The organism is Sphingomonas sp. TDK1, assembly GCF_001650735.1.
GTDB lineage: Bacteria > Pseudomonadota > Alphaproteobacteria > Sphingomonadales > Sphingomonadaceae > Sphingomonas.
The window spans coordinates 1-115,343 of sequence record NZ_LXVY01000001.1; the positions used below are offsets into that span (position 1 = coordinate 1).

Annotated in this window: 87 protein-coding genes and 2 pseudogenes (1 of these 89 running past the window's edge); 49 read left to right on the forward strand and 40 right to left on the reverse strand. The window is 66.6% G+C overall.

Features of this window, described 5'->3' with window-relative positions:
- The 5 genes and pseudogenes from A7X12_RS24875 to A7X12_RS25795 all read left to right on the forward strand — a co-directional run.
- Positions 1 to 474, forward strand: a pseudogene (locus tag A7X12_RS24875) (transposase); the annotation flags it as partial.
- A 177-nt stretch (positions 475 to 651) separates the two neighbouring features.
- Entirely contained in the window at positions 652 to 1,122 is a 471-nt protein-coding gene (locus A7X12_RS00010; protein WP_064309598.1) for a hypothetical protein, read from the forward strand.
- A gap of 185 nt (positions 1,123 to 1,307) precedes the next feature.
- A complete protein-coding gene (locus tag A7X12_RS00015) occupies positions 1,308 to 2,132 on the forward strand; it encodes an IS5 family transposase (protein ID WP_157105449.1) in 825 nt (274 codons plus the stop codon).
- Between the two features lie 11 nt (positions 2,133 to 2,143).
- The gene (locus tag A7X12_RS00020; protein WP_084444902.1) at positions 2,144 to 2,473 is read left to right on the forward strand and encodes a hypothetical protein; all 330 of its coding nucleotides are present in this window, start codon (positions 2,144 to 2,146) and stop codon (positions 2,471 to 2,473) included.
- 301 nt (positions 2,474 to 2,774) lie between these two features.
- Positions 2,775 to 3,230 (forward strand): hypothetical protein, encoded by a 456-nt coding sequence (locus tag A7X12_RS25795; protein ID WP_198161776.1) that lies wholly within the window; start codon positions 2,775 to 2,777, stop codon positions 3,228 to 3,230.
- Here A7X12_RS25795 and A7X12_RS00025 read toward each other — a convergent pair.
- From A7X12_RS00025 to A7X12_RS00040, 4 genes are all read right to left on the reverse strand, one after another.
- On the reverse strand, positions 3,167 to 5,923 hold the full coding sequence (locus A7X12_RS00025; protein WP_064309600.1) for a TonB-dependent receptor: 2,757 nt from the start codon (positions 5,921 to 5,923) through the stop codon (positions 3,167 to 3,169). The genes A7X12_RS25795 and A7X12_RS00025 overlap by 64 nt on opposite strands.
- Before the next feature lie 86 nt (positions 5,924 to 6,009).
- Entirely contained in the window at positions 6,010 to 8,643 is a 2,634-nt protein-coding gene (locus tag A7X12_RS00030) for a hypothetical protein (RefSeq protein ID WP_064309601.1), read from the reverse strand.
- A 23-nt stretch (positions 8,644 to 8,666) separates the two neighbouring features.
- Entirely contained in the window at positions 8,667 to 10,076 is a 1,410-nt protein-coding gene (locus tag A7X12_RS00035; protein WP_232318171.1) for an MFS transporter, read from the reverse strand.
- Positions 10,073 to 12,157, reverse strand: coding sequence for a glycoside hydrolase family 31 protein (locus A7X12_RS00040; RefSeq protein WP_157105451.1), 2,085 nt, complete (start codon positions 12,155 to 12,157; stop codon positions 10,073 to 10,075). The genes A7X12_RS00035 and A7X12_RS00040 overlap by 4 nt, the downstream gene beginning before the upstream one ends.
- Positions 12,158 to 12,295: 138 nt before the next feature.
- Between A7X12_RS00040 and A7X12_RS00045 the strand changes: the two genes are divergently transcribed.
- Complete coding sequence (locus tag A7X12_RS00045; protein WP_064309603.1) at positions 12,296 to 13,363, forward strand: substrate-binding domain-containing protein; 1,068 nt, start codon at positions 12,296 to 12,298, stop codon at positions 13,361 to 13,363.
- A gap of 586 nt (positions 13,364 to 13,949) precedes the next feature.
- Here the strand turns inward: A7X12_RS00045 and A7X12_RS24885 are convergent.
- Both A7X12_RS24885 and A7X12_RS00055 read right to left on the reverse strand, forming a co-directional pair.
- Positions 13,950 to 14,099: pseudogene (locus A7X12_RS24885) on the reverse strand (integrase core domain-containing protein); the annotation flags it as partial.
- Between the two features lie 74 nt (positions 14,100 to 14,173).
- Complete coding sequence (locus tag A7X12_RS00055) at positions 14,174 to 14,998, reverse strand: inositol oxygenase family protein (RefSeq protein WP_064309605.1); 825 nt, start codon at positions 14,996 to 14,998, stop codon at positions 14,174 to 14,176.
- Between the two features lie 373 nt (positions 14,999 to 15,371).
- On the opposite strand from A7X12_RS00055, the gene A7X12_RS00060 reads away from it, so the two are divergent.
- The gene (locus A7X12_RS00060; protein WP_064309606.1) at positions 15,372 to 16,655 is read left to right on the forward strand and encodes a GRP family sugar transporter; all 1,284 of its coding nucleotides are present in this window, start codon (positions 15,372 to 15,374) and stop codon (positions 16,653 to 16,655) included.
- 84 nt (positions 16,656 to 16,739) lie between these two features.
- Entirely contained in the window at positions 16,740 to 17,747 is a 1,008-nt protein-coding gene (locus tag A7X12_RS00065) for a LacI family DNA-binding transcriptional regulator (RefSeq protein WP_064309607.1), read from the forward strand.
- A gap of 344 nt (positions 17,748 to 18,091) precedes the next feature.
- Here A7X12_RS00065 and A7X12_RS00070 read toward each other — a convergent pair whose 3' ends face one another.
- The 4 genes from A7X12_RS00070 to A7X12_RS00085 all read right to left on the reverse strand — a co-directional run bounded on the left by A7X12_RS00070 (position 18,092) and on the right by A7X12_RS00085 (position 23,126).
- Positions 18,092 to 18,367, reverse strand: coding sequence for an HU family DNA-binding protein (locus A7X12_RS00070; RefSeq protein ID WP_064309608.1), 276 nt, complete (start codon positions 18,365 to 18,367; stop codon positions 18,092 to 18,094).
- A 204-nt stretch (positions 18,368 to 18,571) separates the two neighbouring features.
- Positions 18,572 to 19,447, reverse strand: a complete 876-nt coding sequence (gene iolE, locus A7X12_RS00075; protein WP_064309609.1) for a myo-inosose-2 dehydratase — start codon at positions 19,445 to 19,447, stop codon at positions 18,572 to 18,574.
- Positions 19,444 to 21,300, reverse strand: coding sequence for a 3D-(3,5/4)-trihydroxycyclohexane-1,2-dione acylhydrolase (decyclizing) (gene iolD / locus A7X12_RS00080; protein WP_084444906.1), 1,857 nt, complete (start codon positions 21,298 to 21,300; stop codon positions 19,444 to 19,446). Before iolD ends, iolE begins: the two co-directional genes overlap by 4 nt.
- Positions 21,201 to 23,126: a bifunctional 5-dehydro-2-deoxygluconokinase/5-dehydro-2-deoxyphosphogluconate aldolase gene (locus tag A7X12_RS00085; RefSeq protein ID WP_198161780.1), complete on the reverse strand. Its 1,926-nt coding sequence runs from the start codon at positions 23,124 to 23,126 to the stop codon at positions 21,201 to 21,203. Before A7X12_RS00085 ends, iolD begins: the two co-directional genes overlap by 100 nt.
- A 77-nt stretch (positions 23,127 to 23,203) precedes the next feature.
- On the opposite strand from A7X12_RS00085, the gene iolG reads away from it, so the two are divergent.
- A complete protein-coding gene (iolG, locus tag A7X12_RS00090) occupies positions 23,204 to 24,187 on the forward strand; it encodes an inositol 2-dehydrogenase (protein ID WP_064309611.1) in 984 nt (327 codons plus the stop codon).
- A 17-nt stretch (positions 24,188 to 24,204) separates the two neighbouring features.
- Here iolG and A7X12_RS00095 read toward each other — a convergent pair whose 3' ends face one another.
- From A7X12_RS00095 to A7X12_RS00105, 3 genes are all read right to left on the reverse strand, one after another.
- Positions 24,205 to 26,553 carry a GH92 family glycosyl hydrolase gene (locus tag A7X12_RS00095; RefSeq protein ID WP_064309612.1) on the reverse strand — a complete coding sequence of 783 codons (2,349 nt, stop codon included), beginning with the start codon at positions 26,551 to 26,553 and terminating at the stop codon, positions 24,205 to 24,207.
- 10 nt (positions 26,554 to 26,563) lie between these two features.
- Positions 26,564 to 29,350, reverse strand: a complete 2,787-nt coding sequence (locus A7X12_RS00100) for a TonB-dependent receptor (protein ID WP_064309613.1) — start codon at positions 29,348 to 29,350, stop codon at positions 26,564 to 26,566.
- Positions 29,351 to 29,493: 143 nt separating this feature from the next.
- The gene (locus A7X12_RS00105; protein WP_064309614.1) at positions 29,494 to 30,384 is read right to left on the reverse strand and encodes a MurR/RpiR family transcriptional regulator; all 891 of its coding nucleotides are present in this window, start codon (positions 30,382 to 30,384) and stop codon (positions 29,494 to 29,496) included.
- A gap of 171 nt (positions 30,385 to 30,555) precedes the next feature.
- On the opposite strand from A7X12_RS00105, the gene A7X12_RS00110 reads away from it, so the two are divergent.
- The 4 genes from A7X12_RS00110 to galA are packed head-to-tail and all read left to right on the forward strand — an operon-like array spanning position 30,556 to position 37,105.
- Positions 30,556 to 31,938, forward strand: a complete 1,383-nt coding sequence (locus A7X12_RS00110; RefSeq protein WP_064309797.1) for an APC family permease — start codon at positions 30,556 to 30,558, stop codon at positions 31,936 to 31,938.
- On the forward strand, positions 31,938 to 32,864 hold the full coding sequence (locus tag A7X12_RS00115) for a carbohydrate kinase family protein (protein ID WP_064309615.1): 927 nt from the start codon (positions 31,938 to 31,940) through the stop codon (positions 32,862 to 32,864). Before A7X12_RS00110 ends, A7X12_RS00115 begins: the two co-directional genes overlap by 1 nt.
- The gene (locus A7X12_RS00120; RefSeq protein ID WP_064309616.1) at positions 32,848 to 34,227 is read left to right on the forward strand and encodes a family 4 glycosyl hydrolase; all 1,380 of its coding nucleotides are present in this window, start codon (positions 32,848 to 32,850) and stop codon (positions 34,225 to 34,227) included. Before A7X12_RS00115 ends, A7X12_RS00120 begins: the two co-directional genes overlap by 17 nt.
- Position 34,228: 1 nt before the next feature.
- Positions 34,229 to 37,105 carry a beta-galactosidase GalA gene (galA, locus tag A7X12_RS00125; protein WP_064309617.1) on the forward strand — a complete coding sequence of 959 codons (2,877 nt, stop codon included), beginning with the start codon at positions 34,229 to 34,231 and terminating at the stop codon, positions 37,103 to 37,105.
- A 434-nt stretch (positions 37,106 to 37,539) separates the two neighbouring features.
- Here galA and A7X12_RS00130 read toward each other — a convergent pair whose 3' ends face one another.
- From A7X12_RS00130 to A7X12_RS00140, 3 genes are all read right to left on the reverse strand, one after another.
- Positions 37,540 to 38,406, reverse strand: coding sequence for an alpha/beta hydrolase (locus tag A7X12_RS00130; RefSeq protein ID WP_064309618.1), 867 nt, complete (start codon positions 38,404 to 38,406; stop codon positions 37,540 to 37,542).
- A gap of 68 nt (positions 38,407 to 38,474) precedes the next feature.
- Positions 38,475 to 39,098: a pyridoxamine 5'-phosphate oxidase family protein gene (locus A7X12_RS00135; RefSeq protein ID WP_064309619.1), complete on the reverse strand. Its 624-nt coding sequence runs from the start codon at positions 39,096 to 39,098 to the stop codon at positions 38,475 to 38,477.
- Between the two features lie 38 nt (positions 39,099 to 39,136).
- Positions 39,137 to 39,820: an isochorismatase family protein gene (locus A7X12_RS00140; RefSeq protein WP_064309620.1), complete on the reverse strand. Its 684-nt coding sequence runs from the start codon at positions 39,818 to 39,820 to the stop codon at positions 39,137 to 39,139.
- A gap of 308 nt (positions 39,821 to 40,128) precedes the next feature.
- Between A7X12_RS00140 and A7X12_RS00145 the strand changes: the two genes are divergently transcribed.
- Positions 40,129 to 40,746, forward strand: coding sequence for a response regulator (locus A7X12_RS00145; RefSeq protein ID WP_064309621.1), 618 nt, complete (start codon positions 40,129 to 40,131; stop codon positions 40,744 to 40,746).
- On the opposite strand, the gene A7X12_RS24890 is transcribed toward A7X12_RS00145, so the two are convergent.
- Positions 40,654 to 41,148, reverse strand: a complete 495-nt coding sequence (locus tag A7X12_RS24890; RefSeq protein WP_084444908.1) for a winged helix-turn-helix domain-containing protein — start codon at positions 41,146 to 41,148, stop codon at positions 40,654 to 40,656. The genes A7X12_RS00145 and A7X12_RS24890 overlap by 93 nt on opposite strands.
- Before the next feature lie 204 nt (positions 41,149 to 41,352).
- On the opposite strand from A7X12_RS24890, the gene A7X12_RS00155 reads away from it, so the two are divergent.
- Entirely contained in the window at positions 41,353 to 44,442 is a 3,090-nt protein-coding gene (locus A7X12_RS00155; protein WP_064309623.1) for a sensor histidine kinase, read from the forward strand.
- On the opposite strand, the gene A7X12_RS00160 is transcribed toward A7X12_RS00155, so the two are convergent.
- Entirely contained in the window at positions 44,439 to 44,735 is a 297-nt protein-coding gene (locus A7X12_RS00160; protein ID WP_064309624.1) for a GNAT family N-acetyltransferase, read from the reverse strand. The genes A7X12_RS00155 and A7X12_RS00160 overlap by 4 nt on opposite strands.
- A gap of 39 nt (positions 44,736 to 44,774) precedes the next feature.
- Positions 44,775 to 45,653 (reverse strand): alpha/beta fold hydrolase, encoded by an 879-nt coding sequence (locus tag A7X12_RS00165; RefSeq protein ID WP_232318173.1) that lies wholly within the window; start codon positions 45,651 to 45,653, stop codon positions 44,775 to 44,777.
- A gap of 239 nt (positions 45,654 to 45,892) precedes the next feature.
- Between A7X12_RS00165 and A7X12_RS00170 the strand changes: the two genes are divergently transcribed.
- Entirely contained in the window at positions 45,893 to 46,873 is a 981-nt protein-coding gene (locus tag A7X12_RS00170) for an alpha/beta fold hydrolase (protein WP_064309625.1), read from the forward strand.
- A 218-nt stretch (positions 46,874 to 47,091) separates the two neighbouring features.
- Complete coding sequence (locus tag A7X12_RS00175; protein ID WP_232318175.1) at positions 47,092 to 48,030, forward strand: proline iminopeptidase-family hydrolase; 939 nt, start codon at positions 47,092 to 47,094, stop codon at positions 48,028 to 48,030.
- Positions 48,031 to 48,337: 307 nt separating this feature from the next.
- On the opposite strand, the gene A7X12_RS00180 is transcribed toward A7X12_RS00175, so the two are convergent.
- A complete protein-coding gene (locus A7X12_RS00180; protein WP_064309626.1) occupies positions 48,338 to 48,961 on the reverse strand; it encodes an arylesterase in 624 nt (207 codons plus the stop codon).
- A gap of 50 nt (positions 48,962 to 49,011) precedes the next feature.
- Here A7X12_RS00180 and A7X12_RS00185 point away from each other — a divergent pair, with 50 nt between their 5' ends.
- The 3 genes from A7X12_RS00185 to A7X12_RS00195 are packed head-to-tail and all read left to right on the forward strand — an operon-like array spanning position 49,012 to position 52,578.
- On the forward strand, positions 49,012 to 49,713 hold the full coding sequence (locus tag A7X12_RS00185) for an ABC transporter ATP-binding protein (protein ID WP_064309627.1): 702 nt from the start codon (positions 49,012 to 49,014) through the stop codon (positions 49,711 to 49,713).
- Positions 49,710 to 52,205, forward strand: coding sequence for an ABC transporter permease (locus tag A7X12_RS00190; RefSeq protein ID WP_064309628.1), 2,496 nt, complete (start codon positions 49,710 to 49,712; stop codon positions 52,203 to 52,205). Before A7X12_RS00185 ends, A7X12_RS00190 begins: the two co-directional genes overlap by 4 nt.
- A 34-nt stretch (positions 52,206 to 52,239) precedes the next feature.
- Positions 52,240 to 52,578, forward strand: coding sequence for a hypothetical protein (locus tag A7X12_RS00195; protein WP_019370067.1), 339 nt, complete (start codon positions 52,240 to 52,242; stop codon positions 52,576 to 52,578).
- Positions 52,579 to 52,600: 22 nt separating this feature from the next.
- On the opposite strand, the gene rsgA is transcribed toward A7X12_RS00195, so the two are convergent.
- Positions 52,601 to 53,641 (reverse strand): ribosome small subunit-dependent GTPase A, encoded by a 1,041-nt coding sequence (gene rsgA / locus A7X12_RS00200; RefSeq protein WP_232318177.1) that lies wholly within the window; start codon positions 53,639 to 53,641, stop codon positions 52,601 to 52,603.
- Positions 53,642 to 53,857 (reverse strand): hypothetical protein, encoded by a 216-nt coding sequence (locus A7X12_RS26085; RefSeq protein WP_232318184.1) that lies wholly within the window; start codon positions 53,855 to 53,857, stop codon positions 53,642 to 53,644.
- A 233-nt stretch (positions 53,858 to 54,090) separates the two neighbouring features.
- Here A7X12_RS26085 and A7X12_RS00210 point away from each other — a divergent pair, with 233 nt between their 5' ends.
- From A7X12_RS00210 to A7X12_RS00220, 3 genes are all read left to right on the forward strand, one after another.
- Complete coding sequence (locus A7X12_RS00210) at positions 54,091 to 54,585, forward strand: DUF427 domain-containing protein (RefSeq protein ID WP_064309630.1); 495 nt, start codon at positions 54,091 to 54,093, stop codon at positions 54,583 to 54,585.
- A gap of 393 nt (positions 54,586 to 54,978) precedes the next feature.
- Positions 54,979 to 55,224: a hypothetical protein gene (locus tag A7X12_RS00215; RefSeq protein ID WP_157105452.1), complete on the forward strand. Its 246-nt coding sequence runs from the start codon at positions 54,979 to 54,981 to the stop codon at positions 55,222 to 55,224.
- 358 nt (positions 55,225 to 55,582) lie between these two features.
- On the forward strand, positions 55,583 to 56,878 hold the full coding sequence (locus A7X12_RS00220) for a cation:proton antiporter (RefSeq protein ID WP_064309801.1): 1,296 nt from the start codon (positions 55,583 to 55,585) through the stop codon (positions 56,876 to 56,878).
- A 22-nt stretch (positions 56,879 to 56,900) separates the two neighbouring features.
- On the opposite strand, the gene A7X12_RS00225 is transcribed toward A7X12_RS00220, so the two are convergent.
- The 8 genes from A7X12_RS00225 to A7X12_RS00255 all read right to left on the reverse strand — a co-directional run bounded on the left by A7X12_RS00225 (position 56,901) and on the right by A7X12_RS00255 (position 60,926).
- The gene (locus A7X12_RS00225) at positions 56,901 to 57,176 is read right to left on the reverse strand and encodes a hypothetical protein (protein ID WP_064309632.1); all 276 of its coding nucleotides are present in this window, start codon (positions 57,174 to 57,176) and stop codon (positions 56,901 to 56,903) included.
- A 58-nt stretch (positions 57,177 to 57,234) separates the two neighbouring features.
- Positions 57,235 to 57,453 carry a hypothetical protein gene (locus A7X12_RS00230; protein ID WP_064309633.1) on the reverse strand — a complete coding sequence of 73 codons (219 nt, stop codon included), beginning with the start codon at positions 57,451 to 57,453 and terminating at the stop codon, positions 57,235 to 57,237.
- Complete coding sequence (locus tag A7X12_RS25345) at positions 57,454 to 57,591, reverse strand: hypothetical protein (protein WP_157105453.1); 138 nt, start codon at positions 57,589 to 57,591, stop codon at positions 57,454 to 57,456.
- Positions 57,592 to 57,697: 106 nt separating this feature from the next.
- The gene (locus tag A7X12_RS00240; protein WP_064309635.1) at positions 57,698 to 58,225 is read right to left on the reverse strand and encodes a hypothetical protein; all 528 of its coding nucleotides are present in this window, start codon (positions 58,223 to 58,225) and stop codon (positions 57,698 to 57,700) included.
- 1 nt (position 58,226) lies between these two features.
- Positions 58,227 to 59,114, reverse strand: coding sequence for a transglutaminase family protein (locus A7X12_RS00245; protein ID WP_064309636.1), 888 nt, complete (start codon positions 59,112 to 59,114; stop codon positions 58,227 to 58,229).
- A gap of 9 nt (positions 59,115 to 59,123) precedes the next feature.
- Complete coding sequence (locus A7X12_RS00250) at positions 59,124 to 59,405, reverse strand: antitoxin Xre/MbcA/ParS toxin-binding domain-containing protein (RefSeq protein WP_198161782.1); 282 nt, start codon at positions 59,403 to 59,405, stop codon at positions 59,124 to 59,126.
- Between the two features lie 65 nt (positions 59,406 to 59,470).
- Entirely contained in the window at positions 59,471 to 59,638 is a 168-nt protein-coding gene (locus A7X12_RS25800; protein ID WP_198161783.1) for a hypothetical protein, read from the reverse strand.
- Positions 59,639 to 59,783: 145 nt separating this feature from the next.
- Complete coding sequence (locus A7X12_RS00255) at positions 59,784 to 60,926, reverse strand: extracellular catalytic domain type 1 short-chain-length polyhydroxyalkanoate depolymerase (RefSeq protein WP_064309803.1); 1,143 nt, start codon at positions 60,924 to 60,926, stop codon at positions 59,784 to 59,786.
- 262 nt (positions 60,927 to 61,188) lie between these two features.
- On the opposite strand from A7X12_RS00255, the gene A7X12_RS00260 reads away from it, so the two are divergent.
- On the forward strand, positions 61,189 to 62,232 hold the full coding sequence (locus tag A7X12_RS00260) for a sensor histidine kinase (RefSeq protein ID WP_064309637.1): 1,044 nt from the start codon (positions 61,189 to 61,191) through the stop codon (positions 62,230 to 62,232).
- Positions 62,233 to 62,376: 144 nt separating this feature from the next.
- Here the strand turns inward: A7X12_RS00260 and A7X12_RS00265 are convergent, their stop codons facing one another.
- Complete coding sequence (locus A7X12_RS00265) at positions 62,377 to 62,823, reverse strand: response regulator (RefSeq protein ID WP_232318185.1); 447 nt, start codon at positions 62,821 to 62,823, stop codon at positions 62,377 to 62,379.
- Between the two features lie 33 nt (positions 62,824 to 62,856).
- Between A7X12_RS00265 and A7X12_RS00270 the strand changes: the two genes are divergently transcribed.
- Together A7X12_RS00270 and A7X12_RS00275 are read left to right on the forward strand one after the other, a co-directional pair.
- Positions 62,857 to 65,454: a GAF domain-containing protein gene (locus tag A7X12_RS00270; RefSeq protein ID WP_232318187.1), complete on the forward strand. Its 2,598-nt coding sequence runs from the start codon at positions 62,857 to 62,859 to the stop codon at positions 65,452 to 65,454.
- 172 nt (positions 65,455 to 65,626) lie between these two features.
- Positions 65,627 to 66,799 (forward strand): zinc-dependent alcohol dehydrogenase, encoded by a 1,173-nt coding sequence (locus tag A7X12_RS00275; protein WP_064309640.1) that lies wholly within the window; start codon positions 65,627 to 65,629, stop codon positions 66,797 to 66,799.
- Between the two features lie 72 nt (positions 66,800 to 66,871).
- Here the strand turns inward: A7X12_RS00275 and A7X12_RS00280 are convergent, their stop codons facing one another.
- Positions 66,872 to 67,594 (reverse strand): Crp/Fnr family transcriptional regulator, encoded by a 723-nt coding sequence (locus tag A7X12_RS00280; protein ID WP_064309641.1) that lies wholly within the window; start codon positions 67,592 to 67,594, stop codon positions 66,872 to 66,874.
- A 178-nt stretch (positions 67,595 to 67,772) separates the two neighbouring features.
- Between A7X12_RS00280 and A7X12_RS00285 the strand changes: the two genes are divergently transcribed.
- From A7X12_RS00285 to A7X12_RS00290, 3 genes are all read left to right on the forward strand, one after another.
- Complete coding sequence (locus tag A7X12_RS00285; RefSeq protein ID WP_064309642.1) at positions 67,773 to 68,060, forward strand: hypothetical protein; 288 nt, start codon at positions 67,773 to 67,775, stop codon at positions 68,058 to 68,060.
- Positions 68,061 to 68,251: 191 nt separating this feature from the next.
- A complete protein-coding gene (locus tag A7X12_RS25350) occupies positions 68,252 to 68,620 on the forward strand; it encodes a hypothetical protein (RefSeq protein ID WP_232318188.1) in 369 nt (122 codons plus the stop codon).
- A 408-nt stretch (positions 68,621 to 69,028) separates the two neighbouring features.
- Positions 69,029 to 70,168: a fatty acid desaturase gene (locus A7X12_RS00290; RefSeq protein ID WP_084444912.1), complete on the forward strand. Its 1,140-nt coding sequence runs from the start codon at positions 69,029 to 69,031 to the stop codon at positions 70,166 to 70,168.
- 158 nt (positions 70,169 to 70,326) lie between these two features.
- Here the strand turns inward: A7X12_RS00290 and A7X12_RS00295 are convergent, their stop codons facing one another.
- A complete protein-coding gene (locus A7X12_RS00295; protein ID WP_064309644.1) occupies positions 70,327 to 71,532 on the reverse strand; it encodes an alginate export family protein in 1,206 nt (401 codons plus the stop codon).
- A gap of 599 nt (positions 71,533 to 72,131) precedes the next feature.
- On the opposite strand from A7X12_RS00295, the gene A7X12_RS00300 reads away from it, so the two are divergent.
- Positions 72,132 to 72,914 (forward strand): 4'-phosphopantetheinyl transferase family protein, encoded by a 783-nt coding sequence (locus tag A7X12_RS00300; protein WP_157105455.1) that lies wholly within the window; start codon positions 72,132 to 72,134, stop codon positions 72,912 to 72,914.
- Between the two features lie 14 nt (positions 72,915 to 72,928).
- Here A7X12_RS00300 and A7X12_RS00305 read toward each other — a convergent pair whose 3' ends face one another.
- On the reverse strand, positions 72,929 to 73,888 hold the full coding sequence (locus A7X12_RS00305) for an SDR family NAD(P)-dependent oxidoreductase (protein WP_064309645.1): 960 nt from the start codon (positions 73,886 to 73,888) through the stop codon (positions 72,929 to 72,931).
- Positions 73,889 to 74,248: 360 nt separating this feature from the next.
- Here A7X12_RS00305 and A7X12_RS00310 point away from each other — a divergent pair, with 360 nt between their 5' ends.
- The 16 genes from A7X12_RS00310 to A7X12_RS00385 all read left to right on the forward strand — a co-directional run bounded on the left by A7X12_RS00310 (position 74,249) and on the right by A7X12_RS00385 (position 104,316).
- Positions 74,249 to 76,504: an AMP-binding protein gene (locus A7X12_RS00310; protein ID WP_064309646.1), complete on the forward strand. Its 2,256-nt coding sequence runs from the start codon at positions 74,249 to 74,251 to the stop codon at positions 76,502 to 76,504.
- The gene (locus A7X12_RS00315) at positions 76,498 to 76,950 is read left to right on the forward strand and encodes a DoxX family protein (protein ID WP_064309647.1); all 453 of its coding nucleotides are present in this window, start codon (positions 76,498 to 76,500) and stop codon (positions 76,948 to 76,950) included. The genes A7X12_RS00310 and A7X12_RS00315 overlap by 7 nt, the downstream gene beginning before the upstream one ends.
- A 23-nt stretch (positions 76,951 to 76,973) precedes the next feature.
- Positions 76,974 to 77,408 carry a DoxX family protein gene (locus A7X12_RS00320; RefSeq protein WP_198161785.1) on the forward strand — a complete coding sequence of 145 codons (435 nt, stop codon included), beginning with the start codon at positions 76,974 to 76,976 and terminating at the stop codon, positions 77,406 to 77,408.
- Positions 77,409 to 77,524: 116 nt separating this feature from the next.
- Positions 77,525 to 85,102, forward strand: a complete 7,578-nt coding sequence (locus A7X12_RS00325; protein WP_198161787.1) for a type I polyketide synthase — start codon at positions 77,525 to 77,527, stop codon at positions 85,100 to 85,102.
- On the forward strand, positions 85,099 to 89,106 hold the full coding sequence (locus A7X12_RS00330) for a type I polyketide synthase (protein WP_064309650.1): 4,008 nt from the start codon (positions 85,099 to 85,101) through the stop codon (positions 89,104 to 89,106). The genes A7X12_RS00325 and A7X12_RS00330 overlap by 4 nt, the downstream gene beginning before the upstream one ends.
- The gene (locus A7X12_RS00335) at positions 89,103 to 90,410 is read left to right on the forward strand and encodes a thioester reductase domain-containing protein (RefSeq protein WP_064309651.1); all 1,308 of its coding nucleotides are present in this window, start codon (positions 89,103 to 89,105) and stop codon (positions 90,408 to 90,410) included. The genes A7X12_RS00330 and A7X12_RS00335 overlap by 4 nt, the downstream gene beginning before the upstream one ends.
- Before the next feature lie 96 nt (positions 90,411 to 90,506).
- Positions 90,507 to 90,962, forward strand: coding sequence for a hypothetical protein (locus tag A7X12_RS00340; RefSeq protein WP_064309652.1), 456 nt, complete (start codon positions 90,507 to 90,509; stop codon positions 90,960 to 90,962).
- Between the two features lie 149 nt (positions 90,963 to 91,111).
- Positions 91,112 to 92,854: an ABC1 kinase family protein gene (locus A7X12_RS00345; RefSeq protein ID WP_198161789.1), complete on the forward strand. Its 1,743-nt coding sequence runs from the start codon at positions 91,112 to 91,114 to the stop codon at positions 92,852 to 92,854.
- Positions 92,851 to 94,404, forward strand: coding sequence for an ABC1 kinase family protein (locus tag A7X12_RS00350; RefSeq protein ID WP_064309654.1), 1,554 nt, complete (start codon positions 92,851 to 92,853; stop codon positions 94,402 to 94,404). The genes A7X12_RS00345 and A7X12_RS00350 overlap by 4 nt, the downstream gene beginning before the upstream one ends.
- Before the next feature lie 10 nt (positions 94,405 to 94,414).
- Positions 94,415 to 95,398, forward strand: a complete 984-nt coding sequence (locus A7X12_RS00355; RefSeq protein WP_064309655.1) for a hypothetical protein — start codon at positions 94,415 to 94,417, stop codon at positions 95,396 to 95,398.
- A gap of 122 nt (positions 95,399 to 95,520) precedes the next feature.
- Entirely contained in the window at positions 95,521 to 96,681 is a 1,161-nt protein-coding gene (locus A7X12_RS00360) for a hypothetical protein (RefSeq protein WP_064309656.1), read from the forward strand.
- A gap of 47 nt (positions 96,682 to 96,728) precedes the next feature.
- Positions 96,729 to 98,192: a Dyp-type peroxidase gene (locus A7X12_RS00365; protein WP_064309657.1), complete on the forward strand. Its 1,464-nt coding sequence runs from the start codon at positions 96,729 to 96,731 to the stop codon at positions 98,190 to 98,192.
- A 13-nt stretch (positions 98,193 to 98,205) separates the two neighbouring features.
- The gene (locus tag A7X12_RS00370; RefSeq protein ID WP_198161791.1) at positions 98,206 to 98,991 is read left to right on the forward strand and encodes a thioesterase II family protein; all 786 of its coding nucleotides are present in this window, start codon (positions 98,206 to 98,208) and stop codon (positions 98,989 to 98,991) included.
- 132 nt (positions 98,992 to 99,123) lie between these two features.
- Positions 99,124 to 101,850, forward strand: coding sequence for a TonB-dependent receptor (locus A7X12_RS00375; RefSeq protein ID WP_064309658.1), 2,727 nt, complete (start codon positions 99,124 to 99,126; stop codon positions 101,848 to 101,850).
- A 223-nt stretch (positions 101,851 to 102,073) separates the two neighbouring features.
- Positions 102,074 to 103,438 (forward strand): MFS transporter, encoded by a 1,365-nt coding sequence (locus A7X12_RS00380; protein WP_064309659.1) that lies wholly within the window; start codon positions 102,074 to 102,076, stop codon positions 103,436 to 103,438.
- A gap of 185 nt (positions 103,439 to 103,623) precedes the next feature.
- Positions 103,624 to 104,316, forward strand: a complete 693-nt coding sequence (locus A7X12_RS00385; protein ID WP_064309660.1) for a VIT1/CCC1 transporter family protein — start codon at positions 103,624 to 103,626, stop codon at positions 104,314 to 104,316.
- Positions 104,317 to 104,345: 29 nt separating this feature from the next.
- Here the strand turns inward: A7X12_RS00385 and A7X12_RS00390 are convergent, their stop codons facing one another.
- Entirely contained in the window at positions 104,346 to 105,227 is an 882-nt protein-coding gene (locus A7X12_RS00390; RefSeq protein ID WP_064309661.1) for an NAD(P)H-binding protein, read from the reverse strand.
- A 113-nt stretch (positions 105,228 to 105,340) separates the two neighbouring features.
- Positions 105,341 to 106,837 (reverse strand): replicative DNA helicase, encoded by a 1,497-nt coding sequence (locus A7X12_RS00395; RefSeq protein ID WP_064309662.1) that lies wholly within the window; start codon positions 106,835 to 106,837, stop codon positions 105,341 to 105,343.
- 81 nt (positions 106,838 to 106,918) lie between these two features.
- Here A7X12_RS00395 and A7X12_RS00400 point away from each other — a divergent pair, with 81 nt between their 5' ends.
- The 3 genes from A7X12_RS00400 to dcd are packed head-to-tail and all read left to right on the forward strand — an operon-like array spanning position 106,919 to position 108,444.
- On the forward strand, positions 106,919 to 107,401 hold the full coding sequence (locus A7X12_RS00400) for a UPF0262 family protein (RefSeq protein ID WP_064309663.1): 483 nt from the start codon (positions 106,919 to 106,921) through the stop codon (positions 107,399 to 107,401).
- A 5-nt stretch (positions 107,402 to 107,406) separates the two neighbouring features.
- Entirely contained in the window at positions 107,407 to 107,856 is a 450-nt protein-coding gene (locus A7X12_RS00405; protein ID WP_064309806.1) for a cytidine deaminase, read from the forward strand.
- 33 nt (positions 107,857 to 107,889) lie between these two features.
- Positions 107,890 to 108,444, forward strand: coding sequence for a dCTP deaminase (gene dcd / locus A7X12_RS00410; RefSeq protein WP_010543264.1), 555 nt, complete (start codon positions 107,890 to 107,892; stop codon positions 108,442 to 108,444).
- Between the two features lie 184 nt (positions 108,445 to 108,628).
- On the opposite strand, the gene A7X12_RS00415 is transcribed toward dcd, so the two are convergent.
- The 4 genes from A7X12_RS00415 to A7X12_RS00430 all read right to left on the reverse strand — a co-directional run.
- The gene (locus tag A7X12_RS00415; protein WP_064309664.1) at positions 108,629 to 109,654 is read right to left on the reverse strand and encodes an aspartate-semialdehyde dehydrogenase; all 1,026 of its coding nucleotides are present in this window, start codon (positions 109,652 to 109,654) and stop codon (positions 108,629 to 108,631) included.
- A gap of 224 nt (positions 109,655 to 109,878) precedes the next feature.
- Positions 109,879 to 111,126, reverse strand: a complete 1,248-nt coding sequence (locus tag A7X12_RS00420; RefSeq protein WP_232318190.1) for a DUF418 domain-containing protein — start codon at positions 111,124 to 111,126, stop codon at positions 109,879 to 109,881.
- Positions 111,127 to 111,301: 175 nt separating this feature from the next.
- Positions 111,302 to 113,164 carry a methyl-accepting chemotaxis protein gene (locus A7X12_RS00425; protein ID WP_232318192.1) on the reverse strand — a complete coding sequence of 621 codons (1,863 nt, stop codon included), beginning with the start codon at positions 113,162 to 113,164 and terminating at the stop codon, positions 111,302 to 111,304.
- A gap of 128 nt (positions 113,165 to 113,292) precedes the next feature.
- On the reverse strand, positions 113,293 to 115,343 hold the 3' portion of the coding sequence (locus tag A7X12_RS00430; RefSeq protein WP_064309667.1) for a S9 family peptidase. 181 nt of this gene lie beyond the right edge of the window; the window shows 2,051 of its 2,232 coding nt (coding positions 182-2,232); its start codon lies beyond the right edge, outside the window; the stop codon is at positions 113,293 to 113,295.

Genomic DNA, 115,343 nt, shown 5'->3' on the forward strand with positions numbered 1-115,343 from the left:
TCGCTTCGGAAAACAGGACTTCGTCTATCTGGAGCAGGAAAACGTCTATCGATGTCCCGCAGGCGAAGATCTGACCTATCGGTACACCTCGGTCGAGGCCGGCATGACGCTCCATAGCTATTGGAGCTCGAACTGCCAGACAATAGCTATTGGAGCTCGAACTGCCAGACATGCGCGCTTCATGACCAATGCACGACCGGCAAGGAACGCCGGGTCAAACGATGGGAACATGAGGCGGTCGTCGAGGCGATGGAGCGGCACCTTGATCGTGCGCCAGACGCCATGCGGATTCGCCGGCAGACTGTCGAGCATCCATTCGGCACGCTAAAAGCCTGGATGGGCTCGACGCACTTCCAAACGAAAACGCTCAAGAATGTCAGAACGGAGGCCAGCCTCCATATCTTGGCCTATAACTTCAAGCGGCTGATCGCCATCCTCGGCGTCCAGCCACTGATCGCAGCGATCCAGAGCTGAGCGCCAACGCTCAACCTTCAACGCGCCGCGCCGAAACTACCGACCAGCTACTGCGAAGCCGTTTTTACACGGCCTGGCCCAATAGCGGACGTTCGTTCCTGACTGCATCATGCCTCTATGAATGAAGCTTCAAGGCCCTGCCATTGCGCATCGTTGCCGGACTTAGCCGCAGTGCCCATGGGTGGCGACGGTCTCGACGAGCGAGTGTTCGCGACCATCGAAAATGTCATAGATCATGGTGGCGACGCTTGGTGGCTACACCTCTCTCGGTGCGAGGCCTGCGGCCAGCATTGGATGATTGCTCAAGAAGAACGCATCTTCGATGAGCATTTTCTACGGCGGGTGAACCTCGATGAAGCCAGCTGCATCATCGATCATGCGGATTGGCCGATCGAGTTTCTTAGCTATGAGCGCGTGCTCAAGACAGGACACGCCATGCGCATTCGCCCTTGCGTTTTCCTAGAGCGGCTCTCTCCATCGCTGGTGCAGACGGCGGAAGACCTGCGAAAGGAACGGCCCGAAATCTCAGAGGAAGAGATCGGCCATCTGCTGGGCGTCACGGTAGCGCAAGCGAAGCGGCTCTTGACCGTCGGGCCCATCGGGCGCGGCTCATGGTGGCAACGGACCCGTCATCGCTTCGGTTTGTAGCGGTTATCTTGGCGGATCAGGATGTCCGCTTCCCACCCAGAATGCGATATTCGGCGCCAACGGCTCCCGACCAGAATGCGTCGCTCCGCTCAAGCGGCGGGAACGACCGCTCGTGCCGAAAGCGGACCTTAGAGCCCGTTTGAGAATGGGTTGAGCGTCGGCGGCAGGCGTGATTCAAGCTCGGGATGTGGACCCGAGCGAGCCGTGGCCGGATGGCTGAACGAGAGAAGCAAGCGAAGCGCTACCCGACCGATCTGACGGATGCGGAGTGGGAGATCGTTCGTCCGTTCCTGCCGACGCCGCCGAAGCGCGGACGCAAGCCCACAACGGACCTTCGCGAAGTGCTGAACGCCTTGCGGTATCTTGCTCGTTCGGGTGGCGGTTGGCGGATGCTGCCCAAGGATTTCCCGCCATGGCAGACAGTCTACTGGTGGTTTCGCCGCTTCGTGCGTCGCCTTCTGTTCCGCACGATTCACGACGTGGCGCTGATGCTCGACCGGGAGCGCGGAGCGCGCGAGCAGAGCCCGTCCGCAGCTGTGGTCGACAGCCAATCGATCAAGGCGCCCTCGGCTCTGTCCGGCGGTGGCTATGACGCTGGCAAGCGGGTCAAGGGGCGCAAGCGCCACATCGCGGTCGACACCGACGGCCGGCTCCTCATGGTCAACCTGACGACGGCCGACATCTCCGACAGCGCGGGCGCGCAGGAGATCATCTCCGCTATCCGGCGTCGTTGGCCATGGCTCAAGCACCTGTTCGGCGATGGTGCCTACGATCGCACCAAGCTGCTCGATTCGGCCGCTCTGTGCGACTTCACCGTCGAGATCATCCGGCGATCGGACGACGTCTCCGGCTTCAAGGTGCTGCCTCGGCGCTGGGTGGTCGAGCGCACCTTCGGCTGGATGACGCGCTGGCGACGGCTTGTCCGCGACTATGAGAAGCGCCTCGACGTATCGGAGGCGATGATCCATCTTGCCATGGCCAGCAACCTGCTCCGGCGGCTCACTCCTTGAACGGACATGCCATGCAGAAGCCTAAGATTGTCACCACCGATAACGGCTTCGCGATCGTCACGGCCAAGAACACTGATACCGTGTCGTTGGACGAGGTGCACGCGATCGTCGCCTATAAGCTCGACGAACTCACGACCGATCTTGTCTGCTGCGACATCGTGACGGGCGCGGCCGACGGTGAGCACATACGCACCATCCACGAAGATTTGTGCGGCTTTGACGCCGCCATGAAGGCTTTCGAGGCCCTACCCGGCTTCGACCGCAAATGGCGTGACGCGGTGACTCTCCCACCCTTCGCCACGAACCGGACCGTCATCTACGACCGGGCTGCCTGCGCCTGATCCATTCTCAAACGAACTCTTAGACGCATGCAATCATTGATGCACCCAGATGAGGCCGTCTGCGCTTAGGCAGCTCTGGAATCGAATGCGCGTAACCGAGGCAGATCCGCGCGGTCCGATCCGAGCATCGTGGGGTAAGACTGACAAACACTCGCGACAGAAATTGCTGCGCTAGCGTTCTCCGCCACTGGACAGTGGGAAGCAGTTCCCAGATGTTGACCTATGTTCAGTGATCCCTCATCAGCGTTTTTCAAAGAGAGACCGGTGGTTACGGTAGCAACGCCCCTCCAACTGCGTCAGCGTGGCCAATGCCGAACTGTTGCTTATGACCTTTCGCTCTTCTAAGGTCGGGCCGAAATTTCCCGAGCAGCTTGTCGATGCTCTTCTGACCGGCGACGTCGTCTTCCTGTGCGGCGCGGGAGTGAGCGCCCCACAATTGCCTGGTTTCAGTGCGCTCGTGACACGGTGCTTTGCCGGTCTCAACGTTGATATGAGCGCATCCGAGCAATTGTCGTTCAAAGAGAATCGGTTCGAGGAAACGCTAGGTTCGCTTAGCCGCCGCATAGTCAATCTAGCCGACATGACTCGTGCGGTTGTGGCGGCCCGCGGTGAAGCGGGTCCGGAGGATCGGATTGTCGGCATTGGCACCGCCGCAGGTCAAACGGGCGGGCCGCTCGGCCCGCCCGATGCCCGTCAGAAGCGGAAGCGGACGCCCGCCGACAACAGGCTCGCCTCCCATCGGATGTCGCGCGGATAGCGCGGGTCCTTCACATAGCTGTGATAGGGGGTACGCAACAAATTGGTCGCGTCCACGGTTAGCGTGATGTTGTCGTTCAGATTGTAGCTGGCCGACAGATCGAGACGGCCGACCGCACCGGAATAGACGGTGGTGAAGACGCCAGGTGCGCCGAAGCCGTCCACATTGGCGCTGCGGTAGTTATAGGCAAGTCGGACGCTCGTCGGCCCCAGCTCATACAGGCCGATGAGGTTGAAGCTGTATTTCGAAACACCCGGCAGGGTGTTGCGCCCGCCGGTGAAGTTCGCCGCCGAAGGCAGCACCTGCTCGCCGTCGATATAGGTGAAGTTGGCCTGCGCCCCCAGGCCGCGCAGCGCGCCGGGCAGGAAGTCGAAGAAGGTGGTGCCGGCCACCTCGATGCCCTTGATCGTGCCCGAACCGGCATTGGACGGGCGATAGACCAGGATGTCGCCGAACGGCTGAACGTTGACGACCTGCGGCAGCGAATTGATGAAGCCTTCGATTTTCCGATAGAAGCCAGCAACCGACACCGAGCCCGCGCGAGAGAAATAATATTCCAGCGAAGCGTCGTAATTGTCCGAGCGGATCGGCTGCAGGTCCGGGTTGCCGCCATTGCCGGTGTAGGAGATGTTGCCGCCGATCGTGCCCTGCGAAACGGTCAGTGTCGGGTTGATCTGGTTGAAGCCGGGTCGCGACAAGGCCTGGGTCCGCGAAAGGCGAAGCTTCAGCCGGTCGGTGAAGTGCAGCTGCGCGCTGATGTTGGGCAGGATGTCGGTATATCCGGTCGAGGAGTTGATCGGGACCAGCACGGTACCGCCACCGGCCGCCGGCAACTGGTTGGTGCCGTTCAGCGTGTTGCGCGTGAGGATCACGCGCGCGCCGATCACGCCGTCGACCGGAATGCCTATGTCGAAGGCGTAGTTGAGCTGCGCATAGGTCGTGTAGACCCGTTCACGCGCCTGGAAGGCGTTGAGCGGGTTGAGCGCAGGCAGCTCGGGCGCCCAGGCTGCCCGGGTGCCGGCATCGGCCCCCGCGCGGACGAGCGCATCGCGAATATAGGTGCGCACGTCGCTCAGCTGGTCGTTGAACAGGAAGGCGTTGGGCGCATACCAGGATCGGAACTGCTGCACGTCGTCGCCATGGAAGCCCGCCTCGACAAGCCCGCCTTGCGACAGGGTCGGCACCTTGGTGATCGAGTCCTTCAGGCTGGCGAGCGAAGCATAGCGATCACCATAGACCGAGCTCGCGCTCCGATCGCCATAGCGAAGCCCGAACAGGAATTTAGGAAACAGCGACGATCCGGTGTCGAGCGCGACATTGCCTTGCCACTGCCACTGGTCGCCCACCGCCCTGCTTCGGTTCTCGATCAACCCGCGCATGTAGAAGCTGTTGGGATTGGTGAAGTCCACGCCGCTCGGCGTGAAGTTCACGCTACCTTCGTCGTTGAGCTTGACCGAAAGCGACAGCGGGGTCGCCACCTGCGTCTGGAACTGGCCCCAGTTCCCGTTGGAGGTCGACTTGGTATAGGCAAGGTCGGTCGTGAAGACCGCGTTGCCGGTTTCCCAGCGCGCGCCCAGCGCGCCCTGATAGGTGTCGGTGCGGCTGGTGCCGAACTCCTTGGACGGCCCGTTGACCAGCCCCAGATCGACGTCGAACGACTGGAGCGTGGTGCCGTCCTTCGTCAGCACGGCGTTGCGGATCGTCGGCGGGTTGCCGCCATTCGGATTCGACTGAATCGGGATGCCGAAAAAGTCGTTGCCGACCCGGTCTCGATAGCCCTGATACAGCCCGTCGACATAGATGGACAGATTGTCGGCCGGCTTCCACTGGAGCGAGCCGTTGACCGACGGGCGCTGGCGTTTGCCGCGACGATAATAGAGGCCGATATCCTGTGGGAAGGTGAAGTTGCGGCCCACCGAGGCGGGAAGGATCTGCTGTGCGGCGGGAGCATTGTCCTGGAAGCCCTGGTAGCGGATCGAGTTCAGGTACCGGGTCTGGGTGAAGGACACGTTGAGCAACGCGCCGATCTCACCGATGCCTGTATTCCAGCGGTCCGTCACGAGCAGGCTGCCGATCGGATCGACCTTGCGCGATTCCGAATTATACACCCCGCGCGCCGTGCCTGCGATCTGAAAGCCGTCGAAGTCGAACGGGCGACGCAGGCCGACATCGATGAGTCCGGCGATGCCGCCTTCCAGATTGTCGGCGGTCGTCGCCTTATAGACTTCCACCCGCGACAGCGCTTGCGCCGGGAAGTCCTGGATCGAAACCGAGCGGCCATCGGCAGTGAAGATCTCGCGACCCTGGACCGTCGTCTGGACGTTGGGCAGGCCGCGGATCAGCACACCGTTCGCTTCGTCGGCATAGCGGGTGACCTGCACGCCGGTTATGCGCGCAATGGCCTCGGCGGCGTTGTTGTCGGGGAATTTGCCGATATCCTCGGCAACCAGCGCATCTACTTGCGCATCCGAGTTGCGCTTGATGTTCTGCGCGCTGCTCAGGCTCTGGCGGATGCCGGTAACGACGATGTCGGCGCCGCTCCCTCCTCCCTGATCGGCGGAAGCAGGCGGGACGGGCGGCGTCTGGACTGGTGGCTGTTGCTGCTGATCCTGCGCTTGCGCTGGCGTGGCAAGCGCCACCGCCATCGTCGTGGAAACCGAGGCCAGAAGCGACCCGACGATTATTCTTTTCATACTCCCCTCCTTCTTGGTTCTGCACAAAAAACGTTTACGGTCGTAAGCGTTGATGGTCTGCGGCACCCGTGGTTACGGTTGCGCCGTCAGGGCATTGGTGTGATGGAAATCCAGTCGATATTGGGCGCATAGCGCGAGCGGAGCAGGATGCCGGGCCAGGTCTGCGACGCATAGCTGCGCCCGTCCCAGTTGGGCTGTTCCTCGCCCGCGAACCGGATGGTGTTGGCGCCCGCCTTCAGCGTCACGGGCACCGTCAGTTCCCACCAGTTGTTCGCATTGAAGCTGTGCGGCATGCTGGCCAGCAACGCCTTGCCGCCGTTGATGGAAATGCGGGCGATCCGTGCAAGTGGATCGGGATTGTAGTGCGTCGCCTTGGCCTGTTCCTCGTTGGAATAGCGGATGGTCAGCGCATAGGTGCCGGCGCGAGGTACCTCGACCTTGGGGAAGGTCAGCGTATTGCCGTTGCCGGGGTCCCCGCCGATCGCGAACACCGCGCGGCCGCCGCTGGCGAGCGAGGCGGCACCGATCCGGGCAGTACCGGCGACCTGCGCGCGCTCCGCTTCGTAGCGCCGGGGCAGCGCCCCCCCCTCGGGGCTTATCGATAGTCCCCGCACGGTTGCCGAGCCGGCGGCGGTGAGCACGACCTTGTTGATACCGCCGAGGAGGAACGCGGTGTTTTTCGAGACGCGCCCGTTGACCGACATCTGCACCGATCCTTCGCCCAGTTCGGGGCGCAGGCGCGCGAGTCCGTCCTGTGCCGCGTAGACCCAGAAGGTCGCGCTGCCGCCGCTCGACAGCGCCACCGCGTCTCCGCGCGTGGACGACGTGCCTTTCAGCACCGCGTCGGCCACGTCATAGCGCGCGCCGCTGGCGGCGGGATCGATCGCGGTAAGGGTGATGCGGTCGACCATCGCATTGCCCTGCGTATGCCGCGTACCGTCAACGCTCCGCGTGGACAGGGTCAGGACGTGCCGACCGGCTGTCAGCGAAACGACGGTGTCGACATGATCGAGCACGACGGGCTTGTAGCCCAGGGGCAGGAGGATCTCGCCTGCCGCTTTGCCATCGATCTGGAGAAAGACGTTGGTGGGGCCCTGCGCCTCGACCAGCGGATCCTTGTTGAAGCTGCCCGCGAGCACGCTCAGATCGTAGCGGCCGTCGCGCGGTACCTCGACGACGAAATCGAGCGCGGCGTCGGCCCCGGTCTTGAACCCTTCGACCAGATAGCCTTTCGAGACGTGGAAGCGGTCGACGTGATCGGGCGAACCCTCGGGACCGCGTATGGTAAGCCCCTGGCCGCGCTTGGCAGCCGTCTCCGCCTCATAGTCCTGCCGCCATTGGGCCGTGACCGGCATCGGCTGCGCGCCCGCACCGGGGGTCAGGAGCAACTCATAGGCTGCCTCTTCGCGCAGCGCGGGCCAGCCGTCCTGGCCGAAGGGGATGGCGACCTGTCCGTCCTTCACCGGCACGATCCGGTCGCCGACGACGACCGGCGGTGCGCTGTCGCCGAGTTGCCCGGTCCAGCCGATCTCGCGCACGCGGACGCGCGTCGTCGCGCCGAAGGTGGCAGGAACATGCGTGAGGGCGACGGTGGCCTCGCCCGATGTGCCGCCGAACAACATCCGCATCTGCGCGCGCGTGGCATCAAGCGTCGCCACGCCCTGCAGCGTGTAGCTCTGATCGGGATGCGGCGGCGTCACGACCAGCGTGTGCCCGCGCATCACCGCATAGGCGTGCAACAGCCACCATTGCCCATTGCCGCGATTGGCCTGGACGGCGGAGTCGCTCAGGTTGCCGTCGATGTTCCAATAGGCAATGTCGGCATCGACCTTCGAATCCTCGATCGCGGCGACCCACTGCACCATCTGGCCCGGCACGGAGGTGTGATAGTTATAGGCATATTCGTTGATGTTCACGGGCAGGTGACGGCCCTGCCACTTGGTTCCGGCGAACAGCCGATCCTCCCATCCGCGATACGTTCGCACACTGGTGCGGACCGCGGCCGGGTTGCTGAGTTCGTGCCAGGTGACAATGTCGGGCATGGTATCTGCGGCAAGGGCGTGGCGCAGGAAGCCCTCGACCTCCGGAAAGAGGAGGCTGGTATTGGGACCCGCGATCCGGGCGCCGGGCAACTCCCGGCGTATCATCCGCACCGCACCGTCCCATGCCGCGTTGAATGCCGTCGGGTCCTTCTGCCATTTGATCCCGTTGCAGCTCTTTGGGCCGTCAGCAAACATGTTGCCGTCGGGCTCGTTGAAGGGAATGAACACGATCCGGTCGCGGTAGCGTGCGGCGGTGCCCTTCACCTGCAGGACCTGGGCACGCAGCTTCTCGATATAGTGGGCTACCGACTGGGCGCAGTCCCCGCGCTTCCAGTCATAGGGAAATTCGCGGTTGATGTCGGTCATGTAGATATAGGTGTCGCCGCCCGAAGCATCGGTCAGCAGGGTCGAGACCTCCAGCGCGTCGGCGCCGGGATGCTGGGGGCCGTCCTGCGCCTTGGTCGACACGGTACGAAGCCCGATGCCTTCGACCAGGTTCGGCTGCGGCAGACGCGCGTCGTACAATCCGTACAGCGTGCCCGACGCGCCGCCATGGAACGCCCCGGTGTCGCTGGCCAGATCCACGGTCATTCGTTCCTGCGCGCATGCCGGCATCGCCGCCGAGCCGAGCAGCGCGACGATTAGGAGGGCGGCGGAACGACGGCGCGAAAAGGGCATGAATCGAGGCTCCGTTGGAAAGATCATGCGCCGCGCTCCGCGGCCATGCGCGCGATTGTCGCGCGGTTCAGGATCAGGCGCGAGATTGCGAACGCCAGCGCCAGGTGCATCAAACCGGGAATGACGGTGGACAGCAGCCGGATTCCGGTCAGCGAGAGGGCCGTCTGATTTCCCGCCCCTGCCTTGTAGGAAACGAGGACGAGGACACCGCTGATCAGCGCCCCGGCCACCGCCCAGGCCAACTTCACGAAGAACTGATTGAACGCGAAGCTCATTCCCGATGAGCGCATCCCAAGCTTCCACTCGCCATACTGGTCGGCCAGCTGGATGAGGGTGAAGTGGAGCGGCAGGGTGCAGCCAAGCACGATACAGCACAGCCCGACCAGCGCCAGCCACAGCGTCGGATAGTCGCCCGGCACGAAGAAAGCGGCAAAGTGCCCGGCGACGAGGATCAGGTTCACCCAGATGTAGACGCTGCGTACGTCGAACCGCCGGGTAAAGGCCTGCACCAGGATCGACCCGAGAAAGCCTCCGGCCGTCGCGGTGCCGAAGAACAGCGCCTGATAGGTCGCATCGCCGTTGAGCACATAGGTGATGAAGTAAAGCGCCGCGCCGCCCTTGGTATTGAAGATCGCGATCAGGAGCAACGTCATGAGGAATGTCCAGCGGAGCTGATCGTTCTTCAGCGTGTTCGCGATCGCCCGCTTCAGCGGCACGTCCGCGGCGTCCGTTGCGGCCACGCGCTCGCGCACAAACAGGAAGCAGATGAGGAACATGACGACGGCGGCGCCACTAAGGATCGCCACGCCGTCGCGATATCCGCGTACGATATCGTCCCCGCCCAGCGTGCGGACCAGGATCGGCAGCCCGACCGAGACGCAGAAGGAAGCGACCGCGACCATCGCGAAGCGCACCGACTGGCAGGAAACGCCCTCGCGCTCGCTGTCGGTCATCCGGGTGATCAGCGCACAATAGGGGACGTTGTTGAGCGAATAGGACAGCGCGAGAAGGAAATAGGTGATCGCGGCATAGGCGACCTTGCCGTCATACTGGAAATCTGGCGCCTGGAAGGTCAGAAAGGCGCTAAGTCCTACGGGAATCGCGGTCCAGAGCAGATAGGGGCGAAACCGTCCCCACCGGGTGGAGGTGCGATCCGCCATGATCCCGATCAGCGGATCCGAGACCGCATCGAAAATGCGCAGCGAAAGGAAGAGGATGCCGACGATCCCCGGCGCCAAGCCAAAAACGTCGGTATAGTAGAAGGTCAGGAAATTTGCGATCAGACCGGTGACGATCGTACCGCCGGCATCGCCAAAGCCATAGCAGATCTTCTCGAGGAACGGGATGCGCGCCGTCACTGCATCACCTTTCTGCCTGTCGCCCGCCGTCACGGCGGGCTTCGCCATCGATGCCGCCATGCCTGCCCCGCTCATGCCCCGATCCGCCCCACGACCGGCCCCCCACTGACCTCGGCGAACGCAGTGGCCACGCCTGCGCCCTCGCGGATGAACACGGGGATGCGCTCTACCGGTGCTGGGCAGGCGATATCGCCGCCACCTTCCACCCGCTCCCCGCTCCAGGCGTCGCGCCAATTGCCCTGGGGCAAATAGACGCTGCGCTCGCGCACTCCGGCGGCGGTCACCGGCGCGACCAACAGGTCGGGACCGAACATATATTGATCGTCGAGCGTCCAGCAGCGCGGATCGTCCGGATAGTCGTAAAACATTGGCCGCATCAGTGGATCGCCATGCTCATGCGCAGCACGCATCAGCGTTGCGACATAGGGGCGCAGCCGTTCGCGCAGCCCGGCATAGCCGCGCAGGACCTCGAAGACCCGCTCGCCGAAGCTCCACAGCTCGTTGCCGGCGCCGGTGTCGCATTGCGCGACGCCGTCGCGGAACGGCGCTGCGGGCGGGGTGATCGGATCGCGATGGCCGTGCATCCGCAGGACGGGGGTGAACACCGCCCATTGGAACCAGCGGATCATCAGCTCGTGAAAGGCCGGATCGTCGATATGGCCGCCATGGAAGCCGCCGATATCCGTCGTCCACCATGGAATGCCGGCAAGCCCCATGTTCAGCCCGGCGCTCAGCTGGTTGCGCATCGCCTCGAACGAGCAGTGGATGTCGCCCGACCAGACCAGCGCGCCGTAGCGCTGGCTACCGGCCCAAGCGCAACGGATCAGGTTGACGATCTCGGTCTCCCCCTCAGCGCGCAACCCGTCGTGAAATGCCTGGGCGAAGTGCAGCGGATAGGCGTTGCCCACCGACAGCACGCTGCCGCCATGATAGCGATAATTGTCGAAATCATAGACACTGTACTCGGGCTCGGCCTCATCCAACCAGAAGAGGCGGACGCCCTGCTCGCGGTAGTTCCGCTTCGCAGTGTCCCACAAAAAGGCGCGCGCGCCCGGATTCGTCACATCGATGAAGCGGGTATTGCCGAGAAACTCCTGCTGCACGTCCAGACCGCGCCTGGCTCGGACCAGATATCCCTTCTCGACGAGCGCAAGATAGTTTTCCGAACGGTGATCGACGGTCGGCCAGATCGAAACGAGCAGCTCTGTTCCCATCGCCTTGAGCTCGGCGGTCATCGCAGCCGGGTCGGGCCATTCGCGAGGATCGAACCGCCAGTCGCCTTGCACGGGCCAGTGGAAGAAATCGGCGACGATCACCGCGAGCGGGATGCCTCGCGCATGATAGTCGCGCGCGACCGACAATAGCTCTTCCTGGGTGCGGTAGCGCAACTTGCTCTGCCAAAGGCCGAGCGCGAATTCCGGCATCATCGGGGCTGTGCCGGTAACCCGCGCATAATTGCGCAGGATCTCGGCAGGCGAGTCTGCCGCGGTGATCCAATAGTCGATCTCGCGCGCGGCGCGGGCGACCCAGGTCGCGCCATTGGCGGCGAAATGCACCTCGCCCACCGCAGGCATGTTCCACAGGAAGCCATAACCGTGGCTGGAGACGACGAAGGGCACGCTCGCTTGCGAGTTGCGTTGCGCCAGCTCCAGCGAACACCCGGCGAGATCGAGATTCGGCTGCTGGTACTGGCCCATGCCATAGAGCCGCTCGCCCGACTTCGCCTCGAACCGCACGGTGATCTGCGCGGCGTCGCCATCGATCACCTTGAACTCGCGGCCCGCCAGTCCGAGCGCGCTGATCGTGCGGACCTCGTCGGTGCCGACCGTCCAAAACTTGCTGGTCGTGTCGCGCTGCCGCCACTTCTCCTCCAGCAACAGGTCGCCGCGCGCGTTCAGGAAGCGGACGCGGCCCTGCAGGTCGACTTCGGCGGTGATTCGGCCATGGGTGATGCGGGCAATCGCCCCGCACCGCGTGACGACGGGATCTCCGGCCTCGGCTCCGCCTTGTTCGAGCAAGGCACCGGGCGCCGCGCCCCCATCGGCGAAGGTCGAGGCGCGCAGGCGCAGGCCGTCGGGGCCATGCGCCTCGATGCGGAGCCAATCGCCATTGTAAGACCACGTTATCGCACGTGTTTCTAGAACAAGCGTGTCCAAGCGCCCGGATCCTCTCTGCGCCATTCTGCGATGGCCGTAAACGTTTTCGGACGATCGATCGGCGCTGTCAATGGGCTTTTGTCAGGGTATTTTTTGGGGCCCTTGTGTGAAGCGCGTCGCGAAGCGATCACAACGCGCATGGACATACGCGAACTCGCCCATCATCTGGGACTGTCGATCGGCACGGTCTCGCGTGCGCTGAACGATCGAAAGGACGTAAGCCCCGAAACCCGAAAGCGCGTGATCGAAGCAGCGCGTATCCATGGCTATATCCCTAACCAGTCAGGGCGGACGCTGCGCAGCGGTCGGACGGGCACGATCGGATTCATGCTGACCCTCGAGCATGACAGCGCGATCCACGGCGACCCGTTCTTCATGGCACTGCTCGAAGGCGTACAGAACGGACTGAGCGAGCATGATCTCGATCTTGCGGTTCTGCTGGCCCGGAAGGGCGAGGACGCGCTTACCTTCCTGCGGCGACATGTGTCGCGCGGGACGGTGGACGGCTGGGTACTTTCGGGCACGCAGTATGAGGATTCGCGGATACCCTTCCTGCTCGACCGCGACATCCCCTTCATCGCACTGGGGCGTACGGAAGCGGCGCGCGACTACGCCTGGATCGACTTGGATTTCGAAGGCGTAGTCGCCGACGCGATGGGCCTGCTGACGAGCGCGGGGCATCGCCGGATCGGGCTGGTGGCCCCGCCGGCGATGATCAACATCAGCCATGTCGTTGTCGAACGCTACCGCACGGCGGTGGAGCGCGCCGGCATCGCCTTCGACCCGGCATTGGTCCACCACGGCGATACCGATGAGAGCGACGGCGAAGCGACCGCCAGCGAGCTGATGGCCCTGCGCGATCGGCCGACCGCGCTACTGCTGATGGGCGAAACCGCACCGGTCGGTGCGTATCGCGCGCTACGCCGCCTTGGGCTGGAACCCGGGCGCGATGTGGCCGTGATCGGACTGCGCGACAATCCGGCCTGCCGGGCGCTGTCGCCCGACCTCACCTGCTTCTCGCTGGAACTGGGCGATCTGGGACTGGCGCTCGCCCAAGGCCTGGTTGCGACGCTGCCGGGGCATCGGGGGGCGGGAAAGCCTCTGGTCCAGCAACTCTGGCGGATGAAGTTGCGCTTGGGACAAAGCCATCTCGCCCCGGTCGGGATTTCGCAAGCCGCGCTCCACGCGACGCTGGATGGTGATTGAGATCTCGGGAAACCCTTGCCGGAGCGGCGCGGAGGCTAGGCGCGATATCGGAAACCGCCGCCCCTGCCCGAAACGCCACCGAGACGCGCTTTCGATCGACGAAGGGCGGAGCCAAACAAGCATCGCGATCGTACGCCCGTTTTGGTGCTGGCGAGCCGGGCCGCAGCGGCAATGCGGCCGCCATAGCGAACGATGGTCGTTCTGTTTTGCCGCGCCGCCTGCCGAGTCTGGGGGGGGGCTAGCGCGGCGCTGGCGGCGTCGCCCGAGGCGATCGTGATCGTGCCGTTCGGCCTCATCGCCATCGGCGGAGTCGCGGTTACCGTGCCCAGCCCCTTGATCGGCGGCCCGGTAGCGGCGTGGCGCCCTGCTGCGAGGCTTGCCCGCCCTTTCCGGCCTTGATCCCGCCGACGCCGACGGCGATCGAGGTCTGGCGCGCGTCCCAGGTCTTCCGGTTCTCGAGGTCGCTGGCGTGGGCGTGCCGATAGTCAGGCCGTTCTTCGACGGACCCGCGGTGCCGGCGATCACCGCGCCGATCAGCGAGGTGTCGCCAACCACGTGAATCGTGAAGCCCTGGTCGCCGGCATCGATGGGGTTGCACAACGCGCATATGGTTGTAATCGTCTCGCCAGTTGCTCAGCACCGAGCGGGCATGGCTCAGCGAAGCGAACAGCGTCTCGTTCAGGCATTCGTCCCGCAAGCGACCATTAAAGCTCTCGACATAGCCATTCTGGAGGGGAGCACGCCCACCCCATCTGGTCAGAAGACATCAAGCCGGCCTTGCAGTTTGTAGAGCGCAAATCGATGAACTGGCTACCAGGCGAGCTTTGCCGGTAGGAATTCGGCGAAAAGATCATCGTAATAAGGCTTTAGCTGGGCCAGATCCGGCTTGGCATGGCCTTTGGAGTAAAGGTCGTATCTATTGAACTCCAGCACCCATTTCAGCATGGCGCGATCCTTGTCGTTGCACAGATGATCGTACGCGCCGTGCTTGTGCCACGGATAGAAGGAATGGAAGCGCAGCATATATAGCGCTTCATCCTGCAGATATGGCTTCATCACCTCGGCGATATAGCCATCATGGCCGAACGACATATGCACCTTCTCAAGGCCGCAATTGGGTTCGTAGATGCCGTATTTCGTCTGGTATTCCGGTACGTGGCGATCCGGATTGGCAGCGAAATATTCATGGAAGACAATGTGTTCGGACCAGGCGCAGCCCACCGGATAGGTATCGCCCACCACACCCCATTGCGGTTCACCCCATAGGCACAAGCACTTGCCCAGATCGTGTAGAAAGCCCGTCAGGATCATCCATCGCGGCTGTCCGTCACGACGCATGGCCTCCGATGTCTGCAACAGATGATCGGTCTGCGACAAATCGGTGTCCGGATCGCTCTCATCGACCAGCGCATTCAGAAACTCGGCGGCCTCCCAGATCGACCTTTCTCCCCGCGTCAGGCCGAAATACTCGGCCTCCTTGCGCAGAACATAGTCGACGGTCATCTGCTCGTGGTTGTTGCGATAAAACTGTGCGACACCCGGAACGGCAGCCTCGTCATACTGACGAAAATCATCCTCGGCCTTGCCTTCCTTGTACCGGCTTTCGTCAACGGCCTTTGTGGCGTTTGCACCCATCGTTCCGCATCCTCTCATCGTGGTCTGCTCTGCAAACGTTATCGGTTACGTAAGAGAGTATCGCAAGTCGACGAGGAGCTCAACAACCCCTCGACCAGGCTATCAGGGGCTTCTTGACACATCGGGCGTTATCGGTAACGCTTCACAGCTGGCCTAAACCTTCCTTCAAAGAGAAGCGTGAGCCAACAGGAAACGAGGATGCGAATGAACGAACGGCACGCGACGAGTGCGTCCATGGCGCGCGCGGTTTTAACGGATATTCAGTTCTGGATTCCCGCGCTGGTTCTGGCCGGCGGCATCCTTCTTCTTGCGATGATCAAATAAACACGCCCTCGAAGGCGGATACAATCTCAGGAAAGAAAGGAGCGCCATCATGGCGTCTTCACAAGATACGGCTGCGGCATCGGCCAACCCGCAACACATGCTGGGGGTTTTGTGCGGCTTGGCGGCCGGCGCCTGGCTTGGCGCGGCGGAAGCGCCGACCAAATTGGTATCGGCGGGTTTTTCTCCTTTCGCCATTTCCCTGTGCATGGTGGTCGGCGTCTTCACCGCTCGCTGGACTTTTCCCACCCTGATGAAGGGCACGGGCTTTGTGTTTTCGGACATCGCGTCCAAGCCGCACCTGATCCTCTGGGGCCTTCTGGCCGGCGCCTTATGGGCGGTTGCCAATACGCTGACCGTCTTTGCCATTCGCGATGTGGGCCTCGCTACGGCGTTCCCGCTGTGGAACACCAACTCCCTGATCGGGCTGCTTTGGGGCTGGCTGCTGTTCCGGGAAATGCGAGGAGCAGGCGCTCGAACCATCGGCAAGGTGGTACTTGGGACGCTGGCGATCATCGCCGCCGCCATCATGCTGGGCTTCAGCACGCTGCACGATGCGGGCGCATCCCCACACGCCGCCCGCGGCCTCGCCGCGGCAGCAGGCGCCAGCCTGATGTGGGGCACGATGTATGTTCCCTATCGCAAAGCCTATCTGAGCGGGATGAGCCCGCTTTCGTTCGTCACGATCTTCACGATTGGCGAACTGGGCACAATGCTGGCCCTGACATGGTGCTTCGACGGCGGCCCGAACTCCTCCGCCTTGCAGCTTCTGCACCATCGTGAAGTACTGTTCTGGCTGTTTCTGGGTGGCTTTGTGTGGGTGATCGGCGACCTGTTTCAGCAATACGCCACCAAATATCTCGGCATCAGCCGCGGCATTCCACTGTCCAATACCAATCAGTTGTGGGGACTGGCCTGGGGGGCGCTGGTGTTTGGCGAGCTGGCGGCTGCCGACAGCGCGCATATCGGACTGGTTGTTGGCGGCTCGCTGCTCATGATCCTGGGGGCGCTGGCCATCAGCACGGCGACAGCGGGTGCGGATGAGATGACCAGCCGCGATGCGGCCTTGCAACGCGAATGCGACCGCTATGGCCTTGCCTATGGTGATGCACGAAACGCCCAACACGGCGAAGGCGCCAAGGAATCGGGCAAACGGCGGTGGTGGGACTGGGCCATCGTGGCCGTCGCCGTATCGCTATTCCTCTGGTTTGCCTCGGATGCGGCCGTGCCGCCGCTGATGATGCATTGGGAATGGGTTGCCGTGCTTTGCGCCATGCTGCTTGCGACGCTGGCGGCGGGCTGCTGGGCGTTGTGGACGCGGACGCGCTTCAATTAAGCCCCCGCCTGCTGTCTGGACGCCGTCGAGGGAGTGTGCGCATAGACGAAGCATCCGGTTCAACGTCGTTGAAAAGCTCCCCTGATGGCGGTCACGCTCAAAGACATAGCCCGCGATCTCGGCGTTTCAACGGTAACCGTTTCGAAGGTGCTGCGCGGCCAGACCGATATCAGCGAGAAAACCCGCGAACGCGTGCTGAAGCGGATGCGCGAGTTGGACTACCAGCCCAATATGCTGGCGCGTGCGCTGGCGGGCGGACGTTCCCAGGCCATCGGACTGGTCGTACCGGATCTCATCCATCCCTTCTTCGGCGAATTCGCCCGATCGCTGGCGGGGGCGCTGCGTTCGGAAGGTCTGGTTCTGGTTGTGGCCTCTTCCGAAGATGATCCGGAGATCGAAGAGCAGGAAATCAAAACCCTGCTGACGCGCGGCGTCGATGTGTTGCTGGTGGCATCCTGTCGTCCGGCAATGCATCCCTCCCCGGCGCTGGCGGAAACCACGACACCCGTTCTGCTCGTCGATCGCCATTTTCCGACCTTGTCGATCGATTTCGTCGGCACCAACGACCTCATGGTGGGCGAACTGGCGGCGCGCCATCTGGTTGGCATTGGCCGCAGACGGATCTCCCATATCGGCGGGCGTGGCATCAGTCCGACGGCGGACCGGCTCAAAGGCTTCCAACGCGCGCTGGCCGCGGCGGGTGTCGAACTTCCCGACGCGTATGTGGTCATGCGCGATGGCTTTGAAGAAAGCGGCGATGCCACGGGCTACCATGCCATGCAGGAATTGCTGTCCTTGGGCGAACCGCCGGACGCGGTCTTCTGCTACAATGATTTGTCCGCCATCGGCGCCATGGACGCCGCGATGCAGGCCGGCCTGCGCATTCCCCAAGACATTGCCTTCATCGGCTGCGGCAATCTGCGGTACGCCGAGTATCTGCGGGTACCGCTTACCTCTGTTGACCAGAGCAGTCATCGGTTGGGAGATATGGCCGCGAAACGCGTTCTTGATCTTAGCGCCGGGTCCGGTCCCGCACCCCAAACCTTGCGCCTGGAGCCGCGGTTGATTGTTCGCAAGTCAACCGTTGCCTGAATCGCCATTCGAATTTCAGGCAACGCTTCTTTGAGTTGATAGGCCGCCCGAAGCCAGAAGCGCATAGGTAGCCCCGACAAATCCGTTTGGGCAGCCCTGCTTGCCATGGCCTGCCGGCAGTCGCTTTCCGGGATTGAAGAGACACGAGGCTCTGCGCTGGACGACAGAAAGATGGTTCCGTCCGAAACTCGACCTTCCATTTGCCGGCTGCTCGATTTCCTCGACCGGAAGCGTGCCAAGCGCGGCAGCAGCTTCGAGCACCGTTGCGGCGCTCGAAGCCTGTTCAATGGTCGGAATGTCGGATGCCCGCGCCTCCAGAAAGGCGCGGACCGCCTCGATACCGATCAGCCGTTAAGCTTGTCCTTCACCGCCTTGGCGGGCGTGAAGGCGAGCTTCTTCGACGCTGCAATCTGGATCGCTTCGCCGGTAGAAGGATTGCGGCCCTCACGCGCGGCGCTTTCCTTGACCTTGAACTTGCCGAAGCCGTTCAGCGACACTTCTTCACCCGCCGCTGCCGCCTCGGTGATGGCGGCGAAAATGCCGTCGACCAGCTTGCGCGCGTCGGCTTTGGTGAGGCCGTGCGCTTCGGAAATGCGGTCGGCGAGATCGGCATTGTTCATGGACGTGTTCTCCGTGTGAAAAGGGCGTGCCCTCTAGGTGCGGGTCATCAACATGTCCAGCGACTGGCGCCATCATGCGGCAACGGCACACTCCAGCGCGCCGATACGTTCTTCGCAGATCACCTGGACAGCCTGGCCCAGGACCTCAACGCGTTCGCGTAACCACGCCAGCTCTTCGGCCTCGCGCAGCACGGTCGAGCGCGATCACCAACGCCACTTTTGCCTAAGATGATCGAAGCCCATTTTCGCATGTTCGGCGGGGGCGGCATGCGCAGGATCCTGCTCGGCTTCCACCACGACCCAGCCAGCATAGCCGCTTTCCACCAATGCCGCGACGAGCGGCGCAAAGTCCAAGTCCCCGGTTCCGGGTGCGGCGAACATTCCGGCCACTACGCCATCAAGGAAGCTGCCGCCTCGGGCGCGAATTTCGGCGTAGCGAGCACTGCGTACGTCCTTGCAGTGCACATGCGCGATCCGGCCGCGATATCGCGTCACCACTTCCAGTGGATCAATTCCGCCATAGGCCGCGTGGCCGGTATCCAGCGTGAGTCCCACTCCTGCGCCCGTCGCGTCCAGCAGCCGCTGCAGATCCTCAGCCGTCTCAATCACGGTGCCCAGATGGTGGTGATAGGCGAAATGCAGCCCGCGATCGGCCACCGCCGCCGCCACCGCGTCCAGGCGCGCGCCCAGCACGCGCCAATCGTCCCCCGCCAGTCGCGGCGGCGCGTCGAGCCGCGAACGGCGATCACCATGCACTGCACTGCCCGTTTCGGCGAACACCACCACCGATGCCCCGCAGGCTTCCAGCAGGTCGAGATGCGGCGCCATCGCCGCGATCTCTGCCGCCGCATCGCGCCGCAACAGATCGCCGCCATACCAGCCGCCGATCAGCGCCAGTCCCTGCTCCCGCAGCAGCGGCGCCAGTAATCCGGCATCGCGCGGGAAGAGGTTACCCAGTTCAATCCCCTCGAATCCGATCGCCGCCGCCTCGCCGAGCAGCTGCTCCAGCGAGATGGGAGCGCAAAGCTCCGGCATGTCGTCATTGGCCCAGGCGATCGGGCTGACACCGATGCGGATCATTCCCCGCGTTCCGGCGCCGGCACGTCCCACCAATGGCCGCCAACCGTGCTAGCCCGATCCGGATCGGTGTGCAGGACGAGCACGCTACTGCGATCCGCCGCCTGCGCCCGCGCAACCGCCGCGCCCAACTCGCGCAGCTCCACCGCTTCGGCAAGCGCGCCCAGGCTGCGGGCATGGGCGACGAAGTCGATCGCGGGCGCCGGGCCTCGCAGATTGTTGAACGGCCGCCCGCCCTTCGCCTGTTGCAGCCGGTGGATGCAGCCGAAGCCGCCATTGTCGAGCAGCACGACGATAAGCTTAACCCCCATCGCCACCGATGTCGCGAGCTCGGAATTGAGCATCAGATAACTGCCATCGCCGACCATCACGATCACATCGCGCTCCGGCATCGCCAGCTTCGTGCCCAGCCCGCCGGCAATCTCATACCCCATGCAGGAAAAGCCATATTCGGCATGGTATCCGCCCGGCACCCGAACGCGCCAAAGCTTGTGCAACTCGCCCGGCAGCCCCCCGGCCGCGCACAGCACCACCGCGTCGTCCGGCACAACCGGCCACAGCGCACCGATCACCTGCGCATCCGAAGGCAGCGCATCGCCCGGCACCGTCGCCGCCTGCCAATCGCGGTTCCAGGCGGCGACCCGGTCGCAACCCGCCGCCTCCCAGGCCGGTGCTACCCGCCAATCCGCCAGCGCCTCCCCCAGCAGCGCCAGCGTGACGCCCGCATCCCCCAGCACCGGCAGCGCATCCTGCTTCGCCGAGTCGTGCGCCGCCACATTCACCTGCGCCAGCACCACGTGCGGGGAAAACAGCCGGCGCGATCCGGTGGTAAAGTCCTGCAAGCGGGTGCCGATGCCCAGGATCAGGTCCGCCTCCGCCGCCGCGCGATTGGCCGGATCGCTGCCGGTAACGCCGATCGCGCCCAGCGCCTGCGGATGGTCCCAGACCAAAGCCCCCTTGCCCGCCTGCGTCTCAGCCACCGGGATGCCGGTCGCTTCGGCCAGCGCGGCCAGCGCCGCTTCGCCGCGCGCATATAGCACCCCGCCCCCCGCCACGATCAGCGGCGCCCGCGCCGCCCGGATGTGCGCGACCAGTTCTGCCAGTTCCTGCGCATCGGGCACCGGCCGGCGGCGGCGCCAAACCCGTTTGCGGAACAGCGACGCCGGATAATCGTACGCCTCCGCCTGCACGTCCTGGCACAGGGCGATCGTAACCGGCCCGCATTGCGCCGGATCGGTCAGCACCGCCATCGCGCGGGGCAGCGCATCGATCAGCTGCTCGGGCCGGGTGATCCGGTCGAACAGCCGCGAGACCGGGCGCAGGCAATCATTCGCCGAGACGGTGGCGTCGTGAAACGCCTCGATCTGCTGGAGCACCGGATCGGGCCGCCGGCTGGCAAACACATCGCCGGGCAGCAACAGGATCGGCAGGCGGTTGGCATGCGCCACCGCCGCCGCCGTCACCAGATTGGTCGCGCCCGGCCCGATCGAGGTGGTGCAGGCCATCGCCCGCTCGCGCCGATGCGCCTTGGCGAAGGCGATCGCGGCATGCGCCATCCCCTGCTCGCTATGCGCACGGAAGGTGGGCAATACCTCTTCGACTTCGGCCAGCGCCGCGCCCATCCCGGCGACATTGCCATGGCCGAAGATCGCCCAGACGCCGCCGAAATAGAGCATCTCAACGCCGTCGACCAGGCTGACCTGCGCCGCCATCCAGCGCGCCAGCGCCTGGGCGGCAGTGCAGCGTACGGTTTTGCCTAGGGCCGTCGCGCCATTCTCCACGCCGCTACCAGCGCCTCGAAGTTCGCCGCGATTTCTTCCACCGCCGCATTGTCGCTGATCGATCCTGCAAACCATCGCTCCGCAGCATCGTGCCAGATCGTCCGGCCGACCGCAAAGCCCTTCACCACCGGAAAGCGTGCCGCCGCCGCGAACCGTTCGACCAGCCGCGCCGGGGTTTCCGACAGGCCGAGCAGCAGCACGCCTTCGCAATCGGGGTCATGGCGCTCGATCACCGCCGCAATGGCGGCCCAGGTCGCGGGGTCTCCGTCGGGCTCCAGCTTCCACCAATCGGGCACGACGCCGATGGTGTACAGATGCTCCAGCACTGCCGCGGTGGTATGCGTGTCGACCGCGCCATGGGCGGAAACGATCACTTCGATCAGCAGTGGGTGCCGCGTTGCCCGGCATGCCTGGAACAGTGCGAGCAGCGCCCGGTCCTGCGCTACACGCACGGCGGCCGGATCGTCGATGCGATAATAGACCAGGCATTTCACCACCTGCGGCGCCGGCCATTCGCGCAGCGTAACCGCCACTTCGGCGCCGCCTTCAAACGTCACCGGGCGCGATCCGGGCACTTCAATCGGGCGCCCCACCCAATAGGGCAGCGCGGCCGTCGCCTCCAGCGCCCGGGCACCGTCGTCGCCATCCAGCAGGATGCCGAAGTCGCGATCGCCCTGCGCCAGCTGGTCTGTCGCCTCCAGCACCAGCGCCTTGAACGCCGCGATCCGATCGGGCGTGGCCCCGGTGCGCGCCGCCAGCGTGCGGAAATGGGTGCGATGATCCACCGCCAGCACCACCAGCGACTCGTGGCGTCCAGTCCGCTCGACCGACCAGTGCACCCGTTCCAGCGCGACATCAGTGCGCAGCCGATAGGGAAGATCCGTGCGGCCCAGAAAATGCTGCAGCTCGCGCCAACTGGGCATCGCCGGCGCGCAGCCATGGCGCGAGACGACCAGCGCGCCGCACGCATTGCCCCAGCGGCACGCCGTCTCGAGCGTCTCCCCGCGCAACCAGCCACGCAGCAACCCGGCCATGAACGCATCGCCCGCGCCCAGCACGTTGAACACCTCTACCGGAAAGCCGGCCACCACGCGGCCACCCTCGATCCGATCGGGAATGTCGCCTTCGAACACGGCGCAGCCCTCGGCGCTGCGCTTGACGATGATCGGTGCATCGGTGCGCGCGCGAATGCCGTGCAGCGCGGCAAGATCGTCCTCGCTGCCGCCCAGGATGTGCACTTCCTCCTGCGTGCCGACAACAAGGTCGACGAGCGGCAGGATCTGCTGCAGCTTGGCGGTCACGGCGCGATCGGCAACGAAGCGCTGCTCGCCCATGCCCGGCGTCGCGGCACCCCAGAGCACCGGGCGATAATCGATGTCCAGGATAACCCGCCCACCACCGGCTCGCATCAGCCGCGCCGCCTTCATGCTCGCTGCGAACACGCCCGGTCGCGAGAGATGGGTACCGCTCAGCACCACCGCCCCGGCGCGGGCGAGAAGCGCGGGATCGATATCGCCCTCGTCGATCGCCATGTCGGCGCAATTTTCGCGGTAGAACAGTAACGGGAAGCGCTCGCCGTCGCGGATGCCGAGAAGTACCAACGCGGTCAGCCGCTCCGGGTCGGTCGAGACGGCGCGCGTCTCCACCCCTTCCCGATCCAGCTGTTCACGCAGAAACCGCCCCATGTGATCGTCCCCGACGCGCGTGATCAACGCGGTCTTCAACCCCAGCCGGGCGGCACCGATCGCCGTGTTGGTAGGGCTGCCGCCGACATATTTGGCGAAGCTGGTCATATCCTCCAGCCGGCCGCCGACCTGTTCGCCATACAGGTCCACCGCGGCGCGGCCGATCGCCACGAAATCGAGCCGGCCCGCCTGCGCCATCGCCCTGCCCTCTTCCATCGCCCGCCCTATCCTCATCCGCCCCTTGCCGACCGGCGGCAAGCTGTGGAATGGGCCCGGCAATAACGGAGGGCCGCATGCATGCAATCGCGCTGATCGGCGCCGGACGGATCGGGCGCATCCACGCCGCGAACGTCGCCGCCCATCCGGGCTTGCGACTGAAACATATTGTCGACCGCGATCCGACTGCCGCGTCCGCGCTCGCCGCGATTCATGGCGCCATATCGTCGCCGCTGGAGGCGGTACTTACGGATCCCGAAGTCGCCGGCGTGATCGTCGCCAGCGCAACGCCCAGCCACGTGCACCTCACCCTCGCGGCCGCGGACGCGGGCAAGGCGGTGCTGTGCGAAAAGCCGTTCGGCGGCGTGACGGCCGCGGCGCGGGGCGCGGCGGTGCGGCTCGACCGGTTGGGCGCGCGCGTGCTGATCGGGTTCAATCGTCGCTTCGATTCGCACTTCGCCGGCCTTCACGCCCGGCTTCGGGCGGGCGAAGTCGGCCCGTTGGAGGCGCTGCACCTTATCAGCCACGATCCGGCGCCACCGCCCGCCGACTATATCGCCGCTTCGGGCGGGCTGTTCCTCGACATGGCGATCCACGATTTCGACATGGCACGCTGGCTGATGGGCGCCAGCCCGGAAACGGTGTTCGCCACCGGGTCCTGCCTGGTCGATCCCGCGATCGGCGCCGCCGGCGACATCGACACCGCCCGCATCGTGCTTCGCAGCGCCGATGGGCGACTGTGCAGCATCAGCAACAGTCGCCGCAGCGGCTATGGCTATGACCAGCGGATCGAAGCCTATGGCGCGGCCGGCATGCTCCGCGTCGGCAATGTCGCGGCAAACGGAGTAGAGCGTTGGGATGCGAACGGCGGGCATGGCGCCACGCTGCAGAATTTCTTCCTCGATCGCTATGCCGATGCCTATCGCGCGGAGATCGACCAGTTCGCTGCAGTGCTGGACGGGGCCGCACCCGCGATCACCCCGCACGACGCCGTCGTCGCGCTCACGCTGGCAGAAGCCGCCGCGCGCTCCGCTCGATCGGGCAGAGTCGAACGCCTTTGATCGCGCCGCGCGGCGGGTCACGCCGTCGCCAACCGGCCGAACGAGGGTGGGCGATCGCCCGGCGCCTTGCCGAAGTCACGATTGGGCGTCTTCCCCATGCGAAAGCTGAGCGTGCCGCCGCGCACCAGATCGGCATGTGCCATCCAGCTCTTGCGCCACGGCCCGCCGTTCCAACGCACCTCCTGGACATAGGGCGCATCGGCACTCACGCCCGGCGCCTCGATCACCAGCCGCCGCCCGCCGCCCAGCGTCAGCGTGGCGCGGGCGTGCAGCGGGCTGCCGAACACATAGACACCGCTCACCGGATCGACCGGATAGAGGCCCAGCGCGCTCAGCACGTACCAGGCGCTCATCTGCCCGCAATCCTCATTGCCCGACAGCCCGTCCGGCGCATCGCGATACTGGCCTTCCAGCAGCATCCGCACCCGCGCCTGCGTCTTCCACGGCGCGCCGCAATAGGCGTAGAGATAGGCGATATGGTGGCTCGGCTCGTTGCCATGCGCATATTGGCCGACCATCCCGCTCACGTCGGGCGGGGCACCGGCCGGCAGGCTGCTGTCGGCGGCGAACAGCGCATCCAGCTTCGCCTCGAACGCAGAATCACCGCCGAACAGATCGATCAGCCCATAGACGTCGTGCTGGTTGAGGAACGTCGCCTGCCACGCATTGCACTCGGTAAAGTCGCGCCAATGCGCGGTATCGTGGCCGAGAGCGCGGGGATCGAACGGCTCTGCCCAGCGGCCGTCGGCCAGCTTGGGCCGCATGAAACCGGTCTTCGCATCGAACAAATGGCGATAGTTGCGCGAGCGTTCGCGCAGCCGGGCGGAATCGTCGTGCGCACCCGCGGCCTCGGCGATCCGGGCCATTGCCCAATCGTCATAGGCATATTCCAGCGTCTTGCTGGCGGCTTCGGCCACCTTGTCGCTGGGAATGTAGCCAAGCCGCCGATAGGGATCGAGGCCCTTGACCGTCTCGTCGAACGCCAGTGTGCGGAAGCGCGGCCACAGTGCGGCAACGTCGATGCCGGTGACGCCCTTTTCCAGCGCTTCGGCGATCACCACCGCCGAATGCCAGCCGATCATACAATGCGTCTCGATCCCCTGCAGCGGCCAGACCGGCGGGCCGCTGGGGCTCTCGAGGGTCATCCGCGCCAGCCCGCGCACCAGGTCGGCATTGCGCTCCGGCGCGGCCAGCGTCAGCAGCGGGTGCAGCGCCCGATAGGTGTCCCACAGCGAATAGGTGCTGTAATTATGCTGCCCCGCCGGCAGCGTGTGCACGGCCGTATCCATGCCGCGATAGCGCCCGTCGACGTCCGAAAACAGCGTCGGGGCCAGCATTGCGTGATAGGCGGCGGTGTAGAAGATGCGTGCCTGCGCCGCATCGCCGGTTTCCACCTGCAACCGGCCCAGCGCCGCCGTCCACGCCGCGCGGGCATCGGCCTGCACCCGATCGAAATCCCAGCCAGTGCCTTCGGCATCCAGGTTGCGGATCGCGCCCTCGACATCGACGCCGGACAGCGCCACCTTCACCACCAGCGGCGCGTCGGCCGCATCGGGGAAGAGCAGCGCCGCCTTCAGCGCGGCCCCGGCCACCGCGTCGCCGCCGACAGGCCGATCGTTGCTGCATAGCTGCGCTTCGGCAAAGGGACGCGACAGGCGCAGCGCGAAGTGGATCACCCGGCCGCTCGCCCATTGCTGGACGCGACGGCTGCCGACCAGCATGTCGCGGCCGATCAGCCGCAGCGACGCATCTGTCACCGGCGTGCGACGCGGCGGATCATAGCCCTCGCTCGCCGGATCGGGCTCGTCTCGCGCGCCATGCGCCAGATCGATCAGCAGATGCCCCGCGGCCGGAAAGCGATAGCGATGCCAGCCGACGCGTTCCCCCACGGTCAGTTCGGCGGCAATCCCGCTATCGGGGAAGCGGACAGCGTAATAGCCCGGCACGGCGCGCTCGTCGTCACGGCTGAAACGCTGGCGATAGCTACCCAGTGGTCGGTCCAGCGCGCCGGGATCGAGCAGCACCGACCCGGTGCGCGGCACCACCAACAGGTCGAGCAGATCGCCCACCCCCGTTCCGCTGAGATGGGTGTGTGAGAAGCCCAGCATCGTGCCGTCGTCATGGTGATAGCCCGAACACGCGTCCCAGCGGGCATTGTCCGTATCCGGGGAAAGCTGGACCATGCTGAACGGCCGCGTCGCGCCCGGATAGCAATGGCCGTGACCGCCGGTGCCGATGAACGGATCGACATGGGCGGCCGGGTCCGCCGAGGGAGCGGCGGCGGCTGGTGCTGCCCGCACCTCCCCCGCAGCAGCCGTCGCCGCGATGGCCAATCCTCCGGTCAGCACATCGCGGCGTGTCGTCATGCCGTCTTCCTCAGAACTTGTAGGTGGCGGTCAGCAAGGTGGTCGTGCCGGAATTGACGATGTCCGAAACGGCCAGGCTGTTCTTCCCGATATGCGCCCAATAGCTATAGGAATTGAACAGGTTGGAGACGGAGAGGTCCAGCTTCAGCGCCTTGGTCACTTCATAGCCGGCATGCACGTCGATGCGGTTGATCGGCCGCACCCACACATCGTCCCAGGTCGCGCCCTTGCCCAGCGTATCGTACACCGAGATGTAGCTGCCGGTATGGGTGTAGTTCAGGTCGAGACCGATCGGCCCGGCCTCGTAGAACAGCTGCACATTGGCGAGCAGGTCTGGCGCGTTCTGGATGCGGTCCATCCGCGTGCCGTCGCCCAGCACGTCGACCTTGGTCCACTGCCGCGTGATATTGCCGGCCACGCCCAGCCCGCTGAGCAGCCCGGGCAGCGCCGAGAATTTCTGCCGGGCGCTGGCTTCGATGCCGTAGATGTCGCCCGATCCACCATTTTGCGGGCGGAAGGTGATGGTGCCGGTGGTGACGCCCTGGTTGGTGCCGGTGACGATGCCGGCGCTGCTGCCCGCATCGAAGATGTAGTTGCGCAGGTGCTTGTAATAGCCCGCCAGCATCAGGTGGGTATCACCGAAATCCCATTCGCCCGACGCATCGATGTTGAGCGCGCGGATCGCCTTCAGGTCGGGATTGCCTTGGGTGATCGTCGTCACCCCGCCCGATACGTTGGTGCTCGACCCGCCACCCAGCTGCAGGAACGGCGGGCGGACATAGCTTGTCCACACGGATGCGCGGTACACGGCGTTGCCAGGGCGATAGTTGACCGCCACGCTGGGCAACAGCGCATCGAACTTGGCGACGTTGCTGCCGAACGAGCCGGTCTGCGTCACGCCGTTCAGCGTCGGCGTCACCCAGAAGATGTTGTCGATCTGGCTGTGCTCGAAGCGCACACCGGGGATCACCTCGACCTGGTTGAACACCAGCTTTGCCATAGCATAGCCGGCATAGACCTGCTCGGTCGCCTTCTGCGTGTTGCAGTTGAAGCTGTTGATCGGGTTGCTGCCGCAGGTATCGATCGTCGCATCGGTTGCGCCGCCGAGCTTGTTGAACAGCGCGAACAGCTTGCCCTGGTCGATTTCCGGCACGCCCCAGCCGTAACGGCCCGGCCACACGCTGGGATAGGTGGTGGAAATGATGCCCAGGTCGCCGAACGTGTTGGCACCGCCATAGTTCGGCACGGTATAATCGCGGTTGGTGACGGTGCGCTTGCTCTTTTCGTAGCGCGCGCCGACCTTCACGAACTGCACCACGCTGTCGTCAAAGTCGTAGCGCAGGTCGAGCCTCGCGCCGCCCTTCTTCTGCTCGCTGGTCTGCGGCGTATATTCGGGCGCGCCGCCCGCTGCCGGCATCCCGGCAATATTCCCCAGCGCCCCTGCGAGCTGCGGTGTCAGCAGCGGAACGGGGTAGCCCTTATTATAGCCGAACAACGTCCCGCCGCCAAAATCCAGACCGTTGCCGCTGGCGCCCAGCGTACGCGCCGCCACTTCGATATGGTTGGGGCGTTCGTTGCTGCCCCAGCTGTAGAAGAGGTTGGGCGAAATCGTCAGCGCACCGCGCTTGAAGTCACCGCCCAGCTGCGCGGTGCCCAGCGTGGCAAGCGCAGGGTTGGTTTCGTACCAGAAGCGGGTCGAGACGTTGCTGAGGATCGGCGCGTAGAGGCCATTGCCCAGCGGCGTGCCGTTGGATCCGGTCTGCTTGTTCATCGCGATGATCTGGGTCAGGTGGCTGTTCTGCTCGGTGTCCGCGCGGGCATAGGTCACGCGGGCATAGACGCTGGTACCGTCGTCCGGCCGCCAATCGAAGCTGGCGTTGCCGCCATAGCGTTCGGTCGAACCCGACGACATGCCGAAATTGGCGCCGGTCAGGATCAGGTTCGATGCGGGATCGAGGTTGCTTGGGTTCGAGCCATCGGCATTCTGCACGGCGAAGTCGAAGCCGAAATCGCAGCAGCCGGATGCCTGAATGCCGCCCACCAGACTGTTGGCGAAATGGCGGATGTCGTAAAAGGCACTGACATAGATTCCCAGCTGTTCGTCCGGCCCGAACTTGGTCGAGAAATCGCCACCCACGTTGAAGCCCAGGCCATCCTTGCCATAGGCGCGCGCGCGGCTTTCCAGCCGCCCGCCGACGGTGAGCGAACCCCGGGTACGATCGGTATAATCGAACGCCGAAGGGGTGCGGAAATCGATGGTGCCGCCGATCGCATCGCCCAACATATCGGGCTGCGAGGTCTTGTTGAGCACGATCGTCTGCAGACCGGAAGGCGGCAACAGGCTCAGCTGCACGCCGCGGCTATAGGGATTGCCCTGCGCCACCGCGACGCCGTTGATCAGGTTGAGATTATATTCGGAATTGAGGCCGCGAACGGAGACGAACATGCCCTCGCCGCGCGAGGCACCGTCAACGCCGCCGGCAAAGGCCGATCCGGTGTTCATCACGTTGATACCCGGCAGCATGCCCAGCGCCTCGGCAACGTTGTGCACCGCCGTATGCTTCAGGTCGTCGGCCGACAAGACGCTGGTGGTGTTGGAAGAGCGCATCTGCAGGCTGCTTGCCTCATAACGGGTGCCGACGACGACGATGTCGTTGGCGGCGCTGCTATTGGTGTCGTCCTTCTTGGGCGCTGCCTGCTCGACCGTCTGCGCCGCAGCCAGATCCGGCAGGATCAGCATTCCCGCCACCAATACTGTCCCGGCCAGCAACCGCACTCGCAGATTGGATCGCATCATTCCCACTCCCGCTGCGCCGAGGAAGCCGGCGCTCTATTTCAGACATGGAATGACAATGCCAATATTATGTCAATCTGCAAATTTCATTTTGAATTTTTTTGGTCCCGGTGTTGCATTCCAGTCTCAACCCAGCCGCGGTGGCGCTATTCGGACGGCAGGTCGGCATCCTCCGCGGCCGTGCCGCGCGCCACTTCCAGCCGATAGGCGAGCCCGACGACCAGCGCCTGCGCGACACACAGCGAAGCTGCCAGCGAGCGGAATCCGCGCACTTCCGATTCGCGCACCAGCAGGGTCTGGGTGGCCAGCTTGGCGATCGGGCTCAGCTGGCTGTCGGAGATCGCCAGCACCTTGGCGCCAGCCGCGACGGCGGTTTCGACCGCACTGACGGTCTCCGGCGCATAGGCGTGATAGCTGGTGGCGATCAGCACATCGCCTGCGCCGATCGCGCGGAACTGCTGCTGCGAAAGCCCGCCCACACCGTCGAGCAGGATCGTCGGCTTGCCCGCGCGGGGAATGGCATAGGCGAAATAGGCGGCGACCGGAAAGGCACGGCGCATTCCCGCGACATGGACGATATGCGCCTTTTCCAGCAGAGAAACTGCGTGCGCCAGCCCGTCATGGCCGATCACGTCGCGGAGGTTGCGCAGCGCGTTTATGTCGCCTTCGGTAAACTCGTCGATCAAAACGCCGACACCGTGATCGGAGACCGACTGGCTCACCGTAGCGTTGAACTGGTGCACCCGCTCGCCATAGCCCAGCGGATTGTTCTGGGCGAGGAAGCTGTCACGCAGCAGCTTCTGCATCGGCCCCGCGCCGCTGAAGCCCAATGCCTTGGCAAACCGCACGATGGCGGAGGGCTGGCTATCCGAACGCGCCGCCACCACCGTCAGCGTCTGGAGCGCCGTCTCTTCGGGATGATCGAGGACATAGCGCGCAACCTGTTGCAGCCGCTTGCTTAGCGTGTCGTAGCGCGCCAGGATTGCCGCACGCAGTTCCTCGGCATTGGTCGGCAGTTCGGTAATGCTGTCCTCCATACCATCCTCCAGCCCGCACCATAGCTGACAGATGTCGGTTTGCAATATTTGCGCCTGGAATGAAATTTCCATATTGACTTTATTTTGACACGCACCGTCTAATACGAGCATCGTTCCGTGGGGAAAATCGATGCCATCAGAAGCGTGCACAGCCTCGACACGGAAGCGAGCATGACCCCGGCATTGCTGGCCCATAGCGTTGCCGATGCCGAGCCTTCGGCAGCGCCGCGTCGGCTGCTGGGCCTACCCGGCGCGATTTCGGCGAACCTGCTCAACATGATCGGCATCGGGCCGTTCATCACGATCCCGCTAGCGCTGTCCGCGATGGGCGGTCCACAGGCACTGCTCGGCTGGCTGCTCGGTGCCGTGTTGTGCATGTTCGACGGCTTCGTATGGGCCGAGCTGGGTTCGGCGTTGCCCCGTTCGGGCGGTTCGTTTCACTATCTGCGCGAAGCCTTCGGCCCGCGGCGGCTGGGCCGGCTGTTCGGCTTTCTGTACCTTTGGCAGGTGCTGCTGACCGGGCCGATGTCGATTGCATCGGGCACCGTAGGCTTCGCGAAATACGCGACGTACCTGTGGCCGTCGCTCACCGGCTGGGAGATTGCGGCAATGGCGGCGGCGCTTTGCCTGCTGAACACGGTGCTGCTGTGGCGCGACGTGCGCTCGATCGAACGGCTTTCGGTAGTGGTCAGCGCCATCGTGATCGGCGCGTGCCTGTGGATCATCTGTTCGGGCGCGCTGCATTTCGATGCCGCCCGCGCCTTTGCCTTTCCGCCGGGCGCCTTCACGCTCAACCACGGCTTCTGGATGGGGCTGGGCGCGGCGACCCTGATCGGCGTCTATGATTATGGCGGGTACAACAATGTCTGCATGCTGGGCGGCGAAGTCCGCGACCCGCAGCGGACGATCCCCCGCGCCGTGCTGCTGTCGATCCCCATCGTCGCGCTGCTCTATATCGGGCTGAATCTCGCCATCCTCGGAGTATTGCCATGGCAGGAGGCCGCGCGCTCGCAAGCCGTGGTCGCCGATTTCATGCAGAAGCTCTACGGCCCGCTCGGCGGCACCACCGTCGCCATCCTGATCCTGATCGCCAGCTGGGGATCGGCGCTGGTCGTGCTGCTCGGCTATTCGCGCGTGCCCTATGCGGCGGCGGTGGAAGGCGAGTTCTTCACGCCCTTTGCCAGGCTGCACCCGCGCGGCGGCTTCCCCACGCTCTCACTGCTGTTCATGGGGCTCGCCTCCGCCGCGGCGTGCTTCATCTCGCTCGACAATCTGATCGCCGCGCTGATCGTGGTGCAGACGCTGTTCCAATATACCGCGCAGTGCTTCGCGGTGGTGATGCTGCGCCGCCAGAAGCGGCCCGGCTTCCGCATGCCGCTCTATCCCGTGCCCGTCATCGTCACGCTGATCGGCTGGCTGTATATCGTCACCACCAGCAAGCCGATTCACATCGTCGCCGGCATCGCGATGGTGGTGCTGGGCTCGGCGATGTTCCTGCTGCTGGCCAAGACGCGTAACCGCTGGCCGTTCGCGCCGTCGACGGAGACCCTTTGATGCCTGCCCCCAATCTCGACGTCGCCGTGATCGGCGAAATCTACGTCGACCATGTCTTTTCCGGTTTCACCCGTTGGCCCGCGCCGGGAGAGGAAGTGACCACCGAAGCCTATACCCGGGAAGTGGGCGGCGGCGCGGCGGCCACGGCGTGCGGGCTCGCGCGACTCGACCGCACGGTGGCGCTGGTCGGGCTGGTTGGCGCCGATGACCGCGACTGGTTCGCTGCCAGGCTGGCTCGCTACGGCGTCGCGCCAGACGGGCTGCGCGTCGGCAATGGCGCCAGCGGCACCACCATCAGCGTCTCGACCGCGCAGGACCGGTCGTTCTTCACCCATATCGGCGTGAACCACGATGTCGGCGCGCTGGCGGCCGGCGCGGGGCTGGCGGTGCTGCTCTCGGCCCGCCATGTCCATTTCGCCATGCCATTGCCGCGCGCCGTGGCCGAACAGGTGCTGCCCGCGCTCAAGGCCGCCGGCATCACCATGTCGCTCGACATGGGGTATCAGCCCGAATGGCTCGCCGATCCAGCGAACCGGCCTACCCTCGCCGCGGTCGATTATCTGATCCCGAACGAGAAAGAGGCCGAGCTGCTTTGCGGCAGCACGGAAGTCGACGCCTTTTTCGACGCTGCCGAAACGCTCGGCATCGCCCATCCGATGGTGAAGCTGGGCGCTCGCGGAGCCGCGGCACGGGAGGACGGGCACACCGTCTCCGTCGCGCCGCCGCCGGTCGAGGCGGTCGACGCCACTGGCGCGGGCGATGCCTTCGACGCCGGCTTCATCGACGCGCTGCTCGACGACGCCGATCCCAAGACGCGGTTGCAGCACGGCTGCATCACCGGCGCGCTTTCGACGCGCCAGCCCGGTGCGCTTGCCGCCATTCCCGACCGACACGAACTCCGGAGTACCCATGACCGTTTCTATTGACCGCAAGCTCGTCCTGATCGGCGGCGGCGGGGTCCGCACGCCGCTCGTCACCTTCGGCGTCAACGACGCGGCCGAAGCGTTGGGCGCCCGCGAACTCGTGCTGTGGGATCCCGATGCCGATCGGCTCGCGATCATGGCGGCGCTGGGCCGCGCGATCGTGAAGGCCGAGGGCGGCAGCCTGATCGTCCGCGAAGCCAGCTCGATCGAAGACGCCGTCGAAGGCGCCGCCTTCGTGATGAACTCGATCCGCGTCGGCGGCATCGCCGGCCGCGCCGCCGATGAGCGCACCGCGATCGACCATGGCTATCCCGGTCAGGAGACCACCGGCCCGGCCGGCGCCGCCATGGCGATGCGCACCGTGCCGATCGCGATAGAGCAGGCGCGGCTGGTGGAAAAGCTCAGCCCCGATGGCTGGATCGTCAACTTCACCAATCCGGCGGGCCTGATCACCCAGGCGGTGGCCGATCACAGCAACGCCAAGATCGTCGGCATCTGCGACACGCCAACCGAGCTGTTCCACAACATCGCCCATGCCCTCGGCGCGACGCTGGCGGATGTCGAGTGCGACTATGTCGGCCTCAACCATCTCGGCTGGGTGCGCGGCATCCGACTGCACGGCGAAGACGTGTTCGATCGCGTGCTGGCCGACGATGCGATCCTCGACAAGCTCTATACCGCCCCGGTGTTCGACAAGGCGATGATCCGCACGCTGCGACTGATCCCCACCGAATATCTGTTCTTCTATTATGAGCGCCGCCGCGCGCTGGCCAACCAATGCAAGCACGGATCGAGCCGCGGCACCGAAGTCGAAGCGCTCAATGTCGAGCTGATCGCCACGCTGCGCGACCGGCTGGGCGCCGATGACGGCCCCGGTGCGATCGCCGCCTATGCCGCCTATCTCAACCGCCGCTCGGGTTCGTATATGAAGCTGGAGGCCGAAGGCGGCTCGGCCTTCGACCCCGAATCGACCTTCGACATCGATCCGTTCCGTGTCGCCAGCGGCTATCACCGCATCGCGATCGATGTGATGAGCGCGCTCACCGGCGCCGTGCCGGCGACGATCGTGGTCAACACCCGCAATCGCGGCGCCGTGCCCGATCTGCCCGAGCGTTCGATCGTCGAAACCTCGTCGCAGATCAGCCGCGACAGCATCACCCCGCTGCCGATCGCGCCGCTGCCCGATCCCGCGATCGGCCTTGTCCATGGCATCAAGGCCTATGAGCGCGCCGCGATCGAAGCGGCGATCACCGGCGAGCGGCTGGCCGCGCGCAAGGCGCTGCTGATCCACCCGGCGATCGGCGAATGGGATCCGACCGGCGCGCTGCTCGCCGATCTGCTGGACCCCACCTGCCAGCATTGCTGACATGTCGCATCGGCCCAGCCGCCGCGCCTTCCTGAGCGAAGGCGCGGCGCTCGCGGCGGCAGGCAGCATCGCCCTGCCAGCCGCCAGCCGGGTCGAAAGCGCGCAGCCCCAGCCGCGCGAACGCCTGTCGTTCGATATCGGCTGGCGCTTTCACGAAGGCGACATCCCCTTCCCGCCACTGCTCGACCATGAGGCATCCTATGCCCATGCCAAGGCGGGCAATGCAGAAGGCGCGGCGGCCGACGCCTTTGACGACACCGGCTGGCAAAGCGTGCGACTGCCGCACGATTGGGCCGTCGCCCAGCCGTTCGATCGCGCCGCGAATGTCGACCAGGGCTATCGCCGCCGCGGCATCGGCTGGTACCGGCGCAGCTTCGCGTTGGACCTGGCCGATCGCGGCCGTGCGCTGACGCTGTGCTTCGACGGTATCGCCACCCATGCCACGGTGTGGATCAACGGCATGCTCGCCCATCGCCAGTTCGGCGGCAGCACCGGCTTTACCATCGATCTGACGCCGTTCGCCCGCTTCGGCGACGACCTGAATACGATTGCGATCCGCGTCGATGCCGATGCCAGCGAAGGCTGGTGGTACGAAGGCGCCGGCATTTATCGCCACGCCTGGCTGCTCAAGCGCGCACCGGTGCATATCGCGGTCGACGGCGTCCACGCCGCGCCCTGCCGCGCCGAGAGCGGCGACTGGACGGTGCCGGTGGCGCTGGCCCTCGCCAATCAAGGCCCTGCAACCTCGGTACAGATCGAAGCCCTGCTGCTCGACGGCAACACCGTCGTCGCCCGAAGGCAGGGCACCGCAGCCGTCGCCCGAAGGCAGGGCACCGCAGCCGTCGCCGCTCAGGCCGAAGCGACCGCGAAGCTGGATCTGGCCATCGCCGCGCCCCGCCTCTGGTCCCCCGACAGCCCCACCCTGTACACGCTGCGCACGCGCCTGCTCGGCCCGGCGGGCGTGCTGGATGCGGTGGACACGGCAATCGGCTTCCGCACGCTGCGCTTCGATGCCGATCAAGGCTTCTTTCTCAACGACGCCCCGCTCAAGATCCGCGGTACCTGCGCGCATCAGGATCATGCCGGCATCGGCGTCGCGGTGCCGGACAGCCTGTGGGACTTCCGCCTGCGTCGCATCCAGGCGATGGGCGCCAACGCGCTGCGCACCGCGCACAATCCGCCCGCCCCCGAACTGCTCGACGCCGCCGATCGGCTGGGCGTGCTGGTCCTCAACGAATATCGCGAGCTCAGCGCCGCCGCCGACACGCTCGATCGGCTCGCCAGCTTCGTGCGCCGCGACCGCAATCACCCCAGCGTCTTCCTCTGGTCGCTGTGCAACGAGGAATCGCTGCAATCTAGCGCGGTCGGCGTAGCGATGTTCACGCGGATGAAGGCGGTGGTCCGCGCGCTCGATCCCGATCGTCCGATCACCGCCGCGCTGAACGGCGCGATGTTCGCCGAACCCAACATCGCCGACCAGCTCGACGTCGTCGGCTTCAACTATGGCACCGGCCAGTTCGATCGCTTCCACGCAGCCCATCCCACGGCGCCGCTGCTCGTTTCAGAAGACACCTCTGCCTTCGCCACCCGCGGCGCCGCACGCACCGATCGCGCCGGGCAGGGTCTGGCCGACGACGACAGCGAGCACGCCGCCTGGGGCAGCACCCACCGCGCCGCCTGGGCGACGGTCGCGGCGCGGCCCTTCGTCGCGGGCAGCTTCTTTTGGACCGCCTTCGACTATCGCGGCGAGCCGACACCGTTCGAATGGCCGAGCGTCGCGTCCTTTTTCGGCGCGATGGACCAATGCGGTTTCGCCAAAGCCGCGTTCCACGTCCGCCGCGCCTTGTGGTCCGCGGCGCCGGTGCTGCAACTCTGGCCTCACTGGAACTGGCCCGGCCGCGAGGGCCAGCAGGTGCCGCTCAGCGTCATTGCCAGTGCCGATCGGGTGGAGCTGCGCCTGAACGGCCGCGTCGTCGCCGAGCTCGCCCTACACGGCGACGTGCTGGCACGCACCGCGCTGACCTACACGCCCGGCGTCCTCGAAGCCCTGGCCTATCGCGGCGACCGCATCGTCGCGCGCCAGCGGCTGGAAACCGCCGGCCCACCTGTCGCCCTGCGGCTCACCCCCGATCGCACCCGCATCCTCAGTGACGGTCGCGATGCGGTGCCGGTCACAGTGGAAGCCGTCGACGCCCAAGGCCGCGCAGTGCCCATCGCCGACACGGCCTTCGCTCTGTCGGTGCAGGGCGGTACGATCCTCGGAACCGGCAATGGCGATCCCAACCGCCACGCGCCGGAAACGCCCGGCGCCTGCGCGTTGTTCGCAGGACTGGCCCAGACGATCCTCCGCTCCGACGGCGCACCGGCGGTACGCCTGACCGCGACCGCTCCCGGACTCCGCCCCGCGATTCTTTACCTCTCCGCCATCCCCCACGACGTCCCCGCCATTCCCGCGATCGACGGCCGCCAGCAGCTCTCCGAATGGCGCGTCGCCCCGGCCGCCGCCGCCCCGCCCGATCTTGCCCGCCGTGTCGCTCCCGGCGATATGAACAGCTGGGCGTGGCTCAAGCCCGGCGCGGTCGAACCCGGCGATCCCGCGCGCCGCTGGGTGCTGTTCCAGCTTGCCTTCACGCCTCGCGATCAGGCCGCCCAGCGCGGCGGCACGATCGTCTTCGCCACGCTGATCGGCACGGTACGGCTGTGGCTCGACGGCAAGCTGGTCGCCGAAAAATCCGATCCGGCCCCCACCCGCTTTGTCGTAGCGCTGCCACCCGGTCGGGGCGAACGCCTGCTCCAGCTGCTGTTCGATACCGGGGGGCGCGATGCGCCGTTCGGCCTTGCCGGAAGCGTCGCGATCCTTCCCGCCCCCCTCACCTGAAAGTTCTCTCCGTGTCGTAGATTGCTGCATGTCTTCCGCTCGCGCACCGCGCGTCTCCTGTCAGCGCCAGCCAACGCCCACTCGGCTTCTGGCGGGGCGGGATCGCCATCGCCACCGGCTATGGCTGGGGATCGGTCGGCGCTGGTTTTGGGGGCTGACCCCCTAGTCCGTCTCGGTGGTCGGGAACCGGCGAGCTGTGCGTCCAGCGATGCGGCCCGAATATCCCCCCGCCGCACGCATCCTGCCACCAGCGACTTGGTGCACTTGAATGCTGCATGGCTGCACGAACGTGCAATTTTCCGCAAAGCCGTATCTGGAAATCGGTGGACTTTCGCGGAGGGGGCCTTGGGACGCAGCGTGCCACCAGTCGTTCATCGGATTTCCAAATGCCGTCAAAGCGGACAGGCCTCCGGGCTGGCCTGCGCATGCCTTGCTCACGTCCTGGGTAAGGCAGTCGGCAGGCGCTCCTCGATCCATAGCGCTATGTCTCCGAGAACCGCCTCTCGTCCGAAATCCGCCAGAAGGTCGTGAAACGCGCCATCGTAGAACCTCAGCCTTTTATCTCTTGATGCCGCGGCTTCATAAAAGCGCTGGCTACCACTGGCTCGCGTCGCTCTGTCTGCGGTGCCGTGGATGATGAAGACCGGCGTAGTGCATTGCGAGAATTCGCGTTCAAGCCGTTCTCCCGCCCGGATCAGTGCGGCAACCGTGATGGCGGGCTGCGTCTCCCTGGCGGTCAGCGGATCGGTATCGAGGAGCCCGACTCGAACGGGATCACGCGAAAAGTCCTCGTTTTTCAACCTCAACACACGGGCGCGGGGTGCGAGGCGGCTGAACAGCTTGAGACAGGTCAACGCGATGCGGGGCGCAGGCAGGCGAAAGGCGAAGCTCTCGCAAATCAGGCCATGTAGGCCGAAGGGGTGCTCGATCGCGTAGAGGCAGGCCGCCACGCCACCTGCGCTGTGCCCTAGCAGGTATAACGGCAGATCCTGATCGCGTCGCCGGGCCAGCTCCACCATGGCGGCGATATCCGCGACATAATCTTCGAACCGTTCGACGAGGAAGCGCGGCCCGCTGGATCGGCCACGCCCTCGAAGGTCCAGCGCGTAGACGACGAAGCCCGCGGCCACGAATTGCTCCGCGACCCACTGATACTGGCCGCCATGCGCATTGAACCCGTGACAAATCGTAACGACCGCGCGCGGCGACGAAGAAGGGCGCCAGCTGCGGACGAAAATGGACGCGTGATCGGTCGTTAGGGTAATTTCTTCAGGAACGAGTTGGGGGGCACTTACGGTCATGGTTCAATTCCTTCAGGCCCAGTTCGTCGGAGGAAGGATACCTTCCCGAAGCATGCTCCGACGCAGCATCAGTCGCGCTCGGTCCGTTGCCGGCGAAGCTCGGCATTTTCCCGTTCCAGCGCCGCCAGTCGGTCGTGCAGTGGCTGAACGGCTGCTTCGATCTCGCGCTCGCTGAACCGCGGCACGATATGCTGCGGACAGTTCCAATCGAAGGCGACCAGCCGCAGCCGGAAGATTCGCTCGATCGATGCTGCATAACCGGGATCCGCCACGCGCTCCGCGATTGCCGGGTCGGCACCAGGCATCAGCGTCTCGACATGCACGTAGATTTTCAGCCGGGCGCGCCGGCCATAATCCATCAGGATCAGGCACGCCCGATCGTTCGTCCGGAAATTGCCCGTGCTGATATATTGGCGATTGCCCCGATAATCTGCGAAGGCGAGCGTCCGCGGATCGAGCATTTTCAGGAAGCCAGGCGGCCCGCCGCGATGCTGCACATAGGGCCAGCCGGTTTCCGATACCGACGCGATGTAGAAGCTGTCGCGCTGCGCGAGGAATGCCGCTTCGTCTGCGGTGAAGTGATCGAAGGCGCGGTGACCTTTGAACGATGTCCAAACGCCATCCGCCCCCATTTCCGCCTGTACGGCCGCGACGCCCGGCGTGCGGGCCACGTCCATGAAACCGTATGGCATAGCGCCCCTCCCTCGTTCATTCCGGCCGGCGGCCCTGCCTATGCGATCGCGTCTCGCGCCGCCTGCTGGGCACGCACATAGCTCTCGATCACCGCCGCATAATTCGGCGCGGCCAGACCGTAGAGCTTGGCCAGCTCGGCGGCTTCGGGGCGCGCCCAGGTGCGGTGGAGTTCGGAGAGCAGCGCATTGGTCGAGGTCGGCTTCACGCCGCCTTGGACGAAGCGCGCGAGCGAAATTTGCGAGACCATCTCGCTCGGATCGCCAGACGCGTCGAGCACCGCATAGACCTCGAACCCGGCCGCCCGGGCATCGAGCGCCGGGAACATCACGCACACGCTGGTCCACACCCCCGCCATCACCAGCGTCTTGCGCCCGGTCCGGCGGACCGTTGCGACGAAATCGTCATTATCCCAGGCATTCACCTCGCCCTTGCGCGGCACATAGACGGCGTGCGGGGCATGGAGGGCGATTTCCGGCATCAGCGGTCCGTTGGACCCGGCTGGTTCGGAAGCGGTGGTGATGACCGGGATGTCCAGCAGCGACGCGAGTCGGGCGATCATCTCGACATTGCGGCGAAGGTCGGCGACGGGGATGTCCTTCACCGTCTGGAACAGGCCCGACTGGTGATCGAGGAGCAGGATCACGGTATCGGCCGGGTCCATCAGCATGGCGCCGCCGCCGCTGGCAAGCACGCTGGATTTGGGGGAGAGGGACGAAGGCATGATCGTTATCCTGTGGGTTTGCCCCTGCCCGCCGGCAGCGGCCGGGGTAGCTGGTGGTGGAAATGCAACGAAGTTGTACGCGACATCGGCGCGACGCTTTGGTCAGCTGTGGTAAGCTGCGGTTAAGCGCAGGCATCGCCCGGCGGATTGGGTGCAATGGCGCAAGCTCGCGGCGCCGTTCCGGGTAACGAGATCGCGGCAAACCGTGGAAATTTCGTGCGGGATCGCTAGGATGCTCCCCGGTGACTATCAGGGGCGACGGCGCTTTCCGGGGAAAGGGAGGGACGCCGCCAGGGGATTGGGGAAGCGTGACGATACGGGTGCTGACGGTCGACGATCACGCAACGGTCCGCGATGGCGTGGCCGCGCTGGTCGCGCGGCAGCCCGACATGGAGATTGCGGGCGAAGCGGCGAACGGCACCGAGGCCGCCGCCATGTTCCGGGCGCTCGCCCCGGACGTGACGCTGATGGATCTCCAGATGCCCGACATGGACGGCATCGAAGCGATCGATGCGATCCTGAACCTGTGCCCCAAAGCCAGGATATTGGTGTTGACCACCTATTCGGGGGACGCGCAGGCCGTGCGCGCCATTCGTGCCGGCGCGGCAGGCTATCTGCTGAAAAGTTGCCTGCGCACCGAGTTGTTGGACGCGATCCGCGCCGTCCATGCCGGCCGTCGCGCGATGAGTGCGGAAATCAGCCACGCCGTGGCCGAACATGCGCTCGACGAGCCGCTGACCGATCGCGAGATGGCCATTCTGGGTATGGTCGCCGAGGGGCATCCCAACAAGCAGATCGCCCGCAACCTCGATGTCTCGCCGGATACGATCAAGTCACACCTCAAGAACATCTTCGCGAAGCTGGGAGTGGATGATCGCACCCATGCCGTCACCGTCGCGATCCGGCGCGGCTTCTTTCATCGCTGAGGCGGAGCCGGCCGGCACTCCATCCTGCACGTCGGCGATGAAGCGATAGCCGCGGCCGGTGACGGTGGCGATGTACCTCGGCGCCTCCACCGCTTCGCCCAGCACCTTGCGGAGGCTGGCGACATGCACCTTGAGGTTACCGTCGCCGACGAAGGTGTCGGGCCAAGTGCGGGCGCGCAGCTCGCGCTTGCTGACGACCTCCCCCGGCCGCTCGGCCAGCACGGTGAGGATGTCGAGCGCGCGCGCGCCAATCTTGACCGGCACGCCATGCTTGAGCAGCAGCTGCCGGCCGGGTTTCAGAACGAAGGGACCGAAACGGAAGCAGCGCTCGATCGCTCGCACCAGCGTTGCCGGATAGGCCGGCAACGCTGGTGCGGGCACCGATAGAGCAGTAGACGGCATGGTGACGGCCTCCGGTTGGATCGCTCCCGACGGGGCCTGACGCCCTACGCCAGAACGATCCTGTTGCGCCGCGGAGACTACGCCGGTGCCGTTCCGGCAGCACCCTACCCCCGGGTCGCCGAGCTTCACCCATTTGGGTGATCGACACGGCGCGGCGCCATCGCGCCTCGTGACACCGGGGCCGCTTTGGACGAGACACAGGGCATGTCGCTCGCCGCGAAATACCGGATCCTGACCATCCTGGCCCCGCTGTGGAGCATCGGTGACGCCTGGGCAGCGGGCGAACCGCGGAGTCTGCAGCAACTGCGGCATACCGCGTGGACCGTCCGCGAGGGCGCCCCACCGGAGATCTGGGCGCTCGCGCAGTCGCGCGACGGCTATCTCTGGCTGGGCACGGGGAGCGGGCTGTATCGCTTCGACGGCGCACGCTTCGACAAATTTCGCCCGTTCCCACGCGAGCACCTCCCTTCGCTCAACGTCAACTCTCTGCTCGCCACCCGCACCGGGGACCTCTGGATCGGTTTCGCGTCCGGTGCCGTGGCGCGGCTCCGCGCCGGTCATCTCACCACGTTCGATCTCGGGATCCCGTCCGTTCCCGTTCTGGCGCTGGCCGAAGACCGCGCAGGGATGATCTGGGCGGTCTTGGGCGAAGATAATCGCGGCGGCGTCGCGCGCTTCCATCGGGGACGATGGCAGATGCTGGACCGCCGTCACGGCGTGGCAGCAGGCGCCGCAACCAGTGTGGTCGCAGCTTCGGACGGGGCGATATGGATCGCGGTGGGCGGCGAGCTGGCCGTGCTGCGCCCCGGCGCCGTCCGCTTCGCGCGGGTTCCGGCTTCCGCATCGGAGCGCCCGCAATTGCGGCAGGCACCCGATGGCGCAATCTGGCTGAGCACCGGCGCCCGCCCCGGCCTCCAGCGCATTGCAGGATCTGCGGCCGGCGAGCGCCAGACATGGGTCCAGCCGCCGAGGACGGCCAATCCTCGCGCGGAAAGCATGCTGTTCGATCGGCGCGGCGGGCTTTGGGGCACCTATGGCAGCGGCGGCGTCTTTCGTCTCGGCCTCGGCTGGATCGGCGGCGCCCTCCTTCCCAACGGGGTGCGCGAGCGGTTCGGCGTGGAGCGTGGTCTTACCTCCAACCTCGCCAACCCCATCCTGGAAGACCGTGAAGGCAATATCTGGGTGGGGACAAATCTCGGCCTCGATCAATTTCGAGAAACCAGCGCGGTGGTGGCCACCGGGCTGCCGACGGATTCGCGGAACGGCTACCGGATCGCGCCGGGTCCGGCGGGCGCGATGTTGGTGACGACCAACGAAGCGCTGTTTCTGGCGAGTCCGGGACGCACCGCGCAAAAGCTGGGTCGGCTTCCGCGGCGCCCGTTGATCCTGCACACAGATGCGCTGGCACGCGTCTGGATCGGCACCGATCGGACGCTGGGTATTTGGTCCGGCACGACCGTGCGCGACGTGCCCCTGCCCTGGCGCAAGCCGACGCCGTTTGCGCTGGTCGAGGAAACGCCGGGCCGGATCTGCGTCTCTTCGCCCAACGGCGCATTTTGCCGGAAGAACGATAGATGGGAGCCCGAGCCGCGGCTCGCGACGACAGGCAATCCACCGACGCAGCTACTGCGCGACGGCACCGGCCGTACCTGGATCGCCGAAGGGGATCGCATCGAGCTGATCGAGGGGAGGACACGACGCGCATTCTCCGCGCGCAAGGATCTGGCGCTGGGTACCGTCGTGGTCATCGCGGTTCGGGGAAGCCATGTCTATGCGGGCGGCGACTTCGGGCTGGCCCGGTTCGACGGCACGCGCTTCGTCACCCTGCGCTCGGACGTGCATCCCTTTCTGAGCCGGACAGCCGGAATCGTCGAAACCGCCGCGGGCGACCTCTGGCTCAACACTGCCGGCGGTGTGGTCAGGATTGCCAAGGTCGATATCGAGGAAGCGTTCGCCCACCCCAGCCGCCCGCTGAAGGCGCGGGTATTCGATCGCGACGACGGCATGCCCGGCGTGGCACAGCAGGACTCCTGGTCGCAAACGGCCATCGAAGCATCGGACGGGCGCCTCTGGTTCCTGACCCGCGTCGGCGTCGCCTGGATCGATCCCGACCAGCTCTTCTTCAACCGGCTGCCCCCGCCGGTAATCATCAAGTCGCTGACGGCGGGTGGCCGCACGTATTCGGGCGAGGCGCCTGTTCGGCTGCCGAAGGGCACGTCCAACCTCCAGATCGCCTACACCGCGACAAGCCTGTCCGTACCCTCGCGCGTGCAGTTTCGCTACCAGCTAGAGGGAATCGACGACGGCTGGGTAGACGCGGGCGCGCGCCGCGAAGCCTTCTACACCGGGCTAGCACCGGGCAGCTATCGGTTCCGCCTGATGGCAGCGAACGAGGACGGCGTGTGGAACCGACAGGGCGCGACCCTGGCGTTTGAGATCCCGCCCACCTTCGTACAGAGTTGGGCCTTCCGCCTGCTCTGCGGCCTGGGCGCGCTGCTGATATTGTGGCTGCTATACAGACTTCGTCTTCGTGCCGCCGCCCATCGCATCCGGGCGCGGATGGCCGAACGGATGGGCGAGCGCGAACGCATCGCCCGCGAGTTGCACGACACGCTGCTGCAATCGGTCCAGACACTCACGCTGCATGTACAGGTGGCAGTGGAAGACCTGCCGCAAAACACGCCGGAACGCGCCAAGCTGGAAAGCGCCCTGAACCGTGCCGACCGGGCGATATCGGAGGGGCGCGACCGCGTGCGCGACCTGCGTACACAGCTCGATCCGGACGGCATCGTCGAGATCCTCGCCGGGATCGTCGCCGAACAGGGCTTCGATCCCGCCATGGCGGTTCGCATCCAGGCGAATGGAGATATCCGCCCGCTTGGCCAGATCGCGCTGGACGAGATCGTCCGCATCGTCGGTGAAGCGGTTGCGAATGTCCGCCAGCACGCGAATGCAACCCAGTTGCGCATCGACATCCGCTTCGCCCGCCCGTTCACGATCCGGCTCTCGGACGACGGTGCCGGAATCCCTGCGCCGGTCCTCGATTGCGGGCGCAAGGCCGGCCATTACGGGCTGCAAGGAATGCGGGAACGCGCAAGGAAGCTCCGCGGCACCCTCGCCATCCGCGCGCCGGCAGGCGGCGGAACGGAGCTGGTGCTCACGATCCCGGCGCATGTCGCCTATGCCCGTCGCAGCGGATCGCGGTGGTCGGCGTGGCGGGACAGGCTACCGCGTCTGTTCAATGCCCGGCTGTGGCGGCGCCTCGCCGCCTCCCGGCACATCACCATCGACTAGACCGGCTGGGACTCCGCCAGGAGATCCCGCTCTTCAGGATGGCGCTGTAGATAGGCGCTGACGAACGGACAGCGCGAGACGATCCGCAATCCCTGCGCGCGCACGTCTGCCAGCGCCCCGGCGATCAGGCGGCTGGCGATCCCCTGCCCTTCGAGGGCCTTGGGGACGACCGTGTGGGTGAAGACGAGGATGCCGTCGCGACGCCGATATTCCGAAAAGGCGATTCCCTTCGCGGTCGCCAGTTCGTAGCGGCGCGCGTCCAGGTTGTTCCGAACTTCGCTGTCACCGTGCATCGTCGCTCCTCCACCATCGAATGGGGCGCGCGCTCCCATCTAGCGCAGATGGCGCTGGAGGAAGCCGCGCATATACTCGGCGATCACGCCCGCATGCGTCTCCAGCGCGAAGTGGCCTGCGTCGAGCAGGTGCACTTCGGCGTCGGGCAGGTCGCGACGAAACGCTTCCGCACCCGCGGGCAGGAAGAACGGGTCTTTCGCCCCCCATACCGCCAGCAAAGGTGGCTGCCGCTGGCGCAGATAGGCATGGATGCGCGGGTACAGCGCCACGTTGCGCGCATAATCGGCGATCAGGTCCAACTGGATACTGTCCTGCCCCGGGCGGGCCAGCAGCGCGGCATCCAGCCAATAGCCTTCGGGAGCGACTTGGATCCCGTCCGGCGCGCCATGCGTATATTGCCAACGCGTGGTCTCGAGGGTGAACATGCTCCGCATCGCGTCGCGGTTGGCTGGCGAAGGATCTGCCCAATAGGCGCGGGTAGGCGCCCAGCCTTCGCTCATGCCCTCTTCATAGGCGTTGCCGTTCTGCGAGACGATCGCGCGGATCGCGTCCGGGCGCTGCAGGGCGAGGCGAAACCCGACGGGCGCGCCGTAATCGAAGAGGTACAGCGCGTACCGCCGCAGACCGAGCGCATCGCAAAAGGCGCCGATCGTCTCCGCGAGGCGCTCGAAACTGTACACGAAGCCTTCGGGTACGTCGGTGAAGCCGAACCCGGGCAGGTCCGGGGCGACCACGCGGTACCGATCGGCCAAGCGGGGCATCAACGCGCGGAACTGATGCGACGAGCTCGGAAAGCCGTGCAGCAGCAGGATTACGGGATTCCCGGGATCGCCGGCCGCTCGGTAGAAGAACGACACCCCCGCCGCTTCGGCCCGGTGGACGGATGTCTCAAGATGCTCGGACGGACGCTGCATCATTACCTCATCTCGGAACCGCGGCGGCGCGGCCGGGCTCGCCCCCTCTTCGCCGACCATCAAGGCGACGCAAGTAAATCCGTGTATATTTTGGTATAAGGATGCGACGCCTTAAATATCATGCGCCAATCCTCCACCATCACGCTTCACGATATTTTACCACAAGCGACACCATCTTGCGCCGGATCGGATTACTTCTTTGCGAGAGCCGAAGCGCGTTTCAGCTCGCAAGGAGATCATGCATGAAACGACTTTTGATGCGAGCGGCGCTCGTCGCTGCCACGATTGCTGCCGCCCCTCCGGCGTTTGCCTTCCCCGAAGGCGCGCCGGACTCACCCGCGCCGAGCATCAGCGTGCCGGTGATCCACTATCGCACCGCCACGATCGACGGGGTGAAAGTGTTCTACCGCGAGTCCGGCCCCGCCGACGGGCCGGTAGTCCTGCTGCTGCACGGCTTCCCCACCTCGTCGCACATGTTCCGCAACCTGATCCCGCTGCTCGCCGACAAATATCGCGTGATCGCGCCGGACTATCCCGGTTACGGCCAGAGCGACGCGCCCGACCACACGGCGTTTGCCTACACCTTCGCCAACCAGGCGGATATCGTCGACAAGCTCGTCGCGCAGCTCGGCGCCAAGCGCTACGCCTTGTACGTGATGGATTATGGAGCGCCGATCGGCTACCGGCTCGCGCTCAAGCACCCGGAGCGGGTGAGCGGGCTGATCGTGCAGAACGGCAACGCCTATGACGAAGGACTGCAGTCGCCCTTCTGGGATCCCATCAAGGTCTATTGGCGCGACCGCTCGCAGAAGAACCGCGACGCGCTGAACAACCTCGTCACGCTCGACATCACCAAGTTCCAATATACCGATGGCATGGGGGACGTTGCCCGCATCAGCCCCGATAACTGGGTGCACGATCAGGCGCTGCTCGATCGCCCCGGCAACCGCGACGTCCAGCTCGACATGCTCGGCGATTATGGCTCGAACGTGCCGCTATACCCGCAATTCCAGGCGTTCTTCCGCACGCACCGGCCACCGACGCTGATCGTCTGGGGCAAGAACGACAAGATCTTCCCGGAGGATGGGGCGCACCCCTATCTGCGCGACCTGCCCAAGGCCGAGATCCACATCCTCGATTCGGGGCATTTCGCACTCGAAGATCGCCTTGACGTGATGGCCCCGCTGATCCGGAGCTTCTTGGATCGCAATCTCGCAAAATGACGGGCGTGGCGCCCGCGACGCCCGGGGTGTCTCGGGGCCGCACATCACGCATGGGACCGCATCTTCAGCCGGTTCATTCTGGTAAACACGCCACCGCATCGGTCGCGAAAAGATCTACGGGCGATATAGCGCAGAAGCCGGTCGGAAATCGCCCGAACGGTCTAGTGAAAATGGAGCATTGGATGCCGGAACCGGTGGCTTTGACAAGACGAGCGGCATTGACGACCATCGGCGCATTGTCGGGTTCAGGCTTTCTGGGCGCGCACGCATGGGCACGTGCAGCGCGTATCCACAGCAGCGATGGCTATGCTTCAGTGCCGGGCGGGAAAATCTATTGGCGGCGGTTCGGCACCGGCGGCAAGACCCCACTGCTCACGCTGCACGGTGGCCCCGGCGCGGCGCACAACTATCTTTTGTCGATGCAGGCGCTGGCCGATGAACGTCCGGTGATCTTCTTCGACCAACTGGGCTGCGGCAAGGCGGACGCACCCGAAGACGAGCGCATCTACACCATCCAGCGCGCCGTCGACGAAGTCGATGCGGTCCGGGAAGCGCTGGGGCTCCGCCGGGTGGTGCTGTACGGGCATAGCTGGGGGACGCTGCAGGCAATTGAATATCTGTGCCAGGGCCGCGGCGCGGGCGTCGAGCGACTGATCCTTGGCGGCGCCTTTGCGAGCATACCCCAGGTCGTGGCCGGCATGCAGCGGCTGATCGACAGCATGCCGAACGGCTTTGCCGAACGACTCCACGCGCTGGAGCAGGCCGGAAAGACCGGTGCTCCGGAATATGCCGCGCTCGTCCAGCAACTCTACGATCGTTTCCTGATGCGCGTCCCGCCGACACCGGACGCCGCCGCGAGCTTCGAGGCGCTGGGCAAATCGATCGCCTATCGCGTGCTCAACGGACCGAACGAATTCACCATCGTCGGCAAGATCAAGGACTGGGATCGCCGTAAGGACCTGAAGCGGATCACCCAGAAGACGCTGCTGACCACCGGCGAGTTCGACGAGGTCACGATGGACTGCCACACGACGCTGCGCGACGGACTGGGCGGCGAGGCGCGGCTGGCGGTACTGAGCGGGTGCGCGCATATGACCATGGTCGAGAAGCCGGATCGCTACAATATGTTGCTCCGCACCTTCCTGGCGGAGCCCTGATCGTGAGACAGCGAAGCGGACGACGGCGTTGATCCGTACCTGTGCCGGGGAATCGTGCCCGAGATCGATCTGCCCGCCCACGCCAGGCGGCGATCGCCGCCTATCCGGAAATCGGCGTGCCGGGGATCGCCCCCCTGTAACGGGTGACGGTATCGGGTGACTGGGGCATCAATCCCTATCTGTTCGACGTCAGCGACTGCACGCAAGGCCGACGCCGCCATGATGTCGGCTCTGCGTCACCGGTGCAAACCGATGGCGTTCGTGGCGGACGCGAATGGGAATTCGGTAGTCGCGATTGCGGGTCTGGTCATCCTGCGCGCGCCGCCGACCCGCGCAGCGCCTTGCGCACGCCGGGCAACATGCGGCCCACGATGATATCGACACCCCGCGCGTTCGGATGCATCCCGTCGGCCTGGAGCAGCGCCCGATTGCCGGCCACCCCGTCGAGGAAAAACGGGTAGCGCGCTACCCCATGCTTCTTTGCAAGCGCGGGGTAGATGCCGTCGAAGGCGCGCCCATATTCCGGCCCCAGGTTCGGCGCGGCACGCATGCCGGCGAGCAGCACGGGGATGCGCCGCTCGTGCAATTCGGTGAGGATGGCATCGAGATTGGTCCGGGTCTGCGACACCGGAAGGCCCCGGAGCATGTCGTTGGCACCGAGTTCGACGATGACCAGATCCGGTGTGATGCCAAGGCCGCGCAATCCCCACCGCAAGCGTGCGCGGGCCTGCGCCGCCGTGTCGCCAGCAACACCGCCGTTGCGGACGGTCGCCGCCACGCCCGCCCGGCGCAGCGCCCCTTCCAGCCTCGCGGTGAATCCCAAGGCGGGCGGAAGGCCATAGCCGGCGCTGAGGCTGTCGCCGAATGCCCAGATCACCGGCGCGCGCGGCGCGGCATCCGCGTTCGGCGCAAATGCCAGGACCGGGAGCATCGCGAGATGGACAATCCCCCGCAACCCTCCATATCGCTTCAGGCGTGACCATGGCATCATCCCCTTCCGATAGCGCGCTGATCGACGCGCGCAACATTTCGCTATCGCTGGGGAAGGCGCCCGCCCGGGTGGACATCCTCCGCGGGATCGATCTGCGCGTGTCCGCGGGCGAAAGCGTCGCGCTGCTCGGGCCGTCGGGATCGGGGAAATCCTCGTTGATGGCGGTGCTCGCCGGTCTGGAGCGCCCGAGCGGCGGCACCGTATCGGTCGCCGGGCTGGACTTCACGGCGCTGGACGAAGATGCACTCGCCGTCGCGCGGCGCGGACGCATCGGCATCGTGCTGCAGGCCTTCCACCTGCTGCCGACGATGACCGCGCTGGAAAATGTCGCCGTGCCGCTGGAACTGGCCGGCGCGCGGGACGCATTCACGCGCGCCGAGTCGGAGCTCGCCGCTGTTGGCCTCGCGCACCGGACCGGTCATTATCCCGCGCAGCTCTCCGGCGGCGAGCAGCAGCGGGTGGCGATCGCACGGGCGCTGGTCGGGCGCCCGGCGCTGCTGTTCGCCGACGAGCCCACCGGCAACCTGGACACCGGCACCGGTGCCGCGATCATGGACCTGCTGTTCGAGCGGCACGCCGCCAGCGCCACGACGCTGTTCGTCATCACCCACGATCCCGCGCTCGCCGCGCGGTGCGGACGCGTCGTCACCCTCGCCGACGGGCGCATCGCCGCCGATCGGCAGCGCGCATGAGCGTCGCCTGGCGGCTGGCGCTGCGCGACCTGCGGCGCGGCGGGCGCGGGCTGGTGCTGCTGATCGCCTGTCTCTTCCTCGGCACTGCCGCGCTCGCCGGGATCGGCAGCCTCGCCGCCAGCCTGGTCGCGGCGCTCGATGCGAACGGGCGGCAGATAATGGGCGGCGATGTCGAGTTCACCGTCTCCCAGCGCCGCGCGACCGTAACGGAGCTCGCCGCCTTCACGGAAGCGGGGCGCGTGTCCGAGACCGTCTCGATGCGCGCGATGCTGCGCAAGCATGCCGACAGCCCCGCGATGCTGATCGATCTGCGCGGGACGGATGTCGCCTGGCCGCTGGTCGGGCGCTTCCGGCTCGCGGCGGGTGCGCTGTCCGGCCGCCCCCGTGGTCGCGAAATCGCCATCGCGGCGGCGACGGCCGATCGGTTGGGTGTGCGGCCCGGCGACCGCGTGCGGCTGGGCTCGGCATGGCTGCGGGTGATCGGGATCATCGCCGAGGAACCCGACCGGCTCGGCGCGGGATTCACGCTCGGACCGCCGGCGCTGATCGACCTCGCCGGGCTGGACGCGACCGCGCTGGTGCAGCCCGGCAGCCTTTACGAAAGCCATTATCGCATCGCGCTCGCGAAACCGGCAGACGCAGCCGACGTACAGAAGCGCCTTCTCGCCCGCCTGGCCGGTGCGGGCTGGACCGCGCGAACCAGCGACCGCGCGGCAGGCGGGCTGCGGCGCGGCATCGACCAGTTCGGCCAGTTCCTGATGCTGGTCGGGCTCGCCGCGCTCGCCATCGCCGGCGTCGGCGTGGGGAGCGGCGTCACGGCCTATCTGGCGGGCAAGACCCGGATCATCGCGACACTCAAGGTGCTGGGCGCGACCTCCGGCACGATCGCGGCGATCTTCCTCGCGCAACTGGGGGCGGTCTCGGTGCTCGGCATCGGCAGCGGCCTGCTGGTCGGCGCCGCGGTTCCCTGGCTTCTGACCAGCCTCGTCGGCGCGTCGCTGCCGGTGCCGCCGCGCCTTGCGCTCTATCCGGTGCCGCTGGCCACCGCTGCCGTGCTGGCGCTGCTGGTGGCTCTGCTGTTCGCGCTGCCGGCGCTCGCCCGCGCGCGCGACGTGCCGGCGGCGACCCTGCTGCGCGACGCGCTCGGCGCGGGGCGCCGGCCGTCGAGGGTCGTCCTCGGCCTAATGGCGCTGCTGATGGCGGCGCTGGTCGCGCTTGCCGTGCTGACCGCGTCGGACCGGCTCCTCGCGCTCGGCTTCGTCGGTGCGGTGGCGGCGCTCATCGCGTTGTTGTGGAGCTTCGGTCTCGCCATCCGGTTCACCGCTTCGAAACTCCCGAGGGCGCGCACGCCGTTGCTGCGGCTGGCGATCGCCAATCTGCATCGCCCCGGTGCGCAGACGGACCGACTGGTGGTCGCCTTGGGCCTGGGCTTCTCGCTGTTCGTCGCGCTGGCGGTGATCGATGCCAGCCTCACCGCCGAGCTGCGCAATGCCGCGCCGGCCAAGGCCCCCCGCTTCTTCGCGATCGACCTGCAACCGGAAGACGCCGCGACCTTCACCCAGGCCGTCCGCAGCGTCGCGCCGGGAGCCGGGATCGAGACGCTGCCGTCACTGCGCGGATCGGTCGTCGCCCTGCGCGGCCAACGGGTCGCGGACATGAAGACGCTGCCCGAGGGCGCCTGGGTGCTGCGCGGCGACCGCACCCTCACCTGGTCGGCCACGCTCCCGCCCCGCAACACGGTCGTCGCAGGGCGATGGTGGCCGGCGGATTATCGCGGTCCCCCGCTCGTCTCGCTGGAAGACAAGGCGGCCGCCGCGCTGGGCCTCAAGGTCGGTGACAGCATCACCGTGTCGGTGCTCGGCGTCGACGTGCTGGCGCGGATCGCCGCCTTGCGCAAGATCGACTGGGGCGGGCTCGGGCTCAACTTCGCCATCGTCTTCTCGCCCGGCTATATCGAGGAAGCGCCGCACGGCCTGCTCGCCAGCGTGTACGCAGACCCGGGGCGCGACGGCGCGGTCATGCGCAGCGTCGGCACCGCCCTCCCCTCCGTCACGCTGATCCGGGTCGGCGACGTCATCGGCCAGCTCGGCGCGGTGCTCGGCCAGATCGCGGTGGCGATCCGCGCGGCAGCGGCGGTGACGGTGGCGGCGGGCATAGCCGTGCTGATCGGCGCCGTCTCCGCCTCGGCCCGCGCGCGGCGCTACGATGCGGTGATCCTCAAGCTGCTCGGCGGCAGCCGCCGTCAGGTGCTGGGCGCGCAGGCGCTGGAATATGCCTTGCTCGCTGCGGCCCTGGTGCTGGTGGCGGTCGGCGTCGGGAAGGGCGCGGGATGGTATGTCGTGACCCAGGTGTTCGCCATCGCCTGGGCGCCGCGCTGGGACATCGTCGCCGCGACGGTGGCGGCGGCCGTCGCGGCGACGCTCGGCATGGGCATCGTGGGCAGCCTCCCCGCCCTGCGCGCCCGGCCCGCCGCGGCGCTGCGCGACCTGTAGCGGCGGGTCGCCAAAGCAGGTAGGAGCGCTGCCCATGAACCGCAGACAGTCGAAGAAAGACCCCTATGGCGAGTTGCTCCGCGCCGAGGAGCCGCCCGAAGCACCTGTATTGTGCTGGCTGTGCGGCCGGCCGATGGGCAAGACGACCGTCTGGCACCATCCGGTGCCGAAGAGCCGTGGCGGGCGCGATGTCGTGCCGATGCATGCGATCTGCCAGCAGACATTGATCGCAAACTTCACCAACGCCGAACTGCAGCGCCACGGCACCGATGTCGAGGCGTTGCTGGCGAACCCCAATGTCCGAAAGTTCGTCGACTGGGTGGCGAACAAGGACCCCGACTTTACCGCGACCATCGCCAAGAAGCAGCGCTGACCCGCGCGGCCCCGGTCGTGCGTCAGCGCCTTTTGCCGCCTTCGCGCTTGCGGGAGCGGTGAAGCCCGGGCTGGCCGCTATTCTCGCCATCCTCCCGGGCAAGCTTGCGCCAGCGTTGGACGCGCGCGGGATCCAGCGTTCCTTCCGCGATGGCGGCGCGGATGGCGCATCCCGGCGCATCGAGATGGCTGCAATTGGTGAACCGGCACTCGAGCGCCACGGCGGTGACATCATCGAACACCTCGGTCACGCCGGTGGCGACGTCGGCCATCTGGAGTTCGCGCATGCCCGGCGTATCGACGAGCCAGCCGCCCCCGTTCGCCCCCGCGCCGAGGCGATGCATTGCGCGGACGGTGGTGGTGTGCCGGCCCTTGCCATCGTCCGCGCGAACGGCCTGGGTGGCGATACTGTCCGAACCGCGCAGCGTATTGACCAGCGTCGACTTGCCGACGCCGGAGGATCCGACCAGCGCGACGGTTTCGCCCAGGGCGCAATAGCGCGCGAGACGGGCCGCCTGCGCTCGATCGCGCCCGTCCAGCACTTCCACGTGCAGACCGGATTGCAGCGCACGCGCTTCGGCGACGAAGCGATCGGGCGTCGACGTCAGATCGGCCTTGGTAAGGACGACGACCGGATGCGACCCGACTTCGCGCGCCACCACGAGATAGCGCTCGATCCGCGCGACGTTGAAATCCTCGTTGCAGGACGTGACGATGAACAGCGTATCGACATTGGCCGCGATCAGCTGCACCCGGCGATCGTCACCCGGTGCCGGCCGCTTGAACAGGCTCGTCCGGCCAAGGATGCGCACCAGGTTTCGGGTCGCCCGGTCGATCAGCAACCAGTCCCCGACCGTGGGGCGATATTCCGGGCCGCCCGGTGTGGGCAGGGTGGAGGCAATCGAGCCCTCGACCCCTTCGCCCAGAACGGTCACTCTCCCGCGATGCACCGAAAGGACGCGAACGGGCTGGCAATCGAGGCGCTGCTCGGCGGAAACCTGGTCGTTGAAAAAGGCTTTCCAGCCGAGCTGCGCAAGCGTGATATCGGTCGTGTCGATCGACACCTACTCGACCTGCGGGTCGTCGGACTCCACCGTGTCGGGCGTTCCCTGCCCGGCAGCGCGCTTGTCCGCCTTGGCCTGCGCCTTCTTTGCGGACTCCGCTGCCTTGTTGCGCTCGCGCTCGCGGCGTTCGAAGTCGTAATTCGGTTTGCGTGCTATGTCATTGTCTCCAGACGTCGGGGCACGATTCCGGCAAAACGCGCGGGACCGTAGCCGCATGGCTACACGGATCCGTCCTGCGCGGCTAGGCGGTCGGCGGGAGATATGCTGGAAGGAGCCGGGCTGCGCCGCGCGATTGGTGCGCACCCGGTCCGGTGGATCGGTTTCCCGGTGCCCCTTGGAGCAGCTCGCGCCTGCCGCGGTCATGGGCTAGGGTCGCATCGCAACCGTCGATGCCCGTTCGGCGTCAGGAGACTTCCGCGCATGAGGCTCGCCATCCCCCAGGTCCAGCCGTGAGGCCGCGCCCCGATCCGGTCGGTCCCGATCAGGAAAGCGTATGGGACTTCCCCCGCCCCGCCGTCGCGCAGGCGGTCGACGCCCATATCCAGATCGAGCATTACAGCCGGATCCTGGCTGATACGCGCTCGGCGATCCGCACGATCGAGACGAGCCATCCGCCGAGCTATTACATCCCGCGCGTCGATATCGCGCCGGACGTGCTGCGTCGTGCCGTAGGCAATTCCTTCTGCGAATGGAAGGGAACGGCCGAGTATTGGGACGTAGTCGTCGGCGACAACGTGTTGCCGCGGGTGGGCTGGAGCTACCCCGATCCCACAGCGGCCTTCGCCGCCTTGCGCGATCACGTCGCCTTTTATGCAGCGCCCTTCGATCGCTGCAGCGTCGACGGGGAAGTGGTGATCCCGCAGCCCGGCGACTTCTATGGCGGCTGGATCACATCGCGCGTGGTCGGGCCGTTCAAGGGCATTGCCGGTAGCCGCGGGTGGTAACGCCGTGAAGCCGTGATGGCGAACGTCTTGCCCGCGCGAAGCCAGGATTGAGGCACAGAGCCGCGCATACTTGGATCCAGCCTGGTGCGAGAAGCGATCGAGAATTCACCTGGGTCTGGACCTGACATACGCGTTCGCGGCAGCCGAAACCGCGTCTGCGGCGCGGACTCGATCGCGATCGGCCGTGCAATAGGCGGCTGCTCGGGGCTGCCGGAGCTGCCGGTGCTTGACCTGACGCACTTGAGCCTGAATGCGCCGCACACCGACCGATCGATGCGACTGCATCTATCCATCGCGCTTCGCCGTCCCCATATTCACGGTATCGCAGCACCTGCCACGAGCGCCGCTGCGACTGAGAGATGCTTCATGCTCCCGCTCTGCGAGGATATGCGCATGATCATCGACCAGAAAGACACGCGTCCGCTCCACGAAGCTGCACCGCTGGCCTGCGCGCCGGCCAGGTCCGATGCGGATGCGCTCGAGGCCGCGCTTGCGGACATGACCAGGGCTTTCTCCAGCGACTTCGTCGCCGGTCGGGTCGGAGAACGCCATAATACCTACCAGCATCGCACCCGCGTGCTGCGTCAGATGGGTGGACAGCTGGCCAAACTGCGCGAGCGGGAAGACGCAGGGTCCTGAGCGGGAGAAAGCCGCGGCTTGCCGGCGCGTGCGCGAAGGAAGAAGCACCCTATCGGCATGTTCGCGATCGGGGTAGCCGCTGTGCCAGCGAAGCGCGTCCAGTGCCGGGTCGACAGACGTCGCATGAACAACGCACGCACGCCCAGCGTTCGGCGTTGGCGAAGAATGGCCGTCTCGCCTCCGTTCACCGGTCCCGCGGCGATGTCGGCGATCAGCCTGGCAATGTCGAGCCAGGCAGTGCGGACGAGCGTGTTTTGATGCGCTTCGCCGGCCAGCAATCAAGGGTGGAAGCGCCGACACCGCTCGGTTCTTTCGAACCGTTCGGCACCCGATCGGTCTGGAGGTCTGTTGAGCAATGATGGACCATCCCAGCTTGCTCCCCTCCACCTATATCCTCGTCCTGACCGGGACCGGCCTGCTGGTGGCGCTGGTGGCGTGGCTACCGCTGGCACTGCGAAAACTGCCGCTATCGCTGCCGATCGTATGCATGGGGATCGGTGCGACGATCTTTCTTCTGCCCGAAGTCACGCTACGGCCGCTGCCCCTGCGCTACCCGGACATCACAGAACGTTTCGCCGAACTGATCGTCATCATCGCGCTGATGGGCGCGGGCCTCAAGATCGACCGGGTGTTCGGCTGGGGGCGCTGGGCGGTAACCTGGCGGCTGCTCGCAATCACCATGCCGATCAGCATCGTCGCGATCGCCGGCATCGCCGGATGGACGCTCGGATTGCCGCTGGCGACGGCGCTACTGCTGGGGGCGAGCCTCGCGCCCACCGATCCGGTGCTCGCCTCGGACGTCCAGGTCGGCCCGCCGAAAACCGGGGAAGAGGATGAAGTCCGCTTCGGGCTCACCTCGGAAGCCGGGCTCAACGACGGGGCCGCCTTTCCCTTCGTCCACCTGGCCATCCTGCTCGCGGCCAGCGCCGTCTCAGGCCGGCCATGGCTGGGCGAATGGCTGGGCTACCGGGTGGTGTGGGAGATCGGCGGCGGCATTCTTGGCGGATGGCTGGTCGGCCTCGCCTTCGGCTGGCTGACCTTTCACGTCCGCGCCGACTCCAAGCTCGCCAAGACGGGGGACGGCCTGATCGCGCTTTCGGCGACGTTCGTGTCCTACGGCCTGACCGAGATCGTCCATGTCTACGGCTTCCTCGCGGTGTTCGTCACCGCGCTCACCTTCCGCCACACGCACCGGGAGCACGAATTCCACCACGAGATGCACACGATCATCGAGCAGCTCGAACGGCTGGTGATGATGGCGCTGCTGATCCTGTTCGGTGGGGCGCTCGTCAGCGGCCTTCTCACGCATGTCGGCTGGGTCGACATCGTCGTTGCCGCGACGATCCTGCTGGTCGTGCGGCCGGTGGCCGGGTGGATCGGCATGCTCGGCTACCGCGCCGATCGCAGCGAGAAGCTGACGCTGGCCTTTTTCGGCATCCGTGGCGTGGGGACGATCTATTACCTGGCCTATGGCATGAACCATATGGCGGTGGCGCAGGCCGAGCGGCTGTGGGGCATTGTCGGGCTCGTGGTGCTGTTCTCGATCCTGCTGCACGGGCTCACGGTGACGCCGATCATGCGATCGCTCGATCGCCAGCAGGGACGAGACCCGGATGCCGGGGACATGCCGGCCGCGCGAGAAAGCGGCGCGTGACCGATCCGCGCGCCGCCCCGCCTCAGCCCAGCGCGCGCAGCACCGGGAGATCGGCCAGACCGCGATCCGGATTTTCGCTCAAGCCACGATCTTCAGCGGCACGTTCGACGCGCGCCTCGATCCGTTGCAGACGGGTGGCGATCTCACGCGCCTCGCGCTTTTCGGCCGCGAGCGCTTCCTTTTGCCAGGCCGCAGCCGCGATGAACGCTACGTCGCGGACATTGGGCAACAGGGCATCGGTCGCCAGCTGGCGCTGGCGGGCTTCCTGCGCGCGGCAGGTAAAGGCGGTCGGCTGCATCGTGGTGGCTCCTGGTGTTCGCGATGGGTGAAGTAGGAAGGCAGTCGATCGTCCGCGGTCAGACGCGCCGCGCTGGGCTCCGGACGCGCGTGACCGCCCCGTCGAGCAGGCGCCCCTGATACAGCCGACGGATGCGCTCGGCATCCTCTGCGCTGGCAAAGACGACATGGGTGCCGCTTGGCGACATCGGTTCGATCGCGCTGATCCGCGCCTGCTGCTGCGCGCAGGTTGCCAGCACCTGTTGCACGGCCGCGTCGATGTTGACGACGCGGGACATTCAGGCGGCCTTCGGACTGGGCGGGCCTGCGGGGTCGTGGCGCGGCGCGAAGATCGACAGCGTCTGCCGCCGACGCGCGCTGCCATCGATGAAGGGAACGACGTTCGGAGACCGCGGAACCAGGGAGAAAGAAGACATGGAGCTGCTCCTCGAAGAGCGGGAGCGGGATTGTCTCTCAGTCGCGGCCTTGCTCAGGCAAGGCTGGCCACGATGATTCCGAGATGGGGGTTCCACAACGTCTTTACTAGGGACGCTGCACGAGATCCTCGGCAAGCCCCTGATAGAAGTGGCCGACGCACCGCAGGTCCGCCGGCACAACGATCAGCATCGCGCCACGTTCGGGCGCTGGCGGCGTGCTCGACCTGCCGAGGCCGCTCCAACACGCCGTCGCCATCGCGTGGCTGCGCAGGATGCCGTCGCAGTGGAAGAGGCAAGCGCGTGTGCCGCCCAGCGCCAGCAGGCGGGCATGATCGTCGCCGCCATGCCCCAGCGTCGCGCGCAGCGCCCGCAGCTTGTTGGCGCTGTTCCGCTGGTCAGGCGCCGCACCAAGCCCATGGGCATGCGCCACCGCATCGAGCAGGTGGTGGAGGAACCGATCGAGTTCGCGCAGGCCGTTGCCGATCCATTTCGACCGGTGCCGATGGCTGATCGGCGCGGCGATCTCCGGCGGCGGCGCGCCCTGTCCGGCCGGGCTCGCGAAGAAGCGCGCGCCGCGGCACAGCGTCCGATAGGCGCGATCGAGTTCGGCGGCGCGTCCCAGCGGGTCGAGCATCTCAGCGCGGGGACGCGTCGAAGGCACCGGCGGGCGCGCTGCCCGCCTCGACCGTCACCTCGACCTGCATGTCGAGAAAATCCTCGGGCGCGCCGAGATAGCTGCCGCGCACCGGGTGGATCCGCGCAATGTTGCCCGCGACCGCCACCGGGATCAGGCCCGCCCCGCCCATGCGGCCATGGGTGGGATCGAACGGAATCCAGCCGGCACAGGGCAGATACACTTCGGCCCAGGCATGGGTGGTGCCGTGCTGGTCGCCCGGCGAATCGGGCTGGAGATAGCCCGACACCGCGTGCGCGCCGAAGCCAAGGTGGCGCACCGCCTCGATGAAGAGAGTCGCGAAGTCGCGGCACGATCCGCTGCCTTGGTCGAGCGTCTCGTCCGGCGACTGGGTGCCCTCTTCTTCCCGCACGCGATAGGCAAGGCTGGTGGCGATCGCGGTGTTGATCGTCTTGAGCAGCGTGAGCGTGTCGGTCGGCGCGGTGCCGCGGAACTGCCCCGCCCAAGCGCCCACCCGGTCTGCCGCCTGCGGATAATGGGGCACCCGCATCCCGCCGAGGTCGGCAATTTCCTCCTCCGAATAGGCGAAGGGAAACTGGTGCGCGGACGGCGCGATGGTGAACACCGGCCAGGCGGTGGCGGAATGCTCCACCTCCATCCGGCTGTCGATCGTCAGCGTCTGGGTCGCTTCGGCGAAGCTCGCTGTCGCGATCAGGTTGCCGAACACGTCCTGCGTCCAGTCGATGGTGGCCGGCGGCACGCAGCGAAGCTCGGTCGCAAGCAGCCGCAGGTCATGCTGACCGCGCGGACACAGCATCATCCGGTGGGGCTGCAGCCATACCGGCCGCGCATAACGGTAGCTCGTGCGGTGGCGGATGGTCAGCAGCACCGCGGGGCTTCAGCGACGCTCGGCGCGGGCGTTAATCGCCTGCTCTACCGCCTCGCAGCCGACCGGGCTGGCGACGGCAAGGTCGAGCGGCCGGCCACCCAGCGCCTCGTCATGGCTGTTGAGGAACCTGACCGCGGCATCCCCGCCGAGCAGGTTCCAGGCGAGCAGCGCGACGCGGCTCTGCCGTTCCAGGCTGTCCGGCGAAGGGCGCGGCATTCCGAACTTGCTGCGGAACTGCTTGCGGATCGGGGCACGCGTGGCGGTGGTTTCGGTTGTCGTCGGATCGGGCATCGGCATTCCTTATGGTCGCGGGGCGCGGGAAAAGGGGCGCGGCCGGATCGGCCTCGCCCCCGCGATCACAAAGCCTGCGCGGCAGGCAGGGCCAGTGATCGGCCCATTGTCTCGATCCGATCGGCATAGGCTCTGGCGAGATTGCGATGCGCATAACGGGCTTCGCGCGACGTCGCGGTGGTGGCGAGCGTCAGCGAAACCGCATGGCGGCGGCGGATATAGTCGATGTCCATGGATCGGCTCCCGGGTCAGGTAAGCGGGAGCGCGTCGGTCTCTCAGTCGATGGCGCCTACGGAGGAATCTGCCAACGATGCACGCGATATAAGGTGGAGGGGCGCAACAACCTACCCCCCGCCGCCAATTAAGCGCGCCTCCCGGCTAGCGCATCAGGCCGCCCGCGCGCAGCGCCGCCTCGATTACGCGCCCGATATCCCGTCCGGCCGGTGTCTGCGTGGAAGCTGCGGGCACCCGCATGGGCGGCATACGCGTCGCCGGAAGGACTGGATCTGGCCTTGCGGGGGCTGCGCGCGCCGTGTCGTCGACGGTCTGCGCCGGGGCGTGCGGGTCCGTTATTCCCCAGAAGCGGCAGAGATGCGCCGTAGAGGATATCCCGGTCTCCAGCATATAGGCGCCGCTGCTGCCGCAGCCTTCGGCCCCGGCCGTGTCGAGCGGCGTGCCATGGCCCATGCCGGTTATCTGATATTCCTCTAGCAGGATGCGGCCCTCGCCGTCCTCCCACAGGTGATGGGGATAGCCGTCGACCCGGTCGCTGCGCGTCGGCGCCTCGGCAAGACCGTGCAGCGTGCGCCACTGCTCGAGGATGGCGCCCGCGTTGGACGGCGCGACGGTCGCGTCGCGCGTCCCGTGCCAGACCGACACGATCGGCCACGGGCCTTGATGCGGCGACGCATCGCGGACCAATGCGGTAAGCCCCGCCGCGTCCGGCCCCCCCTGCCCCCGCATCCGCTCGAACGCCTGCGGCACCGAGGTCGCCGATCCGAAGGGCAGTCCGGCGATGATCCCGCCACCGGCGAACACGTCCGGATAGGTGGCGAGCAGCACGGAGGCCATCGCGCCCCCGGCCGACAGCCCGGTCACGAAGATGCGCGCAGGATCGACGCCATGTCGCGCCACCATTGCCGCCACCATCTCGCGGATCGATAATGCCTCGCCGCCACCGCGGCGGCTGTCCTCGGGGCCGAACCAGTTGAAGCATAGATTGGGATTGTTCTGGCGCTGCTGCTCGGGGAACAGCAGCGCGAAACCGTGGCGGTCGGCCCAATCGGACCAGCCTGCCCCGTTGTCATAGGCCGCGGCAGTCTGGGTGCAGCCGTGGAGCACCACCACCAACGCGGGCCGCGCGGCCAGCGCCGCCGGCAGATAGGTCCAGCCGGCAAGGCCGCCTGGGTTCGGCCCGAAATCGCCTAGCGGCGCCAACCGTCCGCCAGCGGTGGACACGGCAGGGCCGCCAGCGGCACGCAGGGCGGCAATACGGGCAAGGGTATCTGCGAGACCGGGCATCGTGGCGTCCTTCAAAAATGCTCTGGCGAGCGGTACGGTCGCAACAATGCTGCGCTGCACAAATATGGTGCGGAGGGGTCGAAGCGCAATCTGCGAGTGTGTTCACTCAAGTTAATCGCGACCATCGTTTTCATTGACCAAGATTGGGCCGCCTCGCTCCGAAAGCGTGCTAGGGGGATGCCGGGCCGCACGTTGCGCAGGCTCCTCGCCCACGGGGCTGCCAAGCGCGGCCTTTCGGCACGTTCCCCGAAGGGATCCCACGATGGGTGCTGTTCCGCCGCATGTCGCCGACAAGCTGGCGCTGGCGATTCTCCAGTCTTCGAATGCCCCCGCGCTGCTGCTCGACGATGCCGGGTTGGTGATCGCGGCCAGCGCCTCGTTCTGCAGCGTGTTCGCGCTCGCGCCCCGAGCCGTGGCGGGACAGGCGCTGTCCGCGATCGCGGGCGGCGCCTGGAACGTGCCCCAGTTGCACTCGCTGCTCGCCGCCGCGCGTGTCCCGGACGGGCGGATCGACGCCTATGAGATGGAACTGCGCGGCGCCGGCCCTCCGCGCCAGCTCGTCATCAACGCGCAGAAACTGGACTATGGCGACGCCGAGGGCGTGCGCGTCCTGCTCACGGTCGCCGACGTCACCGCGGCGCGAATCAGCGAGAAGCTCAAGGAAGACCTGTTGCGTGAAAAGGCGGTGCTGCTCCGGGAACTGCAGCACCGTGTCGCCAACAGCCTGCAGATCATTGCCAGCGTGCTGCTGCAGAGCGCGCGCCGCGTGCAGTCGGACGAGGCGCGCATCCACCTTCGCGACGCGCATCAGCGGGTGATGTCGATCGCCACGCTCCAGCAGCAGCTCACCACCTCGCGGATGGGCGAGGTCGTGCTGCGGGCCTATTTCACCCAGCTCTGTGCCAGCCTGGGTGCGTCGATGATTCACGATCACGAGAGGCTGTCGCTCGAGGTGCAGGTGGACGACACGATCGTCGACGCCGACATCTCGGTCAGCCTGGGCCTGATCGTCACCGAACTGGTGATCAACGCGCTCAAGCACGCCTTTCCGAACGAGCGCGCCGGCACGATCCGCGTCGACTATCACGCCCTCGGGCCGACCTGGGCGCTGTCGGTCACCGATGACGGGGTGGGAACCACGGAATCGATGGCCTCGGCCAAGCCCGGCCTCGGCACCAGCATCGTCGAGGCGCTGGCCCGCCAGCTCGACGCATCCGTCGGCAACAGCGACGCCGAGCCCGGCACCATCGTATCCGTGCTGCATCCCCCCGTGGATGGAACCGAGATGCCGGTGAAGAGCCGCTAGGCCGGCGTTTTGCCCAGGGGCGATTTCACCTTGCAGGAAGACCTCTCATCTTGTGCCTTCGCATCGCCCCAGCCGCTGACCCTATTCGGTCGACGGGAAACGCCTCGGTCAGTCCGGATCGGTGATCCACCGCGCGCCACCGGCTCAGATCGCGGCTTTCAGCGGTTCCGGCTTCTTGCCATCCGGCAGCGTGTCGCGCAGATGCGCGTGGACCATCGCCGCAGTGAAGGGCTTGCCGATAAAGGTCGCTTTTTCCGGCATGTCCCCCGGCCCGGGCGTGACGCGGCCGCTCGCGATGACGATCTCGATCCACGGATAGTGTTCGGCGACGTGGCGCGCCAGGGCGAACCCATCGGTTTCTCCCGGCATGTCCACGTCGGAGAACAACAGGATCACGTTGTCGGCACATCCCGGCAGCATGGTGCGCGCGGCGTCGCCATGATCGGCTTCGTAGGTACGAAAGCCCGCATCCTCCAAAATTCCGGTGACATCGAGGAGGATCATCGGATCATCATCAACCGCGATAGCATAAGGCATTGTGGAAACTGTCATTTTACTAGAACACACAGGATCGACAAAGGCCCCCTGCAAAAAGCAGCGCGCGAGGGTTAAAGAGCGATGATGGTGGCAGATCCTTCCCTTCCCGAACCGATCGCCGCTGATGTCGCGACGATCGACGCGTTTGATGTAGTGCCGACGCTGCTCGACACCGTCTGCCGCGTCACCGGCATGGGATTTGCCGCGATCGCCCGCGTCACCGACGATCGCTGGGTGGCCTGCAGCGTGCGGGACGAGATCAATTTCGGCCTCCGGCCCGGCGACGCGCTCAAGCTCGAGACAACGATCTGCCATGAGATCCGGCAGCACCGCCAATCGGTCGTGATCCCCGACGTGGATGCCGATCCCGTCTACGCCACCCATCCCACGCCGGCGCTGTACGGGCTGAAAAGCTATATCTCGGTGCCCATCGTGCTGCCGGACGGTCGCTTCTTCGGCACGCTGTGCGCGATCGATCCAAAGCCGCACGACCTGACCAGGCCCGAAATTCTGCCGACGTTCGAGATGTTCGCCCGGCTGATCGCGCTCCAGCTCGAACAGGCCGGCCAGGCATCGGCGCGTACGCTGGCGAATGAGGTCACGCGCGAAAGCGAGGCGCGACATCGCCAGATTCTCGACAGCGCCACCGATTTCGCGATCATCGCGATGGACTGCGAAGGTCGCGTGACCCGCTGGAACGCCGGCGCCGAGAACATCCTGGGCTGGCGCGAGGAGGACATGCTGGGTTCGACCATCGAGCGGTTCTTCACGCCCGAAGACTGCGCGATCGGGCGTCCGGCGCACGAAATGGCCCGCGCGCTCGAGGTCGGCCATGGCAATGACGAACGCTGGCACCTGCGCGCCGACGGCAGCCGTTTCTGGGCGCAAGGCGAGATGACGCCGCTCCGGGACGCGGACGACAAGGTGATCGGCTTCGTAAAGGTGCTGCGGGACCGTACGGAGGAGCGCCTGCGCGAACAGCGGCTGGACCTGCTCGCGCGCGCCTCTGCCGGGCTGCTGTCCTCCGACGATCCCGATCAGGTGCTCCAGGAAATCCTGTCGAGCGGCGCGGAAAGCCTCGGCTACGACCGCAGCTACAGCTATCTGCTCAACGGCGATTGCTCGCGGATGCGGCTGCTCCAGTCCACCGGCGTGGACGAGGAGACCCGGGCGTGGCTGGCGGACATCTGTCCGGTCGACGTGCCGCTGTGCGGGCTGGTCGCCGAGCAGCGCGCGCCGCTCATCCTCGAGCATGTCCAGCAATCGACCGATCCGCGCACCGAGATCAGCCGGCGCAACGGTACGCGGGCCTATGCGGGCTTTCCGGTGCAATCGGACACGACGCTCTATGGCGTGATCTCGTTCGTCTCCCGCACCCGCGACCGGTTCGAGAACGAGGCCGTCTCGTTCTTCGAAAGCTTCGCCCGGTTCCTGTCGATCGGCCGGGAACGGCTCGACCGGGAGGCGGCGCTGAGCGACCTCGCCATGACGCTCGAGCACCGGATCGAAGAGCGGACGCGCGACCTGATGGCGTCCGAAGAGGCGTTGCGGCATTCGCAGCGCATGGATGCGGTAGGCCAGCTCACCGGCGGCGTCGCGCACGACTTCAACAATCTGCTGACCGTGATCCGGGGCTCGGTCGACCTGCTGCGCCGCCCGGACCTGCCGCCGGAACGACGCACCCGCTATATCGAGGCGATCGGGGATACCGCGGACCGCGCGGCCAAGCTGACCGGCCAGCTGCTCGCCTTCGCCCGGCGGCAGACGCTCAACCCCGCCGCGTTCGAGGTCGGTGAGCGGCTGCGGACGATCGCCGACATGCTGAACTCGGTCACGGGCAAGCGCGTTTCGATCGCCCTCGACCTTCCCGACACGCCCTGCATCGTGCGCGCCGACGTCAGCCAGTTCGAGACCGCGCTGGTCAACATGGCGGTCAATGCGCGCGATGCCATGGCGGGGGATGGACAGCTCACCATCCGGCTCGCAACCTCCGTACCGAAGCCGGTCATTCGCAGCCACGCCGCGTCCGACAGCCGCTTTGCCGCGATCTCGCTGATCGACACGGGCGCGGGAATCGAGGCCGGCATCCTCGAGCGCGTGTTCGAACCCTTCTTCACCACCAAGGCAGTCGGCAAGGGCACCGGCCTCGGCCTGAGCCAGGTCTTCGGCTTCGCCAAGCAGTCGGGCGGCGATGTCGATGTCGAGAGCGTGCTCGGCCAAGGCACCACCTTCACCCTGTACCTCCCGGAGGCGGAACCGGGCGCGGAACCGGAAGCGAAGCTGCGGACGCAGGAGCCCGGTGTCCGCAAGGCCGGCCTGTCGGTCCTCATCGTTGAGGACAATGAAGAGGTGGGCAGCTTCGCCCGCGAGGCGCTGGATGACCTGGGGTATCGCACGCTGCTCGTGTGCAGCGCCGAGGATGCGCTGCACCGCCTGGGACAGGATGGTGCCGGTTTCGACGTGGTTTTCTCGGACGTGATCATGCCAGGCATGGGCGGGCTGGAGCTGGGCAAGCGCCTTCGCGAGACCCACCCCAAGCTTCCCGTGATTCTGGCAAGCGGCTACAGCCACATCCTCGCGGAAGAAGGCGCCCACGGCTTTCAGCTGCTGCAAAAGCCCTATTCGACACAGCAGCTCGCACGCGCCATCGATGACCGCTTCGCCAACATGAGCAGGAGCGACTGATACTCGGTCGTCAGACCGATCGTACCGCGCAACCAACCGTCGATTCACCAATACGGGCAGATGACCAGCTAAACGAATGTTAGTCGATAATCCTCATTTCAATGGCATTATTTTCGGGTCTTTCCCATCGCCGAACCGTTAGCCATACCGAGTAGTTCTAAAGGACATGGCTATGCGCGCATTATGCTGGCACGGAAAAGGCGACGTTCGCGTCGACACCGTCAAGGATCCCGAGATTCAACATCCGCGGGACGCGATCATCAAGATAACGGCCTGCGCGATCTGCGGCTCCGATCTTCATTTGCTCGACGGCTACCAGCCGACGATGGAAGCCGGCGACATCCTCGGCCATGAAAACATGGGCGTCGTGGTCGCGCTGGGCGCCGAGGTCACCAACCTCCAGATCGGCGACCGGGTGGTGGTACCGTTCACGATCAGCTGCGGCGACTGCTTCTTCTGCCGCAAGGGCCTGTTCTCGGCCTGCGAGCGGACCAACCCCAACGCCGAAATGGCGATCAAGGCGATGGGCCATTCGCCCGCCGGCCTGTTCGGCTTCAGCCATATGCTGGGCGGCTATTGCGGCGGACAGGCGGAATATCTGCGCGTGCCGATGGCCGATTTCGGCCCGATCAAGGTGCCCGACAGCGTCACCGACGAGCAGGCGCTGTTCCTCTCCGACATTTTCCCGACCGGCTACATGGCCGCCGAAAATGCCCGGATCGAGCCCGGCGACACGGTCGCGATCTGGGGCTGCGGCCCCGTCGGGCAGTTCGCGATCCGCTCGGCGCTGATGCTGGGTGCCGGCCGCGTGATCGCGATCGACGAAGTCCCCGAGCGGCTGGCGATGGCCGAAGCCGGCGGCGCCGAGACCATCGACTTCAGCAAGGTCGAGGATGTGTACGACGAGCTGCAGTTCCGCACCAAGGGGCGCGGCCCGGACAGCTGCATCGATGCGGTCGGCTGCGAAGCCTCCGGCCACGGCGCGGTCGATTCCGTCGTCGACAAGGTCAAGGCGGCAACTTTCCTCGCGACCGACCGGGTGCACGTGCTGCGCGAGGCGATCATGAGCTGCCGGATGGGCGGCACGGTCTCGATCCCCGGCGTCTATGTCGGCATGGGTGACAAGATCCCGATCGGCGCGATGATGAACAAGGGCCTGACGATCAAGACCGGCCAGACCCATGTCCAGGCCTACACCAAGCCCCTGCTCGCGCGGATCGAGGCGGGCGATATCGACCCGAGCTTCGTGGTGACGCATCCCGCCAGCCTCGAAGAGGCGCCGGAAATGTACAAGAAGTTCCGCGACAAGCAGGACGGCGTCATCAAGGTGGTGTTGCGCCCCTGAGAACCGGCCGACCGCCGGCACGAGGGATCCGGGCGGCACGCAAGCCGCCCGGACGTCGGTCCCCTGCCCAACCTAGGCTGCGTTGCGCAGGCGCCGGTGAAGGTAGTTCTCGTCGAAGCCGGCGATCTGGATCAGCTTTGCCGGGTCGGTGATGACGAGGCTACCGCGCTTGAGCAACATCGTGCCCGACAGCCGCAGTTCCTTGAGAACGCGGTTGAGGTGCACGGGGGTCATGCCCAGCGAGTCCGCCAGCATCAGCTGCGACAGCGGCAAGGCGAACTGCGAGTCCGAGGTCAGCCCGATATTCCTGGCCCGGAGATAGAGTTCGCACATCAGATGCGCCACGCGTTCGATGCTGGAGCGCCGGCCCATGCTGGTGATCCACGCGCGCATCGTGCCCTCGTCCACCAGCTGCGCCAGATAGATCGCCTTCGCCACCGCCCGGTGGTTGTCGAGGATCATGTCCATCTGCGGCCGATCGATCGTGGCGACCACGGACGGCGTTATCGTCTGGATGCCGTGATCCATTTCGTCCAGCAGGCCGACGTGCAGGTCGCAGGAATCGCCCGGCATCAGATAGGCCAGAACCTGGCGCGTGCCGCTGGGGAGGATCTTGTAGCGGCAGGCCCAGCCCTCCAGCATCACGAAGACGGGGCCCGGGCGATCGCCCTCGCGAATGAGGTCCGTCCGTGCGGCAACCTTGCGTGGCCGGGACGTGGCGGCCGCCAGAACATCGACGTCCGGCTGGCTGAGAGCACCGAAGCCTGACAGCTTGTCGATGAAGCGGTTCGTCATTCCGCATAGTCCCACGTCCGGGCCGGCGTGGATATTGCCCAAAGTTATAGTCCAAAGTTGATATCAGTGATGGCAATCGACGGCGGATGCCGTATGCCCATCCGATCGTCGGCCCCAACCCTCAGGCTCCGGCGGCTGAGAGACGCACCGCGCTCTCGCCTGCGCAGGAGCTACGGCCATGGCGGAAACCACCAACGACAACGACAACCCGCGCGGGGGGCGGCGGGCGAATCCCCCGGATGCCCATGGCGAGGCCGCGATACTGCTGGTCGAAAGCCTTCTCCACGGGTTGATTGCCCGGTCGGTGATCAGCCTCGCCGATGCCGTAGAAATTGTTGAAGCCGCAGCCGACGCGAAGGAGGAAATCGCGTTCGAACTCGGCGCCAATGCAACGACGCGGCAAACATCGATCGCCTTGCTCGATTCGATCCGCGCCAGCCTGAGCCATGATCTCCCCAGAGACTAGGTCGTTGCCTCATAGGCGCGTCGCCGCGGTCGCATCGATGCGCGTTGCATCATGGCGACTACGTCTGCGGCGAACTTGTCGCAGCATGTGGCGACTTTACGGAAGTGGTTCGGCACGCCGTGTGGCCTGCTGGGCAAAAACGACCAGGCCATGACCGATCCGATAGCCGACGTTTACGAAGGGCGGATATATTGGCGCTCATGTCGATCTGCTTCGAACATTCGCAAGATGGTTGGTTTGCCGGAGGCGGCAAATACGAAATGCGCCGTGAGGCGCTCCGCGTTGGTCAGCGCTTTACTCTCTTTCTGAACGGTCAGCGTGAAGCATCATTCTTCGCATGGCTGGAACAAGAGTCCGGACCTGACGGTCCCACGTACAGTTGGAAACTTGGAACGTCGCGCAAGACAGGAGAAACGGCGGTAGGGTTCGAAACATACGCCTCCCTTTTCACTGCCTTTTTCAACGCCTATCAAACCACGATGAGGCTTCCCCGCGGGTCCGTTGCGATTGCCTTCGATCCCGATGTCGAACGCAAAGTCTGGGATTCGTGGGGCCCATAGAAACCGAAACTTCGATCAATCTACGCCCGTCGGGATTATGGTTCACGACCAGGGTCCGGTTCGGATTGAGATCCTGGCCCCTTCCCGCAGCGCGGACGCGCGCCGAAGCCGGGCTCGATCCCGTGATCGCCGAAATCCACCGCCAGACGGCAGGTCGAATTTCGAACCCATCCGGCGGCCCCTCGGCTCCGCCCGATCGACGCGCCAAGCCGATCAACGGGCCGCCCGCGCCTGCTTTTCTTCGGCCGGTGCCTTGCCGGGCGGGAGGGGTTCGGCATACGGAAGTGCGCTGTGATCGCAAAGGCATCCTTGTGGTGCGGCCCGCGTTGCTTCATCTCTACCGGCCGACCGGCCTGACAAGACCGAAGCCGGTCACCGCCCTCCGACCTTCAAGGCACGTTTCCCCTAATGTACTCAGGCGTACCCGCGCGAACCGCAACCTCGGCCGATGCTAGTGCCGAACAGCGAAACATCGACGTTCGAGACGTCACCCGGCATGTGGCGGCCTTCCGTACGTCCGATGATCGACGCGGGGCGCTGGAGCTGCTCGTCAGCGCGGTGCCGCTGATACTCCTATGGCTGCTCATGTGGCGTGCCCTGGACATCCATTATGGGCTTGCCGTGCTCCTGTCGGTTCCGGCCGCAGGCTTTCTGCTGCGTCTCTTCCTCATCCAGCATGACTGCGGCCACGGCGCCTTCTTCACCAGCCGGCGCGCCAATGACTGGGTAGGCCGATGCATCGGTGTGCTGACCGTCACGCCCTATGAATATTGGCGGCGCACCCACGCCCTGCATCATGCCGGCACGGGCAATCTTGATCGGCGCGGTTTCGGCGATGTGACGACCCTCACGGTCGAGGAATTCTCGAGCCTGGGAACCTGGGCACGGCTTCGGTATCGCCTGTATCGCAGCCCGTTCACCCTGTTCGTGATCGGGCCGGCCTTCGTCTTTCTCCTGCAACACCGCCTGCCCATCGGATTGATGAGCGCCGGGTGGCGCCCGTGGATCAGCACCATGGGTACGAACGCAGCGCTTCTGGCCCTATCTGCCGGCCTCATCCATGCCGTCGGCTTCTGGACGTTCCTCGCCATCCAGCTGCCGATCACGCTGATCGCGGCATCGGTCGGCGTGTGGCTGTTCTACGTCCAGCACCAGTTCGAGCATACCTACTGGCAATCCGGCAGGACGTGGAGCTTCCAGGAAGCTGCACTGTTCGGCAGCTCCCATTACGCATTGCCGCCGGTCCTGCGGTGGTTCACGGCCAATATCGGGCTGCATCACATCCATCATCTGTGCAGCAGGATACCCTTTTACCGTCTTCCGGCAGCCCTTGCCGCTCGGCCCGAACTCGCGGAGCTCAATCGTCTAGGTTTCGCTGAAAGCGTGAAGTCGGTGCGGCTCGTCCTGTGGGATGCCCAGGCCGGACGCCTGGTTTCCTTCGCGGAAGCAGCCTCGGCGGCGGCGGCATCCGATCGAAACAGCGCGAAGGCCCCGGCGGCGACGTGCACACTGCATCCTGCGATCGCACTTGGATCGACGCGCGGCTGACGAGGATCGATGTCCGCGCGGTGAGGATACCCGCGGCGCCGGCGGGCGCTCGCTCCCGCCCGGCTATCCCGCACGGGCGCTGCCGGTGATCATCATGGCCGGCGAAGGCGGCGGCGCATGCGATGTCATCGACCGTGCTACGCGGCAGGAACGTCCCCTCAATACGTCCAATCCAGTTGCAGCCAGTAGCGGTTGGCATCCGACGAGAAGCGATCCGCCTCGTAATGCGCATAGCGTAGCGACAGCAGAGCCTTCTTCATCTTCGCGGTGGCAAGCAGGTTCAGCTCGTCGCCATAATGCTGGTCCAGGCGGTCGCTGCGGTAGCGATGCAAGACCGCCTGCAGGGTCACCGCATCGATCCTGCCGACCGCCTTCCAGCCATAGCCGGCCCCGACATAGAGATCGCGCACGCCGTTCGGTGGGGTTACAGTCAGCTTGTCTATCCACCCCTGAAACTTAAACAACGCCCCCAGAGGCGTCTGGAAACTGGTGAGTGCCACCCCGCTATCCGCGCCCAGCACCTCATAGCCTGCGTTCAGCTTCCAACTGCGCAATTCTAGCGTGGCGTCGGCGAGCCAATATTGGGCGTGATAGCGCATAGGATTGTGGTGATAGTCGGACTGGCCAGCCCAGCTAAATTGATAGCCGAGCTTCGCTTGCGGCGCGATCGGGCGGCTGCCCACCAGCCGCAACCCATAGCTCTGGCTGGAAAGGCGAAAACCCTGCACTTCCGCCTCGTCCTGGTCGACCACATAAGCAAACCCAGTCAGCGTGCCTAGCGGTGTTGCTGCACCGGCATTGAAGAAGACATTATTCCCTCCGACCCCGCGCTGACGAACACCCCGGCCATCCGTGCCCCAGATGGTCCGCACGTCCCAGGCGTAGGTGAGGTCTAGCTTGAGGCCATTCAACGGCACGATCTCGGCGCGGACGGCGTCGAAGGTCTGCGCGTTGTTGCGGATCTGCGCGTTGCCGACGAATCGTTCGTCGTCGAGCGCGATCCGCTGGCGGCCACCGGTGATCGTCAGCGGCTTGGTGCGATATTGCAGCTGCGCCCGGTAGATTGCGATATTTTCGGGATCACCGATCGTCGGCCGGTTGGCCAAGCCGTTGAGACCGTCATTATAGTTGCCGACGATAGCGAGATTGCCCTGCGCCTCGCCCAGTGCAGACCACGGGCCTTGGCTGACTTCGACACCGGCGCGCACGCGGATGGTCACCGCATCCGAAGCAAGGGCGAGATCCGCCTGATCCAGATGCTCGTAACGCGCCCGTGTCTCTATCAAGGGCCGCATCTCGACGACCTGCGCAGATGCCGGCTCCGTGAAAACGAGCACGCCCAGCGTGCTGACCCAGACGCGCATAGATCCCCCCATGACTTGCAAAGCGGCGGCGCTGGCCCGGTGCACGTCGCCAGCCCAGTTACAAATCATATCCAAGCACCGCTCGTCCAGCGCACCCGCCACGCGCCCTTTATTAACGTCAGACCGACCGGTGCGGCCAACACGAAGCTGGCGAAGATCGCGAAGCTGATTCCAAAATGGGTCGCGAGCTGCCCAGCAAGTCCCAGCGCCTAGGCGAAATACAGGCCATCCTTCGTTCAGTATGCTGCCACGCCCGGTCATCACGCCGATCTCCGCACGAAACGTTTCGGCATCAACGCTAAGATCGCTTCGTTCCCCACCCTCTCCCCGGCATCTGTAGGATTAGGAACGCCGCTGCCTGCGCCTTCAACCCGCCTATCAGCGCGCACTTCGCAAGGAGCGTATTGGCAACTAATACGAATCATTCACAGCACCATTACGCGATCGCGATCCACGTCAATTTGTCCAGCCGGTAGATGCGGCATGAGCGCCCGCCCCGAGAAGCGGCGCATGATCCCTATGATCGGCGTGCGAAGGAGCGATTATGTGGACGGAGTTGCTGAGGCAACGTAGCACAATGAGAGCCTTGGCAGCACTTGGTGCTTGAAAACATCTTCGACAGAATGGTTCAACAAGCTCTGGGTTGCGATCGGCTCACCCAGCGGCTCACCAAGCGGATGATATGGATGCACGCGCCCATTCCACCGTCACTGCTCCGTTCGATGCTCGGCGACGCCTTTGTGGTGGAAACCGATGTGGTGAAAATCGAGTTGGTGCCGCCCGTTCTTGACGCGTTATTTCCCGAAGAGCGGGAGCATATCGCCCGTGCGCTGCTCAAACGGCAGGCGGAGTTCGCGACCGCCCGGATTTGCGCGCGGCGCGCCCTTGCGTTGCTCGACGTTACACCGGCCCCGCTTCTGTCCAGCAATGATCGGGCTCCGCGTTGGCCGGCAGGCATTATTGGTAGCATTACCCATGGGGGAAATTGTTGCGCGGTTGCGGTTGCGCGGAGTCGAGAGGCGCATTCGGTAGGAATCGACATCGAACGTGCCGTTCCACTGCCGCTAGGCGCGGAGACACAAATTTGCACGGCGGGCGAGCGCGCGTGGCTAGACCGGCTGGCCAGCGCCGATCGCCAGCTCCTTGCAACGCTGCATTTCAGCGCGAAGGAAGCACTCTACAAGTGCCAGTATCCGGTCACCGGCCTGATGATCGACTTTCTAGACGTCCAACTGACCATCGATCTTGGCCAGCAGCGCTTCCGGATCGCAGTCTGCACACACCAAAATGCGCCATGGGAAATCCTCCGCCGGATGGAGGGTGAATTCCGTATGCGGCAAGGGCTTATCGTCACTACGGCGTTGCTGCCTCATTTCGAGTGACTGGCCCATTGCCCTCAATGCTGCAAACCGATGTCGACCGGTATACCAGCGAGCCGACACGCCGTTTCCCATAGGTCGCGCGCATTATCCCGGTCATAGGAGAGGTTGGACGAGCGGATAGGACGGACGCCCTCGAAGTATACGCCAGAGACAGCCGCGAACGTCTCGTCGGCAGCCAGTGCGGCTAGGTGACGACCAGAGGCGCGTGTAGAGTGGACGTTCCGCATGAACAGACGAAGCGCCGGCAGGAGGTAGGACCAAGCCAAGCGCATCGGCATCGGATAATGCCTCGCTAGGGCTGTGCCTGGCATCATGCCCGGATCCATGGCATTCACCGTAACGTCCAGCACGCCAGCCGCCTTCAGGCGACGCGCGAGTTCATACACGCCGTAAACGATGCACAACTTCGACGTGGTGTATCGGCGCAGCGCTGCGGTCATCGCCCCCCCTTGCTCCCACTTTGGGGGGTCCGCCAACTCCATCGCGCTCGTATATCGAGGCGCGGGCATGCCGGTGTTCTGCGCAGGATCATGCGTGCCGCTGGCCACCCAGACGATGCGGCCTGGCCGGGCCAAATGTGGCAGCAACAGGCGTTGGAGCAGGAAATGCCCGAGGAAGTTGACACCGAAGGTTTCCTCGAAGCCATCCACGGTGCGCGCGGCGCCGCGCTCGGCATGCTGAACGCCGGCATTACACACCAGCGCTCGGACCTCGCCTATGGACGTTTCCCCGAGTAGGCGATCGACGAAGCGATGAATGCTCTGGAATGATGCGAGATCCAACTCGCGGACCAGTAAGCGCGACGCCAGGCCCACTGTGGCGAGCCCGGCAGCCGCCCGCGCTCCCTGCTCCACGTCGCGACACGCCAGGACGATCCGACACGAGGTGCACTGCACCAAGGCGCGCGCGCACTCCAATCCCAACCCGCGATTTGCGCCCGTGATAACGATCAGTTTCGTCTCTGAGCTATCCATGACGCTTCCATGTGCTGCGATGACGATCGCTTCTAACGCGGTAACGACACGGCCGATCCAGCGCAGAAGTAAATCTAAACCGTTCTGGATCGACTTACCGACCTAGATATTCAATTAATACTCAACGCACTTCTGCATATTCACCTAGGACGAAGCGATACCACCAACCCTTTTCTTTTCAAACATGGCACCTGAACGGCAAAATATCGCAGACACATTCTCTAAAACACCTCCAATCTCGTAGCAACTGCGCACCGCATCACAGCATTTCCTGATGTAACAAGTCCCAGGGCAACTTCCGAAGTTCCGAGAGCAACGATTGCATACGCTTTTAGCGGGCGGTTGGATCAGGGGGTGGACATGCGACGAGACGAGATCGACATAGCGGTTGCAACAGCGCCCGCCGTGGAAGCATGTGAGACGTTCGTCGATATACTGGCGAGCCATGCGCTCCACCGTCCGAACGACCTGGCCTATCGGTTCCTGCATTCCGGCGGCGGCGGCGAGATTCTAACCTATGCTGATCTCGATACACGTGCCCGCGGCGTAGCTGCGAAGCTGACCGCGCTGGGCCTGGCCGGCGAGCGCGTTCTGTTACTAAGCCCGCCAGGTCTCGACTATATCGTCGGCTTCTTTGGTTGCTTATATGCTGGCGCGATCGCAGTGCCGGTGTATCCTCCCCGGGCCAACCGCTCGATCCAGCGCCTGTCGACGATCATTACCGAATGCGGCGCCCGCGCCGCGCTCACGAGCCAACGCATTCCCCCTCTCGTCACAGGCGGAGCCGCCGCCGCCGAAACCTTGGCGGGCATCTCCTGGCTTCTGATCGACACCATCGAGGCTACCTCAGGCTTCACTGTCGTGGCGCCGGGCAGGGACGATATCGCCTTCCTGCAATATACCTCCGGTTCGGTGTCCGCACCGAAGGGCGTGATCGTCAGCCATGCCAACCTGATGCGGAATTCGGCGCTGATCCGGAGGTCATTTGGGCTGGACAGGCAGACGCGGGGCGTATTGTGGCTGCCACCCTATCACGACATGGGGTTAATCGGCGGCATCCTACAGTCCCTCTATTTCGGCGGCCCGCTCACGCTGATGTCTCCGGCATCCTTTCTCCAAAAGCCGTTGCGTTGGCTGAAGGCCATCTCGGACACGCGCGCGACCGCCAGTGGCGGACCGAATTTCGGATATGAACTGTGCCTGCGCAGCATCACCGCGGCGGAGCGCGATATGCTTGACCTTAGCAGCTGGCGGACCGCGCTCTGCGGATCGGAGCCCATCCACCCTGCCACATTGGAACGATTCGCGGCTTTCTTCGCGCCAGCAGGTTTCCGCGCGGATGCCTTCTACCCCTGCTACGGCCTCGCCGAAGCAACGCTGATCGTGTCGGGACGGAGCCACACGCGCCCGTTCGTGACCCGCGATTTCGACCCGGCGAGGCTCGCGGACAACGCCGCCGTCGCAGCGGAGGACGCGGCGTCAGCGCGACGGCTGGTCAGCGCTGGCACCGCATTGGTGGACGGAATCGTAATCGTCGATCCCGCGAGCAGCACCCCGCTCGTGGACGGCGCTATCGGCGAGATCTGGGTTCGCGATGCGTCAGTCGCCGCCGGGTACTGGAATCGCCCAGAGGAGAGCCGGACGACGTTCGGCGCCCATTTGGCGGATGGATGCGGCCCCTTTTTGCGAACCGGAGATCTTGGCTTCTTCCGCGACGGAGAGTTGTTTGTCACCGGCCGGATCAAGGAGCTGATCGTCCTGCGAGGCCGGAACCTATATCCGCAGGATCTCGAAATCGAGGCGCGGCAAAGCCACCCTGCGCTTGCACAGGGCCCGTGTATCGCCTTCGCGGTCGAGCGGGACGCACAAGAGCGGCTGGTCATCGTCCACGAGCTCCCGCGTACCCACCGTCTGCTGGATACCGCTGCGATCGCCGCGACAGTCCGTCGCGCAATTGCAGAGGCTTTCGATACAGAGGTCGAAGCTGTGCTGTTCGTACCGCCGCTCGGCATTCCGAAGACGTCAAGCGGCAAGCTGGAACGACAGGGGTGCCGCGCTGCCTATCTCGACGGCACGCTGAAGATGATCGCCGAGTATCGAAAAGAAGTAAGGAGCGCCCTCCCCGCCCAGTCCCGTGCAACGGCGACCAGTCGCGCCATGCCAAAGGCGGCCATGCTTCGAACCTGGCTGGTCGAACGGCTCGCAAACCTGCTCGCGCTGCCGACGGGGGAGATCGACCCCACCTCTCCATTCAGCACTTTCGGGCTGGACTCATTGCAGGCAGTCGGCCTGTCCGGCGAACTCGAAACCTGGCTGAATCGTAGCCTACCGACGACGTTGTTGTGGGATTATCCGACGATCGCGGCATTGGCGGACCACCTGGGCGAACCGGAAGCAGTTGGCGCATCAAACGTGATCGGCCCCACGCTGGCCGAGGAACAGCGGACAAGAGGCGGCGCAATCCGGGCGATCCATCTTGCCGAAAGGGGCGGACAGGATCTCGAACATCTCGCCGAGGACGAACTGGGCGCGCTGCTCGCCGGAAAGCTCGCCGAGCTGGGTGAGCGCACGCATCTTGCGGCCAAGCTCTCACAAGGGGGAGAGGAAACATGCTGAAAGACAGGACGCAAATTCCCCAGCTGGCAATCCGGCCGGTCGTGGGGCTCGGCATGCTTTACCACTCAACGCCCGCGCTGCTGACCGCGGACGGCTACGCCAATTTCGTTCACATGCTGAAACAGGCAGGCGTGCCGTGGCCGGAGCTTGCAGCAGCCATCGTGGCGGCGCTGGAATGTACCGGCGGGTTCTGCATTCTCATTGGCGCCTTCACCGTGTTCTTCTCGTTCCTGCTGGCGGGCGAGCTCTGCGTCCGAATCGTGAGCATCTATTTGTCCGGTAACGGCTTTCCAGATCCGCTGCCTGGCGGTCAGCCTCTGCCCAGCTACGAAACGAACCTCTTTTACATTCTGTTCACGACCGCCTTGATCAACGCTGGCGGCGGCAAGTTCGCAGCGGACACGCTCATCTGGGCATGGGTCAAGAAATCCTCAGCAGAAGACTAGGCAGCAGCGACCAGGAGGCGTCTATGATAAAGCGTTGGTACGAAATCGCGCCGATACCGGTGCGCATCATTGTCGGCGGCGGCCTGGCCTATCACGGTTATCCTAAGATATTCACCGTTTCGGGTCATATGAGCTTTCTGCACATTATGCAGGGCATGGGGGTTCCCTTTCCGGAATTTCTGTCGTGGTTCGTCGGCGCACTCGAGTTTTTCGGCGGACTTGCGCTGTTCACCGGCTTGCTGGTTTCTTGGTTCGGGCTGCTCATCGCGATCGAGATGACAATCAATATCGCATCCGCCCTTATGCATGGCGGGTTCCCGCCGCCGCTCAATCCCAACCAGCCCCTGCCGGGTTACGAGCAGTCACTGCTCTATCTGAGCGGCGCGGTCGCGCTGTGGATCGGCGGATCCGGCGGCTTTTCGATCACACGCATGGTTGTACCCAGACCTACGGTCTGAAGCAGCGGATGCATTTGCACCTTGATCGGAAGCGGGGGGCTACCGGAATGAATGATGTATCGAAAGACCGAAGGGATGTTCTGAAAGGCGCTTTCCGTGCAATCGCGGAACTCCAGATGCGGCTCGATGCCGGCGAGCGGGCCCGCCAGGCGCCGCTGGCGGTGGTCGGTCTCGCGTGTCGCTTTCCGGGCGCGCCTGACGCCGCGCGATATTGGCAGCTGCTGAGAGAAGGCGGAGATGCCATCACCGAGGTTCCGGCAGGCCGCTGGAATGTCGAAGACTATTACGCCCTTGATCCGGCCGCCGAGGCCAAGATGTATACCCGGCGTGGCGGCTTTCTTGGCGCAGTGGACGGCTTCGATCCGAGTTTCTTCGCAATCGCTCCGCGTGAGACCATCAGCATGGATCCGCAACAGCGCCTGCTGCTGGAAGTTGCCTGGGAAGCGATTGAGAATGCGGGCATTCCAGCCCACCGACTGTTCGGCACGCCGACCGGCGTATTCCTGGGGATCTGCAACAATGATTACGGCCAGCGGATCGCGAGGCAGAATGTTGCCTCCATCGATGCGTATTGCGGCACAGGCGTAGCGTTCAGCGTGGCCGCAGGGCGACTATCCTATGCACTGGGACTGCAAGGTCCTTCAATGGCGGTCGATACCGCCTGCTCCTCTTCGCTGGCAGCGCTCGATCTTGCCGCGCAGAACCTACGGAGTGGGGGGTGTGGGGTGGCGGTGGTGGGGGGGGTCAACCTGATACTCAACCCCGAGGGGACGATCTACTTCTGCAAGGTTCGCGCGCTGGCGCCGGACGGACGCTGCAAGACCTTCGACGATCGCGCGGACGGCTATGGCCGCGGCGAAGGGTGCGGCGTGGTCGTGCTCAAGCGGCTCGACGACGCCCTGCGCGACGGCGACCGGATCCGCGCGGTCCTTCGGGGCAGCGCGGTCAACCATGACGGGCGGAGCAACGGCCTGACCGCCCCCAACGGCCTCGCCCAGGAAGCGGTGATCAAGGCCGCGCTTGCCAATGCCGGCGTGGATCCGCGCGACGTCTCCTATGTCGAGGCGCACGGCACCGGCACCCCGCTGGGCGATCCGATCGAGCTGCGCGCGCTGGACCGCGCCTATGGCCAAGGTCGCGCCGCGACCGAGAAGCTGCGCGTCGGCTCGGCCAAGGCCAATATCGGCCATCTCGAAGCCGCGGCGGGCATGGCAGGGCTCATCAAGCTGGTCCTGGCGCTCGAACAGGGCGAGATCCCGCAGCAACCGCATTTCGAGACGCCGACCCGGCATGTCGACTGGTCCGCGCTGTCGCTGACCGTCGAGAAAGGCGGCAGCGACTGGAAGGACGCACGCCGCCTGGCCGGCATCAGCGCCTTCGGCTTCAGCGGCACCAACGTCCATGCGATCCTCGAGTCCGCGCCCACCCCCGCCCCGGCGGTGCGCCGTCGTCGCGCCGTGGAACTGCTGCCGATCTCCGGGCGAACGCCGAGCGCAGTCCGCACGCTGGCGGCCCGGCATGCCGAACAGCTGCGCCTGCAGGGCCCCGCCGCGGCTGCCGACCTCGCCTTCACCGCGGCGACCGGGCGCGTCCATTTCCCCTATCGCGCGGCGGTGGTGGCAGCACCGGACGCGCTGGCGGCGCAGCTGGATGCGGTCGCGCAGGGCGCGGCGGACGTACGGTTAGCGCAAGGGGCAGCGGAGGGCATCGCGTTCCTCTTCACCGGCCAGGGCGCGCAGCATGCCGGCATGGCGCAAGACCTCTACGCGGACGAGCCGGTCTTTGCGGAAACGATCGACCGCTGCGCCGATGCATTCCGCGACGCGTCCGGCGGCGACCTGCAATCGGTGCTGTGGGGAGAAGACGCCCCGGCACGGATCGACCGGACCGAATTCACGCAACCTGCCCTCTACGCCGTGCAATGCGCGCTCACCGCGCTGTGGCGGCGCTGGGGGATCGTACCCGCCGCGGTGATCGGCCACAGCGTCGGCGAGTTCGCCGCCGCCCAGGCCGCCGGTATTTTCTCGCTGGAAGACGGCATGCGCCTCGTCTCCGCGCGCGGGCGACTGATGCAGGCGCTTGGCGACGGCGGCGCGATGGCGGCGGTGTTCGCATCCGAAGCCCGCCTAGCGGACGTCCTCGGCAGCCTCCCCCAAGGCGTGGCGATCGCCGCCGTGAATGCGCCCGAGGAAATCGTGCTTTCCAGCTTCGATGCCGCGCTCCTCCCGGCGCTGGCGCAGCTGGAGGCGCGCGGCATCGCCACCCGCCGCCTTACGGTGTCGCACGGCTTCCACTCGCCGCAGCTCGACCCGATGCTCGATGCCTTCGAGGCGGTTGCCGCCGACATCGCCGTTACCGCGCCGCTGATCCCGCTCATCTCGAACCTGACGGGCGAAGCGCTGACGGACGCGCCGGATGCGGCCTATTGGCGGCGGCACGCCCGCGAACCCGTGCGCTTCGCCGACGCGCTGGGCACCCTTGCGGAGACGCATCGCATCTTCCTCGAGCTGGGCCCGCAGCCGTTGCTGCTGGCGATGGGACGCCGCGCGCTGGGCGATCGGGCCGGCGACCGGCTCTGGCTGCCGTCGCTCCGCCGCGGGACGAACGATGTGCAGCAAATGCTAGAAAGCCTGGCGGACCTGCACCTGCACGGTGCGCCGGTGGACTGGGCAGCATTCGCCGAAGGCCGGGGCGACCGCATCGATATCGCCACCTACCCGTTCGAGCGGCAGCGCTACTGGCTGGACGAGCCAGCGCCGAACACCGCGCCCGTATCCGAGCGCCCCCGGCCGGCACCGGAAGCCGGGGAGGCCCAAGGCACCTTCGCCACCGCGCTGATGGCCATGCCGGCGAAGGATCGGCTGGATCGGCTGATCGATCATCTGCAGGGCGAGGTCCGGCGCGTGCTCCGCCTTGCGTCGCCGCCCCCGATCGACACCGGCTTTTTCGAACTCGGCATGGACTCGCTGATGGCCGTCGAGCTGCGCGTCGCGATCGAGGCGGCGCTGGGGCGCCCGCTTTCCGCGACCCTGGCTTTCGATCAGCCGGACATTCGGCGGCTTTCCCAATATCTGTTGCAGGAACTGGGGGGCGAACGCCCGTCCGCCCCGGCGGCGATAGGCGGCGCGGCGGCGCAGGAGCCGATCGCCGTGGTCGGCATCGGCTGCCGCTTTCCCGGCGGGGCGAACGACCCGGAGGCCTTCTGGCGCCTGATCCTGGCCGGCGGCATGACGGCGACGCCGGTGCCGTCCGATCGCTGGGACGCCGACCAAGGCTATGATCCCGATCCGGATACCGCCAAGGGAAGCTATTGCCGCACGGCCAATTTCCTCGACACGCCGGTGGATGGCTTCGACGCGGCCTTCTTCTCGATCACGCCACGCGAGGCGACCGCGATGGATCCGCAGCAGCGGCTGCTGCTCGAAGTCGCCTGGGAAGCGCTGGAACATGCCGGCATGGGGCGACGGCGCGGTGGCCGGGGCGGCGTGTTCGTCGGCATCAACACCAATGATTATGCGCGGCTGCTGGCGCGCGAAACGGATGCGACGCTCGACGGCTACAGCTTCACCGGCAACACGTTCAGCGTCGCGGCCGGCCGGCTGTCGCATCTGCTGGGCATCGACGGGCCGAGCCTCGCCGTCGATACGGCGTGCTCCTCCTCGCTCGTGGCAGTGCATCTCGCGTGCCAGAGCCTGCAAGCCGGGGAATGCGCATTCGCCCTGGCAGGCGGCGTGAACCTGATGCTTGCGCCGGATGCGTTCACGGCATTGTCCCGGATGCGGGCGCTCGCGCCGGATGGCCGGTGCAAGACCTTCGACGCAGCGGCCGACGGCTATGGCCGCGGCGAGGGTTGCGGCGTGGTCATCCTGAAGCGCCTGTCGGATGCGGAGGCCGCCGGCGACGATATCCTGGGCGTCATCCACGGCTCCGCGGTCAACCAGGACGGCGCGAGCGGCGGACTGACCGTGCCCAACGGACCCGCCCAACAGGCGCTGATCGGCCAGGCCCTTGCCCGCGCCGGGATTGCGGCAGCGGACATCGGCTATCTCGAAGCGCACGGCACCGGCACGGCGCTGGGCGACCCGATCGAGGTCACCGCTGCCGGCCAGGCGCTGGGCGACGGACGTCCGAGCGGACAGAAGCTGCTGCTGGGATCGGTCAAGCGCAATATCGGACACCTCGAAGCGGCTGCGGGCGTCGCCGGACTCATCAAGACGATCCTGTCGATGCGGCACGGCATCATCCCCGGCCATCCGGGACTGGGCACGCTCAACCCCCGGATCGCCTGGGATCGCCTGCCGGTGCAGGTGCCGCGCGAGGCGATGCCGTGGCCGGCCGGCCAGCGGTTCGCCGGGATCAGCAGTTTCGGGATGAGCGGCACCAACGCGCATGTCATCCTGGGCCAAGGCACGGTGCTGCCGGGCGATGCGCACGATCCACAGGCAGCGTCGGCCCCACTGGTCGTGCCGGTATCGGGCCGCAGCGCCGAGGCGGTGGCGGCCCTGGCGGAACACCACGCCGCCTGCCTTGAGGACGGCCATGTCTCGGCGCGGGCCCTTGCCTATACCGCCGGCGTCGGGCGCACCCATTTCGAGCATCGCCTGGCGGTGGTCGCCAGCGACCCGACCCAGCTGGGCGAACGGCTCCGTCACGCGCACGCGGGCGGCAGCGGGCCCGGCATCCATCGCGGTGCCGCGAGCAGCGCCACGCGACCGCACATCGCATTCCTGTTCACCGGGCAGGGTGCGCAATATGCGGGCATGGGGCGTGCGCTATACGCCAGCGAGCCGGTGTTCCGGTCCGCGCTGGAGCGCTGCGACGCGATCCTGCGCGACGCGCTGGACGTCCCGCTGCTGTCGATCCTGTATGGCGAGCATGCCGGGCGGATCGACCAGACCGCCTATACCCAGCCCGCCCTGTTCGCGCTCGAATATGCGCTGAGCGCCTTGTGGCGCAGTTGGGGGATCGAGCCTTCGATCGTGCTGGGCCACAGCGTCGGCGAATATGTCGCGGCCTGCGTTGCCGGGGTGTTCGACGTGGAGGACGGGATAAAGCTGATCGCCGCACGGGCGCGCGCCATGCAGGCGCTGCCGGCGGGCGGCGGGATGGCGGCGGTACGCGCCGCGCCCGAGCGGATCGCCGGACTGCTCGCGGCGCGGCAGGGCCAGTTGTGGCTGGCGGCCGAGAATGGCCCCGAGGATCTGGTCGTCTCCGGCGAGGAAGCGGCGCTCGCCGCGCTATGCGCGCAGCTGGAAGCACAGGGGATCGCGACCCAGACGCTGCGGGTGTCGCACGCCTTCCACTCCGGGCTGATGGCACCTGCCGCCGAGGCGCTGCGCCAGGTTGCGGACACGATCACGTTCAGGCCCCCGCAGCTGCGGCTGATCCGCGACATGGACGGCATGCTCGCCGAGGAGCCGCTCGATGCCGCATATTGGACCCGGCACCTGCTCCAGCCGGTCCGCTTCGCCGCCGCGCTGGACTGCCTCGCGGCGCAAGCGCCCACCGCGCTCGTCGAGATCGGGCCCCAGCCGGTGCTGACCACGCTCGCCCAAGGGCATGCGCTTCGCCTGCCCTCGCTGCGCCGGCAGCGCGACGACGGTGAGACGATGCAGGACAGCCTTGCCGCGCTCTACGCCGCGGGCGTCGAGGTCGACTGGCAGGCGGTCCACCAGCCCCACCAGCCCCGCAAGGCACATATCCCGACCTATCCCTTCCAGCGGAAGCGCTATTGGGCGCTGGGCCCGGCGGTCGCAACCCCGGCAAAGGCGCCGGTCGCGACGTTCCATCACCTGCAATGGCAGGCGCGCGCCGCCTCGACCGAGGAAAGGCCGGAGACCGCGCCGCGACACTGGCTCGTCTTCGCCGGTCGCGACCCGATCGGCGCGGCCCTTGTCGACGCGCTGCACGCCCGGGGCGACCGTTGCACGATCGTGCGCAGCCCGGGCGACCCCGGTGCCGCCGACCATCGCATCGATCCCGCCGCGGCGGACGCCATGGAGGCGCTGATCCGCGCGCTTCTCGCCGCAGGAGGCTGTTCCGCCATCGTCTATCTCTGGGCGCTCGACGCGCAGGCACGCCTCGACGACCCGATGTGCGGCACAGGCGCGGAGTCGGTGCTCGGCCCGCTGCACCTCGTGCAAGGCATTCTGCGCGCGGCATCGGCCGAACCGCCCCGCCTGTGGTTCGTCACGCGCGGCGCGCAACCGGTCGAGGAAGGCAGCGAGGTCGCGCTCGCCCAGGCGCCGCTGTGGGGGCTCGGTCGGGTCGTCGCGCTGGAGCATCCCGAACTCTGGGGCGGCCTGGTCGATCTGGATCCACGCGCCAGCGATGCGGACGCCGCGCGCCTGGGGCAGCGGTTGCGTGCCGCCGATCGCGAAGATCTGGTGGCGCTGCGCGGGGAGGAGGTGCTTGTCCCCCGGGTGGTCTCGGCATCGGCACCCGCGCGACTTGCCGCGCCGGAGATCCGCGCGGATGCGGCCTATCTCGTCACCGGCGGCCTGGGCAGCCTGGGCTTCGCGGTGGCGCGGTGGCTGATCGGCGCCGGCGCGCGTGACCTCATCCTGGTCGGGCGACGCGCGCCTTCGGCCGAGACGGCGGCGGAAATCGCGGCCTTCGCCGAACGCGGCGTGCGGATCGCGATCGCGACCATCGACGTCGCGGACCGGCAGGCGGTGGACCAGCTCTTCGCGCGCATCGCGGCGGCGCATGCCCCGCTGCGCGGCGTGGTGCATGCCGCGGGCGTCCTCGACGACGGGGCGGTGCTCGCGCAGACGGCGGCGCGCTTTGCCCAGGTCCTGACGCCGAAGGTGGCGGGCGGGTGGAACCTGCATCGCGCGACGCGGCAGATGGCGCTGGACTTCTTCCTGCTCTTCTCCTCCGCGGCGACGCTGATCGGTTCGCCGGGCCAGGCCAATTATGTGGCGGCCAATGCCTTTCTGGACGCGCTCGCGCATCACCGGCGGGCGCAGGGGCTTGCGGGGGCGGCCATCGGCTGGGGGCCGTGGCGCGAGATCGGCATGGCCGCGGATCTCGCCCGCCGCGCCGCGCGCCGGCATGTGCCGCCCGGGGTCTCGGCGATCGACCCCGAACGCGGGCTGGCGATGCTCGGGCACCTGCTCGCCGACGCACCTGCACAGGTGACGGCGATGCCGGTGGACTGGCCCGCCTTCCTCGCCGCGTTCGATCCGGCGGAGCGGCCGCGTGCCCTGGCGGACATCGCTGCGGCGTCCGGTGTCGACGCACATCGCGTGCGGGCGGAGACGCCGCGGTCCGACATTCTCGATCGGCTGTCGGCGGCGCGCCCGGACGAACGCCAGTCGCTGCTCGCCGACTTCCTGCTGGCGGAACTCGCCCAGGTGATCGGCGACGGGGACGCGCCGCCGGATCCCGGCATGGGCTTTTTCGACATCGGCCTGGATTCGCTGATGGCGGTCGAGCTGAAGAACCGGCTCGGCGCCGCGCTTCGGCGCCCCCTGCCGGCGACGCTGATCTTCCGCTTCGCCAATGTGCGCGCGCTGGCGGCGCATCTGGCGGACGAGGTGCTGGTCTTCGACGATCCGGTCGCCCCCGCGCCGGCGATGTTCGCCGAGGAGGACGACGCTCTCGACCACACGTCCGAGGACATGCTGCTCGCGCTGCTGGCGCAGGAACTCGGGCGATCGCCGCAGCTGGTGAACGGAGACGCGCAATGAGCGACAGCGACCGCCAGGAAATCCTGAAACAGAGCCTGCGCGAACTCCGCGACCTGCGCGCGCGGCTGGCCGATGCGGCGCGGATGCAGCGCGAGCCGATCGCGATCATCGGGCTGGGCTGCCGGTTTCCGGGCGCCGACGGCCCGGACGCGTTCTGGGCGCTGCTGCGCGACGGGCAGGACATGGTGCGCGACGTACCCGCCGCGCGCTGGGATGCCCGCCGCTGGTTCGATCCCGATCCGGCCGCGCCGGGCAAGATGTACACCCGGGAGGGCGGCTTCCTGACGGGCGATATCGCCGCGTTCGATCCTTCGGTGTTCCACCTCTCGCCGCGCGAGACGCTGTCCATGGATCCGCAGCAACGCCTGCTGCTGGAAGTGGCCTGGGAGGCGATGGAGCATGCCAACCAGCCGCCCGCGGCAAATCCGTCGACCGGCATCTTCATCGGCATCAGCACCAACGACTATGCCCAGCACAGCATGTTCGGCGATCCCGCGCGGATCGAGGCCTATTCGGCCACCGGCGCCGCGCTCAATGCGGCGGCAGGCCGGCTCTCGTACAGCTTCGGCTTTCGCGGCCCCGCGATGGCGGTCGACACCGCCTGCTCCTCCTCGCTGGTGGCGATCCACCTCGCCTGCCAGAGCCTGCGCCAGCAGGAATGCGGCATGGCGATCGCCGGCGGGGTGAGCCTGATCCTCTCGCCCAACGGCACCATCGCCACCTGCCGCGCCCGGATGATGGCGCGCGACGGACGGTGCAAGACGTTCGACGCCTCGGCCGACGGCTATGGGCGCGGCGAAGGCTGCGGCCTGATCGTGCTGAAGCGCCTGTCGGATGCGCAGGCCGATGGCGACGCTATCCTGGGCATCATCCACGGCTCCGCGGTCAACCAGGACGGCGCGAGCGGCGGCCTGACCGTGCCCAACGGCACCGCCCAACGCGAGCTGTTCGCCGCCGCGCTCGCCAAGGCAGGCGTCACGCCGGACCGGATCGGCTATCTGGAGGCGCACGGGACCGGAACGCCGCTGGGCGACCCGATCGAGCTGGAGGCGCTGCAGGCGGTCTATGGCCCCGGACGCACCGCCGAGACGCCCTGCGCGATCGGCTCGGTCAAGACCAATATCGGGCATCTCGAAGCGGCTGCGGGCGTCGCCGGACTCATCAAGACGATCCTGTCGATGCGGCACGGCGTCATCCCGGCGCATCTCCACCTGCGGACGCTCAATCCCGACTGCACGCTGGCTCCGCATTTCTCGATCCCGGCAACCGCAACACCCTGGCCTGCGGGAAACGCGCCGCGCATGGCGGGGGTGAGCAGCTTCGGCTTCACCGGCACCAATGCGCACCTGATCCTGGGCGAAGGCGCGCCGGTTCGCGACGATGGGAGCGACACGCCGGCCCCACTGCTCGTGCCGGTATCGGGCCGCAGCGCCGAGGCGGTGGCGGCCCTGGCGGAACGCCACGCCGCCTGCCTTGAGGACGGCCATGTCTCGGCGCGCGCCCTCGCCTATACCGCCGGCGTCGGGCGCACCCATTTCGAGCATCGCCTGGCGGTGGTCGCCAGCGACCCGACCCAGCTGGGCGAACGGCTCCGTCACGCGCACGCGGGCGGCAGCGGGCCCGGCATCCATCGCGGTGCCGCGAGCAGCGCCACGCGACCGCGCATCGCATTCCTGTTCATCGGGCAGGGTGCGCAATATGCGGGCATGGGGCGTGCGCTATACGCCAGCGAGCCGGTGTTCCGGTCCGCGCTGGAGCGCTGCGACGCGATCCTGCGCGACGCGCTGGACGTCCCGCTGCTGTCGATCCTGTATGGCGAGCATGCCGGGCGGATCGACCAGACCGCCTATACCCAGCCCGCCCTGTTCGCGCTCGAATATGCGCTGAGCGCCTTGTGGCGCAGTTGGGGGATCGAACCTTCGATCGTGCTGGGCCACAGCGTCGGCGAATATGTCGCGGCCTGCGTTGCCGGGGTGTTCGACGTGGAGGACGGGATAAAGCTGATCGCCGCACGGGCGCGCGCCATGCAGGCGCTGCCGGCGGGCGGCGGGATGGCGGCGGTACGCGCCGCGCCCGAGCGGATCGCCGGACTGCTCGCGGCGCGGCAGGGCCAGTTGTGGCTGGCGGCCGAGAATGGCCCCGAGGATCTGGTCGTCTCCGGCGAGGAAGCGGCGCTCGCCGCGCTATGCGCGCAGCTGGAAGCACAGGGGATCGCGACCCAGACGCTGCGGGTGTCGCACGCCTTCCACTCCGGGCTGATGGCACCTGCCGCCGAGGCGCTGCGCGAGGTTGCGGACACGATCACGTTCAGGCCCCCGCAGCTGCGGCTGATCCGCGACATGGACGGCATGCTCGCCGAGGAGCCGCTCGATGCCGCATATTGGACCCGGCACCTGCTCCAGCCGGTCCGCTTCGCCGCCGCGCTGGACTGCCTCGCGGCGCAAGCGCCCACCGCGCTCGTCGAGATCGGGCCCCAGCCGGTGCTGACCACGCTCGCCCAGGGGCATGCGCTTCGCCTGCCCTCGCTGCGCCGGCAGCGCGACGACGGCGAGACGATGCAGGACAGCCTTGCCGCGCTCTACGCCGCGGGCGTCGAGGTCGACTGGCAGGCGGTCCACCAGCCCCACCAGCCCCGCAAGGCGCACATCCCGACCTATCCCTTCCAGCGGAAGCGCTATTGGCTCGACGCCTCGGCGGCGGCGACGCCATCGGCCAAGGCGGGGAACGACGCACATCCCTTTCTGGGGGCACGGATCGCCTCCCCCCTCGCGGCGACCCAGTTCGACGGCGACGCCGATCTGCTGCACATGCCGATGGTGGGCGACCACCGTATCCTGGGGATGCCCTGGGTCAATCTGGTGACCTATCTCGAACTCGCCGCCGCCGCCGTGCGGGAAGCGACCGGCGCTGCGCCGATCCTGCTCCGCGCGGTGACGCTGCCGCGCGCGCTTATCCTGCGGGAAGGCGAAACCAAGCCGCTGCAGATCATTCTCGACCCGCTCGATGCGGGGGATCACCGGTTCCGCATCTTCTCCCAAGCGGCGGAGGGCTGGCTGCTCCACGCCGAAGGCCAGGTGGGTACGCCCCACCCTGCCCCGCCCCCGCCCCGCCCGGTCGGTCGCGAGGCGCTGCGCAACCGCTGCACGCACCACCTAGCTCCAGATGCGTTCTACGCCACGATGGAGCAGCACGGTGCCGCGCTCGGCCCCTTGTGCCGACGCCTTGCGGACGTCCGGCGCGGCAGCGGCGAAGCCGTTGCCGACATCCGCCCCCCACGACCCGGAGAGCGCGATCCGCGCACGGTGTTCGACATGGGGGCGATCGATGCCGCCGTGCAGCTGCTCGCCGCCCTTCTGCCTGACGACGCGCCGACCGACTGCGTGCTCACCGGGCTCGACCGGATCGAGATCGGTTCCCCGCCGCCCGCCGACGGCGTGCTTTGGGCCCATGCGCGACGACAGGATTATGATCGCGCCACCGGCACGTTGCGCGGCGACGTGCAGCTTTTCGACGGCGCGGGATCGATCGTCGCTGCGATCACCGGCGCCCGGCTGGACCGATTGCAACCACAGGCGGTCGAGCCCGTCGGCGCCAGCGACGCGGTGGGCCTCGCCCGCCCGACCCTCTCCGTCCTCCTCGGCGACGATGCCGAAGCCGCACGCGCGGCGATGCTGGAGTATCTGGGTACCGTCGTCGCAGGCAGCCTCCAGCTGGAGGCCGGCGCGGTCGATACCGACGCACCGCTCGCCGCGCAGCTCGACTCGCTCATCGCCGTCGAGCTGAATGCCCGGATCGAGCGCGACCTCGGGGTCCGGCTGCCGGTAGCTGCCTTTTTCGACGGGGGCAGCCTGCGCGATCTGGCGGACATGGTCTGCGCCGAGCTGCGCCCGGTCGACTTCGACGATGCGGTTCTCGCCGAACTGCTCGCGACGGTGGACGATATGGTGGAGGCGCATGCCGCCCGCGATCTTGCGGCGCTGGACGGCGTCGGGGGGCGGGCATGAGCGCCGCGCTCGCTCGGTTGCACGGGCTGTCGCCCGCCAAGCAGGCGCTGCTCCTGCAGGCACTGCAGCGGCGCAATGCACCGCAGACACCCGTGCGCGCGTCCGCCCTGTCGGTTGCCGAGATGCTGGCGCGGGCGCAACTGCCGCCCGACATCAGCGCCGCCCATGCCCGACGGCCCGCGCGCGCCGCTTCCGATCCGGGCCCGCGACAAATCTTCCTGACCGGCGCAACCGGCTTCATCGGCGCCTATCTGCTCGAGGCGCTGCTCGGCGCGCCCGAAACCATCGTCCAATGCCTCGTCCGTTGCGCCGACGAGCGCGATGGCATGCGACGTATCGCGGCGAACCTGCGCAGCTACGGCCTGGACGAACGGCACCTCGCCGACCGCGTACGGGTGGTTCCGGGCGATCTGGCGACGCCGGGGCTCGGCATCGCGCCGGAACGGCGCGTGACGATGGCGGCGGAGATCGATGCGATCTTCCATTGCGGTGCGCTGGTCAAATGGACCTATCCCTATGCCGCCCTGGCGGCGGCGAACGTCCAGGGCACGATCGAGGTGCTACGGCTGGCGACGACGGATCGGCTGAAGGCCGTGCACTTCGTGTCGACGGTGGGCGTCTTCTCTTCCTCGGAGCGGCTCCAAGATCCTATCGAGGAAACCTTGCCGCTGGAGGAAAGCGGTCCGCTCGAAGTCGGCTATGCGCAGAGCAAGTGGATCGGCGAGAAGCTGGTCCAGCACGCCGCCGCACGCGGCGTTCCCGTGACCATCCACCGGCCGAACACCGCGCCGGACAGCCGCAGCGGCGCGTTCAACGTGCAGGATTATCTGAGCCAGATGCTGCGCATGTGCATCGCGATGGGCAGCGCCCCCGACCTCGCCATTCCGATCGCCGGCGCGCCGATCGACTTCGCGGCGCGCGCGATGGTCCAGCTCACGCATGCCGGTCCGGCGGACGGGCGCGTCTATCACCTCGTCAATCCCGCCGAGACGCGCTGGCTCGACATCGTCGCCGGGATCGAAGGCGCGGGATACCCGATCGCGCGGGTCCCGTATGACGAATGGACGCAGCAGCTGAAGCGCGATGGCGCGGCGGCCGGCTTTGCACTCGGGCCGTTCTTTACCGAAGGCATATTTCAGCGCGTTCGCCTTCCCCGCTTCGATGATCGCCATGTGCGCGAGGGGCTGGCCGGAACGGCGCTGCGCTGCCCGCCGCTCTCCAGCCGGCTCGTGGCCCGCTGCCTGGCGTATCTGGTCCAGCGTGAATGGATCGCACCGCCCCCCGGCGCGGTGGTGCGCGGATGAGGTCGGCAAGGCCGGAAGCAAGCGAACCGGCCTTTCGGCGTGTGATTGCAACCGTCCCGTGCCGCCCGGCGCGGGACCCATGACGGAGGTGGAACCATGGCCGAAACGGAAAAGACCAAGGAAGACGAAATCACCAAGCTGCGTGCCCAGGTACGGCACCTGGAAGCGGAGCTGGAACGGACACGGAAGCAGGAGGACGGCGACGAGGAGGACGATCGCGGCCGCCGCTTCTTCGATTCGATCAGCGACACCCGCCACACCAAGGCCGATACCGCGACCCGCATGGTGCGCGGCATGACGCTGGCGGGCGTCGAGGCCGTTCGCGTGTTCGCGGATTCGGTGTCGTCGTTCGGCGACGACGTTCTCCGCCGCAGCGAGGCGCGCGGCGGGCGGCATCGCACCGTCCGCCAGCTGGTGAACCGACTGCCCGACGACATCGTCACCAGCCTCGCCGATGCGGCGGATCGGTTCAGCGAGATCCCGTCCAAGGCGGCGGACCGCTACTCCAAATCGTACAAGGAGGGCGAGAAGAGCGAGCATTCGACCCGCTAGGTCGCACGCGTTCCTTGGGCATGTTGGTCGTGCCCCGGCGGCGGGTTGCGGGCCGATCGTCCCGGTCGGGACGTGGCATCGGCGCGCAACCTCCGCTGGGGACGCGGCCGTGCGCGCGGCGGTCCCGCGCGAGAGGGGAGGCCATTGCCGTGATAGCCGATGCCCGGAGTCTGCGCAGGAAAATCCGCGCCTGGTCGCCCGCCACGCTCGCGGCGGGAACCGGTAGCCGCGCGCGCCCTTCGCCGGAGGCAGCCCCTGCGCCACAGGGCGTGCCGCAGGATTTCACCGACTGGAGACTGGATCTCCGGCGCGGCGCGCTGGCGGCAAGCAAGATCTTCAAATACGGCCTGTTTCCCTTCGCTTCCGCGCTGCCCTTCGCGCCCTGGGCGCGGCTGCGGTTCGCGGTGCGGTTCCGCCGCAGCCTGGAGGAACTGGGGCTCACCTATCTCAAGCTCGGCCAGTTCCTGGCACTGCGCTTCGACATCCTCCCCGCCGAGGTGTGCCTGGAGCTCAACCATCTGTTCGAGAGCGTGCCGCCGATGTCGGACGGTGCGGCCGAGGCCATCGTGGCGGCGGAGCTGGGCGCGCCGATCGCCGAATGCTTCGCCTATTTCTCGGCCAAGCCGATCGCGGCGGCGTCGGTCGGGCAGGTGCACGAGGCGCGGCTTCCCGATGGGCGGCGGGTCGCCGTGAAGATCCAGCGCCGCGGCATCATGGCGACCTTCCGCGCCGACATCCGCAACCTGCGCAAGCTGACCGCGCTGGGCCAGCGGATCGGGGTGTTCGGACGGCTCGACGCGACCGGCATGATCGACCAGTTCGAGGCCTGGACACTGCGCGAGCTCGATTTCCGGATCGAGGGGAAGACGGCCGAACGGGTCCGCGCCCATTCCGGACCGGCCGTGGTGGTGCCGACGATCCACTGGCACCTCTGCTCGCCGCGGGTGCTGACGATGGACTTTATCGACGGAGTCAGCGCGACGCACATCCGCGACTTTGTCGACGCCAACCCGCCGGCGGTGGTCCGGCAGCGGCTGCCGGGGTTCGATTTCGACACGGCGCTCAACAACTTCACCGATGCCGCGCTGTCGCAGCTGTTCACCGACGGGTTTTTCCATGGCGACCCGCACCCCGGCAACATCCTGTTCCTGCCGGACAACCGCGTCGTCTTCCTGGATTTCGGCATTTTCGGCGCGCTCAGCCAGGACCAGCGCCGGATCATCGCGGGCCAGATCGAAAGCCTCGCCCTGGGCAATATCGGCGGCAGCCTGCGCTATTACGCGCAGCAGGTAACCGCGACCGACGACACCGATTTCGATCGCTTCCGCGAGGATTGCCGGGACGTGCTGAACCGCTGGTACGCGGCGCTGCTCGATCCGACCCTGCCGATCGAGGAGCGCCATCTGGCGCGCTACACCGGCGAGATGATCGACGTTTCGCGTCGCAACGGCCTGCAATACGACCTGAATTACCTGCTGTTCTGGCGCGCGCTCAACAATCTGAACGGCACCCTCTGGCACATTTCCCCCAATTACGACCTGCTCGGGCGCCTGCGCATCTTCTTCGAGCGGACGCGCCCGGGGCCGGGGCGTCGCGTGCGGGCGACGGTGGCGGATCCGGCGTGGCGCGGCAGCCTGACCGAGCTTGCCCGCGCGCTGCCGGGCGGCGCCGCGGGGGCGGCTACCGGCACGCTGCGGGTGGGCGCCAGCTTCGCCCCCTCCCGCGATGGCGAGGCCCGACGGCGGCGCAGCGCGGCAGTCGGCGCAGCGCTGCTCCTGCTCCTGCCCCTGGCGATCGCGGCGGCCAGCGACCGGCTTCCCGCATCGGTCCGTGCCGGACTGCCGCTCGCGCTGGGTGCCGCGCTGCTCTGGTCGCGGCGGCAGGCGCGATGACGGCGCTGCGCCTGGTGGCGGGGCCGCTGCCGCCCGAACGCTTCGTGCGCGTGCTGGCGCGGCTGGGCCCGACCTCGACCAAGGTCGGCCAGTTCCTCGCGCTGCGCCCGGACCTGCTCCCGCAGGAATATTGCGATGCCCTGCTGGCGCTGGTCGATCGCGGAACGCCATGCGCATGGCCGCAGATCGAACAGGTCCTCACCCGCGAACTCGGCGGCCCGCCGGGAACCGTGTTCGCACGGTTCGAGCGGCGACCGATCGGCGTCGGATCGCTGTCCCAGGTGCACCGCGCGACGCTGCAGGGCGGCGCGGAGGTGGCGGTGAAGATCCTCCGCCCCGGCATCGAGGCGCAGATCGAACGCGACATCAGGCGGCTCCGGCTCGGCACGCGCCTGGTCCGCCAGCTGGGCCTGCGCCTGCCGATTGCGCCCGGCGAGGCGGTGGACGAGATCGCCGCGTGGCTGCGCCAGGAGATTGACCTTGCGCGCGAGCAGGAGAATGCGCGGCGGATGGCGGACGATTCCGTCGCCAGCGACCTGCAGGTGATCCCGCACGTCTACCCGCATCTGAGCACCGCGCGGATCCTGACCTATCAGTATCTGGACGGACGCAAGCTGAGCACCGTGTTCTCCGACCGAAGCGGCATTCCGTCGGGCACGGGCGGCAGCATGGCGATGTCCGCGGAGGACAAGCGCGCCTTCGCAGGCACGCTGGTAACCGCCGTGCTCACCCAGATTTTCCGCGCGCGCTTCTTTCATGCCGATCTGCATCCGGGCAACCTGCTCGTGATGGCGGACGGCCGGGTCGGCTTCGTCGATTTCGGCATGTGCGACCGGCTGGACGACACCGTACGCGCGAACCAGCTCCGCTACGTCGCCGCCGTCTATTCGCGCGATCAGAACCGCATGTTTCGCGCGCTGACCGAGATTTTGGTGACCCGTGCGGACAGCGACGCCGAAGGACTGCGGCGCGATTTCCAGGCCGAGACCCGCGCCGCCGCCAACAGCGACCGGGTCGGCCGATCGGCGACCGCGGGTGCGCTGGTAGGCGTGCTGCGGGCAGCCCGTGCGAACCGGTACGAGGTGCCGAGCCACGTCCTGTCGCTCTATCGCGCGCTGGTGACCGTGGAGACGGTCGCCGCGAGACTGGGGCTCGACAATGCACTGCGCGACATCGGCGCCGAGGTTCTGGGCGAGATCCAGCGCGAGGAGCTGTTGGCGCAGGCGCTGAGCCGCGACACGCTGCAACAGATACTGGCCAATCTGCTGACGCTGGCCCGGGACGGTCCGGGCCAGCTGTCGCAGGTGCTGGCCGATGCGGCCGAGGGCAGCGTCCGCCTGAAGGTGGAGGTAACCGACTCCGCGCGCACCGCAAAGGCGCAGAACCGCCGGGCCCGACTTTGGGCGGCGGCCATCCTCTCCGTCGGCCTGTCGATCCTGCTGACCGCCCCGCACCTGCCGATCGTGTTGGGGATGTCGCTGGCGTGGCCGCTCGGAGGCGCGCTGGCCGGGCTGTACCTCGCCTGCTTCCTGCTCTGGCGGCAGCTATAGGCGCGGCGCGATGAAAAACTGGATCGCACGCACGCTGCGCAAGAAGCAGCGCCCGGAAACGGCGATGGATCGCGAAGCGGCCGCCGAAGTGCATCAGTTGGTGGAACTGCTGCGCACCGTGCAGGGCGGCGGCGTCGCCGAAGCCCTTGCAGCGGTTCTCCGTCGCCTTGCCGCGGACGGCCCGCGGATCGAGCGCGGCATCGTCGCCTGGGTGCTGCTGACCGAGGCGCTGATCCAAAGCGCGGAACAGCGCTATCCCAGCGGCAAAGGCCGGAGGAAGAAGGCCCAGGTTCGCGCGGCGCTGTACCATATCTTCCAGAGCCCCGACATTGCCATCCCGGCCATCCCCGCTCCCCTCGTGCCGCTGGTGATGGACGGGCTGATCGACTGGAGCATCGACGCCATCGCCGCGAGCGTGGACGACTATGCGCTATGGGATGAAAGCGAACCGCTGGGCTGGTCGCTCGCGGGCGCGTGCCGTGCGGGGCTGTCGGCGCTGCTGTTGCTGCTCACGCCGTTCTTCTCGGCGCTGAACTGGCTCTATGTCGGCCTGCGCTACCGGCAGCCCCTCACGCCCGAAGTCGCCGCCGCCGTCGCCCGGGTCCAGGCGGAGGGGACGATCGCGGACAAGTCGGTCCTGTTTGCCTCCGTGTATGCGGTTGGGGTGTTCGTGGGCGGCCACCGCGTCCAGATGATCGCGGCGGTGAAGGCATTTTTCGAAGTGGTGTCGATGGCCGAACGGCTTGTCTCCGCCCGGGGACCGGAGAAGAAGGCCTATGCCTGCGCGGTGGTGAAAGCAGCCCTGGCGGAGCTGGGGTTTCCCGTGCGCGGCGTGCTGACCGGCGCGATCGCCGACGCGGTTATCAGCGCGGGTATCGAGTCCGCCCTGGCGCTGTTCCGGAAGCGCGCGCCGGAATCCTTCTCCTCCCGCGGCGACATCGTTCAGCGACAACCGGAAATCGCGGTACGCGGTCGATACGAATTCGATCGGTAATCGATAGAAAATGATTTCAAACGGACACAACTCCGTTCGGCAATGGACCGCCATCATAGTAGCCATATGCAGCACATCGTTCCCGTGCCACCGTACACACTCCTTTGAGGCGATGCAGGAACATGAATGACCTGACAGTCTACGTTCCGATCAAGAGCGGCCAGGTCGAATCCTTGCGGTCCATTCTGCAGCGGATCAACGACAACAAGCTGGATAACGATCTGTACCTCCTCCAGGAGGACAGGCTGACGCACAGCTCGCGATGGGTGATCGTGGACGACGATCCGGGGCGCGGTCCGCAGCTGTTGCTCGCGGCGGAGTTCGATGGCGAGCTGGACGACTATCTGCGCCATCAGATGGCGATCACGCCCGGCCTGGACGAGATCTGGAGCCATTGCGAAGGCTATGCCGGCCGCGCGCACTTCATCGATTTCATCCGCAGCAACGCCTTCCCGACCCAGGCTTTCTACATCGCCTTCCCCGACGAGACGGTGGCGTCGATCCGGGCCAAGATCGCGGTGCGCGAGCGGCTGGAGGGTCTGCTCGATCGGGCCGGACCCGTGGCGGAGTCGACCGCCGCCGTACTGGCCGGCATGCCGAACGTGCGGACGCCGTGGCAGAAGGTCGGCGATTTCCTGGGTCGCGTGCGGCAGAACTTCCACGACGCCTGGCTCTCGCTGCTGCTGGCGATCATCAAGCCGATCAGCCAGATCGGCCAGACGAAGAATTTCAGCCGGGTGACCTCGTTCGTGAAGAACCCGCTGACCCCGCGCGCCCAGCAGCTCACCGATCTGGACGGCCAGATGGTGACGATCACGACGATCAAGCCGTGGCGCTATCCGCGCCTGTGGCTGGCCTTCTGGATCAACCAGTTCCTGGGCAGGTTCGGCTGGGCGCCCGGCCTGTTCGCCGATGTCGGCAACCTGCATTCGTTTCGCTGGGTGCTGATCGACAATCGCAAACGCCTGATCTTCCTCAGCGTCTATGACGGCAGCTGGCAGAATTACATGGGCGATTTCATCGACAAGATCATCTGGGCGCTGGACGGCGTGTACAACAACACCTTCGGCTATCCCAAGGGCGGCATGCGGGACGTGACCCAGTTTCAGCGCTGGATCCTGAACCATCAGTATCAGCCCCAGCTCTTCTACCGCGCGTATCCGGAGGAATCGGTGCTCAACCTGATCCGCGATCGCACGAGCAACAACACGCTGGCGCAGATGGCCCAGGCAGGGCTCGCGCTCGAAAGCGCGAAGGTGCGCGACACGTTGAACGCGCTTTGAGGCCGGCATCGGGGGCGTACCCGCGCGGCCGATAGAGGGGGCTTGGCATGACGGAAGCGACTGCGGACACGACGATCGTCGACCGGGCGGACATCCAGGGGATCATCCTCAGCGGCTATAATCACCTGCCGCATGCCGCCTATCTGTTCCTCTCGTTCGGCAACGCGAAAGGCGCGCGGCGCTGGCTGGGGGCATTGCTCCCGTCGATCAGCACCGGCGCGCGCTGGTCGCGTTCGAAGGCGGGCGGACTGGAAAAGCCGGGCGAGGCCGTGTTCCTGGCGATCAGCTTTCCCGGCTTCGAAGCGCTGGAGCTGCCGGAGACGACGCTCAACTCCTTCGTGCCCCCCTTCACGCTGGGGGCGGCGGCGCGGGCCGACATCCTGGGCGATGTCGGCGAAAGCGCGCCGCAGCATTGGGAGATCGGCGGCCCCGACAATCCGGTGGTCCACGCGCTGCTGATTGCCCATGCGCACAGCGCCAAGGCAGTGCACCTGCTGGAAGCGAAGCTCACCGCGCTGATCGAGGACAGCGACGGCGCCGTATCGCTGGTCGCCGCCGAACATGGTTATCGCCGGCGTGAGGCCAAGGAGCATTTCGGCTTCCACGACGGCTTGTCCCAGCCTTATGTCGATGGCGTGGGCGCGCCGAAGCGCGACGGGCAATTGCCGGTGGATACGGGCGAGTTCATTTTCGGCTATCGCAACGCCTATGGCCTCTATCCGGTCAGCCCGGTTGTGCCGCTGCGCGACGATCCGCACGATATCCTGCCGCCCTTCCCGGAGGGGGCGTTGCCGGAATGCCATGATTTCGGGCGCCACGGCAGCTATCTCGTGTACCGCAAGCTCGAACAGGACGTCGCCGGCTTCTGGAAGCTGATCGAGGCACAGGCCGAGGCGGAGGCACCGCAGATGCTCCAGCTCGCGGCCAAATGCCTGGGGCGCTGGCCGAGCGGGCAGCCGATCACGCTGTCCCCCGAGCGGGACCCGTTCGACTATACCGACAACAACGACTTCGACTTCATGCCGTTCGATCCTGACGGGCTGCGCTGCCCGATCGGATCGCACATCCGCCGGGCCAACCCGCGCGACGCGCTCGCCAACGACACGCCGCTGGACTCGCTGCGGACCTCGAGCCGGCACCGCCTGATCCGGCGAGCGACCATTTATGGAGCGCCGCTGGTCACCGCGGGCCAGACCGAATGGCCGCACGCGCCGAAGGGGGTGGAGGACGACGGCAAGCCGCGCGGGCTGCAATTCCTGGGGATCAACGCCGATATCGCCCGGCAGTTCGAGTTCCTCCAGCAGAGCTGGTGCAACGAGCCGACGTTCAATGCACAGTTCGCGACCAAGGACCCGATGATCGGCGACAATGCGGGCCAGGGATATATGACACTGCAGGCGACGCCCTTTCGCCGCCGCATCCCGCACATGCCGCGCTTCGTGGAGACGCGGGGAAGCGTCTATCTGTTCCTGCCGAGCATCACGACGTTGCGCTATCTGGCCGGTCGCTGAAAGCCTGGCGCCGGTGGCTGCCCTGGCGATCCCGGTCCGGCTGGGTCCGGCCTTGTGGTGCTATCGCAGCGGGCAGCCCCCCTTGCTGCGCCTGCTGTGCTTCGCCCATGCCGGCGGCGGCGCCTTCGCCTGTCGCGGCTGGCGCGCGTGGCTCCCGTCCTATGTCGAGCTGGTCACGGTGGAATTGCCCGGCCGGGGGAGCCGGCTGCGCGAGACGCCGGCGACGGACCTGCGTGCCGCCATGGACGCGCTGATGCCCGAGATCCTCGCGCTGGATACCACGCCGATCGCGCTGTTCGGGCATAGCATGGGTGCCTTGTTCGCCTTCGAGACCGCGCTCCGGATGCAGGCATGCGACCGCCCGCCGCGACTGCTGATCCTCGCCGGTTGCGCGACGCCCGCGCACATCGCGGCGCGCCCGCGGATCCGGGACCTGCCCGACGCGCAGTTCGTGGAGGCGTTCGACCGGATGGGCGGCATCCCCGATGCGGTGCTGGACGATCCGGACCTGCGCCGGATCACGCTGCGCACGCTGCGCGCCGACATGACGATGGTCGAATGTTACCGTGCCCCGCACGCGGCCCGGATACCCTGCGACATCGCGGCGCTCGCCGGCCGCCGGGATCCGATCGCCAGCCCGGAGATGATGCGCGCATGGTGCGATATGGCCGCGGCGGGCTTCACCCTGGACAGCTTCGACGGTGGCCATTTCTTCGTGCAGGACGCGATCGGCCTGGTGGCTGGACGCATCCTGTCGCTGGCGGACACCGCGCTCGTGTCGCACGGCAGGCGTGATTAGGTACTTTACCGGAAGCGCCTATGCCATGGAAATTCAGACCTAAATCGGTGAGCATTCACCGAAACTTATCGCTATTTCGGCACAGTCGGCGAGCAACCCAAAGCAACAGCTTGGATTGGGAGGATAGCCGAAATGTCGAAGTGCGCGTTCTTGTTGTCTGCCGGTATTCTTGCCCTCGCCGCCCCCGCCGCGGCGCAGGACCTGCGCGGCTCCGCCGCCAACAACCCCGCCGGCACCGAGAATGAGTCCCCGAACACCGCCGATATCGTCGTCACCGCGACCCGCCGTTCCGAACGCCTGTCGAGCGTGCCGATCGCCGTCTCCGCCTTCGGCCAAGCGGCGCTGCAGAACTCGGGCGCGACCGACATCCGGCAGATGACGCAGATCGCGCCGTCGCTGCTCGTCTCCTCCACCGGGTCCGAGGCCAACGCGGCCGCACGCGTGCGCGGCATCGGCACGGTCGGCGACAATCCGGGGCTCGAAAGCTCGGTCGCGGTGTTCATCGACGGCATCTATCGCAGCCGCACCGGCTCGGGCCTCAACGACATGGGCGAGATCGAGCGCATCGAGGTGCTGCGCGGCCCCCAGGGCACGCTTTCGGGGCGCAACTCCTCGGCGGGCGCGATCAGCATCTACACCAAGCTGCCCGAATTCAAGTTCGGCGGGTTCGGCGAGGCGACCTATGGCAATTTCAATGCCGTCCGCCTCTCCGGCGCGCTGACCGGCCCGGTGGTGAAGGACCTGCTCGCCTTCCGCATCGACGGCGTCTATTCGAAGCGCGACGGCTATCTGCACGATATCGTCAACAACACCGAATATAACGACCGCAATCGCTATTTCGTGCGCGGCCAGCTGCTGTTCACCGTCACGCCCGATCTCGCGATCCGGCTGATCGGCGACTATACGCATCGCAAGGAAAAGTGCTGCGGCGCCGTCTATACCGACACGCGCGAAAAGCTGGACCCCACCCCCGGCGTGCCCGGCGACTTCGCCATCAACCCCGCCGGCAACCGCATCGCCGCGATCCTGCGCAGCCTGGGCGGCGTGCTGCCCAGCGATGGCAACCCCTATAACCGCCAGATCGCGCTGACGCCCGGCCGCGCCTATGCCAATCTCACCACCGATTACGGTGTCTCGGCACGCGTGCGCTGGAACTTCGGATCGACGCAGCTGACCTCGCTTACCGCCTATCGCGAGTACAAGTCGGGCGGCGCGGGCGACATGGACTATGGCAATGTCGACCTGGTCTACCGCCCCGATGACGGCAAGGCCTATCGCCAGTTCCACACCTTCAGCCACGAAAGCCGCTTTTCGGGCACGATCCTGGACAACAAGCTCGATTGGCTGGTCGGCGGCTATTATGCGCATGAGAAGCTGCAGGTGGCGGACAATCTGCGCTTCGGCACCCAATATGGCGCCTTCGCCGCCTGCCGCATGGTGGCGACGATCAACGCCGCGGCAGCGCTGCGCGACCCCACCCGCCCCGGCTGCCTCAGCCCCGCCGGCCGCACGGTGCTCACCCCGGCGGTGGGTCCGCAGGTGATCGGCGGCATCGATCGCCTGAGCACGCTCAACAACCTCGGCTCCTCGCTGGACCTCTACGATCAGACCAGCGAGAACTGGGCCTTCTTCACCCACAATATCTACAAGCTCACCAAGTCGCTGAGCTTCACGCTCGGCGCGCGCTACACGCATGAGAGCAAGTCGCTGAAGGCGGCGTTCAACAACAACAACACCGTCTGCCCCGCGCAGCAGGCGGCGATGGGGCCGCTGCTCGCCAGCAGCAACGCCACGCTCCAGTCGCTGGCGGCCGGCATCGTCACGCTGACCTGCACGGGCAATTCCACGTCGGCGCTGACCGGCGTGCCCCTTGCCGACAAGTTCAAGGAGGGGCAGCTGACCGGCACCGCGGTGCTTTCGTGGAAGCCGACGGAGAGCACGCTGTTCTATGCCTCCTACGCGCGCGGCTACAAGGCGGGCGGCTACAACCTCGATCGATCCGACCTGTCCACCACGGTGTTCACGACCCCGCGCCAGTCGGCGGTCGCCAATCTGCGCTTCGATCCGGAGACGGTGAACGCCTATGAGCTCGGCGCGAAATATACCTCGCGCCACATCACCGCGAACGTGGCGCTGTATCGATCGGAATTCGCCAATTTCCAGCTGAACACCTTCAACGGCACGGCCTATATCGTCCAGAATATCGGGGGATGCAGCACCCCGCTGAACGGTGCCGACCGCGACAATAATTCCGCGACCGGTGCCTGCACGGGCAGCGTCGGCAAGGGCGTGGTGACGCAGGGCGTGGAGCTGGAAGTGGGCCTGTACCCCGCATCCAACTTCACCGTGAACCTGGGCTACACGCTGGCGGACGCGAAGTACCAGCACGACCTGGTGGGCAGCAAGGCGGGCGAGCCGCTCAATGCCGCGCTGTTCCTGCTGCCGGGCAGCCAGATGTCCAACGCGCCGCGCAACACCGTGACCAGCGCGGTCACCTGGACGCCCGCGCTGGGCGGCAGCGGGCTGACCGGCCTCCTCTATGTCGATGGTCGCCTGACCAGCGACTACAACACCGGATCGGACCTGTTCATCGAGAAGATGCAGGACGGCTTCTTCACGATGAACGCACGCATCGGCGTGCGTGGACCCGACGAGAAATGGGCGGTGGAGCTGTGGGCGCAGAACCTGCTCGACACCAACTATCAGCAGGTCGCGTTCAACCTGCCCTTCCAGGGCGCCGGCAGCCGATCGCAGGTCCAGGCCTTCGGCGCGCCGAGCTTCGCGGTGGGCAATGCGATGTTCGGCTCGTTCCTGGCCGAGCCGCGCACCTACGGCCTGACGGTCCGCACGCGGTTCTGAGCGACTGCTATCCTCCCCCGGCAGGGGGAGGTGGCAGGCCGTAGGCCTGACGGAGGGGGAGGAAGCACGCCGATCGCGAGGTTCTGGCATCCTCCCCCTCCGTCGCCTGCGGCGCCACCTCCCCCTGGCGGGGGAGGATACGGCCTGCCCCCTACCCCGGCGCTGGCTGGCTCTCCCCCCCAACCCCGGCTACAGCCGGCGCCATGCAACGCCGCACCCGCCGATGAGCGACACCGCCCCGCCCGCCCCCCGCCATGGCGGCTGGATCATCGCGGCGTGCATGTGCGCCTCCAGCCTCGCCTTTCTCGACGGATCGGTGACCAACGTCGCGCTGCCGACGATCGGGCGCAGCCTTGCCGCCGACCCGGCGACGCTCCCCTGGATCATCAACGCCTATCTCCTTCCCCTCTCGGCACTGCTGCTGTTCGGCGGCGCGACGGGCGACTATTTCGGCCGCCGCCGAATGCTGATCCTGGGCGTGGCGATCTTCGCGCTGGCCTCGCTCGGCTGCGCCCTATCCAGGGGCACCGACCTGCTGCTCGCCTCGCGCGCGCTGCAGGGGATCGGCGCGGCGATCCTGATGCCCAACAGTCTTGGCCTGCTCGGCAGCAGCTTTCACGGCGAGGCGCGGGGACGCGCGATCGGCACCTGGGCCTCGGCCGGGGCGATCGCCTCGGCCGTCGGCCCGCCGCTGGGCGGCTGGCTGGTCGACGCGGTCGGCTGGCGTTCGATCTTCTACCTGAACCTGCCCGTCGCCGTCGCCGCCATCGCCATCGCCTGGCGCTTCGTGCCGGAGAGCCCGCACGGCAAAGGCGGGCTCGACTGGCTGGGGGCGGCGCTCGCCACTGCCGGGCTGGGCAGCCTGACCTGGGCGCTGACCCTCTGGTCGAGCAGCCATGCGGTTTCCGCATCCTCCGCTATCGGCCTGCTCGGCGGGATTGCGCTGCTGGCGGGCTTCGTCCTCCACCAGCACCGCCTCGGCGAGCGCGCGATGATGCCGCTGGCGTTGTTCGGGTCCTTGCCCTTTGTCGGGCTGACCGTGCTGACCCTGCTGCTCTACGGCGCGCTCGGCGGGCTGATCCTGTTGCTGCCCTATCTGCTGATCGTCGGCGGCGGCTATCCGCCCGCACAGGCGGGGCTCGCGCTTCTCCCCTTCTCGATCGTGATCGGCATCTCGTCGCGCTTCGCCGGGCGGCTGGCGGCGCGGATCGGCGGGCGCTGGCCGCTGTCGATCGGGCCGATCGTGACGGGCCTCGGCTTCTGGCTGCTCTCCGGCGCCGACCCGCAGGCGAGCTACTGGACGAGCGTCCTGCCGGGCATGCTGGTCCTGTCGCTCGGCATGGCGGGCGCGGTGGCGCCGCTGACCACGGCGGTGCTCGCCTCGGTGGACGATCGCTTCACCGGCACCGCCTCCGGCTTCAACAGCGCGATCGCGCGGACCGGCGGGCTGGTGGCGACCGCGCTGGCCGGTGCGGTGCTGTCGCAGACCGGCGCGGCGCTGGTCGGCGGGTTCCACGTGGCCGCGCTGGTCTGCGCGGGACTCGCGATAGCAGCGGGCGTGACGGCGTTTGCAACGCTGAGAGAATGATATTGATTAGCGTTATTAGAACGACGCGGGTCGTTCGGCGCGGGATGTTTGCTGCGAATGCGTGGCATTTAACCCGCCTGTGCCCATGGTTCGCGGCACGGCATCGCCCTACAGGCGCGGGATCTTCCCCATTGCCGCGCGGCGCGCGCCGTCCCATCCTCCGGACACCCTAGCAGAGGATCCTCATGCGCCCGCATCGCGAACAACATCTCGTATCCCGGATCGGCTGGCTGCGCGCCGCCGTGCTGGGGGCGAATGACGGCATCGTATCCACCGCCAGCCTGATCCTGGGCGTGGCAGCCTCGGGGGCCGAGCGGCCCGCGCTGCTCGTCGCGGGCGTGGCGGCGCTGGTGGCGGGCGCGATGTCGATGGCGGCGGGCGAATATGTCTCGGTCAGCTCGCAGGCCGATACCGAGCGCGCCGACCTCGCTCGCGAGCGGGTGGAACTCGCCACCGTCCCCGAGGCCGAGCTGCGCGAGCTGGCGGGCATCTACGTTGACCGCGGCGTCGATCCCGTGACCGCCGGGGCGGTGGCCGAGCAGATGATGGCGCACGATGCGCTGGGCGCGCATGCCCGTGACGAGCTGCATATCAACGAGGTCACGACCGCGCGGCCGGTGGTCGCCGCGCTCACCTCGGCGGCAACTTTTACGGGGGGCGCGGCGCTGCCGCTGCTGCTCGCCGCGCTGCTGCCGATGCGCTGGATGGCGGCAGGCGAAGCGGCGGGATCGATCCTGTTCCTCGCCCTGCTCGGCGCGCTGGGCGCGATCACCGGCGGGGCCAGGCCGCTCAAGCCGGTGGTGCGGGTGGTGTTCTGGGGGGCGCTGGCGATGGCACTGACCGCGGGGATCGGGCGGGTTGTGGGGACGAGTGTATAGCAGGTCCCGGAGAAGCCGCCCGCGTGCGATCAGTTGCGGAACAGGGACAGGTTGCTGGCCAGCCAGTCCGAAAGGGCGCGCGGCGCCCGCTTGGTGAGCAGGGCAATGGTGCCGGTCGTCTCCGCCAGGACGGATTCGTTGAACAGTTTCTCCAGGCCCAGGCGCAAATCGGCGGCTGTTTCGCTGAAACCCGACGCGATCAGCGCATTACGCTGCTCGGCAGGCGTACGGTGCCTGTAGACGATCTCCCGCCCCAGCAATTGCGAGAGCAGCTGTGCCACGTCCGACATGGTCACGGGCGCAGGGCCGGTAAGATGATAGGCGCGCTGCACGCCGACGCTGCCGGCGTCGAGCAGCGCCAGACGCGCCACATCGGCAATGTCGCGCGTGTCGATGAAATTGACGAGGCCATCGCCGGCCGCACCGCCCCAATGATCGGCGGCGACCGCGCTGCCGACCTTGCCGAGGATATCGGCATAGGGGCCCGGACGCAGCACGGTATAGCCTATCGCCTTCGTCGCCAGATGCGCTTCGATCGCCATATGCCAGTCGAAGGGATGCACCTTGGCGGGGGGCCCCATCGAGGACAGCTTGACGATGTGGGAAACGCCGGCGCCCACCGCCGCGTCGATCAATGCGATCTCGTTGGCCACCTGACGGTCGGAGCTTCCATGCGCCAGGAACAGGCGGTCGACGCCCTGCAACGCATCGGCCAGCGTGGCGGGTGCGTCGAAGTCGACACCCACGATCTCGACGCCCGAAGGCAGGCATGCCGCGCCGGGATCGCGGGTGAGCGCCACGACCTCGACAGGATCAGCGACGAGTTGGTGGACGAGCGTAGCGCCCACCCGCCCGGTAGCGCCCGCAATGGCGAGGCGCGGACGACGGCGTTCTTCGATAGGATCGGACATGTCTTTGACCTTGCTCGCATTTGAGGACGTCCGGCGAGCATAGGGACTGCCGGCAACAGGCGAGCAGTAGACACGGGTAGGGGCTAAGGCTCTTCAGGTATCGGGCCCTCCCCTCAATACCCCTCCGGCGCCAGATCGCTGAACTTGGTGAACTGCCGGTCGAAGCGCATGTGCACCGAGCCGGTCGCACCATGGCGCTGCTTGGCGATGATCACCGTCGCCTTGTTGGCCACTTCCAGCTGGCGCGCCTGCCATTCCTCATAGGCCATGCGTTCCTCGGCGGTCTCGGTGCCGTCGGGGATCTTCGTCGGGGCCTTGAAGTCGTGGTAATATTCGTCGCGATACACGAACAGCACGATATCGGCGTCCTGCTCGATCGAGCCGGATTCGCGAAGGTCGGAGAGCTGCGGGCGCTTGTCCTCGCGGCTTTCCACCGCGCGGCTCAGCTGGGAGAGCGCCAGCACCGGGACATGGAGTTCCTTGGCCAGCGTCTTGAGGCCGCGCGAAATCTCCGAGATTTCCTGCACGCGCCCGTCGCCCGAGGCCTTGGCCGAGCCGGTGAGCAGCTGGAGATAGTCGACGATCACCATGCCGATCTTGTGCTGGCGCTTGAGCCGCCGCGCGCGGGTGCGCAGCGCCGCGATGGTGAGGCCCGGCGTATCGTCGATATAGAGCGGCAGCCGCTCCAGATCGCCCGCGGCGCGCGCGAACTTCTGGAACTCGGCGTTGCTCAGCTGGCCGGTACGCAGCTTTTCCGAGACGACCTCGGCCTGCTCGGACAGGATACGCATCGCCAGCTGGTCGGCCGACATTTCGAGGCTGAAGAAGGCCACCGGCGCGCCGATCGACTTCTCCTCGGCGATGCCCGCGTCGAGATCGTCCATGTAGCGCTTGGCCGCGTTGAACGCGATGTTGGTGGCGAGCGAGGTCTTGCCCATGCCCGGTCGGCCGGCGAGGATCAGCAGGTCCGATCGGTTGAAACCGCCGGTCGAGGCGTTGAGGTCGCTGAGCCCCGTGGTGATGCCCGAGATGCCGCCGCCCGAGTTCATCGCCTTTTCGGCCTGCTTCACCGCCAGCGTCGCGGCGCGGGTGAAGGACTTCACCCCGGCTTCCGAATCGCCCTGCTCGGCGACCTGGTAGAGGCGGAGTTCGGCCTGCTCGATCTGCTTGGAGGGATTGATGTCCTGGCTGGTGTCGAGCGCGCCCTCCACCATGCCGCGGCCCACATCCACGAGGGCGCGGAGCTGGGCGAGATCGTAGATCTGGTCGGCGAAGGAGCGCGCGCCGATCAGGCTGGCCGGGTTGCCGGTCAGCTGGGCGAGATAGGCCGGGCCGCCCAGCTCCTTCATCGCCGGATCGTTGGCGAACAGCGGGCGCAGCGTGACCGGGGTGGCGAGGCGGTTGTCGCCGACCAGATGCGCGATCTGCTCATAGATGCGGCCGTGCAGCGGCTCGAAGAAATGTTCGGGTCGCAGCTTCTGGAGCACGTCCTCGGCGACTCGGTTGTCGATCATCATCGCGCCGAGCAGGGCTGCTTCGGCTTCGACATTCTGCGGGAGACTCAGGCCTTCTTGGGGCTCGGGTGCGGGAAAGGGGATCGGCTGTGCCATCCGTCCCTCATCGGCCAATGCGGGGGGCACGGCAACCACATGGCTTGTGGAAAACGGGGAATGCTTCCAAAGCTGCGGCCTATGGCCGATCCGCGGATCCTCGACGTGACCCTCGACGAGCGCACCATCCTGTGGCGCTCAGCGGATATCGAACAGGAACGCCGGATCGCAATCTACGATCTGCTCGAGGACAATCACTTCGCCCCCCAGCGCGCGCATGCCGATGGCTATGCCGGGCCGTACAAGCTGCACCTGAGCGTCGAGGAAGGCCGGCTGGCGCTGGCGATTCGACGGGCGGACGATACGCCGCTGGAGACGATCGTGCTCGGCCTTGCCCGGTTCCGCCGGCCGATCCGCGACTATTTCGCGATCTGCGACAGCTATTACCAGGCGATCCGCAACGCGACGCCGGCGCAGATCGAAACGGTCGACATGGCGCGGCGCGGCATCCACAACGACGCGGCCGAGCTGCTGCGCACCGCGCTGGAGGGCAAGATCGAGGTCGATTTCGATACCGCGCGGCGGCTGTTCACGCTGATCTGCGTGCTCCACATCAAGGGATGAGTTTCATGACCACCGATACCCGCGCGCTGATCGCCGCCGCCCGCACCGCTGCGCGCAACGCGCATGCCCCCTATTCCAACTTCGGCGTGGGTGCCGCGGTGCTGCTGACCGACGGCACGGTGGTGACCGGCGCGAATTTCGAGAATGCCAGCTACGGCCTGTCGCTCTGCGCGGAGACGGTAGCGCTGGCGACGGTCTCGGCGCAGGGGCGCTTGCGCGACGTGGCGGAAATCGCGGTGATCGGCGGCCCGATCGGCGCGGACGGCGTACCCACGGGCACTGCCCCCGTGAGCCCCTGCGGTCGCTGCCGCCAGGTGATCAACGAGGCCGCCCAGCTCGGCAAGCGCGACCTGCCGGTGCATTGCGGCGCGGCCGAGGGCGACGCGGTGGCGAGCTACCGCCTGTCCGAGCTGCTGCCCCAGGCGTTCGGGCCGGGAGATCTGGGGATCGCTTGACGCGGCGGCCCCTCCCCCGCACTACCCGCCGCCATGTCCATTCTATCCGACCGCTGGATTCGCGAGCAGGCGCTCAACCACGGCATGATCGAGCCCTTCGTCGAGAGCCAGCGGCGCGAGGGCTGCATCAGCTACGGCCTCTCCTCCTATGGCTATGACGCGCGCGTGGCCGACGAATTCAAGATCTTCACCAATGTCGACAGCGCGGTGGTGGATCCGAAGAATTTCGACGCGAACAGCTTCGTCGATCGCAAGACCGATGTCTGCGTGATCCCGCCCAACAGCTTCGCGCTTGCCCGCACCGTGGAATATTTCCGCGTGCCGCGCGACACGCTGGTGATCTGCCTCGGCAAGTCGACCTATGCGCGCTGCGGGATCATCGTGAACGTGACGCCGCTGGAGCCCGAATGGGAAGGCCATGTGACGCTGGAGTTTTCCAACACCACGCCGCTCCCGGCCAAGATCTACGCCAATGAAGGCGCCTGCCAGTTCCTGTTCCTCAAGGGCGAGCAGCCCTGCGAGACGAGCTATGCCGACCGCGCGGGCAAATATATGGGCCAGCGCGGGGTGACCCTGCCGCGGCTTTGACGTCGCCGCGCTTGCGCGCCCCGCCCGCTTGCGGGGAGGGGTCGGGGAAAGGCGTGACGTGGGAGCGCTTGCCGGCGCGGTGCCGCACGGGATCGGGACTGCCCCTGCCCTAGCCCCTCCCGCCCGCGGGAGGACAACGCACGCGGGAAGGTCCGGGCGGCACGTTCGCGCCGCCCGGATCCCGTTACGCCTTTTGCAGGTGCCGCCGGCCGAGCAGCTCCGCGATCTGCACCGCGTTCAGCGCCGCGCCCTTGCGGAGATTGTCCGACACGCACCACAGCGACAGGCCGTTCTCGACGGTCGAGTCCTCGCGGACGCGGCTGACATAGGTGGCATATTCGCCGACGCTCTCGATCGGGGTGACATAGCCGCCATTCTCGCGCTTATCGACGAGCATGATGCCCGGCGCCTCGCGCAGGATGTTCTGCGCTTCTTCCGCCGAGATCTCGTCCTCGAACTCGATGTTGATCGCCTCGGAATGGCCGACGAACACGGGCACGCGCACGCAGGTCGCGGTCACCTTGATCTTGGGATCGAGGATCTTCTTGGTCTCGACCACCATCTTCCACTCTTCCTTGGTCGATCCGTCGTCGAGGAAGCTGTCGATATGCGGGATCACGTTGAAGGCGATCTGCTTGGTGAACTTTTGCGGCTCGACCTGGTCGCCGACGAAGATCGCGCGGCTCTGGTTGAACAGTTCGTCCATGCCCGCCTTGCCGGCGCCCGAGACCGACTGGTAGGTCGCGACCACCACCCGCTTGATCTTGGCGGCATCGTGCAGCGGCTTGAGCGCCACCACCATCTGCGCGGTCGAGCAGTTGGGGTTGGCGATGATGTTGCGCGCCTTGTAGCCGTCGATCGCCTCCGGGTTCACTTCGGGCACGATCAGCGGCACGTCCGGGTCCATGCGGTAGAGCGAGGCATTGTCGATCACCGTGCAGCCCGCGGCGGCGAACTTCGGCGCGTACTTGGCGCTGCCTTCCGAGCCGATCGCGAACAGCGCCATGTCCCAGCCGGTGGGATCGAAATGCTCGATATTCTGGACCTTGTACTGTTTGCCGGTCTCGCCATAGTCGACCATGTCGCCGGTCGAGCGCGACGACGCCAGCACGGCGAGATCGTCGATCGGGAATTCCCGCTCGGCCAGGATGTTGAGCATTTCGCGACCGACATTGCCGGTGGCGCCTGCGACGACGACACGGTAACCCATTTGTACCTCTTTCTTGCCCGCGCCGACACCTGCGGCGTGGAGGCTCTTTAGTGGGGATGGAGGATGGAATGCACCAGCATTCCGCTGCTTCGCTGCATAAAGCGCAGCTATCGCGCCCGGATTACGGGCGCGGTGTAATTCGCGTGGATTTGGCGCGTTTTCGAAGCATCGATCACGCCGCTAGCAGAAACATGCTTGCGTGGCGAGCCCCTTTTTGCGCAACTTCATGCTGCGGCGAGAGAGGCGTCCAGGCGCGGCTCCCGCGTTCGCCGAAAGGGCTGCCACCGGACATAGGCCAGCGAGCGCCACGCCCATTCCATCGGCCCCATGGCGAACATCCGCAGCCAGAGATTTGCGAGCACCACTTCGAACAGCAGCACCGCCAGCGCGACGGCGTAGAGCCCGCTCCAGCTGAGCTTGCCCCACAGCCCCGCACCCCAGGGCGCGAAGAGGATGTAGATGGCGATGAATTGCTGGAGGAAATAGAGCGAAAAGGCCGTCCGTCCCGCCGCCTTGAACGGCGCCAGTACCGCCTGGCCCGCCCCGCTGCGGACCAGCAGATTCACCAGCGCGACATGGCCGATCGACACCAGCATGCGCGCCGGCTCCTGCGTGATCCAGTAGCTGTGCGCGATGGGCACCGGCGACAGGGCCTCATGCGCCCCCACCGCCCGCGCGATCAGGCCCGGCACATAGCAGCAGAGCAGCAGGATCGCGTAGAAGCGCGTGCTGCGCCCGCCCTGCACCACCCGCCACTTCCACAGCGCGATGCCGACCAGCATCATGCAGAACGCCTCGGCGACCGTGAGCGCCAGCTCGGGCAGCATGAACTCGATATAGAAGCCGATGTTCATGCCCGCATAGGCCAGCCAGCTGCCGGCATGCCCCTTCTTCTCCATTTCGCGGATCTTCCTGGCGTCCTCGCCGCCCGTCGCGCGGCGCTCGAGCAGCTTCTGCCAATCCTTCTGCTTGGCCTGCTCGTCCCTGGTCAGCGGCTGGTGCGCCGCCACCTTCTTCTCGATCAGCGGGGCCGCGGCGACCAGCTCGACACGCTCCACGTAGAGCGGCACGCCGCTCACCGCCATGCCGAGCGCGAACAGCGATCCCAGCGCCAGCAGCACCCGCGGCCCCAGCAACCGGAAGGGAAACAGGAACAGCGCGGCGAGCGCGTAGACGTGCAGGATATCGCCGGTCCAGAGGAACACGAAGATATCCAGCAGGCCGAAGCCGAGCAGCCACAGGTTGCGCCGCCAATAGAGATCCGCCACCGCGACCGGCCCGTCCGGTCGCATCGCCCGCGCCGCCAGCACCATCAGCCCGCAGCCGAACAGGATTTCCAGCACCCCGCGCTGCGTGCCTTCCAGCGCGACTTCCACAAAGGCCCAGCTCCACTGGTCCAGCGGTGTCCAGCCGATCATCTGCGGGCGATTGAGCATCACCAGCGCCGTCTGACCTTCGAACGGTATATTCATGAAAAATATGCCGAGGATGGCAAGTCCGCGCAAGATATCCAGCACATCTATTCGTGCGGCACCGCGCACTGGTGCAAGTTGCGCAGCTGCTTCCAACGCCATGGCCCGCCCCCGTCAAAGACGAAGGCGAGCCTATAGTTTGCCTGACAAGGAGTCGAGTCGAGAGAACCGGCCTTCAGAAGCTGGCCCATTCTTCCACTTCGGCGCCGGTCTGGCGCACCGTGCTGACGGTGGCGGCATGGGCGACGTTCGACGCTACCGGCATCGCATGCACCTTCGACCGGATCGGCCTGCGATGGCTGCGGTCGCCCGCGTTGAAGCGCGACGCCTGTTCGGTCAGCGCGTTGACTTCCGAGCTCAGGTTCCGCGCGGCAGCCGAGGTCTGCTCGACCATCGCCGCATTCTGCTGGGTCGTCTGGTCGATGCTGTTCACCGCCGTCGCCACCTGGGTGACCGCGGTGGCCTGGACCTGGTTGTCCTTGGCCATCGTCTCGAGCAGCGAATGGACTTCGTTGACGTCGCCGACGATCGCGCCGAGCGCGCTGTCCACGCGACGCACCATGTCGACGGCTGCGTTGATGTCGGTCTGGGTCGCGGTCAGCTGATCGCGGGCGCGGCCGGCTTCCTCCTCCGCCCGCATCGCCAGCGCCGAGACGAGGTCGGCGACGACGGCGAACCCGCGGCCCGCTTCACCCGCCCGACCGGCTTCGACCGCCGCGTTCATCGCGAGCACCCGGGTCTGGAAGGCGATCTTGTCGAGGCCCTCGATGACGTTGTCGATGCCCTTGGCGCTTTCCGAGACGCGGCTCATCGCCTGCATCGCCTCGTCCGCCACCGTGCGGCCGGAGTCGACCACGCCGATGGCGCCGGTCGCACGTTCCACGGTCTTGGTCGAAGCGACGGCGGTCGCCTTGATGCGCTGGTTCATCTCGCTGACGGCCGCGGATGTTTCCTCCAGGCTGGCGGCGGCACCTTCGGTACGGCGGGCGAGATCCTCGCTGGCCTGGGCGATTTCGGCCGAGCCGGTCGAGATCGTCTCGGCGCTTTCGATCACCGCGGTAATCAGTTCGCGCAGTGCCGAGACCGCCGCGTTGAAGTTCTGCTTCAGCCCGTCATATTCCGCCTCGAAGCGCGTCTCGATGGTGGCGGTGAGATCGCCGCCGGCGAGCTTGCCCAGGCGATCCTCCAGCGTTTCCACGACGAGCGCCTGCGCGGCGTCGGCACGCTTCTTGGCCTCGGCCAGTTCCTCCTGGCGCAGCGCGGCTTCCTTGAAGACCAGCACCGACTTCGCCATCGCGCCCACTTCGTCGCCGCGCTCGGTGCCCGGCACGTCGGTCTGATTGTTGCCGCCGGCCAGCGCCCGCATCGTGTCCTGCAAACGCTCCAGCGGACCGGCGATCTGCGCGCGGGTGAGGAAGATGGCGATGCCCATGCTAACTGCAATCGCGACAAGTGCGACGATGAGCAACGTAACTGCGGCCGAGGCGACGCTATCCGATAGCGCGGACGACTGCTTCGTTGCTTTGTCGATCCGCGTGTCGTTGTAGGCCTTGATCGTCTTTGTCAGGTTCCCCGCCAGTACGTCGGCCTTGGCCAGCAGCGCTTTCGCCTCGTCATTCCTGTTCGCAAGGGATAGCTCGATCGCGGGCTCAAGAATCTTCTGCAACTCGTCCATGGCCGCATCGATTCGTCCGATGTCGACAGCGGCCTCCTTCTCGGAGTTGGCGACCTCGTTCAGATATTGCTGGGCCTGCTTGTACGAATCCCTCGCTTCGATCGCCGCGTCCTTGGCAGCGTCAGAGCTGCCATCGTACACCAGCGTCTTGTACACATCGTACATCATTGCGTTGCTGAGCCGATTCACGCGGACAAGCTTCGCCGAGTTTGGCATCCGCAAGTCCGTGAGGTCGGAATAGCGCGCGTCGATGTCGCGCATCACGCTGCCGCCATACCAGGCGACGCCCAAGGTAACGATGCCAAGCAGGCCCAGCATCATCATGATCTTGAACTGGATTTTCAGATTGGCGAGGAATTGCACGGTCAGGTCCTCCTAGGCACCCCAGGAGGGGCGCAGATCTCCCATCCGCGCATTATAGAAGGCAGGCGCGCCGCCTCGCCGCGGCGCGCCACCCGGTCTTCTACGTATTGGGTTGTTTTCGTAGGGCTTTACTTGGTCAACGCGCGATCAAGGAAGTTGAGAATAGTATTCCACAGATGCTCGCTGATGCCCGGACCGCCCACGCGGTGCGTCTGGCCGGGATAGAGCATCATCTCGAACGGCACCTTCTGCTGCTGCAGCGCTGCGTACATGGCGGTGCCGTTGTCGAGGACGACATTGTCGTCCGACATGCCGTGGATCATCAGCAGCGGATCGGCGATCCTGGCCGCATCTCCGAGCGTGCTCGAAGCCCCGTATGCCTCCGGCACTTGCCGGGGATCGCCCATGTAGCGTTCGGTATAATGGGTGTCGTACAATTCCCACTTGGTCACCGGCGCGCCCGAAACGCCCGCGGCGAAGGTGCCGGGCGCCGCCTCCAGCATCTTCAGCGTCATGTAGCCGCCATAGGACCAGCCATAGGTGGCGATACGCTTCGGATCGACGAACGGCAGCGTCTTCAGATAGCCGGCGCCCGCGAGCTGGTCCTGCACTTCCACGCTGCCCATGGCGTGCCAGATCGCACTTTCGAACGCGACGCCGCGATTGGCCGAGCCGCGATTGTCGATCTGGAACCAGATATAGCCGTGCTGGACCAGATATTGCTGCAGCGCCCCGCCCCAGGCGCGGCTGACGGTTTGCGAATGCGGGCCGCCATAATGCTGGAAGAAGACGGGATACCGCTTGCCGGGCTCCAGCTTGGGCGTGATCATCTCCCAGTGCAGCTCGGTGCCGTCCGGCCCCTGGATCGTGCCGAAGCTGCGCTCGCGATGCGCGGCCAGATAGGCGTGATAGGGATGCGCGGAATCGCTGACCGCGTTTTCCTGCACCCAGGCGATCCGCTTGCCGTCCGCATCGGCCAGATAGACCTGGCGCGGCTGGTTCGGATTCGACCGGCTGACGATCGCACGGGTGCCGCTCGCGTCCATGCTGGCAGCGTTCCACCAGCCGCGCTCGGTAAGCCGGGTGATCGCCGCAGGCTTGCGGTAATCGATCCAGTAGAGATGCCGCTCGAGCGGATCGTCCTTGTTGCCTTGGAAATAGAGCCGGCCGCGCTTCTGATCGACGCTGATGCCGTCGGGCGCCACTTCCCAGGCCCCCTTGGTCAACTGGGTGAATTGGCCCGCCTGCCAGCGATAGAGATGGCCGTGGCCGTCGCGCTCGGACCACCAGATCAGGCTGCCGTCGTCGAGCGGCTTCAGGCCATAGCTGAGGTTGATCCAGCTCTTCGGCGCCGCCTTCTCGCTGAACAATATGCGCGACGCGCCGGTGGCGGGATCGACGGCGAGCAGATCGAGCTGGGTCTGCGCCCGATTTTCGCGCTGGACATAGAGCGTCTTGCCGTCCGCCGCCCAGTCGACGCGGGCGAGATAAATGTCCCGGTCCGGCCCGAGATCGACCTTCACCCGCTTCTGCCCCGAGGGATCGAGCACATAAAGCTCGACCAGGGCGTTCGGCGTGCCCGCCTTGGGATAGCGCTGCTGGACGATGCTGGTGCCCTCGGCACCGATCGCGGCGCGGGTGACGATGCCGACCGGCGCCTCGTCGAAACGCTCCACCGCGACATAGGCGTCGTCGGGCGACCACCAATAGCCGTCGCTTCGAGCCATTTCCTCCTGCGCGACGAACTCGGCCTCGCCCCAGTGCACGGTGCCGGCGCCATCGGGCGTAACCCGCGACGCCTTGCCGCTGGTCAGGTCCATGATCACCAGATTCTGTTCCTGCACATAGCTGGCGAACCTGCCGGCCGGGCTGAGCGCCGCGTTCAGCTTCGGCCCCGCCGCGGCGGGCAGCTTGTCGACCTCGCCGGTCAGGCGCGCACGGAACAGCTCGCCGTCGAGCGGCACCAGGATCGAATGCCCGTCGGGCGCCCAGTCATAGCTGACGATGCCCTTGGTGCCGCCGATGCGCGCCCGCTCGCGCTGCATCTTCTCCGCTTCGGACAATTCCGCGCCCGAGCCGAGCTTCTTCGAATCGACCAGCATGCGCCACTGGCCGCTGGCGGTATCGAGCGCCCAAAGATCGTAGCGCTCGCGATCCTCGTCCCGATTGCGCAGCAGCG

Excerpts from the sequence above, each read along its gene's own strand:
- A7X12_RS00010 (WP_064309598.1), top strand. The coding sequence starts at position 652 with ATGGGTGGCGACGGTCTCGACGAGCGAGTGTTCGCGACCATCGAAAAT.
- A7X12_RS00015 (WP_157105449.1), top strand. The coding sequence starts at position 1,308 with ATGTGGACCCGAGCGAGCCGTGGCCGGATGGCTGAACGAGAGAAGCAA.
- A7X12_RS00020 (WP_084444902.1), top strand. The coding sequence starts at position 2,144 with ATGCAGAAGCCTAAGATTGTCACCACCGATAACGGCTTCGCGATCGTC.
- A7X12_RS00025 (WP_064309600.1), bottom strand. The coding sequence starts at position 5,923 with ATGAAAAGAATAATCGTCGGGTCGCTTCTGGCCTCGGTTTCCACGACG.
- A7X12_RS00030 (WP_064309601.1), bottom strand. The coding sequence starts at position 8,643 with ATGCCCTTTTCGCGCCGTCGTTCCGCCGCCCTCCTAATCGTCGCGCTG.
- A7X12_RS00035 (WP_232318171.1), bottom strand. The coding sequence starts at position 10,076 with ATGAGCGGGGCAGGCATGGCGGCATCGATGGCGAAGCCCGCCGTGACG.
- A7X12_RS00045 (WP_064309603.1), top strand. The coding sequence starts at position 12,296 with ATGGACATACGCGAACTCGCCCATCATCTGGGACTGTCGATCGGCACG.
- A7X12_RS00055 (WP_064309605.1), bottom strand. The coding sequence starts at position 14,998 with ATGGGTGCAAACGCCACAAAGGCCGTTGACGAAAGCCGGTACAAGGAA.
- A7X12_RS00060 (WP_064309606.1), top strand. The coding sequence starts at position 15,372 with ATGGCGTCTTCACAAGATACGGCTGCGGCATCGGCCAACCCGCAACAC.
- A7X12_RS00065 (WP_064309607.1), top strand. The coding sequence starts at position 16,740 with ATGGCGGTCACGCTCAAAGACATAGCCCGCGATCTCGGCGTTTCAACG.
- A7X12_RS00070 (WP_064309608.1), bottom strand. The coding sequence starts at position 18,367 with ATGAACAATGCCGATCTCGCCGACCGCATTTCCGAAGCGCACGGCCTC.
- iolE (WP_064309609.1), bottom strand. The coding sequence starts at position 19,447 with ATGATCCGCATCGGTGTCAGCCCGATCGCCTGGGCCAATGACGACATG.
- iolD (WP_084444906.1), bottom strand. The coding sequence starts at position 21,300 with ATGGTTTGCAGGATCGATCAGCGACAATGCGGCGGTGGAAGAAATCGC.
- A7X12_RS00085 (WP_198161780.1), bottom strand. The coding sequence starts at position 23,126 with ATGGAAGAGGGCAGGGCGATGGCGCAGGCGGGCCGGCTCGATTTCGTG.
- iolG (WP_064309611.1), top strand. The coding sequence starts at position 23,204 with ATGCATGCAATCGCGCTGATCGGCGCCGGACGGATCGGGCGCATCCAC.
- A7X12_RS00095 (WP_064309612.1), bottom strand. The coding sequence starts at position 26,553 with ATGACGACACGCCGCGATGTGCTGACCGGAGGATTGGCCATCGCGGCG.
- A7X12_RS00100 (WP_064309613.1), bottom strand. The coding sequence starts at position 29,350 with ATGATGCGATCCAATCTGCGAGTGCGGTTGCTGGCCGGGACAGTATTG.
- A7X12_RS00105 (WP_064309614.1), bottom strand. The coding sequence starts at position 30,384 with ATGGAGGACAGCATTACCGAACTGCCGACCAATGCCGAGGAACTGCGT.
- A7X12_RS00110 (WP_064309797.1), top strand. The coding sequence starts at position 30,556 with ATGACCCCGGCATTGCTGGCCCATAGCGTTGCCGATGCCGAGCCTTCG.
- A7X12_RS00115 (WP_064309615.1), top strand. The coding sequence starts at position 31,938 with ATGCCTGCCCCCAATCTCGACGTCGCCGTGATCGGCGAAATCTACGTC.
- A7X12_RS00120 (WP_064309616.1), top strand. The coding sequence starts at position 32,848 with ATGACCGTTTCTATTGACCGCAAGCTCGTCCTGATCGGCGGCGGCGGG.
- galA (WP_064309617.1), top strand. The coding sequence starts at position 34,229 with ATGTCGCATCGGCCCAGCCGCCGCGCCTTCCTGAGCGAAGGCGCGGCG.
- A7X12_RS00130 (WP_064309618.1), bottom strand. The coding sequence starts at position 38,406 with ATGACCGTAAGTGCCCCCCAACTCGTTCCTGAAGAAATTACCCTAACG.
- A7X12_RS00135 (WP_064309619.1), bottom strand. The coding sequence starts at position 39,098 with ATGCCATACGGTTTCATGGACGTGGCCCGCACGCCGGGCGTCGCGGCC.
- A7X12_RS00140 (WP_064309620.1), bottom strand. The coding sequence starts at position 39,820 with ATGCCTTCGTCCCTCTCCCCCAAATCCAGCGTGCTTGCCAGCGGCGGC.
- A7X12_RS24890 (WP_084444908.1), bottom strand. The coding sequence starts at position 41,148 with ATGCCGTCTACTGCTCTATCGGTGCCCGCACCAGCGTTGCCGGCCTAT.
- A7X12_RS00155 (WP_064309623.1), top strand. The coding sequence starts at position 41,353 with ATGTCGCTCGCCGCGAAATACCGGATCCTGACCATCCTGGCCCCGCTG.
- A7X12_RS00160 (WP_064309624.1), bottom strand. The coding sequence starts at position 44,735 with ATGCACGGTGACAGCGAAGTTCGGAACAACCTGGACGCGCGCCGCTAC.
- A7X12_RS00165 (WP_232318173.1), bottom strand. The coding sequence starts at position 45,653 with ATGATGCAGCGTCCGTCCGAGCATCTTGAGACATCCGTCCACCGGGCC.
- A7X12_RS00170 (WP_064309625.1), top strand. The coding sequence starts at position 45,893 with ATGAAACGACTTTTGATGCGAGCGGCGCTCGTCGCTGCCACGATTGCT.
- A7X12_RS00180 (WP_064309626.1), bottom strand. The coding sequence starts at position 48,961 with ATGCTCCCGGTCCTGGCATTTGCGCCGAACGCGGATGCCGCGCCGCGC.
- A7X12_RS00185 (WP_064309627.1), top strand. The coding sequence starts at position 49,012 with ATGGCATCATCCCCTTCCGATAGCGCGCTGATCGACGCGCGCAACATT.
- A7X12_RS00190 (WP_064309628.1), top strand. The coding sequence starts at position 49,710 with ATGAGCGTCGCCTGGCGGCTGGCGCTGCGCGACCTGCGGCGCGGCGGG.
- A7X12_RS00195 (WP_019370067.1), top strand. The coding sequence starts at position 52,240 with ATGAACCGCAGACAGTCGAAGAAAGACCCCTATGGCGAGTTGCTCCGC.
- A7X12_RS26085 (WP_232318184.1), bottom strand. The coding sequence starts at position 53,857 with ATGCGGCTACGGTCCCGCGCGTTTTGCCGGAATCGTGCCCCGACGTCT.
- A7X12_RS00215 (WP_157105452.1), top strand. The coding sequence starts at position 54,979 with ATGATCATCGACCAGAAAGACACGCGTCCGCTCCACGAAGCTGCACCG.
- A7X12_RS00220 (WP_064309801.1), top strand. The coding sequence starts at position 55,583 with ATGGACCATCCCAGCTTGCTCCCCTCCACCTATATCCTCGTCCTGACC.
- A7X12_RS00225 (WP_064309632.1), bottom strand. The coding sequence starts at position 57,176 with ATGCAGCCGACCGCCTTTACCTGCCGCGCGCAGGAAGCCCGCCAGCGC.
- A7X12_RS00230 (WP_064309633.1), bottom strand. The coding sequence starts at position 57,453 with ATGTCCCGCGTCGTCAACATCGACGCGGCCGTGCAACAGGTGCTGGCA.
- A7X12_RS25345 (WP_157105453.1), bottom strand. The coding sequence starts at position 57,591 with ATGTCTTCTTTCTCCCTGGTTCCGCGGTCTCCGAACGTCGTTCCCTTC.
- A7X12_RS00240 (WP_064309635.1), bottom strand. The coding sequence starts at position 58,225 with ATGCTCGACCCGCTGGGACGCGCCGCCGAACTCGATCGCGCCTATCGG.
- A7X12_RS00250 (WP_198161782.1), bottom strand. The coding sequence starts at position 59,405 with ATGCCCGATCCGACGACAACCGAAACCACCGCCACGCGTGCCCCGATC.
- A7X12_RS25800 (WP_198161783.1), bottom strand. The coding sequence starts at position 59,638 with ATGGACATCGACTATATCCGCCGCCGCCATGCGGTTTCGCTGACGCTC.
- A7X12_RS00255 (WP_064309803.1), bottom strand. The coding sequence starts at position 60,926 with ATGCCCGGTCTCGCAGATACCCTTGCCCGTATTGCCGCCCTGCGTGCC.
- A7X12_RS00260 (WP_064309637.1), top strand. The coding sequence starts at position 61,189 with ATGGGTGCTGTTCCGCCGCATGTCGCCGACAAGCTGGCGCTGGCGATT.
- A7X12_RS00275 (WP_064309640.1), top strand. The coding sequence starts at position 65,627 with ATGCGCGCATTATGCTGGCACGGAAAAGGCGACGTTCGCGTCGACACC.
- A7X12_RS00280 (WP_064309641.1), bottom strand. The coding sequence starts at position 67,594 with ATGACGAACCGCTTCATCGACAAGCTGTCAGGCTTCGGTGCTCTCAGC.
- A7X12_RS00285 (WP_064309642.1), top strand. The coding sequence starts at position 67,773 with ATGGCGGAAACCACCAACGACAACGACAACCCGCGCGGGGGGCGGCGG.
- A7X12_RS00290 (WP_084444912.1), top strand. The coding sequence starts at position 69,029 with ATGTACTCAGGCGTACCCGCGCGAACCGCAACCTCGGCCGATGCTAGT.
- A7X12_RS00295 (WP_064309644.1), bottom strand. The coding sequence starts at position 71,532 with ATGCGCGTCTGGGTCAGCACGCTGGGCGTGCTCGTTTTCACGGAGCCG.
- A7X12_RS00305 (WP_064309645.1), bottom strand. The coding sequence starts at position 73,888 with ATGGATAGCTCAGAGACGAAACTGATCGTTATCACGGGCGCAAATCGC.
- A7X12_RS00310 (WP_064309646.1), top strand. The coding sequence starts at position 74,249 with ATGCGACGAGACGAGATCGACATAGCGGTTGCAACAGCGCCCGCCGTG.
- A7X12_RS00315 (WP_064309647.1), top strand. The coding sequence starts at position 76,498 with ATGCTGAAAGACAGGACGCAAATTCCCCAGCTGGCAATCCGGCCGGTC.
- A7X12_RS00320 (WP_198161785.1), top strand. The coding sequence starts at position 76,974 with ATGATAAAGCGTTGGTACGAAATCGCGCCGATACCGGTGCGCATCATT.
- A7X12_RS00325 (WP_198161787.1), top strand. The coding sequence starts at position 77,525 with ATGCGGCTCGATGCCGGCGAGCGGGCCCGCCAGGCGCCGCTGGCGGTG.
- A7X12_RS00330 (WP_064309650.1), top strand. The coding sequence starts at position 85,099 with ATGAGCGACAGCGACCGCCAGGAAATCCTGAAACAGAGCCTGCGCGAA.
- A7X12_RS00335 (WP_064309651.1), top strand. The coding sequence starts at position 89,103 with ATGAGCGCCGCGCTCGCTCGGTTGCACGGGCTGTCGCCCGCCAAGCAG.
- A7X12_RS00340 (WP_064309652.1), top strand. The coding sequence starts at position 90,507 with ATGGCCGAAACGGAAAAGACCAAGGAAGACGAAATCACCAAGCTGCGT.
- A7X12_RS00350 (WP_064309654.1), top strand. The coding sequence starts at position 92,851 with ATGACGGCGCTGCGCCTGGTGGCGGGGCCGCTGCCGCCCGAACGCTTC.
- A7X12_RS00355 (WP_064309655.1), top strand. The coding sequence starts at position 94,415 with ATGAAAAACTGGATCGCACGCACGCTGCGCAAGAAGCAGCGCCCGGAA.
- A7X12_RS00360 (WP_064309656.1), top strand. The coding sequence starts at position 95,521 with ATGAATGACCTGACAGTCTACGTTCCGATCAAGAGCGGCCAGGTCGAA.
- A7X12_RS00365 (WP_064309657.1), top strand. The coding sequence starts at position 96,729 with ATGACGGAAGCGACTGCGGACACGACGATCGTCGACCGGGCGGACATC.
- A7X12_RS00375 (WP_064309658.1), top strand. The coding sequence starts at position 99,124 with ATGTCGAAGTGCGCGTTCTTGTTGTCTGCCGGTATTCTTGCCCTCGCC.
- A7X12_RS00380 (WP_064309659.1), top strand. The coding sequence starts at position 102,074 with ATGAGCGACACCGCCCCGCCCGCCCCCCGCCATGGCGGCTGGATCATC.
- A7X12_RS00385 (WP_064309660.1), top strand. The coding sequence starts at position 103,624 with ATGCGCCCGCATCGCGAACAACATCTCGTATCCCGGATCGGCTGGCTG.
- A7X12_RS00390 (WP_064309661.1), bottom strand. The coding sequence starts at position 105,227 with ATGTCCGATCCTATCGAAGAACGCCGTCGTCCGCGCCTCGCCATTGCG.
- A7X12_RS00395 (WP_064309662.1), bottom strand. The coding sequence starts at position 106,837 with ATGGCACAGCCGATCCCCTTTCCCGCACCCGAGCCCCAAGAAGGCCTG.
- A7X12_RS00400 (WP_064309663.1), top strand. The coding sequence starts at position 106,919 with ATGGCCGATCCGCGGATCCTCGACGTGACCCTCGACGAGCGCACCATC.
- A7X12_RS00405 (WP_064309806.1), top strand. The coding sequence starts at position 107,407 with ATGACCACCGATACCCGCGCGCTGATCGCCGCCGCCCGCACCGCTGCG.
- dcd (WP_010543264.1), top strand. The coding sequence starts at position 107,890 with ATGTCCATTCTATCCGACCGCTGGATTCGCGAGCAGGCGCTCAACCAC.
- A7X12_RS00415 (WP_064309664.1), bottom strand. The coding sequence starts at position 109,654 with ATGGGTTACCGTGTCGTCGTCGCAGGCGCCACCGGCAATGTCGGTCGC.
- A7X12_RS00420 (WP_232318190.1), bottom strand. The coding sequence starts at position 111,126 with ATGAATATACCGTTCGAAGGTCAGACGGCGCTGGTGATGCTCAATCGC.